This is a genomic window from Hippea jasoniae, from assembly GCF_000744435.1.
Classification (GTDB): Bacteria; Campylobacterota_A; Desulfurellia; order Desulfurellales; family Hippeaceae; genus Hippea; species Hippea jasoniae.
In genome coordinates this window covers 1-115,343 of record NZ_JQLX01000014.1, presented here as the reverse complement: position 1 = coordinate 115,343, position 115,343 = coordinate 1, and the positions used below count along the sequence as shown (strand labels likewise).

Here is a 115,343-nt window from a genome sequence, read left to right as displayed (position 1 = left end):
GGCTGCTGTGTGGGGATCGATGATATAACCCGTCTCATCGTAAAATCTTTTTATTGTTTTGAGCGTGTCATCCTCAGAACATCTGAAGGAAACAAAATCCTCCCTCACAGCTTCAAGCTCATCCCTATTAAACTGCAGTTTCTTATTCTTTGCAAACTGCTCCATTTTCGATTTTGTAGTAGAACTATCCTCACCAAACAGGTAGTAAAGGTATCGCTCAAAATTACTTGCAATCTGAATATCCATTGAAGGTGAGTAGGTTTTTTTAACATCTGAGATTGAATAATCACCAAAATTGATAAAACGATAAAGAATGTCGTTTGAGTTTGTAGCAAGAATGAGTTTATCTACAGGTAGCCCCATCTTCTTTGCAACAAAACCAGCAAAAATATTGCCAAAATTACCTGTGGGAACACTGAAGTAAAGTCTATTCACGCTGCTTTGAAAATAGGCATAAAAGTAATACACAATCTGCGCAAGAACCCGTGCCCAGTTAATCGAATTCACAGCAGCCAGGTGAAACTTCTCTTTAAATGCAAGATCGTTGAAGATAGACTTTACGATCGCCTGACAATCATCAAAGGTGCCTTTTATGGCAATATTAAACACATTGCTATCCTGCACTGTGGTCATCTGAAGCTCCTGAATGGGGCTAACCTTTTTGTAGGGGTGCAGAATAAAAATATTGATATTTTCTTTTCCCCTTAAACCGTATATTGCAGCAGAGCCTGTATCACCACTTGTTGCGCCAAGCACATTAATATATGTTGCCCGTTTTGTTAAAATATACTCAAAAAGATTGCCAAGAAACTGCAATGCTATATCTTTGAAGGCAAATGTGGGGCCATGAAACAGCTCTGCTATAAACACACCATCTTTTTTAACAACAGGCACGATCCGTTTATCATCAAAAGTAGAGTAGCTTCTTTGAACAATCAATCTTAAATCTTCTCTGTCTATATCGTCTATAAATAACGAAAAAATCTCCTCTGCTAACTGCTCATAACTCAAACCTTTAAGTCTATCAAGATCAACTAAAGGGATTTTTTCAGGAATTATCAAACCGCCATCGCTTGCCAATCCCATTAAAACGGCATCACTAAAACCAAGCCCTTTAACACCTCCCCTTGTGCTTTTATACAAAACAGCCATAGCTACACCTGCTTGATAGCCTGATTTGCAGCAACAATTATGGGATCCCAGACAGGAGCAAATGGTGGAGAATAAGCTAAATCAAGACCCTGTATATCTTTTATTGTTAGATTTGAATAAAGGGCAGCTGCCATAACATCCACACGCCACACACCTTCAAAATCGCCAAAAATCTGACTGCCAAGTAGTTTTCCAGTAGCTATTTCTGCTATCAAAATCACACTTACTTTACCCTGATGCACATAACCGTGAGCCGTTGTTGGAGCTGTTATGACGGTTTTGAAAGCATCGTAGCCCTCTTTTATTGCCTCTTCCAAAGATAGCCCTGTTTTAGCCACGCCCTTTTCAAATACCTTAAAAATTATTGTACCCACAATACCTGCAAACTGCTTTTCTGCACCTGCAATATTTGCCCCGCCAATTCTGCCAGCTTTATTCGCATTTGTACCAAGCGGCATATATACATTGCGATTTAAAAGCCTGTGGTAAATTAAAGCGCAATCCCCACCTGCATAGATATCATTAGCAGTGGTTTTGAAATACCTATCAACAACTATAGCACCTTTATTTAGCTGTATGGAGGTTCCCTCTAAAAACTCTGTATTGGGTTTTACACCCACAGATACATTCACAAAATCAGCTTCAAAATCGCCTTTGTTTGTCTTTACAACAAGACCTTCTTCTATTGAGTCTATATCAACTCCAAAATAGATCTCAACACCGTTGTTTTTAAGCTCTTCTTTTACCGCATCCCTAACCTCTTCCTCCATATTGAGCAAAAGATCATCCAATTTCTCCAAAATAACAACATCCATGCCCAGACGCTTCATGTTTTCTGCAAGTTCAAGGTTGATAAAACCGGCTCCTATAAGCACTGCTTTTTTTGGGCCTTTTTTATCAATAAAATCCTTTATCTTTCTTGCATCGTCTAAAACTTTTAATGTAAAAACGCCCTCATTTTCCACACCTTCAATCGGGGGTAGAGCACTTCTTGCACCACTGCCTATAAACAGCTTATCAAATGAAATCTCATACTCCCTGTTGCTTGAATGGTTTTTTACCAGAACCTTCTTATTCTTTTCATCTAAGCCTATAGCTTCATTCAACAGCCTTACATCGATACCCCTTTTTTTCTTAAAATCCTCAGCCGTCAGAACAACAAGTGCATCTATATCACCCTTAAAACCAATATTATAAGGCATACCGCATGCGCCGTATGAAACATCAACACCCTTTTCAAGCACAATAACCTCAGCTGACTTAATCCTTCTTTTAACCTGACTTGCCGCACTCATACCTGCAGCATCACCACCAATAACAACAACCTTAAGCGGTTTTTCCATTTCTATTTTTCTCCTTTAAAAACAAGTTCTGTTAAAATTATGGATGACTTTGGATGCAAAAAAGCTATAAGTGTATTGGATGAGCCTTCTGTTGGTCTTTCATTAATCAATTTAACGCCCTTTTGTTTTAGCTGGCTTAATTGCTCTTCAATATCATCAACCTCATAGGCTATATGATGCAAACCCTCACCCTTTTTATCGATAAATTTTTTTATAGGGCTATCATCTGCTGTAGGTTGCAGTAGCTCTATATGCACTCCACCTATATCAAATTTAGCCACTTTTACCTTTTGAGACTCAACCTCTTCAATCTCCAGAAGCTTTAAACCAAACACATCCCTATAAAGTCTAACCGCCTCATCAAGATCTTTAACAGCAACACCTATATGATCAATCTTTTTAAACATCTCTTCACCTCAATAGGTATTTGTTTCTTTATAGCCCCTGCATACCTCTTTTACTTCATCCTTTATAATCCTGCCGTTGCGCCACTCTCTTATGTGAACCTTCTGGCATTTTGTATGCTGGTTGGGATTAACAACAGGCTCACCCATAGGCTGAGCCTCTACCCTTTCCCATCCACCATTGGCCGTTTGTCTTTGATATGCAACAGGTTTTTGATTCCTTATGGCCTCATTAATGGCTCTTTGCTGAATCTGATACATTGCCTCACCTGCTACAGCACCCAAAATACCCCCAATCACCACACCCTTCCACTTATTTTTGGTCGTTACTGCACCAATACCTGCTCCTATTGCCGTTCCTAAGGCTACATTTTCGCTCTCTGTTGTGCAGGATGAAATAGAAAACCCTAAAAATACAGCCAAAACAAGCATAACAAACAGTGATTTTAGCCTCATCACTCACCCCCTGCATACGGAATTTTTAAACTCACTCAAAATATTCTCTGCAGCAAACGACGGTGTCGTTAGTTTGTTTATCACTGCAGATTCCATCTCTTTTGCAAATCTTCTAACCTGCTCATTTTCATTAAGCATCTCTTTTAGTCCCTCAACTACAACACTCCACATCCACTGAATTGACTGCTGCTGCCTTTTTTTGTAAAACTCGCCGCTTTTCTTTTTGATTTTTACATACTTGCTTATCGTTTCATAAACCTCATCAATACCTTTTTTGTAGCGGGCACTAACAAGAATCACAGGCACCTTCCAGCTTTTATCAACATTTAAAAAAATACTTAACGCATTCTCAATCTGTTTTTTTGCAAGCTGAGCCCTCTGTAGATTTTCTTCATCAGCTTTATTTATCACAATTGCATCGGCAACTTCCATAACACCCCTTTTTATACCCTGAAGCTCATCACCTGCATTGGGCAGCTGCATCAAAAGAAAGAAATCCACCATCGAAGAAACACTAATCTCTGATTGTCCAACACCCACTGTTTCAACGATTATTATATCATAACCTGCCGCCTCACACAAAAAAATAGCCTCTCTTGTTCTTCTTGCAACACCACCAAGTGAATCACCCGAGGGAGAGGGTCTGATAAATGCCTCATTTCTGCGTGATAGCTCCTCCATCCTGGTTTTATCCCCAAGCAGAGAGCCGCCTGTAATTTGTGAAGATGGATCTACAGCCAAAACAGCAACCCTATGGCCTTTTTCTATAAGGTAGAGGCCAAATGCCTCTATAAATGTACTCTTCCCAACCCCGGGAACTCCACTTATTCCTATTCTTATAGAATTTCCACTTCTGGGCAAAATCCTTTCAAGCAACCTTTTTGCTAACTTTTTATGTTCAGGTTTTTTACTTTCGATTAATGTTATGGCTTTTGCAAGAGCCCTCCTTTTTCCCGCAATCAATAAAGCAGAAAGCTCATCAACATCGTAATTATCTGCCATTGAGCAATCTCCTGGGTGTTTTCTTATCCTTTATAGCCTTAATCAACTCTTTTGCAGACTTTATAATGGGCGTACCTGGTCCAAAAATTGCTGCGACACCCTTTGAATATAGAAAATCGTAATCCTTCCTTGGTATAACACCTCCCACGGTTACCACTATATCATCATCAGCTTCAAGTTTCTTGAGTTCTTCAATAAACTGAGGTACGAGCGTATTATGACCGGCTGCAAGTGTAGAGATTCCGACAGCGTGAACATCGTTTTCAACTGCCATTTTTGCAGCCTCCTCGGGCGTCTGGAACATTGGACCCACATCCACATCAAAACCCATATCTGCATAACCGGTTGCAACAACCTTTGCACCCCTATCATGACCATCCTGCCCCATCTTTACAATCAAAACCCTTGGTCTTCTACCTTCCTCTTTTTCAAACTCCTCTATCTCCCTTTTAACCTCTTGAAACTCCTCATTATCTTCAAGCAAACCACCATAAGCCCCGCTTACAAGTTTAATCTGTGGCTGGTATCTTCCAAATACCTTCTCCATCGCATATGAAATCTCACCTAATGTTGCCCTGAGCCTTGCAGCCTCTACAGCCACCTCCAACAGATTGCCGCCATCTTCGGCTACCTTTGTTATCTTATCAAGCGCCTTTTGCACTTTATCGTTATCCCTTTCAGCCTTTATCTTTTTCAATCTTTCAATCTGCTTTTGCCTTACCGCCGTATTGTCTATATCCAGCACCTCTACCTGCTCATCCTCCTCCTCAGGTATCACATATTTATTAACGCCTACTATAACAAATTCACCTTTATCTATCAAAGCCTGTCTTTTTGCTGCTGATTCTTCGATTTTTAGTTTTGGCATGCCAGATTCAATGGCTTTGGTCATACCACCCATTTGCTCAATCTCATCGATGATCTTTTCTGCTTCTCTAATCAATGCATGGGTTAGTGATTCAATAAAATAGGATCCAGCAAGCGGATCAACAGTTTTACAGATATTGGATTCCTCCTGAATAATAAGCTGCGTGTTTCTTGCAATGCGGGCAGAAAAGTCGGTTGGCAGCGCTATTGCTTCATCCAATGCATTGGTGTGCAACGACTGAGTGCCTCCCAAAACAGCTGCAAGTGCCTCAATTGTTGTTCTTATGATGTTGTTGTATGGCTGCTGAGCCGTTAAACTCCATCCCGAAGTCTGACAATGTGTTCTTAAAGCCATCGAACGGGGATTCTTTGGATTAAACTGGCTAATCAGTTTTGCCCACAAAAATCTTGCCGCTCTAAGCTTTGCTATCTCCATAAAGAAGTTCATTCCTATACCAAAGAAAAACGATAAGCGTGGCGCAAAGGCATCGATATCAAGGCCTCTGTTGAGAGCTGTTTTAACATATTCAAGGCCATCTGCAAGAGTAAAAGCCAGCTCAAGCACTGCATTTGCACCTGCTTCCTGAATATGATATCCACTGATACTGATCGAGTTAAACTTTGGCATATATTTGCTCGTATATTCGATAATATCTGCCACAATCCTCATTGAGGGCTGGGGTGGATAGATGTAGGTATTTCTAACCATAAACTCCTTCAAAATATCGTTCTGGATTGTTCCTGAAAGCTGCTTCTGCTCCACTCCCTGCTCTTCTGCAGCAACTATGTAAAATGCCATAACAGGTATTACAGCCCCATTCATCGTCATCGAAACAGAGACTTTATCAAGCGGAATACCGTCAAATAATATTTTCATATCCTCAACCGTATCGATGGCAACACCGGCCTTTCCCACATCGCCCACAACGCGTGGGTGATCTGAATCGTATCCCCTGTGTGTGGCTAAATCAAACGCAACAGATAATCCCTGCTGACCTAAGGCAAGTGCCTTTTTGTAAAACGCATTGGACTCCTCAGCTGTTGAAAAACCCGCATATTGCCTGATCGTCCAGGGTTTTACTGTATACATGGTGGCACGAGGCCCTCTGATAAAAGGCGGAAATCCTGGAAATGTATCTAAATACTCCAGTTTTTCTAAATCTTCCATCGTATAAAGCGGATAAATATTTATACCCTCTGGTGAGTGCCAGATTAATGTCTCAAATGGTTTACCCTTTAACTCCTTTAAAGCTAACTGCTTCCACTCCTGTCTTGTAACCTTTTTAAAACCCATCTCTATCCTCCTTGCGTGAACTTATTTTATAAGATTTTAAAAACTATCAAACTATTTTTCAAGCACAAAGAGCTATTGTAAACTGTTAGATAATCTTTTACATATTGCCTTTGACAATAAATAGCATGCCATGGCGTAATTAATTGTCCCGTTGTATCGCCTTAAAGCCACAAAGTTCTTATACAAAATAAAGCACCTCTTACCATTCTTGAATTCAAAAACAGCTGTTCTATTTTTTAAGGATTTGCATTTTGAGATATTATCAGATATGTATTCTGCTATTTTTTTATGCGGCTTATAACCGTTTTTTAACAGATAGTTAGAAATAGAGGCAAGGGCATCGGAAAGCTCATTTAAGTTCAAGCCGTTTCCGTTAAAATCAACCGCATAGTTTAAAATACTTGTTGGCATAAATTGAGGTATACCTAAAGCAGCAGTCATTGACCCCTTAATCTTAAATGGATCTTTGTGATATTTGTATGTGTATGCTAAAAACCCCTCAAGTTCATGGGTAAAATATCTCTTTCTTTTTGAATAGATGCTAAGCGTATAAAGTGCATCTAAAGCTGGCGTTTTGGGTTTAACCCTTCCAAGGTCGGTTTCTATACTCAAAATAGCAAGTAAAACACACCTATCAACACCGTATCGATTATAAACCTTATCAAAAACTCCTTTGTGTCTTTTATAAAATTCTACTGCATCATTAATCCTCTGTTTGTTCAAAAATAGGGGCAAAAAGTTATAAAACTTAAACACCTTCTCTGGTGAGTTAGCAACACGCTCAACAAACTGTTTAACCTTATCCATTACCTTTGCCTTCTTTAACACCGATTTTGAATACTCAACAGGCACATTGTACTTTTTGAATGTTTCTTTAGCTATCTTATCTGCATCAAAACCCCATGCAGTTGATGCAAAAAGAAAAACACTAAAAATAAATAGCCACTTCATAACAGTTCTCCTTTATATTTGTTGAAAAAACCCATCCGTTTTTAAAAGCTATATATTCACAGATCTTCTTGCCGTATCCAGAGTTTGAGGCAACCCTGCCAATTTTGTTGCGCACAAAAAATTTAACTTTTTTATTTTTTAAAAGTTTAACCTCTATCTTGCCATCGGCATACTTAAATGCGTTGTTTAACACCTCCCAGATAACTATCTGAAGGTCATCTTTATTGACTTTTAATTTAGCTTCATCCAAAAAGTAATTAAACCTTTCCTCTCCCAAGTTTTTTATTATTTCTTCAACTATTTCGTTGAGTTTCACTGTTTCAATAGTCTCTGAATGATCGTATAACCTCTGAATCTTTTTCTGCATGGCTTTAAAGTCATTCTCCACCACCTCAAGGCTCTTCTTTATCTGTTTTATGCCTTCTTCATCATTAATTTCAAGGTTTACCCTGACTGAAGACAAAAAGTTTCCAATTTTATGTGACATCGTCTCAACGATCAATCTCATCATATCGTTTATCTGCTTTTGCTTTGTATTAAACCTCTTCAAAATCAAAAAAACAATTAAAACAACAGTCAATGTAAGTGATGTTTCCCACAAAAACAGATCAACAGCAAAGTTTCTAAAAAGCCTTTCAAAATAAGACATATTTACATAAATAAAAACACCGTTGTCTGACGCATACAGGACATATCCTTTTTTTGATATGGGATGGTCTTGAATAATCACATACTCAGGCAAATCTATTTTGCCGCCAAACCTTTCTATATTCGAGTAGGCTTTAAGCTCCCTTTTTAATGAAACAAAAAAGGTGTGCCTTGCAAAAACAAACACAACAATATTTATAGCAGAAAGCCATAAAACAAGAACAAATAAAACAGCAACAATCGGCCTGTAGGAGGCTATTTTTCTACTAAAAACAGATACCCCCTTCCCTTTAGCGTTTTTATAACATCTTTACCTAAAATATCCCTGAGTTTTTTAACATAAACTCTTATTGAATCTGAAGAGATATCACTATCAGGCCATACATTAACAAGAATTGTTTCGCTATCAACCACCTTTCCTGAATGATTAATAAAAAACTCGAGCAACTCCCATTCCTTTTTTGTTAGATAGACAGGTTTTCCTTCTTTTTTTAAAATTTTTGTTTTTAAATCGATTTCGATAGAGCCAAATTTTATAATGTTCCTTTTGTTTCTTTTTAAAACAGCCTCAATTCTTAATAGCAGTTCCTTTGGATTAAACGGCTTTGTTATGTAATCATCAGCACCCAGCCCAAAGCAGACCTCTTTATCTTCAATGCTGCCCTTTGCAGTTAGAATAATAACAGGTATATCCTGTTTTGCTTTGATCTGTCTTAATATATCCTCACCTCTGCTAAACTTTAAAATCAAATCCAGCACAACTATATCAAAACCACTATTTAAAAAAACAGCCATTACTTCTCTATCATCTTCAACAAGCTCGCAGCTGTGGCCGTTCTTTGTAAGATAGCGCCTTATTGCCTCACCTAAGTATAAATCATCCTCAATTAATAAAACCCTTGCCATACCTTTAACTTATTAAATAGCCAAAAAAAGGTCAACAAGATTGAAAAGACGGTTTTCTTTTGGTATATTTGGCTAACTAAAGATGCGGGAGGAAGTATGGTAGAGGTAGCAGTTGAGGATGTAAAACCTTCAAGAAAGAAACTTCAAATAAAGGTTGATGCTAAAAAGGTTAAAGAAAAAAAGGATGAAATCATCAACGAGCTAAAAAAAAGCGTTAGAATCAAGGGATTCAGAAAAGGTAAAGTGCCAAGAGAAATCATAGTTAGAAACTACAAAAAGGAGATTGAAGAGGATACGCAGAGAGAGCTTGTAGCCGAAGCCTTTGAATTTGCCATCCAGAAGGAAAAGATCGACACAGTTTCAGATCCTGTATTCTTAGACATAAAGATGGACGATAACGACGGCTTATCCTTTACAGCCATGGTTGATATAAAACCTGAATTTGAGCTAAAGGAATACAAAGGCATCGAAATTAAGGCAAAACCGATAGAGGTTAAGCAGGAAGATATAGACAAGGTAATAGATCAATTAAGAGAAGCCTTTGCTACATTGGAGGATAAAGAAGGAGCAATAGAAGAAGGCGATTTTGCATTGATTGAGCTTAAAACATTCACAAAAGATACAAAATACCCAATAAACGATTTTGCATCAGATAACCTTCCCGTTGAGGTGGGCAAAAAGCAGCTGATCGAGGAGATCGAAAAAGCCTTGATTGGCATGAAAGCAGGAGAGGAAAAAGAGGTTGAAGCATCGTTTGATAAAGAATATCCATTAAGAGCTTTGAAGGGCAAAGATGTAATCTTCAAAATAAAGGTCAAATCGGTTAAAAAACGCATTCTGCCTGAAGTAGATGATGAGCTTGCAAAAAAGATCAACAAGGAGTTTAACTCTGTAGATGACTTAATTGAGGATGTTAAAAAAAGATTAAAAGAAAACAAAGAAAAAGAAGAGGTAGAAAGGCAGAAGGATGAGCTTTTAGATAAACTGCTTGAGCAATACGATTTTGATCTGCCTGAAAGTTTGGTAAATAATGAAGCCAATCAAATGATTATGGAATATGTAAAGAACATGTATTACATGGGTGTGGATATTTCAACAGATGAGTTTAAACCCGCTGCTTTGAGGGAAAAATTTGAGCCTGAGGCAAGAAAAAGGGTTAAAGCAACATTTGTTCTTTTGAAAATAGCTGAAAAAGAGGGGCTTGATGTAAGTTCTGAGGAAATCAACGATGTCATCTCAAGGGATGCAAACGCCCAGAGAAAACCGTTTGATGAGGTTTACAAAGAGTATCAGGAAAAAGGCTTACTGCCTGTAATTCAGATGGAGATCTTAGGCGACAAAGCTTTGGATCTTGTTTATAAAAACGCAAAGATTATTGAGGCCAAAGAGGAAAAAGAACAAAACCCTCAAGAAGCAAAAGAAGAGGTTGAAAAAACATGAACTTAATACCAATTGTCATAGAAAAAACACCACAGGGAGAAAGGGCATACGACATCTATTCGCGCCTATTAAAGGATCGTATCGTTATGCTCAACGGTGAAATAAACGATGATACAAGCAGTATTATCGTAAGTCAGCTATTATTCTTAGAAAGCGAAGACCCGGATAAAGATATCTTTCTATATATCAACTCACCCGGCGGCAGTGTAACAGCCGGTCTTGCAATTTATGATACAATACAATATATAAAATGCGATGTGACAACGATATGTATAGGATCTGCAGCAAGCATGGGCGCATTACTGCTTGCAAGCGGCACAAAGGGCAAAAGATATTCACTCCCCCATGCCCGCATAATGATCCATCAGCCTATAGGAGGCATCACAGGTCAGGCAACAGAGATTGAAATACACGCAAAGGAGATTCTGCGTCTTAAAAAGATTCTCAATGAGATACTGGCAAAACACACAGGCAAAAGACTTAAAACCATTGAAAAAGATACAGAAAGGGATTATTTTATGGATGCCAATGAGGCATTAAAATACGGGATAATCGATAGAATTATCTATTCAAGAGAAGAAGAGGAGAAAACAGATGAAAACAATGGGTAGCTCCGATAGACCTCAGGGGCCTTTGAGATGCTCATTCTGTGGTAGAACGCAGGATGAGGTAAGAAAACTCATTGCAGGACCTGGCGTATACATCTGCGATGAGTGCGTGGCTTTGTGTGAGGATATATTGGCAGAGGATGAGGAGCTTTCAAAAACAAAGGATGATAAATTCAACATTCTAACACCGCAACAGATTAAAGAGAAATTGGATGAATACATTATTTCTCAGGATGATGCAAAAAAGATATTGTCTGTTGCTGCATATAACCACTACAAGCGAATCCATGCAAAGGGCATAAAGAAAAAGGATGATGTGGAGCTTGAAAAGAGTAATATCTTGCTTATTGGCCCCACAGGCACGGGCAAAACCCTTATTGCTAAAACTTTAGCCAAAATACTTGATGTGCCGTTTGCCATAGCAGATGCCACAAGCCTGACAGAGGCTGGCTATGTTGGTGAAGATGTAGAAAATATCCTTGTGAGGCTGCTGCAGGCAGCTGACTACAATGTAGCATTGGCTCAGAAAGGTATCGTTTACATAGATGAGATCGATAAAATTTCAAGAAAAAGCGAAAACCCTTCAATCACAAGGGATGTATCCGGTGAGGGAGTGCAACAGGCGTTATTAAAACTCATCGAGGGTAGCGTGGTTAATGTGCCACCCTATGGTGGAAGAAAACACCCACAGCAGGAATTTATTCAGGTTGACACAACAAATATACTGTTTATCTGCGGTGGTGCATTTGAAGGATTAGAAAACATCATTGCAAGAAGGATCAGCAAAAAGAGTATAGGTTTCACCAATCCTGTGGTAGTAGATAAGCAGGAGAAATACAATCTGCTCAAACAGGTAACACCAGAGGACTTAATGAAATACGGCTTAATACCCGAGCTTATAGGCAGGTTGCATGTGGTTGCAACGCTGCAGGAGCTTACAGAGGATGAGTTGGTAAGAATCCTCACAGAGCCCAAAAACGCCCTTGTTAAGCAATATACAAGAATGTTAAAGATGGATAATGTAAAGCTCACAATAACAGATGATGCCCTAAAAGCCATAGCAAGGAAGGCAATTTTAAGAAAAGTGGGAGCAAGGGGCTTAAGGAGCATCATGGAAGAGATTATGGTTGATGTCATGTATAAAGTGCCATCGATGAAAAATATAGAGGAGTGCATTATAAACAGAGAGGTTATTGAAGAAAACAAACCGCCCATTTTAGTTAAAAAGAGTAAAAAGAGCGCATAATGGAGCTAAAAGGAACAACAATCATCTGCTTAAGGAAAGACAATATAACAGCCATAGGTGGCGATGGTCAGGTAACTTTGGGTAATACGGTTGTTAAAGCAAAGGCCAAAAAGATTAGAAAACTCTACAACGATAGCGTAATCGTGGGTTTTGCAGGCTCAACAGCCGATGCCTTTACACTGTTTGAAAAATTGGAAGACAAACTCAACGAATATGGGGGAAACCTGACGCGTGCAGCAGTTGAGCTTGCCAAGGATTGGCGAACAGATAAGGTGCTAAGACGCCTTGAGGCGATGCTTATTGCTGCAGACAACTCAACAACATATCTGATCTCGGGCAACGGGGATGTGGTTTCCCCAGACAACGAGGTTGTTGCAATAGGTTCTGGTGGCAATTACGCACTTTCTGCTGCCTATGCCCTTCTTAAATTCTCAAACCTTTCAGCAGTAGAAATCGTCAAAGAATCACTCAAAATAGCCTCATCCATATGTATATACACAAACGACAACATAACAATAGAAACACTGGGGGATTAAATGGAAGAGCATCTCACACCCAAAAAGATAGTGGAACTTCTTGATAAATACATAGTTGGCCAAAAAGAAGCAAAGAAAGCTATAGCGATAGCCTTAAGAAGCAGATATAGAAGACAAAGGGTTGAAGGTGAAATAAAAGACGATATTACACCAAAAAACATTCTCATGATCGGACCAACGGGTGTGGGAAAAACAGAGATTGCAAGGAGAATTGCAAAAATAACAAACGCCCCTTTTGTTAAAGTAGAGGCAAGTAAATTCACCGAAGTGGGATATGTAGGACGGGATGTGGAATCTATCATCAGAGACCTTGCAAGAATCAGCTATGAAATCGTAAAAAACGAGGAACTCAAAAAGGTTGAAGATAAAGCTCAAAAAGAGGCAGTTGAGCGTGTTTTGGATATCCTTGTGCCACCCCTAAAGAAACGCTCAATCTACTCAACAGAGGAAGAGGAGCGCATATCAAAAACAAGAGAAAAATTCAAGGAAAAACTGCTAAACGGTGAACTTGATGAAAAAATCATAGAAATCACCATCAATCCGCAAAGACCTGAGCAGTTTGTGCCTTTTATAGAGGTTGCAGCAGCCCCTATCGATGAATTGGACTCATCACTAAAGGATATGATAGACAACATCCTTCCTTCAAAGAAAAAAACAAGAAAAGTCACGGTAAAAGAGGCCTTGAGGATTTTGAAGGATGAGGAAGCCCAGAAACTCATCGACAAAGACAAGGTAAAGGAAAAAGCCATAGAGAAAGCATCAAATGACGGCATCGTTTTTATCGATGAAATCGACAAAATCATCTCAAAAGGCAACACAACGGGCGCTGATGTATCAAGAGAGGGCGTCCAAAGAGACCTTTTGCCTATCGTTGAGGGCTCAAGTGTAAACACACGCTACGGTGTTATAAAAACAGACCATATACTCTTTATTGCAGCAGGTGCATTTCATCAGGCAAAACCATCCGACATGATACCCGAGCTGCAGGGCAGATTTCCCATCAGGGTTGAACTAAAGCCGCTAAAGAAAGAGGATTTTATACGCATCTTAACAGAACCCAAAAATGCACTGATAAAGCAGTATCAGGCTTTGCTTGAAACAGAAGGCATACAGTTAAAATTCAGCGACAGTGCAATAGAAAAACTTGCAGAACTTGCAGAAAAAATCAACAAAGAAACCGAAAATATAGGTGCAAGGAGGCTTCATACACTGCTTGAAAAACTCCTTGAGGATATATCGTTTGAAGCACCAGATCTACCTCAGAAAGAAATCACCATAGACGATAAATATGTCGAGATGAAACTCTCCGATATTGCTCAAAACAGGGATTTAAGCAGGTATATTTTATAAAAAGGCAAGTTTCCTTATAAAATCACAGAGTTTTGATATACCCTTTTTCTTTTTTGATGATGTTAAAAAGTAGTTATCATTAATATAGGGTTTTAGCTGCTTCAAAAGAGTAGATATATCACTCTGTCTTGCAAGGTCTGTTTTTGTCAGAATAACGCTATAGGGACGATTAAAATACTTAAGCCAGTCAAGAAACATCGCATCAGATTCCATAAGGCTGTGGCGGGCATCTATCAAAACAAATACATGCTTAAGCAGATTGGCCTGAATTAAGTAATCTTCTATTGTTTTCCTCCAGTTATTACGCATCGTCTTTGAGCGTCTGGCATAACCATAGCCGGGTAGGTCTATTAAAAAGAATTGCCTCTTTGTGTCATACACCCTTATTGCGTTTATCATGGTTGTTTTTCCGGGGTTTTTGCTTACATATGCTATTTTTCTATTTAAAATTGCGTTTATTAGAGACGATTTGCCCACATTGCTCCTGCCAGCAAAGGCAAACTGATTTAGAGGCAAAAGACGGGCAGCAGAATCAAAACTGCCCTCAAAGGTAGCTTTTTTAAATGCTAAACAGTGATCAGTTGAGTCTGATTGTCTGTTGTATTTAGAATCACCATTGTGCGTTTCTTTGTCAGACATCCACAAAGCTCCCCGGGATTTATGATACAACCCCTATCTGTTTTTCTTATGTCAACCTTATGCAGATGACCATACAACACATAGTCATACTGGGTTTTGAGCTTTTCAATGCCAAAAGGCTCATGCATTAAAATAAACTCCTTTCTGTCTATTTCAACCTCAAACGGTGGCTTATGCAGAACCCCTTCGCTTTTTTTATCTAAAAACAACACCTCTCCGTCGTTGTTGCCAAAAACACCCAAAAAATCACTTCTCAATTTTTTAAACCAATCAAAACAAAAAGGAGATACTATATCGCCAAGATGAATAGTCAAATCAACATTACTGTTGTTGAGTATCTCAACGGCCTTTGCTATGGCATCGATATTGTCGTGTGAATCCGAAATAATGCCTATTTTCATGCAACATCACCTATCGCTTTTGCAATTAAATCACCCATCTGCTGCGTGTTCACCTTTCTTTTGCCCTCACTGTAGATATCGGGGGTTCTATAACCCATTTTTAACACTAAATCAACGGCCTTTTCAATCGTTTCAGCCTCTTTGGTAAGCTTTAAGCCATACTTAAGCATCATGGCAGCAGATTCTATCTGGGCTATAGGGTTTGCTATACCCAATCCTGCAATATCTGGAGCTGAACCATGAATGGGTTCAAACATACCCACTCTGCCGCCTATTGAAGCACTGGGCAGCATTCCAATTGATCCTGTGAGCATACTTGCCTCATCCGATAGAATATCACCGAAGATGTTGCCCGTTACGATAACATCAAACTGTTTTGGATTCCTCACAAGCTGCATGGCAGCGTTATCCACAAGCATGTGATTGTATTCCACATCGGGATAATCTTTGGCCACCTCTTCCACTACATCGCGCCAGAACTGAGAAACATCAAGCACATTGGCTTTATCCACGCTTGTTAGTTTTTTTCCTCTTAAGCGAGCAAGCTCAAAAGCCAGTCTAACAATCCTTTCGATCTCCTCGTATGTATAAACCATCGTATTGAGAGCCTTTTTTGTGCCGTTTTCCTCAAAAATACCTTTTGGTTTTCCAAAATAGATACCGCCTGTTAGTTCCCTGACAACTAAAATATCTATGCCTCTTATAACATCGGGTTTTAAGGTGCTTGCATCGATCAACTCATCAAACACCTTGGCTGGTCTTAGATTGGCAAAAGCACCAAGGGCTTTTCTGATACCTAAAAGCCCAGCTTCTGGTTTTTTATCCTGCGGCAGATTATCCCATTTTGGCCCACCAACAGAACCAAAAAACAACGCATCGCATGATAGAATCTTATCAACCTCACTTTGTGGTAAGGGCTCTCCAAATCTATCTATGGCGCATCCACCTACATACACATACTCGTATTGAAACCTGTGGTTAAATTTTGATGCAATCTCATTCAGCACCTTTATCCCCTCTGCAACTATCTCAGGCCCAATGCCATCACCTTCCATTACGGCTATTTTAAACTCAGCCATCTCTCACCTCACAGATTTAAAAGTTTTTTAGCATATCCAAACAAACCACCGCTTTCTATCAGCTGAACCATAAACTCAGGAATCACGGAGGATTTGAAAATTTTATCGTTTTTTAGCAGTTTTATTGTGCCTTTTTGAGTATCAACCTCAATCTCATCACCGTATTCAACAAAATCCACAACATTTGATTCAAGTATCGGCAAGCCTATATTAAACGAATTTCTATAGAATATACGCGCAAAAGATTTAGCTACAACACAGGCAATACCGCTTGCTTTTATGGCAATCGGTGCATGCTCTCTGCTTGAGCCAGAGCCAAAATTCTCACCTGCTACAATAATATCACCCGCTTTCACATTCTTAACGAAATTTTCGTCTATATCCTCCATACAATGTTTTGCTAACTCCTCTGGATCTGATGTATTGAGGTATCGCGCAGGGATTATCACATCTGTGTCAACATTATCACCATATTTAAACACTTTACCTTTAAAAATCATTTAACCACCTCATCAGGATGAACGATTCTTCCTGCAACTGCACTTGCCGCAGCCACAGCAGGGCTTGATAGATAAACAAACGCCTTTTTAGAGCCCATTCTACCCACAAAGTTTCTGTTTGATGTAGAAATACACACCTCTCCATCTGCTAAAATGCCCATATACCCACCCAGACATGGACCGCATGTGGGCGTTGAGACAACAGCACCAGCCTCTAAAAATATGTCAAACAAACCCTCTTTTAGAGCCTGTTTATACACTTCAACCGTTGCTGGTATAATTATAAGTCTAACATATTTAGCCACCCTGTTGTTTTTCAAAACCCTTGCTGCCTCTCTTAAATCACTGATTCTGCCGTTGGTGCATGAGCCAATAAACGCCTGATCGATTTTTATATCCTCTTTAATATCATCAACGGCAATAGCATTTTCAGGTAGGTGGGGGAATGCAACCTGAGGGGCAACATCATCAACATCAATATCTATAATCTCATCATAATCGGCATCATCATCGCTTTTTATTATCTCATACTGATCAGGCAATACACCCTTTTCTTTCAAATATTCCACCGTTATATTATCCGGCTCTACAATGCCGTTTTTTGCACCGGCTTCAATTGCCATATTGCACATCGTAAGCCTATCTTCCATTGGAAGATTTCTAATCGCCTCCCCGATAAATTCAAGAGATTTATACAAAGCACCTGCCACGCCTATTTTGCCGATCGTATAGAGTATTAAATCCTTACCACCAACCCATCTCTTTCTTTTTCCTGAATAGTTAATCTTTATCGATGATGGCACTCTAAACCAGCTTTTTCCCGTAGCAAAGGCAAAACCCACATCCGTTGAGCCCATACCTGTTGCAAAAGCCCCTAAAGCCCCATGCGTGCAGGTGTGTGAGTCTGCACCAACAACAAGCATACCGGGCTTAATAAAACCCTGCTCGGGCAAAAGTGCATGCTCAATGCCCACCTCGCCCGTTTCCCAGTAGTGAGGCAGGTTTCTTTCTTTAACAAAATCCCTCATCAGCTTACACTGGTTGGCTGAGTTAATATCCTTGTTTGGCGTGAAATGATCAGGAATAAGCGCCACTTTATCTTTATCAAACAGATCAACACCCAACCTTTTTACAAAATCGATGGCAATTGGTGCTGTAATATCGTTTGCAAAAGCTAAGTCAACATCTGCAAGCACAATCTCCCCTGCTTTTACCTCCTTTTTATTGCTCTTTTTTGCAAGAATCTTTTGAGAAATCGTCATTCCCATAGCCTCACCCCTCATACATTAAATACAGAAACGCTATCCATTAACTCTTTTATGTGTTGATTCAATGCCTCGATATTATCTCTCAGTGATGAAACTGTACCTATCAACTGATTGGAAAACTCGCTGTTTACCTCTATTTTATCTATCATCTGATTTGCACTGTTTTCTATGGCCTTAATGGCTTCTGCTATATCACCTGTTGCCCTTTGACTTTTTTCTGCAAGATTTCTCACTTCATCTGCTACAACGGCAAAGCCTCGTCCAGCCTCACCAGCGCGGGCTGCCTCAATTGCGGCATTCAGAGCCAGTAGATTTGTTTGCTCTGCTATATCCCTAATTAGATTCACGATATTTTCTATGTTTGCTGTTGCCTTACCCAGCTGCTTTGCAAGCTGTGTAAGTTCTGATTGGGATTTTAAGAATATCTCGTTATTCCACTTTTCAACCTGCTCAACATTACCTTTAACATCACTGGCAATATTATCAGCCACTTCCGCTGAGGATTTAATACCGCCAACCACCGTCTGAAGACTCTCAATTATGGCATTTATTGGTGCCTCAAGTGCTTTGAGTTGATTATCCTCCTCTATATAAATCTTCTCAGCTATATCGCCCTCTGCTACTCTATTCAATATACTGCTGATATATTCAACATTTTCTCTTAAATACTCCTCTCTCTTTTTAACTTCTTCCCTTAAATCCCTCAATATCACATAAATATAAACGACACTGCCATCTTTCACAATCGGCATAGCGTTAACCATTACAGGTATAATCTCACCGTTTCTGTTTGCAATCTTGGCTTCTTCCACAACAACCCGCTGCTCATTGAGAGAGCGCATTACAATCTTACATACATAACACTCAGGCGGATTTTGAGGCCAGAGAATCTTTGCAGCTGAATCAACATTTAAAAGTTCATTTCTACTAAAACCTGTAATCTCCTCAAAAGCCTTATTAAAATAAAGAAATCTCCTCTGCGGACTCACTGCAAATATAATAAAAAAGTTCTCTCTAAAGAACCGCCAACTGTAAACATCCATATACAGAATCTCAAGGAGCTTTTCTATTTTTTCAATAAAATTACCCTGTTTAAGTATATTTTTATCCTCATTGGATAGCTCTTTTTCTTTATCCCTTAACACTTCATCTACAAATCTATCAACCACATTTGACTGCAAGGTAGTCTGCTCTTCCTTTTTTCTTCCCAGTAAAAACATACCCTACCTCACTACAAATATTTTTTCTTTCAACAAATTTTTATTGCTATCCAGAATCTCTAACTTCCATACGCCTTTCATCGATGGATATATGGTTTTGTAAGACCATGTTCTAAATCTTCTATAGGGTAAAACCTTTAGTTTTACATCGAAATGTCTTCCCTCAAAAACCCATCGATGAATAATAAAGGTGGGCTTTTTGATATGTGTAATTATGCTTAAACACCAGACTTTACCACCAACCTTAAACTCATCCGATGGATTTATAATCTGTCTGTTTTTTACACCGCTTCCACACACAATATTTTCAACATCTATAGCAAAGCTATTCAATCCATATAAAATAGCCAGCAGTAAAAATAGAACAGTAATAATTCTTTTCATCTTTCACCTCCTTTTTATGTTTTAACTTATAAAATTTGGAAAGGTTTGTCTATACTTTAATTATTGGGCTTTGAATATACCGCTTTTTCCACCTTCTTTGTAGATAAGCTTGATCTGCTTTATCTCTATTGCCCTATCAATCGCCTTACACATATCATAAATTGTTAATGCCGCAATAGATACGGCAGTCAATGCCTCCATTTCAACACCCGTTTTATGTGTAATCTTCACCTCTGAGAAGATTTTAATCGTATTATTTTCATCATCCATCTCAAAATTTATATCAACACCCTCAATATTTAACGGATGGCACATAGGTATAAGATAGGGAGTCTGTTTTGCACCCATAATACCACCTACTTGGGCAACAGCCAATACATCGCCCTTTTTAACTCTACCTTCTTTTACAGCTATATACGCCTTCTCTGAAAGTTTAACCTCTCCATATGCCCTTGCGATACGCAATGTTGGTTCTTTTTTGCTTACATCCACCATCTTTGCCCGCTTCTGCTCATTGAAATGACTGAAATCCACCTCAACCTCCCACACTTGACATGCTTGAATGAATCGGCTCTTTTAATAGTGCATGTTCCTTTGGTTTAATTTCTATAGCCTCAATTATAGCTTTCATAACGCCCTCTAAATCGCCCTTCCTCAAATAACTCTTTACATCGATTTTATCGCTATGTCCAAGGCAGGGTATGATATAACCATCGCTTGAGAGCCTAACTCTATTGCACTGGCTACAGAAATTCTTAGAAAGTGGCGTAATAAAACCTACAGATATATTTTCAACATCGAAATAAACAGCAGGTCCGTTTGAGCTTTTTTGAGATGGTTTAAGCAAAAAACGCTCTGCAATCATACGCTTCACATCGTTTATTGACACAAAATAGCTCTGCCAGTTTTTTACAGTATCTGTTGGCATAAACTCAATAAACCTTATATCAACACCCCTTGATATAGCAAACTCAACAAGCTCAATAACCTCATCGTCATTTATACCCTTCATAACAACGGTATTGATTTTTGAATTTTCAAAACCCGCATCAAACAAAGCATCAAACCCCTCAAACACATCATCAAGATTGCCCAATCTGCTGATAAGCCTGAATTTATCCTTCTTTAATGTATCAAGGCTAACAGTAATTCTGCTCAGTCCTGCTTTTTTTAGGTTTTTTGCGTAGTTTTTTAGCAAGCTACCGTTTGTTGTTAAAGAGATCTCCTTGATTCCTTTAATCTGACTCAACATCTCAACAAGTCTATCAAGTCCCCTTCTTACAAGAGGCTCACCGCCTGTTAACTTGATCTTTTCTATACCAAGTTTGGCTGCAACATCTACAAAATCCCTGATCTGTTCATATGTCAAAATCTCCTCCATAGGTTTCCATGCAATACCCTCTTTTGGCATGCAGTATATACATCTAAAGTTACATCTATCGGTCACAGAGATTCTTAAATAGTTGATCAATCTTCCAAATCTATCTATGAGTGCCATATCCTTAACATCTCCTTAAAATGTTCAAAATCATTTTTGAGCACTTCCCTTACACTTACAAAGCCCCTTGCCCCGATACCTTTAATTAGATGAATATTTTCAAGGGCAATGCCACCGATTAAATATGCAGGGTATTTGCTAATTTTAACCATCTCTTCTGCTGTTTTGATACCTATTGCAGGGTGTGGTTTATCCTTTGTGGTTGTCTCAAAAACAGGCCCAACCCCGATATAATCGCAACATTTTGCATTCTTAACATCCTCAACAGAATGGGTAGAATATCCGATAATAAAGCCTTCAGGCACAATCTTTCTAATTTCACAGGGCGGAATATCTTTATCGCCAACATGCACGCCATCTGCACCAACAATCAAAGCTATATCAACCCTATCGTCAACAATAAGCATAACACCATTTTTATGGGTAAGCTCTCTAATTATTTTAGCCTCCTTTAATAGTTCTCTATCTGTTTTATTCTTGCAGCGATATTGAATAATTTTCACTCCAAAATCTATAAGCTTTTTTGCCGATTCTATGCAACCAAATCTATAGTCAATTATGCCGTAGAATCCTTCTGGCAAATCCATTTTGCAGCCTCATAAAGATTTTCAAAAATCAATTCTGCTTTTGTTGAGTCTTTGTACTGCCTGCCATACCCGCTTAATACCAAAATAGGTGTAATGCCTGCATTTATACCAAGTTCAACATCGCTTTCCTTATCGCCAATTACAAAAGAATTTTCTTTATCTATATTGAAATGCTTAACAGCCTCATCGATCATACCTGTCTTTGGTTTTCTGCAGCTGCAGTTATCCTCAGGCTTATGGGGGCAGAAGTAGAATGCATCGATTTTATTGTTTAATAGAGTGTTGATATATTCATGCGTTTTTCTCACAAACGATTCTGTAAAATATCCCCTGCCAACTCCTGATTGATTGGAGACAACGATTACCTTATAACCGTTGTTTTTTAAAAGCTCAATCGCCTCATTCGTGCCTTTTATAAGTTTTACATCCTCAAGCCTGCTTAAATAATTTACATCCTCAATTATCGTTCCATCTCTGTCTAAAAACACAGCCTTTACTTCCATCTGTTGTGCATCCAGAAGTATTTGTATGGTTTGCATCTTATCCATGATTCAAATCTATTATAAAGTCTTTGCATAACATCATAGATTGCCTCATCCCTGGGCTTTGTTTTATCACAGACGATAGGCTCTTCAAACACCAATGTAAATCTACCATTTTCTTCTTCTAAATAAGCTGGCACAACTGCCACATTCAACCTGCATGCAAATACTCCAACGCTTTCACTTACTTTAGCTTTTCTATTAAAAAAATCAACTCTAAAGGAGCCATCGCCGCCTGCCTGATCGATCAAAATACCCAGCACGGCGTTGTTTTTTAAAAGTTTTATAAACTCAAAAGCACTTATTCGCGATGATAAAACCTTATTGCCACAGGATTCCCTGATGCGTTTTATCAGTTTTTCCACACTTTCTACATCGATGGGACGAGCCATCACATATATACCTTCACCAAGAAAAAAACTCAGGCATGCTAACATCTCCCAGTTTGAAAAATGAGCTGTTGCAACAATCACACCATTTCCTGAAGCTTTGGCTTTTTTAAAATACTCAAGCCCCCTCACTGCGGCATGCTTTTTAATATAATCCATATTACCAAGGTATTTAATGTTTGTTGCAAGCATATCGGCAAAATAAAAATAGCTCTTTAATGCCATGGCTTTATAGCTGCCGCCTATGGCAAGCTTTATATTCTTTTGCGTAATTTTTCGCCTTTTTTTAAGTGCCACATAAAACAAAACAGCAAAAAACCTCATAATTATCTTCAAAAGCCCAAAAGGCAAAATCTTCAAAAATCTATATACAACCTCAATCATTCAAAACCTCTTGATAAACCTCAATAAGCCTTTTTATTTTTGCCTGCGGTGTTAAATTATTCTGTGCAAACTCAAACGCCTTTTTGGTCATGCTGTTTATTTTTTCTTTATCCATTTTCAAAAAACTTTTCATAGCCTCTTTTAGTGACTCTGAAGTAGGATTTACCAAAATTCCCCTTCCTCCTCCAAGAAGCTCTTTGATGCCACCAACATTGTTGCCAATCACAGGCACACCCAAAAAAAACGCCTCAACTGCAACATTGGGAAAACTCTCAAGCAGTGATGGCACAATCAACACATCAAAACCATTCATAATCCTTGTTGCATCTACCCTAAAACCCAGAATCTTAACCCTATCTAAAACACCCATTGCAGCTGCCTTATCCCTTAGCTCTTCTGTATCCTTGCCAACAAAAACAAGCGTTGCTCTATCTTTAAGCACACCAAACGCCTCAAGTGCAATGTCATGGCCTTTAAATGATGAATAGTTACCCACAACACCAAACACAACACCTTCAAAACCAAACTCTTTTTTAACATCCTCTGCAGGATACTTCTCTAAACGCTTGTTATCCACACAGCTATAAACAACCCTTATCTTTTTTTCTGGCACAAAATATTTTCTTAACACCTCTTTTACAGCATAAGAGTTTGCGATAAACATATTCACACGCGGATTGTGGTATTTAAATAGATTGACAGTAGGAAACAGCACGCTGCGTTGAACAACCAACTTAACATCCTTAAAAAATGTTGCCCACAAGCCGATTTTATGACCCCTTGAGTGGTGTGTGTGTACAATATCAATCTTTCTTTTGCTTAAAAAATTACGAATTACAGCAGCAGATTTAAAAATCTCTTTTTCCTCTATAAAAATACACTCTATACCGTTATCCCTTAGCCTTTTGTGAACCGGTGAGTCTTTTTGACATGCAACAACAACTTCATGCCCTGCCTGTTTCAGATATATGGAGTTAATAATCGTTTGATTAACACCACCTGAGAAGTTCGTGGCGGGTTCAATATTAAGTATGACCATTCAGTCTTTTGTAATTTTCAATAAACTCTGCAATTCTTTCAACATCATTTATGTTAACAGTCCTGCAGGGTAGCGAAACCTTCTCATCCGTTGCAACAAGCACAATATTTCTTATTCCTTCATTAACAAGGTAATGCTTACTTATTGAGCTTCTGTGAACCTCTATCTTTTTTAAATCCTCAAGCCTGTATCCCTCAACAAACACAAAATCGCAATCATCAAACATGGTTATAATCTCCTTTAGCGGTTTTTCTTTTGTCCTATCCTCAATCAAAGCCAGCTTATCCTTTGAAGAAAGCACAACCCTTTTAGCACCTGCATGTTTCATCCTGTATGAATCCTTACCTGGATAATCTATCTCAAAATCATGCGCATCATGCTTTACTGCACCAACGCTATAACCCTTTTTTGAAAAGATCGTTATCAACTTTTCAATCAATGTTGTTTTTCCACTACCAGAATTACCTACAAAGCCAAAAACCTCGCAGCTCATTGTTTTAGCAACTCTACGATAAAGTTATAAACCCTCTCAAGTGAGGCTAAATTAAGTCTTTCTTTGGGTGTGTGAGCAAACTCTATATCAGGTCCAAGAGAAATCATATCTATGCCTTCAACCTTTGAGCCTATTATGCCGCATTCAAGTCCAGCATGAATTACCTTAACTACAGGTTTTTTTGAATACATCCTCTCATACAGCCTGCAGGCTTCATTTAAAAGTGGGGATTCTTCTTTTGGCGTCCATGATGGATAGCGACTGTGAGTATTAAACGATAAACCAAATCTATCGGCTACTTCTTTAATTCTGCCTGTTATCTCATCAAGGCCATCCTCAGATAAGCTTCTCTGGTTGGTGGAGATTATTATTTTATCGCTATCCATCTTTACCACAGCAAGGTTGTTTGATGTATGCACTATCTCATCGTTATACATTTTATAAACACCATGAGGTAGCCTATCTAAAACATCAATTAATTTTATAAAATCTTCTTTGTTTACAACATCGGTTTTCTGAGCCTTTTCAATATTGATACTCATTAAATCGATATCCTCAAAATCGGCATACTTCTCTTTTAATCTCTCAAGCAGCTCTTTTTTGTCTATCTCACCATCTATTGCAACAACAGCAGATGCCTCTGAAGGTATTGCATTTCTCATATTGCCACCACCAATATCTGCAAGCTCAGCCTTCTCAAACAACCAGTTAAGGATATCTGTTAAAACTTTTATGGCGTTAAGCCTCTTTTTTGCAATCTCCATACCTGAATGGCCGCCCTTTAGACCACCAATCTCAATTCTAACAAAATTATTCAACTCTGGTTGTTGTCTGTGAACAACAAACTCAATGTCGCTATCCTCCCCACCAGCACAGCCAACAACAAACTCCCCCTCTGTCTCTGAGTCGATATTTATCAGTTTATCTGCCTTAAAAAATCCCTTTTTTAAAGCCATTGCACCTTTTAGACCCACCTCCTCATCTGCTGTAAACAGAAGCTTCAAAGCTGGATGAGGGATTGTTTTATCCTCAGCGATGGCAAGAGCGATGGCTAAAGCCACACCATCATCTGCACCCAATGTCGTATCCTTTGCCTTAAGCCACCCATCCTCTTCATACACCTCAATAGGGTCTTTTTTAAAATCGTGATTGGAATCTTTTGTTTTTTCGCAAACCATATCCATATGTCCCTGAAGGGCTATTACGGGTTTGCTCTCATAACCATTTGATGCTGGTATATCGATAACAACATTGAAAGCATCATCCTTTTTGCAATTAAAGTGATGGGTGTTTGCCCACATACACAGCCATAAAGAAATAGCATCACAATTATACGAACATCTCGGAATACTGCTTATCTCCTTAAAAATCTCAACAACCCTATTAATCATACAAAAGCTCCTCTATCTCCTTTTTTCTTTTTTTACACTCATACATCAAATCCTCAACACCCTTGCCAGGAATATACTCAGCAAAAGCTACATAATAATCGATGAGTTTTTTAAAGCTTCCAAGCATCATCTCCTCTTTTGCAAGTCTATCTATCACATAATCCTTTATTCGCCTTTTTAGAAGGGTTGCATAAAGACCGTAGTCCACCTTACCCTTATAAACAAAATAAAACGCATCAGGCTCTGTTCTTGCTAAATACTCCACTTCTTTTATATTCTTCAAAATATCCGCCGTATAAAGGATAATCTTATCTCCTACCTCCATCGAATAGCTGTAGTTGATGTAGCTTAAGTTTTTTATATCTATGTAAAAAACGCAAAACCTCTCCTGCGCCTTTATCAGCTCATTAACAGCATCAACAAACTGCTTTCTTCTCAAAAGCCCTGTCATGTAGTCTGTTGTAAAAATCTGCATCCTGATATTTTCTACCGTAAGTGGCATAAACGCCCTTGCTTCCTCCATATCCTGTAGCTCTTTGTAGCCCTCTTTTAACACATCACTTGCCTTTTCAACAATATCTCTATCAAGTTGGCCTTTCATCTCCTCAAGCACTTCCAAAGCCCTCTGGGGTGATAGTTTTTTTCTGTATGGCCTTGTGGTGGTTATAGCATCAAACACATCAGCAATGGCAAGAATCCTTGCGCCAACTGGTATATCATGACACAAAAGCCCCTTTGGGTAGCCACTACCATCGCATCGCTCATGATGGTATCTAACAAAATATGCAATATCCTCAAACCGTTTGATGTTTTTGATAATCTTATATGAAAACTCAGCATGATACTTGATTATGTTGTATTCATTGGGCGTTAGCTTTCCCGGTTTAAGCAGAATATTGTCAGGGATTCCTATTTTTCCCACATCATGTAATAAACCGGATAGATATATCTTTTCCTGCTGTTTTGCATCCAGCCCTAAAGCCTGCGCAATCTTTTTGGCATAATAAGCAACACGCTTTGAATGCCCCTTTGTATAACTATCTCTTGCCTCCATCATCAAAACAAACGACTCAAGAAAGCTCTCCTCCACATCTATCAGCTCATTGCTCAAAATAGAGAGATTCTTTGCAGCAATAAGCATAAATGCAAGATGTGTGGCACTATTTTGAAGGGCAAGTTTATAATCTTTATCGATATCAATCTTTTTATCAAATCCAAACCCCATAGCCACAACAATCTCACCCTCATGGGTAACCGGTACAAACAACCCTTCCTTTATGTCAAGCTTCTGAGCCATTTCTGATATATTGATAGAAAATTTATCAAGCTCACTATACAAAACAACATCCCTTATCTGTTTTTCCCAGATCTGATAGAGTATCCAATCCTTGGGCGGCGATGATTTTGAAAAATATACATAATAGGTTTCCTCACCATCTGTTTTTCCGACAGCTACAAATATCTCCTCCCTGGGAAATATAAAACCCACAGCCTGTGAGTTTGTGATCTTCAAAATATTTTTAAGATAGTCAACAATCCATTTTTTCAGCTCATCTTCATTAAAAAAGTCTGGCAGTTTCTGCGAGTAGAAAAATTCAAACTCATGGATCATCAAATCAAGAAGCGTCTGTCTGGATGAGAGTTTTTTTAGGTTATACAGCACAAACGAAAGAATAGAGGCGATAGATTCAAGCTTAAGCAATACACCTTTTGAAAACCGTCTTTTTTTAAAAGAAGTAATCTGCAGCACGCCAAAGATATCACCATCGTAAAACACGGGTACAGCAACAAGGCTTTCAATCCCCTTTTCTATCCAGAACTTGCTAGCATATTTTGAAGTTTTGTAATCAACCAGAATAACCGGCTGCCTGGTTTTCATTACATATTCTGAAACTTTTGCCTCGCAGTTGTCTACTTTACAGCTGATATTCCCATTTGAAGTGCTACAGATAAACTCCTCATCCTCAAAATGGCCAAAAAAAGCCACATCTACACCAAAAAACTCCTCTATCTTTTTTAAAATATACGGCCACCCCTTTTGCTGAAAAGCACCCGCATGTATGTCTTTTATCAGCTCAAACAGTTTATCGGTTTTCATCTACTTTCAAAAAACGCCTTATAAGCCCTGTATGTCTCATACAGATCAGTTTTTGAGGCTATCTCATAAGGTGAATGCATAGAAATCAAAGCTGGACCACAATCAATCACATCCATATTCCATGCGGCAAGGTATTTTGCTATCGTGCCGCCGCCACCTTCATCCACTTTTCCCAATTCACCAATCTGCCAGTTAACACCCGCATCATTGAAGATCTTTCTAATTTTGCCAACAAACTCTGCATGTGCATCGTTTGCCATATATTTTCCGCCATGGCCTGTAAATTTTGTTAAAACAACCCCGTGATTTATGTAGCTTGCATTATCCTTTTCATGCACCTCTTTAAACATCGGGTTAACAGCGCCGTTTACATCGGCACTCAACACCTCCGATTTCTTTAAAAACTCACCAATATTTTCAAATGACGGCTCAATACCCTTTCTCTTTAAAATTTCAACCACTACATCAAGCAAAAATCGCGACTTTGCAGCCGTGTTGCCGTCAGAGCCTATCTCCTCTTTGTCAATCATCAATGCAACAGCTGTTTTTGAGTTTTCTTTAGCATCAAAAAACGCCTCTAAAGAGCAAAACGCACAAATCCTATCATCATGCCCATATGCAGCAATAAGACTTCTATCAAAACCTACATCCTTAGCTTTAAACGCCGGCACAAGCGTAAGCTCAGCCGATATAAAATCCTCCTCAATAATGCCATACTTTTCATTGAGAATCTTAAGCACATTGAGTTTGACGGTCTCTTTTTCTTCTTCATCGATAGGGATTGAGCCCACTATCAATTTCATCTTTTCTGCCTCAAAAGCCTCTTTCACCTTCTTATCATCAACAAGCTTATGCGAAAGATGGGGCAAAAGATCAGGCAGAACAAATACGGGATCGCTTTCCTCCTCACCTATTACAACCTCGATTATCTCACCATTACTTTTAACAATTACACCGTGGATAGCAAGCGGTATATTAAACCACTGATACTTCTTTATTCCACCGTAGTAATGCGTATGAAACAGGGCAAGCTCGGTATCTTCAAATAGGGGGTTCTGCTTTAGGTCAATCCTTGGCGTATCGATATGACTTGCAACAAGCTTCATCCCGTCATCATTGCCTATTCTAATAAGGGCTATCGATTTTCCTCTATTTACAACAAAAAAATCACCATCCCTTTTCTTTTTTTCAAAAACCTCTTTAATGAATTTAACTGTCTCCCTTTCTGTTTTACATCTTCCTATAAAATCCTTGTAGTTTTCAGCAAAATCAAAAACCTGCTTTTTATAATCCTCCCCTTTAAGCCATCCGTTTTTATTTTTATATGTCAGTTTTTCTTTCAACTCTTCTAACTTAGCCATTTCTTGCCTCCTCTATCTCATCGTATAGTTTTTTTAATGTCTTTTTAATCTCTGCTATAGTATCCTGCTTTTTCACTACCCAGCGCTTTTTATCCCTTCTTAAAGACAGCTCAACATTGCCACCATCAAACGATTTTTTGCCCACAATAACCCTTAAGGGTATGCCGATTAAGTCCATATCGTTGAGCTTTACACCTGCCCGCTCATCCCTATCATCATAAAGCACCTCTATACCCGCCTTTTCAAGCTCTTCATGCAGACTATCGCAAAACTCAACAAGCTCTTTATTTCTTGTATCAAGGCTAACAATCTCCACTTCATAGGGGGCTATAGTGATAGGCCAGATTATACCATCCTCATCGTGGGATTGTTCAATAGCTGCCTGGGCTGTTCTGCCGATACCTATGCCGTAGCAACCCATAAAATAAGGCACGCTTTTACCGTTTTCATCTAAAAAGGTTGCATTCATGGCTTTTGAATACTTCTGCCCCAACTTAAAAATATGTCCTACCTCAATACCTCTAACCTTTTTTAGATGCCCTTTTTTGCATCGCGGGCAGATCTCATGCTCTTTAACAACCCTTAAATCCGCCACTTCACAGTCAAAATCCCTGCCAAATTTTGCACCAATATAATGGTAATTTTCTTTATTTGCCCCTACAACAAGCGTATTTCTCTTTGTGATTCTTCTATCGCAGATTATCTTCATGCTCTTATTTGGAAAATTAACAGGTCCTATATAACCCTTTTCTAACCCTAACTCTTTGAGTTTTTCATCATCGACCATATTTAACTCTATGCTATCAGTGGCTCGCATCGCCTTAACCATATTCAACTCGTCATCTCCTTCAACAAAGAAGCAAAACACCTCGCCCTTTTCATTCTCATAAACAAGAGCCTTGGCAGAAAACTCAGGGTTTGCGTTTAAAAATTCACAAACATCCTTGATTGTTTGCTTATTTGGCGTTGGAATTAACTTTAGCTCTTGCTCCTGACCACTTTCATCATTTACAATACTATCTGCCCTTTCAACATTTGAGGCATAATTGCAACTGTCGCAGATAACTATTTCATCCTCACCTGTTTTGCTTAAAACCATAAACTCCTCTGAATCCTTTCCACCGATAGAGCCAGTATCAGCCTCAACACTTCTAAAATTCAAACCGCAGCGGGCAAAGATATTGTTGTAGGCTTTTCTCATCTTCTCATAGCTAATATCCATACCAGCTTCATCCTTATCAAAACTGTAAGCATCTTTCATTATAAATTCCCTGCCCCTCATCAAGCCAAACCGCGGTCTTAACTCATCCCTGAATTTTGTCTGGATCTGATAAAGGTTAACGGGTAAATTCTTATAACTCTTTGCAAAACGCCTTACGATATCTGTAACAACCTCCTCATGCGTGGGACCAAAAACAAAATCCCTATCCCCTCTATCCTTTATACGCAGAAGCTCTTTGCCGTAATCGTTCCATCTGCCGGATTCCTTCCACAGCTCGGCAGGCTGAATGGCAGCCATTAAAATCTCAATAGCACCTGCCTTATTCATCTCATCTCTAACGATATCTGATACCTTCTTAAGCACCCTTAAACCAAGGGGCAGATAGTTGTAAATACCACTTGCAAGCTTTACAATAAAACCACCCCTTAAAAGCAGGTTATGGCTGACAATAGCAGCTTCCTTTTGATCTTCTTTTAATGTATAGATAAAACTTTTAGAGTATCGCATCAGACCTCCTCTTAATTTTTAAACTTCTTTGGTTTTTCTCTATCAGGCGTATAAATTATCGTTAATGTTCTTAATGCAATTATTGACAGCATAACAACTGAATAGGCTATAGCCATTTTAAAATCTAAACGGTGATAAAATGTGGAAATCATAACCTCTCTTAACACAAATACAATTGCCGCATCCGTAATATAGGAAAGCTTTATCCTGTCAAAATCAAAGTAAGACATCGCACCCCTGAAAAACTCTATCAAAACAAACAGATTCAATACCTCTTCAACAGCCCTCGACATCGTTTTGCTTGTCGGTGGAAATTGCATAACAATATCTTTAAGATCAAAGATAAGCCTGAAAAGATACAGCACGATTACAAGCAAAATTAAAATAGAGAGGATATACAAAATCACATCCATGGCTTTTTTTACAATTGACACTTTAACCATACCGCAAGGATATATAAATTGGAAAATAAGGTCAAGCCATTGCTATTGATATACAAAAGAAAAAATAGTTCGCTTGATAAAAATAGAATTATTTAATATAATTTAGAAAAATTTTTACGGAGGTTTTAGTCATGCATGTGGTTGACACCTTAATCGGTCAACTCTTCTGGATCATCTTCTTCATCATGCTATTCTACCCCTACTTTAAATCTCAATCGCTTGAGGGACAAAGAATCAGACTGATAAGACAGCTTGAAAGGAAACACTCAAGCAGGGTTATAACATTAATTCACAGGCAGGAGACAAAATCGCTGTTTGGTTTCTTCTCAATGAAGTTTTTAGATATAGAGGATTCTGAGGCAATTCTGAGGGCTATTAGAATGACGCCAGAGGATATGCCAATCGATATGATTATTCACACACCCGGTGGTGTAGCATTAGCTGCAACTCAAATTGCCAACGCTTTAGCAGACAGAAAGGCAAAAGTCAGGGTTATAGTTCCTCATTATGCCATGAGCGGCGGCACTTTGATAGCTCTGGCAGCCGATGAGATTTTAATGGATAGCTATGCAGTTTTGGGACCTGTGGACCCACAACTTGGGGGAGAGCCAGCTGCATCAATCAAAAAAATCAAAGAGCTTAAAGAGATTAAAGATATCAATGATGAAACATTAATAAAGATCGACATGAGCGAAAAAGCACTTGCCCAGATGCACAACACAGTTAAAAGCCTTCTAATAAAGAAAGGCTACAGCGACAACGATGCAGACAGAATTGCAACAGAGCTTTCAAGCGGCAAATGGACGCACGATTTTCCCATAACCGTTGAGCATGCAAAAGAATTGGGTCTTAAAGTCTCAACACAGCTACCTGATGAGGTTTATGCTTTAATGAGCCTTTATCCTCAGCCTACTGCAACCCAATCGGTAAACTATATACCGCTTCCATACAACAGACCCGGCAATACTCAAAATTCAACCCATAAAGAGGGTTGAATTTTAAAAAATTAGATTAATCTTAAATTCAAAAAGAAGGAGGTGTGTATGGGTAATGTAAGTATCAAAACCAAACTCACAGGCGTAATAGCAATAGTATCACTGATTCTGTTGTTTTTTGCCGGGTCGATGGTTGTGGAGAAAATAAAAACCTACACAAATCTAAAAAACTCCTATGAGCTTGTTGAACTTTCTGTAAGAATTGGAAGCCTTGTGCATGAGCTGCAAAAAGAAAGAGGGGCTTCAGCTGGATTTTTGGGTGCAAAGGGCAAAAAATTTGGTGAAATTCTGCACAATCAGCGAACTCTTACAGATAAAAGACTCGCCCAACTCTATGCAGTGGCAAAACATGTTAACATCAATTCCAATCCACGATTTGCAAGATACTTTAACACAGCCCTGCAGCTTATAAAACAGATTCCACAGATGAGAAGCAGTGTTGATAGCCTGTCGGTAAATGTTAAAAATGAGGTGGCTTTTTACACAAAGATAAATTCAAACCTGCTTGATGCTGTGGGTGCAATAGGCTATGCAATGAAAGATGCTAATATAGCCAAAGAGCTTAACGCCTATACAAACTTTCTCTTATCAAAAGAAAGAGCAGGCATAGAAAGGGCTGTGCTTTCAAATACATTTGCTCAAAATCATTTCGGACCAGGTATGTATGAGAAATTTATCACACTTGTTGCAGAACAGAAAAGCTACATCCATTCATTTAAAATATCCGCCAGCAAAAAGTTCTTAAATTACTTTGAAGAGCATTTTAAAGGCCCAAGTATAGAAGAAGTAAACAGAATGAGGCAGATCGCCATAAGCCACTTCGGTAAGGGCAACTTTGGTGTTGACCCCGAATACTGGTTTAAAACCATAACAAAGAAAATTAACATCCTGAAAAATATAGAAGATTTTATGGAAGCATCAATCATGCACGATATAAAAGCCGAAATCAATGTAGCATTAGCAGATTTTATACTCTACTTAGTGCTGCTTGCTGCAGGAATAGCATCAATTCTACTGCTTATCTTTGTTGCCTTCAGATATGTATTAAAAACAATAAAGGATCTAACCTTTGAAGCAAAAGACCTTGCAAGTGGAGAGGGTGACCTGACAAAGAGAATCAAGGTAGAAAATAACGATGAATTGGGTGAGTTAGCTGCATGGTTTAATAAATTCATAGAAAAGATTCAGGGTATCGTGCTTGAGATAAAAAACAACACAACCCAGCTCAATTCTCAATCCACAGCATTAGAAAACTCCGCTGTTAACATTACCCGTCTGATTGAGGAAACATCAAGAAACACAGAAGAGATTGCAAACGCCATGAACGATACAACAGAAGCCGTAAACGGCATAGCTCAAGCCACAGAAAACATCAACTCACTTGCCAACGATGTTGGTGAGGTTAACCAGAAGATGATTGAGGATATTGAATTGAGGCTTGAGAGGATGAGGCGCAACGCCGAGCTTGCAAAAGAGGCGATGGAGCAGATCAATACGGTGGGTGAATCATCCAAAGAGATCGGTCAAATTGTTGGCGTGATCAATGAAATAGCCGATCAAACAAACCTGCTTGCACTGAATGCTGCAATTGAGGCAGCACGAGCTGGTGAGGCTGGACGAGGCTTTGCTGTTGTGGCAGATGAGGTAAGAAAGTTGGCAGAAAAGACACAAAGAGCTACAGAAGAAATTCGATCAATGATAACAAAGATACAAAACGATACAAAAACAGCGGTTGATAAAACAAAGCAAGCAAGCGAAATGATCCTTGAGGAAGGAAGAAAGGCTGAGGAAGACAAACGCAATGTTGAAGAGGTTGTTGAAAAAACAAGCAGGGTTATAGAGGAGATAAATTCCACATCTGCAGCAACTGAAGAGCTTTCCTCAACCTTCTCTGAGATGGATATGCAGATTAAGGACATCGCTCAGGCTGCAAAAGAAAACATTAAAGCCGTTGAAGAGGTATCTAACGCTGCAAAACAGCTAAACAACATAGCCCTGCAGGTCGAAAATATGCTAAATAAATTCAAGGTTTAACAAGAGGGGCTCAACCCCCCTCTTTCTTTTTTGTTGACCTTCAACCCCCCATTTGATAAAAAACCACAAACAAAATGTGGAGGTGATTATGAAGCGATTGGTCGTGTTTTTGTTGGTTTTAGGCGTTTTACTTGGCTATAGTTACAGCAGCAATGCAAAAGAGAAAAAAATCAAGGTAGCATTCCTCTATGTTGGACCCCACAACGACGGCGGTTGGTCGCAGGCTCATGATGAGGGCAGAATCTATCTACAAAAACATCTACCCTATGTGGAAACATCATACTCAGAAAGCGTTCCAGAGGGTGCACCGTGTGAGAAGGTTATACGCGACTACATCCACAACGGCTATACGGTGATTTTTGGAACAAGCTTTGGTTTTATGGATTCTATGTATAATGTTGCAAAGGATTATCCCAATGTCATTTTTGAGCACTGCTCTGGTTATAAAACAAGAAAAAATATGGGCACCTATTTTGGCAGGATGTATCAGGCAGACTACCTTGCAGGCCTTGTTGCAGGTATGATGACAAAGTCAAACTACATAGGCTTTGTGGCACCATTTCCCATTCCAGAGGTTGTTAGAGAGATAGACTCCTTCACAATAGGTGTAAGAGAGGTAAACAAAAAAGCCACAGTGCATGTTATCTGGACTAACTCATGGTTCAATCCTGCAAAAGAGCGCTCAGCAGCAGAAACATTTATAGCAAACGGTGCTGATATCATTGCAAGTGGATGTGATTCACCAGCCTCTATTGAAGCAGCAAAAAAAGCAGGCATATACGCCATTGCATACGATAGAGATATTCACAATAAATTCCCAAAAACGGTGCTTACATCCCGTGCATGGAACTGGGGTGTTTTTTATGTAAAGGTGCTTAAAGAGATCCATAACGGCACCTGGAAAGCAACACAATACTGGGGTGGAATGGAAACAGGCATTGTAAAATTAGGTAAATTCGGTGATACTGTTCCTCAAAAGGTCAAAGAATATGTTCTCAAAAGGGAAAGAGAGATAAAAGAGGGTAAATTTAAGGTATTTGCAGGTCCCATCTATGATCAGCATGGCAAATTGATGGTTAAAAAAGGCCAGGAGCTACCCGATAAAGACAAACTCTCACTTCAATGGTTTGTTGAAGGTGTTGTGGGTTCTATTCCACACTAAAAAAGAGCTAATGCTTTCAGAGGCTGGTTTATCCAGCCTCATTTTTATTTATGAGTGAAGTTATTTTAAAAGCTGTTAATATAACAAAAAGATTTGGTGATGTTATAGCAAACGATAGTGTAAATTTTGAACTAAACAGAGGCGAAATCCACACTCTTTTAGGTGAAAACGGCGCTGGCAAAACAACATTGATGAATATTCTATACGGCATTTATTTACCATCAGAGGGACAGATTTACTTAGAAGAAAAACCTGTCGTTATTAATTCTCCACTTGATGCCATAAGATTGGGCATAGGTATGATTCATCAACATTTTATGCTTGTTGATACACTCACGGTGTATGAAAATATCATCTTAGGTTTAAAAGAGTACGGTATTATCATTAAAAAGAGAGCAATACTGCAAAAATTGAAAGAAATTGAAGATAGATACAACCTAAAAGTCAATCCCTTTGAAAAGATATGGCAGTTAGCCGTAGGAGAGCAGCAAAAGGTAGAAATCATAAAAGTTCTATTCAGGGGTGCAAATATATTGATACTTGATGAGCCTACAGCTGTTTTAACGCCGCAGGAAACAAAAAGCCTGTTCAATATTCTCAAAAATATGAAAAACAACTCAAAATCGATAATATTTATCAGTCATAAGCTTGAGGAGGTATTGCAGATAAGCGATAGAATCACCGTAATGAGGGCTGGCAGGATAATAAAAACCCTCAACAAACAAAATACTTCAAAAGAGCAGCTTGCCGATTTAATGATGGCAGATATCAAGCTCCTCAATATACCCAAAGAAAATAAGCCATCAGATGAAACCATACTTGAGGTTAACAATCTTCAGGTTATATCAGACAAAGGCGTAAAATCGGTTGATGGCTTAAGCCTAAAGGTAAAAAGGGGAGAAATTTTAGGAATCGCTGGCGTCTCAGGTAACGGTCAGAAGGAACTTGTCCAGACAATTGCAGGTGTAAAAAAAGCCGTTGGAGGCAGGATTATTTTTAACGGTATAGATATAACAAACAAACCCCCGCGATTTATTGCAAAAAGTGGCATAAACTACATACCTGCAGATAGACTTGCAATGGGTGTCGCACCAAACTTAAATTGCGTGGACAATGCAATTCTTAGATGTTATTACAGAAAACCATTCTTACAAAACGGTATCATGAAATACAAAAAAGCAATAGATTATACAAAACAGATTGTAAAGGATTACAATGTTAAATTGAAATCCATATTCTCACCGATAAAGCTACTTTCTGGCGGCAATATGCAAAAGCTGATTCTTGCACGGGAATTATTAGAAAAACCAAAGCTGTTAATAGCCTCTTATCCAACAAGGGGTCTTGATTTAGCATCAACAATTTTTTTTAGAAAAAAACTTGTTGAGATAGCAAAAGAGGGCACAACTGTTATCCTTGTATCTGAAGATTTAGATGAAATTCTTTCGCTTTCAGACAGGGTGGTTGTAATGTATGAGGGTAAAATAGTGGGAATAGTTAACCCAAAAACAACAGACAAAAACACTTTGGGCCTTATGATGGCTGGAATTACGCCATGATATACTTTGAAAAGGTTTCAACCCAAAGAAACTACCTAAAAATTCTCATACCGATTATTTCAATTCTACTTGGCTTCTTTATTGGTGGCATAGCCATTGCAGTAGCCCACATAAACCCATTTGAGGTTTACAAACAGCTATTAATAAACGCCTTTGGAAGCCCTTATGCTATATCAGAAACGCTTGTTGCAGCCGTTCCCTTGATGCTTATAACCGCAGGCCTCATTGTGGTTTTTAAAATGAATATCTGGAACATCGGTGCATACGGTCAATACATCATGGGTGCAATCTTTAGCTCCTATTTCCCCATATTTTTAACTGACAAGATCCCGCATTATATGATGCTGCCAGTAATGGTTATTGCAAGTATGATCGGTGGCGCTTTATGGGCTTTAATACCCACTATCTTAAAAATCATCTGGGAGGTCAATGAGGTTATAACGACACTGTTATTAAACTACATTGCACTGTTTATACTGAAGTTTCTCATGTATGGACCGTGGAAAAATCCTTCAAGCTACGGCTTTCCTCTGTCAAAAACATTTCCTGATTATGCTCAATTACCGATTCTGTTTAGCGGAAGCAGACTAACAATCGGTTTTGTCTTTGCTATTTTTGCGCTTCTGTTTGTTTATTTTCTTATATCAAAAACCCGTTTTGGCTATGAGATGAGAATTATTGGAGACAACCCTAAAACAGCGCATTATGCAGGTATTAATGTGAAAAAGAACATCATCATAGGAATGCTGATAAGTGGAGCCTTAGCTGGGCTTGCGGGAATGGTCGAGGTATCGGGTATAATTCACTTTCTACAGATAAAAATCGGCGCCGATTACGGCTACACATCAATTATCGTTGCATGGGTTTCATACCTTAACCCGATCACCACTTTTTTTGCCTCAATACTCTTTGGCGGATTATCCTCTGGAGGATACTCAATCCAGATCACAATGCGTGTTTCATACGGCATAGTAAATCTTATAGAAAGTATAATTCTCTTCAGCCTCGTTGGAGCACAGATATTTTTAAACTACAGAGTCAGGTGGAAAAAATGACGCATCACCACATATATGTAATGCTACTTGCAAACACTATTAAGGCTGGCACAATTCTTCTGTTTCCCACAATCGGCGAAATCTTTGCAGAAAGATCAGGTATTTTAAATTTAGGTGTTGAAGGCATGATGCTTATCGGTGCATTTTTTGGCTTTATAGTTTCATATTCAACAAACAATCCCTATTTAGGTATGATTGTGGGTATGTTAGCCGGTGGAATAGCAGGACTGATACATGCATTTATTTCTATCACACTGCGCGGCAATCAAATTGTAAGCGGCCTTGCTTTAACCATTTTTGGCAGTGGTTTTACAACATTCTATGGACAGAAGTGGATAAATATGACGCTAAACAACACACTTCCCCACATAAACATTCCTTTATTAAGCCAGATACCCGTAATTGGAGCAATATTTTTTAAACAGGATTTAGTTGTTTATCTCTCATACATCATCGTTTTTGTTATGTGGTTTATACTTTACAAAACAACCATTGGTTTAAATTTAAGAGCCGTTGGAGAAAACGCCAAAGCGGCAAATGCCATGGGAATTAGCGTTTATAAAATCAGGTATCTGTGGACATTCTTTGGCGGTGTAATGGCTGGAGCTGGCGGCGCCTATCTAACAATAGCCTATGCACCGTTCTGGCTTGATGGAATTACAGCTGGCAGAGGCTGGATTGCCATAGCGCTTGTTATATTTGCCATGTGGGATCCAATTAAGGCGATGTTTGGGGCTTATCTATTTGGTGGAATAAACGCTTTACAGTTTCAGCTCCAGGCAAGCGGCACAACGATACCATCAGCTCTTCTTAATATGCTGCCCTATCTTGTAACATTTATTGTTATATCCATTAGCTTTATTATTGTCAAAGCACGCTTTGTAAAACCACCAAAAGAGCTGGGTATCCCCTATATCAGAGAAGAAAAATAGCTAACTTAAGTTTTCTTTGCCTTAAAATGGTAGTAAGCAAACAACAAAACCATTCCTGCAACACCTGCAAGATTTATCTCTTTTGATGATGGATAGTATGAAAGAAGCCCAAAAATCAAAAAGAGTAGCCTTTCTATAATATTTAAGTGCCTATTCCAGTAACCTTCAAGAAATATAGTAAATCCAAACAAACCAAACAAACCACTTACAGCTGGCAGAATTACTGCAGGATGAAGACCTGCAAGTAAATTTGTGTATAAATAAAGAATTGGAATAAGCAGTAAACCCTTTGCAAGCTTAAATCCCTCAATAGCCGTATCCACGGGTTTTGAGCCTGCTATGCCGCTTGCAGCAAATGCAGCAAGAGCAATGGGAGGTGTTACATTGGCAGTCTCAGCAAGCCAGAAAACCACCATATTTGCTGCTAAAACACCTACACCTAACATTTTAAAGGCAGGTGCTATTAAAATTGCAAGCACAATATATGAAGCTGTTACAGGCAATCCCATCCCTAAAAACAGAGCAGCCAGAGCAGTTAGAAGATAAAGCAAAAATACGCTGTTTTTTGTAATTGAGGTTACTATTATTGAAAGAGAAATACCAAGACCAGTTAGAGTTATTACACCAACAATAATGCCTGCAATTAAAAGCAAAACGCCTGTGCCCACCATATTGCGACTACCCAAAACCATAGCATCTATAATCTCTTTTGGACCCATTCTTGTTTCTTTCTTTAGCCAGCTTGAAACAACAACAGCTACAATACTGATTATTGCTGCATATGTGGGTGTGAAACCATCCACAAGTAAAAAAATTAAAACAATCAAGGGGATAAGAAAATGCCATCCCCTCTTTAATACATCTTTCAGGGATGGAATCTCATCCTTCTCAAGAGGTCTTAAGTTGCTCTTTTTTGCCCTTATATGGACATTCAACAAAACGCCAAGATAATACATTACCGCAGGAATAAACGCTTTACCAATAATCGTTGTGTATGGAATCTGAGTCCACTGAGCCATAATAAAAGCACCAGCTCCCATAATAGGAGGCATCATCTGCCCTCCAACAGAAGCTGCTGTTTCTACACCACCTGCAAATTCAGGTTTAAAACCGATTTTCTTCATAAGAGGAATTGTAATGGAACCTGTTCCCACAACATTGGCAACAGAAGAACCGGTTATCGAGCCCATTAAACCGCTTGCTAAAACCGCAACTTTTGCAGGACCACCAACACTCCTGCCCAACAACGCCTTGGCAAGGTCTATAATAAAATCACCGGCTCCGCTTTTTAAGAAAAAGGCGGCAAATAGAATAAACAGATAAACATAGGTTGATGCAATTGTTGCAATATATCCAAAAATACCGTCATTGGTAAAATACATGCGGTAGATATAGCTTGAATAAAAAATGCCCCTGAAACTAAACATCCCGGGAGGCATAAGTCTACCCAAAAACAACGCATAAGCAGAAAACACAACAGCAAGCAAGGGGATTACCAAACCTGCAGCCCTTCTTGATAGTTCAATCAACAATACAACAGCTACACTGCCCACAACAATATCCCTTAGAATCAAAGCCTCATTTCTGGCATGTACGCTGTTTTCGAAAAACACAAGATATAAGCCACTCAAAAGAATCAAAAAAGCTAAAACGATGTCAATTTTAAGGGTTTGTTTTGCCTTTTTCTTAGAAAGCGGATAAAGAATAAAACCCATAAAACCAATCAAAGAGAAAAATATGGCGTTTTGATGCAATTCAGATATAACACCAAAACTGTTGTAGTATAAAGCAAAGATAGCCAGCACAACGCCGGCTATCTTTACAAGTAAACCAGGTAGACCTAAAGTATCAGGATTTCTCAAAAGTACCGAAGAACCAGCTTCAGCCTCAATCAAATCCTTTTTATCTTCCATTGATGCACTTACCTACCTTTATTTTGCAATTAATCGAGCTGGAATTTTTACTCCCTGCTCTTTGTAGTATTTTGCTGCACCGGGATCAAGTGGAACTGGCAATCCGTTTATAGCATTCTTTAAGCTCATAAAATATGTAGCCTTGTGAATGTTGTGTAGAAATGGCAGGTTTTCATAAATAGTTTTTACAATTAGATAAACATCCTGGGCAGGAACACCCTTTCTTACAGCAAGAAAGTTGGGCTGAGCAATGGTGTATATAGGTTTTTTCTGACCTGGATAGGTATTGGGTTTTATAATATATCTATACCATACAGGAAATGCTGCATCTATTTTTTTCAATTGCTCATCTGTAAAGTTTAGTATGGCAACCTTATCAGCACCCTCTTTTGCAAACAACCTTGTAATAGCAGCAACTGGAGGACCAGCAGGTGTGTTGGCACCAGCAATTCTACCGTTTATCATGGCATCTATACTTGCGTTATAGCCCAGATATACAGGATAGATATCTTTTCCAATCTTTATACCCAAAGCTCCCAGTATAACCTTACCAGAACCCTCTGTTCCGCTTCCCCTTTTACCTATAGAGAATCTTTCATGCAATCCCTTTAAATCCATAATGTTTCCTGTTTTAACATATTTCTTTAACAAAGAGAAATGCTCAACATTGGGCCACAGTGCTGTAACAGCATAGAAAAACTTCTGGGGTTTACCTTTATAAAGGCCTTTTCCGTTGTAAGCCATCGCACCAAACAAACCCTGAAGAATAGCAAAATCAGCCTCCTTGTTTTTCAAAAGCTGGATGTTTTCACCGCTTCCAGCTGATGTTATGGCTGTAGCGGTAATACCTTTTTTTGCAAGCTTCACATTAATCAGGGTTGCAATAGCCACACCGACAGGATAATAGGTGCCTCCCGGTGTTGCAGTAGCAATGATGTAGTTCTTATACTTCTTTGCAAACACATTTGGAGCTGAAAAAACCGTTAACAGTAAGGCAAAAACAGCAACAAACGACACAACTCGCTTAAACATCTCCACACCTCCTAAACTTATTTTCAATATTGTATAGTTTTTAACTTATTCGTCAAGAGTTAGTTTTTAAAAATTTTTCTTAAACTAAACAGCTGCTGATTTAGCCAGCATATCAGCTTTTTTGTTTTTGCCTCTGGGTATGTGTGTTATATTAAAGCTTTTAAACCTCTTAATCAATTTATTAGCTTCTTTATGCAGCCTCTTAAGTTGATCATCTTTAACTGCATATTCACCCTTTATCTGCTTAACAACAAGTTGAGAGTCGCTAAACACCTCTATTGAGTCTATCTTTTTATCCAGTGCAAGTTTTAATCCTTCAATCAACGCCTTATATTCTGCTACATTGTTTGTTGTAACGCCTATCGACTCAGAAAGCTCAAACTCATCATCTTCAATCTGTAAAACAACACCAATACCAGCTTTTCCAGGGTTACCGCTTGATGCACCATCAACAAACAGCCTACCTGATTTAAAACTACCCTTCTTTAAACAGTCTAAAATCTTCAAAAAGTAATCATTAACCTTATCATCATCTAAATTGTTTTTTTCTGCAAGCTCCTTAGCGCAGGGGCTGTTTTTTAAATGGAGAAAAAAATCGTATTCATCCATTACTCTTGGCTTTCATCATCTAGGTAAAGCATCCTGCCGCAGTTTGGACAGTAAACGATTTCATCAGTATCTTTAAGAAGCGCAACAACCTGAGGAGTAAGTTTCATAAAGCAACCGTAACAGGCCTCTTTTCTTGAAGGCACAATTGCTGTTCCTTTTGCCCATTTATTGATTCTTTCGTATTTATTTAATACCGCTTTATTTATTGTGGGCAAAAGTTCATTTTTAGCTGCTTCAATGTCCTTAATCTCTTTGTCTATCTCTTCTCGCCTTTTGTTAAACTTTTCCCTGAACTCATCTAAAGTTTTTAAAAGCTGCTCATAACGCTCCTGCAGTTCTTTAAGGCCTTTTTCCTTTTGTTCAATCTCCTCTTTGACCGCCTCTATCTTTTCCTCAAGTACGGTTTTATTTGTCTTTGCTATATCGATTTCTGTGTTAACAGCCTGCAGCTGTTTTTCGTTGGAAACACTGTTGAGTTTAACCTCAAGTTTCTTTAATGTTTCAAGTGTATCGGCTAAAAGCTCTTCTTTTAGATTTAAATCCTTCTTCAGCTCCTCAAGTTCTGCGTTAGCATCTGCAATCTGAGCCTTTTTAATATCAACAACATCTATAATCCTGTTTTCCTTTGCATCGATTCTTTTAAGCTCATTTTCAAGGTCTGAAATCTTTTTATCAAAACCCTGAATCTCCAGTAGTTTTTCAAGATCTGGATTCAAAGTACACCTCCTAAAAATATTTCCACGGTAGTCTATCCTCTTTTGAAACAAAAACTCTTATATCTTTAAAATTAGCTTCAATTAAATCCTTAAGTATAAACTTTGCGTATTTTTCTGTATGAAAATGGGTTGCATCAACTACATTTATTCCGGTTTCTTTTGCAAAAATAGCCGTATGGTGTTTTAAGTCACCGCTTAAAAATACATCAAAGTCAAGCTGCCTAATTTGATTTAACAAATCCATGCAACTACCACTGCAGACTGCTACCCTTTCTATCATTTTATCTTTAGCTTTCACATACTTTAATACTTCAACTTCTAACTTTTCCTTCACATATTCAAGAAAATCCTCAAAACTTTTTGGCTGGTTCAATCTACCTATACGCAGAGGCTTTGCATACTCAATAATCTCAACATCCTCAAGTCTTAGTTTTTTGCACAGGTAATCATTTAAACCATTTTCGGCAATATCAAGATTCGTATGAAAAGCATAAATACCAATACCTGCCTGAATCGCCCTGTATGCCACATTGAAAGGATAAAAATCGTTGTATATCTTTTTTGTTGAAGAAAAAATCAACGGATGGTGAGCTATAACAACATTACAGCCAAGTCTTATAGCCTCATCGATGGTAGCCGATGTTATATCCAACGCCAACAACACGCCTTTTATGGAACTTTCCTGTGGGGAGATTTGAAGACCGGAATTATCCCAGCCTTCCTGAAGGCTTAGCGGAAAATATGCTTGAAGAAACTCGATTAGCTTACCTACTTCCATTAATTAACTGGTGGGCCCACCAGGACTCGAACCTGGGACCAACCGGTTATGAGCCGGTGGCTCTAGCCAGCTGAGCTATGGGCCCGTTCAACTTCAAAAGCAAAAATTACTATACAGATTCATCACGATTTGTCAACAAAAAAGTAGAATTCTTCTTTTTTGATTCAAAAAGAGAGTAGACACAGCCACAGTAATTCTGCCTGTAAAAACCAAACTCTTTTGATAGCTCCACGGAGTGTTTAAACCCATCTTTCTTTTTAAAATCGCTATCCTCAAATTTTACTCCAAAATGGGTTGCAAGAATTTCGCCAATATGTTTTATCTTTTTGTAATTTTTCAGAGGGCTTACAGACAGGGTTGTTGTAAAGTAATCAAAGCCTTTGTTTTTTGCAACCATAGCCGTTTTATACATTCTCATACCATAGCACACACTGCAACGTTTACCGCCCTCCTTTTCATTTTTAAAAACCTTCGTCTTTTTTAGCCATTCCTTTGGCTTATATTCACCCACAAAAAGCTCTATATTGTGAAACCCGCAGAGTTTTTTAATCTCTTCAAGTCTTATTTTATACTCTCTTTCTGGATGGATATTGGGATTGTAAAAATACACAGCAAGGTCGTATCTATCTTTTAATCTTTCAATTACACTTGTAGCGCACGGGGCACAGCAGGCATGCAAAAGCAAACGCGGTTTTTTATTAAGCCTTTCTATTGCATCCCTGACAGGTTTAAAACTCTTTCTATGGATCGGTGAAGGACCGTATTTAAGCAGAGCCTCTTTATGCGCTTTGGTGCCGTATCCTTTATGCCTATCAAAACCGTATTGTGGATACATCTCAGCCATAAGCTCCATATAACGGTCTCTAAATACCTTTGCAAGAATACTTGCAGCGGCTATTGATTTAACCTTGCTATCGCCCTTTACAATGGAGTTGTATTTAACAGGCAAATCAAACCTATCCCTTCCATCGATAAGCAAAAAAGTGGGTTTTTGAGGCATGTTTTCTATTGCCCTTTTTATGGCAAGTTCAACAGCTTTTACTATGCCAAATTGATCAATCTCATCATTGGAGGCAAGACCAATACCATATAGTGAGTTCTTTTTTATGATTTCGTAAAGCTCTTCCCTTTTAGCAGCAGAAAGTGCTTTGGAGTCTTTTATTTCATCTAAATGGGGAATTTCTCTGTTTAAGATTACACAGGCTGCAACAACAGGTCCAGCCCATGGACCCCTGCCAGCCTCATCTACACCGGCTGTTTTTCCCATCGCCTGTCGTTTTTCATAAAGATCTTGGATAGCTTTTTCAGTCCCAAATACTCAGCAACAACCCTGCATTTTATCAAAAACAAAAAATAGATTCGCTCATCGTTTAACTCGCTTAATGTCTCAAAGTTACCCTGCCCTTTTGAAATAATAATATCTGCACTATCCCACACCTGCCTGCATCTGCCACTTTCATAGGCTGGCCAGAAGCCAGGAATCGCCTTGCTTGAGGCTACTATTTCAGCAATTTCATTCATTCCCACATACAAAGCATCTTCAATGGTTACATCGTTGATTATTGGACCACCCCTTACAATCACATAGAGTTTCTTTTGAGGATAGATATTTTTTATCGTTTTTAGCAAAATCATATCAAATACTATTTCGCCAGCATTATCAGCAACAAGTACAACATTGTTTGCTTTTTTAAGCTTTTCTTTAAATTCCTTAATATCACTTACATCAAGGGGGTTTTTAACGGTTTCATCAATGGTTTTTTGTAGATTAAAAGACTCAATCTGAGATCCAAAATCGATAATATTGCCAGCTAATGCAAGCCTTATTGCATACAAAATCGGATCTTTTGCCCCTTCAATCTCCTTTTCCATAAAATCGACATAACCCAGGGCAATATCGTTAAATTTCTTTTTTATAAAGCTATAAGGGTCCTTTTTGTGTAGCACATCTTTAATCGTTCCATAAACAAATTCACTAATCAAAGGAGGAGGCTGTTCAACATCGATACCCTGCAAAATCCTTACCACAGCTGTTGTTGTTTTTAGTAGATGGTCTCTATCGTTATAGTATAATTTGGTTGACCTTATAGCCTGACCTATAAAACAGGAGAAACATTCAGCGTGCACTTTCACAAGCCCCATTATAGATTTTTATTTTAAAGTTTCAATGAAAAATATATAATTGAAGTCATGATAAGAAGAACTCTCAAGGAGCTTCCCACAAAAAAATTTGATATCAGAGCAACATTCTTTTCAGGCTCCACTATCTCAAAAATCTATAGCTTCTTCATGCAATTTATAACAGCACTATCTCTAATTGCCATCATAGGCTACGATAAAGCTATTCCCATAAATCTTGGCATGCCGCAGATCTATAAAAAAATTGAGATATTAACCATCTTCTTTTTCCTTGCAGACCTTGCCATTAAAGGCGTTATGTCGTATGAGGAAAAAGACCAACAAAAGCATTCAATAGCCCGATTTGTTTTTCATCCATTAAGAATTGCAGATGTCTTTGCAATCATACCATATGGATTCTTACCATACCCTTATAGATTGGCTATACTTGTTGCACGAATAATCAAAGGAGCAAGCTACAGCAAAAGCATCAAAGAGGTGCTTGCAGGCTTAAAGGAAAAAACATTCGAGATTTCAACGGTTTTTATTATTTTCACATTTTCCATCTTAAGCTCATCCATTATTATATTCGTTGCAGAAGAGGGAAAAAATCCCAATATTAAAAATATATTTGACGCCCTGTGGTGGAGTATTGTCACATTTACCACTGTGGGTTATGGCGATATAACACCACAAACAACAATCGGCAGGGTTGTAGCTTCATTTCTTATGATAATGGGTATTTCGGGAATTGCATTGCTTACAGGTATTATCTCAAGTGCCTTTACCGATAGAATTTTAAAATTAAAGCTCAGTATGGAGGAGATTATGGAGAAAAAAATAAAGAATTTAACAAATCATTTTATCATCTGCGGCTATGGAAGGGTTGGAAAGGTTGTGGCAAAGGAGATGGAGAGATTTAAAAAACCGTTTGTGGTGGTTGAGGAAAATCAGGAAAGGGCAAAAGAGGCGATAAATGAAGGTTATTTGACGATTATCGGTTCTGCAACGGATGAGGAGGTTTTAAAAAAAGCAAGGGTAAAAGAGGCTCAGGGTATAGCGCTTGTAATGGATACAGACGCCGATAACCTGTATGCATTGATTACGGCAAAAGATGAAAATAGAAATATTTTGGCTGTGGCAAGGGCAAACTCTGAGGATTCTGTAAAAAAATTCATAAAACTTGGAGCAAAAACAATCTCACCGTATCAGTCAAGCGGTTATGATATCTCTCGCATGCTTATCTCACCAAGGACAGCTGAATTTGTTTCAATCGTAATGCAATCAGACAGAACAATAGAGATGGGAGAATTCTATATCACAAAAGATTCACCCTACGCTGGTAAAAAGATTAAAGATACAGACATAAGAAGCAACTACAACCTCATCATCATCGCCATTATATCAAAAAATAAAGAAACAATTTTCAACCCTAAAGCAAACGACATTATAGAGGTAGGCTCAACATTGATCTGTGTTGGCACAAAAGAGGATATGGAAAGATTTCAGGAGGCTATACCTTAAACCTTCTATTCAAAAACTTAATCAAAAATACGCTAAAAAAGGACAAAATGATAACAAGGAGACTTGCTGCAAGCGCTTTCTTAAAATTCCCCTCGCTAATGTTTATGTAGATATTAATCGGGATATTTTCTGTCTTAAAGGCTATACCACCACCAACAAGCAGTGTTGCTCCAAATTCACCCAAGCTTCTAAGCCAGCTTAAGATCAAACCCGATAGAATACCACTAAACGCCAGCTTAAATGTCGTATCATAAAACGATCTAAACCTTCCAGCTCCAAGTGTCATGGCAATTCTTTCATAAACAGGCGGAATTAGCTCAAAAGCCGTTTTTGATGATTTCACGCTAAAGGGAAAGGCTATTAAAAACTGAGCAGTCGCAGCGCCATAGAAGGTAAACACAAAATCATAAAAATTCTTAACAAAATTGGCATTAAACAGATCAAGCAACAAAACACCAACAATCAAAGGTGGGATAATCAAGGGGATATCAAAAAACACATCAAGAAACCTGCTTAAATTAGAATTGCTGCGGGCAAGAAAATAGCCCGACGGAACGCCAAAAATAAAAGAAAATACAGCTGCCAGACCTGATGTTTTGAAACCAAAAACAACTGCGGCAACAAACTCTTTATCCTTAAAAAGCTCAAAGATATCCTTTAGATTAACACACTTAAAACCCCAGATTAAAATAAAGAGGAATATCGATGCAAGCAAAACAACAAAAAACGCAGAAATCGTGGTAAGTTTTAATTGCATACAACAAGACCTTCCTTTTTTAGGGATATCAGAATCCTTCTTCCTTTTTTTATTTCCATTTTATAAACAACATGAGGCAAAACATCCACATAAATCTCTAACCCATCAATTGCTACCTTTATCGCTACATAAAAACCTCTATCCTCAACACTTTTAACAACACCGTAAAACCTGTTTTCCTTATCTGAAACATCCACATCCTCTCTCAAAACCATCACATCCGATGCCTTGATGCACAGATAACCACCTCTGCCTTTTGCACCTTCTATCCAGATATTGCCAATTTTTACTAAATTTCCCTTTTTTTGCTTAATTTTAAATATATTTTTAACGCCAAACAGCCTTGCCACACTAACACAACAGGGTTTGTTAAACATCTCGTATTTTTCTTTGGTTTTTATTATCCTGCCATTTTCTATTACAGCTATTTCATCGGCAAACAGATAAGCCTCTTCAAAGTCGTGACTAACAAAAATCGAAGGGATTTCAAACCTCTCAATCACCTCCTCAACAAGCTCCCTTAGCTGTTCTCTTACAGGCCTATCAAGTGCAGAAAACGGCTCATCAAGCAATAACAGCTTAGGTTGAGCCACAAGAGCCCTCAACACGGCAATCCGCTGTTTTTGACCTCCAGACAATTCTTCTGGTTTGTATGTTAAATAATCACTTATTCCAAAAAGATTAATCAATTCATTTAAGTTTTTGTTATCGACTTTTAGTTTCCGTGCCCTGATGCCATAAACGATATTCTCATAAACATTGAGATGGGGAAACAGCGTATATTCCTGAGGAATATATCCAACACCCCTTAGATTGACTTTAAGAGAAAATTTTTTAGAACTATCAAATAGCAGCGTATCATTCACTTTAATATAGCCCTCATCAGGGTCAAAAAAACCGGCAATCATTTTTAATATCGATGTTTTGCCGCTGCCAGAGCTGCCAAATAGCACATTCTTTAAGCCTTTAAAGTTTATCCTGGCATCGATTACAATATTTTTTAGTTGCTTTTTTATATCTGCCTGTATCATCAATGGGATCTAAAGCAAAGCCTGTTTAAGTTTAACAGAGAGGCAACACCTGCAATGGTTGTGCCGTAAAAAATAACAATCCTGTTTTTATTGTCTCTTTTTGATTCTTCTAAAAATGCATCTATCGTGCCGTTTACAACTGTTGATCCCGTAATCAACGCAAGAAAGTTGGATGCAACAATCTTTCTTGCATATTTAGATCCATCTAAAACCTCCACACCCTCAAAATTCTTTCCAATATTATCCTCATCAAGGTCACAGATCTGAATATGGTCCGCACCAAATTGTTTAATCAGTGCTGAAGCAATAGCAGGTTGAAGTCCAACCATTCCTATAGTTAAATCCTCACCCCATCTTCTAAAAAAACGCTGAGCCATTTCATCTGCGCACTCTCTGGGTTCTCTATCTCTGCAATGAACACTACCCCATGTAAGGTTTAGATATCTCAAAACGGCATTTATTGCAGCCACGACTACAGCTCTGTTGCGATTGTTAGTTAGCTCTAAATTCAAAATATCTTTAATATAACCGCTAAAGTTGCTGGGTTGATCGGTAAATGCCTGACCTTTAGCAGATTCGAACTCTGCCTCGATCAAAACCTCTTTACCCTTTAAAAGTGGAAAATCGTCTCTTTCGGGATTGCCTATCGCCTCGGTTGGCTTTAAAGGCCTCATGGTAATTTTTATTTCCTTTTCAAGCAAACCCTCTTTTTTAACTATCTTTTCAAACTCTGCAATTGCACTCTCCAAAACTCCCATAATCCCTCCTAATAAGCGTTAAATCCAAACTTTTTATAAACAGATAGATGTGCAAGAATGAAGTTGTAAAGCTCTTTAGCTGCTTTTTTATTCTTTGAATATTTAATCAAGGCTATATATCCATATCGATAAACCCTGTAGGCTTCAGGGATTTTTATATAACCAAGACCAGTGCCTCTTAAAAGAGCCTTATCAAGAATAATACCAGCATCAACAACATTGCTTTTTAGGTATCCAATGATCTGCATCACATTGAGGCATTTGATTGTGATATTTTTTTCGATACTTCTTCTCTCTGCCTGTGGTAGTTTATTTAAGATTTCTTCAAACGCCTGACCCAGGCACATAGACTTCGGGTTTCCCCCTGCTATTTTTATGCCGTTTTTTTGTAGGTCTTTGAATGTTTTAATCTTTTTTTTGCCGCTTTCTGAAAGTGCAAAAACCGGTTCCATTGTAAGAAACCTTCTATCTTTAACTACAATACCCTTTCTAATAGCTTTTTTAAGAAAAAATCTATCCATAAATGTATAAACATCTCCCCTTTTTGCTTGTAGCATCTCATTTAAAACCTGACCAGATCCACCACTGATCAATGCAACCTTATCGCTATGCGTTCTGTTAAACTCTTTTGCAATAATCTCAGCCGGTTTTTTAATTCCTGCTCCTGTAAACCAATAAAGCGTATCGGCATAACTTATACCACTTAAAAAAGACAATACAATCCCCATCAATATAATCCTTTTCATTCCTACCTCCCCACTATAAAGCTATACCTTTTGATAATAAAACAGACAGGACCATCTAAAACCTCCTTTCCAATCTCGGGAGGCATAGGCGTTTCCACCTATACCCTATCGGTGACACACCGTAGGATAGCTCCCTTAGGCAATGCCACTCGGAGATTTTATTACTTATATTACTTTGAAGTTCTACTGTCAAGCTTAAAAGAGTTCGAATGAATCTCTTATTTTTCTTGATATAAAATGATATTTAATTTATATTTATAAAAATGACGGTTGTGTCGGTGCCTAAGTTAAACAACCATAAAAACCATAGAAAGGAGATAGGCCAATGGAAACATTAACGATTTGTGTGCCGTTTTTTGCTCTACCGGGGCTTTCCAGCAATTGCGATTCTATTGTAGGCAATCAAAATCTGATCGTGAGGGACATTCTGGGTTTAAACCCCTTAAGAAAGGGTGAGTATGAAAATGGCCCATATCTTGAAGGCTTCAACGCTGATGGTAAATTAGACTATGTCTTCTACTTTGACGAGGTTGAAAAAATCCTTGAAAAAAAAGCATACGATGAAATAAACATCCTCTTTAGGGCAATCTACAAACCCTATCAAAAATCCACCCAGCATATAGTTATTGGATACTATTCAGTAAAAAATACTCAAGGGGTTGAAATAGCACCAGGTGTTTATGCAATACAGGGTAGGCAAGCTTATTTTGTTGATTACAACGATTCTTTGGATATAACAGATATAATTGTGGGGTATAATCTGCAGGATTCTATAATGAAAAGCAATTCTGCCAATCATCCAGAATACAAAGAATGGATCGAAAACTGGCTTAACCATATAAAATCGAAAGAAAACAAAATCGATGAATACATAGAAAGAAGCAAACTATTAAGAGAACTGAAAGCAACAGATAACTACAAAGATAAAATAAAAGAGTGTTTATAATGCTGTGGGAGGTAGGGTTAAATGGCAAAGGATATTGACAAAAAAAGGGTTATTGCAATCTGCGGATCAGGTGGCTGTGGCAAAACTACTCTATGCGAAGATATACTTTTTAGAACAAAAAAGATAACAAGAAAAGGCTCAACAGACAAAGGCAACACAACTATGGATTTTGACTCAGAGGAAATAGAACGCAAAATCTCTCTTCAGCTTGCAGTTGGCTACACAGATTATAAAAAACACAAAATCTTTATGATCGATACACCGGGGTATCACAACTTCATAGCCGATGCTTTATGTGGCATTAAGGCAGCAGATGGTGTTGTTATGCTAATCGATGCCAAGGATGGTCCTGATGCCCAGACTGAACGGTTAATGGATACAATAAAAAAGGAATCAAAACCGGCCATTATCTTCATAAACGGCATTGACAAAGAGGATATTCAATTTGACAAAACCCTAAACGCTATCAAAGAAACCGTTTCCCAAAAAAGCTTTTTGCTTCAACTGCCCATATTTGAAGGCAACAAAGCCAGGGGTTATATCGATATTTTAAACAAAGAGGCGTTTGATTTTGAGGGCAATAAAATCGATATCCCTGCTAATTTAGAGGATGAACTCGAAGGTAAATATATGGAGCTTGTTGAAGAAATATCAACACACGACGATGAGCTAATGGAGAAATATTTAGAGGGTGAGGAGTTAGATAAAGAAACAATCGTTAAAACACTAAAAACAGCCACAATTTCGGGTGAGTTTTACCCTGTGCTTTTAGGTTCAGCTTTGGCAGGATACGGTGTTGATCAGCTCTTAGATGAAATTATAAATATTTTGCCCGCACCGCAGGAGGTGTTTGATGAACCAGCTGCACTAACATTTAAAACTTACAACGACCCCCAGATGGGCAAAATCAGCCTTTTAAGGGTTTGCTCTGGCACAATCCAAGCCGACACAACATACTACAATACAACAAAGGATCAGGAGGAGCGTTTAGGTACAATAAACCTGATGCAGGGCAAAAGCTTTACAAAGATTGAGGAGGCAACAACCGGTGATATATTCGCCGTTGCTAAACTCAAGATAACACAGACAGGCGATACCATAGCCAATAAAGGCTCCGAAGTTAAATGCGAATTTATAGAGATGCCTCTTCCGTATATTTCAGCTGCGATCTATGGCTCAAGTAAGGGTGATGAGGAAAAAATCGGTGCAGCTATCAGCAAGATTATCGAATCAGATCCGAGTCTATCATTCACAAGAAATAATGAGACAGGTGAGTTTATCCTAACCGGTATGGGTAAACTACACCTTGAAACGGTTATATCAAGGCTTAAGAAAAAATACGGAGTTGAGGCTCAACTCAAAACACCAAAGGTTGCATACAAGGAAACAATCAAAGGCAAAACAACCTCTCACGGACGATACAAGAAACAGACCGGTGGACACGGACAGTTTGGAGACTGCACCATTGAGATTATGCCACTGCCCAGAGGCGGCGGGTTTGAATTTGAAGACTTGATTGTTGGCGGTGCCATTCCCAAACAGTTCATACCTTCAGTGGAAAAGGGTATAAAATCTGCAATGGAGCAGGGATATCTTGCAGGATATCCAATGATAGACATAAAGATAAAACTTATAGATGGAAAATATCACCCCGTTGATTCAAGTGATTTAGCCTTCCAGATGGCTGGATCCATAGCATTTAAAGAGGGTGTGGCAAAATGCAAGCCCGTTTTGCTTGAACCTATTGTAGAGATGGAGATATTTGTGCCAGATGAGGTGATGGGCGATGTTATAGGTGATATAAACTCCCGCAGAGGCAGGGTGCTTGGCATGGAGCCTTATGAGGGCAAAAAAGGTTATCAGCGAATAAGGGCTTTGGTGCCTGAGGCTGAGATACTGGAATATGCACCATCTCTAAGGTCTATTACAGGTGGTAGAGGCTTCTTTAAATATAAATTCTCAACCTACGAGGAGGTTCCACCTCAGATAGCAGAAAAAATCATAGAAGAAGCCAAGAAAGAAAAAGAAAATTAAAGGGGGGTTATCCCTCCTTTTTTTACAGTGTTATACCTGCCTGATCTAATTGGCTTGCGCTTAAATGGTAGCATTCATCCTGGATGGATTTATTATAGGCAATGGCAGCCGCTTGAGAGCATAAAAAATCTCTAAAATAACAGCCGCCTTTATTAACATTTTCAATTAGATGCAAAATTGTTTTATACCCCTCTTTTACATCAACGCCGCAGGCGCCCCACCCTTTTTTTAGTAGTTTTGTATTAATCACCCCGGGATGCAAACTGTTAACAATTACACCTTTATCCTTCAACATATCGTGAAGCTTAAATGAAAAGAGTATATTGCACAGCTTTGAAAGATAGTAAGCCTCATAACCTGTAGGAAAAACACCCTTTTTTAGCTTATCAAAATCAATGCTACTTGCATGCGCCATAGAGGCCACAATAATAATCTTTGAAGGTGCATTGTTAATAATGGTTTCAAGCAAGATATGCGTAATCAAAAAGTGTGAAAGATGGTTTACCTGATAGGTGTATTCAAAACCATCAACGGTTCTTTTAAATTCATTTACAAAAGTACCTGCGTTGTTTATTAAAATATTAACAGGCAAATCCTTTATTTTTAAAAAAGCCTCATAGGTTTCATTAAGTGAGGCAAAATCAGCAACAACGGGTATTATATCAATTGATGGATTGATGGTGCTTAAAATTTGACTGATGGAATAAAGCTTTTTAGAAGACCTGCCATGAATAATGAGATTATAACCCTTTTGAGCTAAAACCTTTGCCGTCTCAAAACCTATACCGTCTGTGGAGCCGGTTAGAAGTAGATACATAAAACAAAAAAGGGGCTTAAGCCCCTCTCATTTTAATATTGAGCCTTAACCTCAAGCACAGGTATATCGCTTAATCTCATAACTTTTTCTGTTACACTACCAAACATAAAACGTTCAAGACCGCTTTTGCCGTGTGCGCCCATAACAATAAGATCGATCTCGTTTTTCTTTGCAAACTCAACTATAGCAGCAGCTGCTTCTCCAACATCAATAACCATTTCACAATTGTTTATATTATAGCGATTCTTTAGATGCTCCATCTCCTTGGTTGCATCCTCTCTCAATCCCTTAATTACCTCCTCAGCCGGAAATGAGGGAATATAACTCACATAAGAATTGATGTCTGTTATACAGTGAAACATATAAATCTTTGCACCAAACCTCTCCCCAATCAGTTTGGCATATTTTAGTGCATATACAGAAGCCTCAGAAAAATCAACGGGGGCTAAGATCTTTTCAATCTTTACAGAATTCATAAAACCTCCTTACAAATACTCTTTTATGAGTATTTCGGCAATTTGGACAGCATTTAGAGCTGCCCCTTTTCTTAAGTTATCCGCCACAACCCATAAATTCAAACCGTTTTCAACCGACTCATCCCTTCTTATTCTACCGATAAAGGTTTCATCTTTGCCAGCCACATCTATAGGAGTAGGATACTCTAATTTTTCAGGATTATCAACAACTTTACACCCTGCAGCTTTAGACAAAAGCTCTCTAACTTCATCAATTTCAAACGGCTTTTGAGTTTCCACATTTACGCTTTCTGCATGTCCTCTAAAAACTGGAACCCTTACACATGTTGCTGTAACGGGTAGCTCTGGTTTATGGAAAATCTTGCGCGTTTCATTAATCATTTTCATCTCTTCTTTTGTATAACCATTATCAAAAAACACATCTATATGAGGCACACAGTTAAAGGCTATTTTTTTAGGAATCTTGACAGGTTTTACATCGTCGTATTTAAACTCAAACCACGCCTTTGTTTGTTCAACCAACTCCTCCATAGCCCTTCTGCCGGCACCGGATGTTGCCTGATATGTGCTCACAACAATCCTTTTAATACCATATTGATCAAGAATGGGTTTGAGTGCAACAACCATCTGAATTGTTGAGCAATTGGGATTTGCTATTATGCCACGATTTTTATAGAAGGCTATATCATCGGGATTTACCTCAGGCACAACAAGTGGCACATCCTTTTCCATTCTGAAATAACTGGTATTATCAACAACGATTGCGCCGCTTTCTGCTGCTATAGGGGCAAACTGTTTGCTTATGCTACCACCGGCTGAAAACAGGGCTATATCTATACCCTTAAAAGAATCTTTATCTAAAACCTCTACAGGAATCTCTTCTCCTTTAAACTTAACACTTTTACCAATAGAACGCTCAGAGGCAAGTGGCCTTAGAAGTTTTACAGGAAAACCCCTCTGCTCCAATGTTAATACCATCTCCTCTCCAACGGCACCCGTTGCACCAACAACAGCCACAGCATACTCTTTCATCTAACCTCAAGCCTCCTTAACCCTTTTATTAAAAATAGTCATGCTTTTACTTAAACCTTCGGTAATTATGCTTTTTATAGCTTCTGCTGCAACCTCACAGCTTTTTTGTAAAACATCAAGCAATTCGCCATTTAATTTGTTTAAAACATAATCTGCCGCATTTCCATATCTTCCAACACCTACTTTAACCCTGATAAAATCCCTGCTACCTAAAGCATCAATGATAGACTGCACTCCTTTGTGGCCACCACTTGAGGAATTTTTTTTTATCCTTACAACACCCAGATCCAAATCGATATCATCGTGTGCAACAATAAGATGAGAAAGCTCAAATTTATAAAAATTAAAAAAAGCAGCAACACTATTACCGCTTAAATTCATATAGGTTAGTGGTTTTAACACCTTCACTCTATCGCTATTCAAAAAAAACTCACCAACTAAAGCAGCAAATTTTCTGTTTAAATTAAACTCAAAATGAAAAATCCGGGCAAGATGATCACACACCATAAAACCTGCATTGTGAGGCGTGTGCTCATACTCCCTGCCCGGATTGCCAAGGCCTACAACAAGCCAATCCATCAGGATTCTTCTATTTCTTCCTCTTCTTCGCCTTCCTCTTTCGTCTCCTCTAAAGCCTTACCAAGTATTGCAACAAGTGTAAAGTTCTTTGAGGATTTAACTTTAACGCCTTCTGGCAACTTTAGATCAAAAACATGTACAACATCGCCTATCTGCATATCACTAACATCAATCTCTATCTCATTGGGTATTGCATCGGGCAGTGCCATTATTGTTACCTTTTTCCTTGGCTGATACAGATCGCCACCCATTTTCACGCCCTTTGCCTCACCAACAACCTTAACAGGCACATCAACTGTAACCATCCTGCCTTCGGTTAGCTTATAAAAATCTACATGTAAAACCTCTTCTTTGACAGGATGCCATTGCAGCTCTCTAACTATTACTGTATATGTTTCACCGTCAACCTTCAGTTCAAATCTATCATTTCTTTTGCTTTTCCTTATTGCAGCTAAAAACTCAGACCTGTTAACCTCTATGTGCTCATTCTCAAAATCAGCACCGTACAAAACAGCAGGAATCTTTCCTTCTCTTCTAATCCTTCTTGCATATCCTTTTCCGGTCTGCTGCCTTTTTGTAGCTGTAATAACCATCTTTTCACCACTCCTTGTTTTATTCAAAAATTGCGCTTAACGATTCTTTGTGAAAAACCCTTCTTATAGCCTCACCAATGATTTCTCCAACCGACAAAACCTTTATCTTATCGGTTGGAATTGGTTTAGAAAACGTAATGGTATTTGTCACGGCAAGCTCAATAATCGGGGAGTTATTGATCTTTTCTATAGCATTCCCACTCAAAACAGGATGACTGCAGCATGCATAAACACCTTTTGCTCCTTCTTTTGCCAGTGCCTTTGCCGCATTTGTCAAAGTGCCTGCCGTATCAACAATATCATCAACAATAACAGCCGTTTTATCCTTAACATCACCGATTATATGCATAATCTCGCTAACATTGGGTTTTGGTCTTCGTTTATCAATAATAGCTATTGTGCATCCAAGTTTTTTGGCATAATACCTTGCTCTTTCGACACCGCCGGCATCGGGTGAGACGATAACTAAATTTTCAGTGTCGATATTTTCCTTTATGTATTTTAACATAATAGGAGCTGCATATAGATGATCAACGGGAATATCAAAGAAACCCTGAATTTGACCGGCATGCAGATCCATAGACATAATCCTGTCAGCCCCGGCAACAGTAATTAAGTCGGCAAGTAGTTTTGCAGAAATGGGAACCCTCGGCAATACCTTTCTATCCTGCCTTGCATAGGCATAATAGGGAACAACAACAGTTATAGAGCTTGCCGATGAGCGTTTTAATGCATCGAGCGTAACAAGAAGCTCCATAATATTGTCGTTCACAGGCGAAGACAACGACTGAATCAAGAAGACATCAGCGCCTCTTACGCTTTCATCTATCTGGACATAGATTTCACCATCACTAAATCGGGAAATTTGAGCCTTTGCAAGCGAAACCCCCAAATAATCAGCTATTTCTTCGGCTAATGCTTTATTTGCCGTGCCACTTATAAGCTTTAAATGGGCCATTTTCCTCACGCCTTTTATTTAAAATTTAAATGGCTGGGGTGGCTGGATTCGAACCAGCGATCGAGGATCCAAAGTCCTCTGCCTTACCGCTTGGCTACACCCCAAAATAAAAACCGCAGGATAACCTGCGGTGATTGGTTACTGATTCTCCTCTTCGCTTTTGGCTGCTTTGGCTTTGTCATACTCCTTCAAAACAGCTTCCTCAAGTTTTCTTCTCATCTCGTTGTTTAAAGGATGTGCCACATCTTTAAAGCTGCCATCCTTCATTTTCCTTGATGGCATAGCCACAAACAAACCCTTCTGACCGCTGATGATCTTCAAATCCCTTACAACAAACTCGTTATCAAAGATGACAGTTGCAAAACCCTTCAACTTCTCATCACCCTCTATCGGGCTTACCCTTACCTCTGTAATCTCCATGCTACTCTTACCTCTCACTCCACGAAATTGAAAGTTTTAAAGTTTAAACCCATTCCACCAAATGTTTCTGCCAATCTTTCCTGCTGCACCTCCGAATTGATAATTGAAAATACTGCCGAACCACTACCAGAAACCAAACCATTACCCGCTAATTCAACCAATGTTTCCTTAATTGTTTTTAAAAGATCAAATTTTTCAAGCACAACAGCCTCTAAATCGTTGTAAAGACGGCTCTTTAAAAACTCAATGCTGCAGCCATCTTCAACCGTAGTTGCAATTTTATTGAAGCCTGTATGGTTTGTCAACCTCAAATTTTTGTAAACAAAAGCCGTTGAAATCGAGATATCTGGAACAACTAAAGCCACCTTAAAATCACCATAGTCGCAATTCAGTCTTTTTATCTTTTCCCCTCTGCCTGTGGCAATACAGCTACCATCTTCAATAAAGAAAGCCACATCACTACCCAGATTAGCACCGAGTTTGAACAACTCCTTTTTATTTAAAGGAAAACCAAACATCTCATTGAGGCTTTTAAGGGTATAAGCTGCATTGGAGCTTCCACCACCAAGCCCACCGCCAATTGGTATATGCTTTTCTATCTCTATTCTCACACCGCTTTTTATCCTGGTTGTTTCAAAAAAAAGCTCTGCAGCCCTGTATGCCAGATTTTTGGAATCATTCAATTCATCGATTGTCGTTTTTATATCGATGCCATATGAGGTTTTTTTTATCTCGATGACATCATGTAAATCGATTTTATGCATAAGCGTAAAAATCTCATGATAACCGTCATTCCTCTTACCCAGAACATAAAGCAGAGTATTTATCTTTGCGTATGATTTAACAATCAACGGTTAGCCACCTTCTTTGCTAATTTTTTAACCTCAAAGGCTACCTCGTTGGCATCAATCTTTACAAACTCCCTGTTTCTATAAACAATCTCTCCATCGATAATCACATCCCTGATGCTTCTTGAATTCATCGCATAGACAACAAACGAGTATGGATTATACATCGGCACAGCTTCAAAGCTATCCAGCGAAACTATCGCTATATCGGCCAATGCACCCTCAACCAACCGATCTCTTTCAAAAAGCGATTTTATTGCTATAGAAAAAGTGGTTTTTGCATTTAGCGATTTTTCATCGTATTTAACCTTTTGAACCAGCGAGGCAAAACGCATCTCCTCAACCATATCAAGGTTGTTGTTGCTTGCCTGCCCATCTGTTCCAAGATATACTTCTACTCCGCTTTTTAAAAAATCACACACAGGCGCAATACCGCTTGAGAGCTTAAAATTGCTCTGTGGCACATGGATAATCTTTGCTTTAGCTGCCTTTATTCTTTTAATCTCTTCTTTTGTTGTTTTTACGCTGTGAGCTAAAAATGTATTGGGCAAAAGCAACCCCACCTCCTCAAGCACATCAAGCGGCCTTTTTTTCTTTTCAGATAACACCTGCTGTATCTCTCCATCACTTTCGTTTAAATGAATGTGAATTATATCATCTTCATCGATCTCTAAAGCGATCTTTTTTAAACTTTCAAAAGAAAGCGTATAGGTGGAATGTGGAGCATAGGCTACTTTTATCAAACCCTCGTTTTTAAATTCCCTTTTTAGCGATTTTGTTTTTGCTATAGCCTCATCAGCATTTTTGCAACTGGGTGAAGGAAAATCTACAATACCTTCTGCAATAACACCCCTTATGCCAACCTCAAGTGCTGCTTTTGCAACCTCCTCTTCAAAAAAATACATATCAGAAAAACAACCGCTACCGCTTGCAATAAGCTCAAGCATAGAAAATTTAGAGCAGATATAAACCATCTCTTTATTGACAAATTCAGCCTCTGCAGGAAATATATGCTTTGTTAACCACTCAATAAGACTCAAATCATCAGCAAGCCCCCTGAATAAACTCATTGCAAGATGAGTATGGGCGTTGCAAAATGTGGGCATAACAAGGCAGTTGTTTGCATCTATAACCTCATCAAAATCACCCTCAATCGATTTATCGATTCTTGCAATTCTGTTTTTTTCGACAACGATATCGTAAATCCCATCCTTTTTGCCACCTATCAGATAACCATTCTTTATAAGCAAACTCATATAGCCTCCACAAAACAGTCAATCAGTCTGCTCAACCTTAAACTTGCCGAAGATGCTGCCTTAATCACCTCATCAAGCGGTGCTTTTTCCATGCAATCGGGTCTGTTTTCATTTGTGATGATGCTAACAGCCACAACATTGCATCCTGCATGGTTTAGAGCTATAACCTCTGGCACAGTCGACATACCAACGGCATCTGCACCAATCATCCTCAACATCCTTGTTTCTGCCGGTGTTTCCATTGAAGGACCGCTTACTGTAACATAAACCCCCTCTTTAAGTTCTATTTTGTTCTTTAAAGCACATTTCTTTATAATTTCAATATGCTTTTTGCTGTAAGGCTCACTCATATCGGGAAAACGCTCACCCAACTCTTCTAAATTTCTACCCCGCAGAGGATTTATACCCATAAAATTGATATGATCAACAACAACCATCAAATCACCCTTTTTAAAGAGCGGGTTTAGGCCACCTGCAGCGTTTGTCAAAAAAAATAGATCAGCTCCTGCAAGTTTTAGGGCTCTAACCAAAAACACAACCTCATCCATCGAATAACCCTCATAGTAGTGAAACCTGCCATTGGCAACACAAACCGTTTTATTGCCCTTTTTAAAAATCTGCAAAAAACCTTTATGGGATTTAACGGTTGGCGTTGGCAGAAAGGGGATATCAGCATAATTGATCTTAGCAACTTCTTCTGCTTCCAAAGAAAGCTCAACGCCTGTACCACCAACAACAACAATATCAATTATACCAGCTTTTTCCTTTATAAAATCAGCCGCTTTTTTTAATTTATCAAACATAGCCACCCCCTTTTTGAAAAGTATAGCAACGGGGAAGATTTCTATCAACAAAAAGCCTTTATTTGAACTATCCAATTTCGTATAATGCAGCTATGTTGAAAGTCAATGCAGCAGTCAAAAAGCTCAAACAGCTTCTTAAAGACAGATGTCTGACTGATAAATTAAGCCTTGTTCAATACGGCTATGATGCCACACAAAATATCTACCTGCCCGATGTTGTTGCTTTGCCAGAGGATAGCGGGGAGGTTTCTCAAATAATGAAAATAGCCTCAAAATACAAAATCCCTGTGGTTGCAAGGGGGTGGGGCAGCGGATTTACCGGTGGAGCTTTGAATGTCAAAGGTGGTATATGCCTGTCGCTTGAAAAAATGGATAGAATAATAGAGTTTGACAAAGATAATATGATGATCTGGGTGGAGGCTGGCATTGTAAACTACGACCTTCAGGAATATTTAAAGCCTTATGGCCTTTTTTTTCCGCCTGACCCTTCAAGCTGGAAGTTTTCTACAATCGGTGGCAATATTGCAGAAAATGCAGGTGGTCCAAGAGCTGTAAAATACGGCACAACAAAGGATTGGGTCAAAGGCCTTGAGATAGTTCTCTATGATGGCAGCATTATAAAAACCGGCTCAAAAAACATCAAAGATGTGGCTGGATACGATTTAACCTCTTTGATTGTTGGGAGTGAAGGCACACTGGCTATAATCACAAAAGCCCTCCTTAAACTATTTCCCATACCACCGGCAAAAAAGACCATGCAACTGATCTTTGATAAAATGAAAGAGGCAGCAGCCATGGTTAATAAAATCCTGCTTGAGGGGGTTCTACCTACATCGATTGAGTTTGTTGATAGATTCGCCATAGAAACAGTCAGGGACGCAACAGGCGTTAACCTACCCGATGCCGATGCAATATTAATCTTAGAGGTTGATGGAACAGAGGCTGAGGTGGAGTTTGCCACAAAATCAATAGAAACACTATCAAAAAAAAACTCAAGCGTAATAGGATTTAAGATTGCACAAAACCCTAAAGAGGAAGAGGAGATCTGGTTTGCAAGAAGAACAATCTCACCCACGCTTAAACGAATCGCAGATGGAAAGCTCAATGAAGATATTGTTGTTCCTGTAGCTTATCTTGCAGATATGATCGAAATTCTACAGCAGATATCAAAAAAATATGCTTTACCTATAATAAACTTTGGTCATGCAGGGGATGGTAATATCCATGTGAACATTATGTATCACAAAGACAGCAAAGATGAGACAAAAAGAGCTTTTAAGGCGATGGATGAGGTGTTTAAAGAAACATTAAGGTTGGGTGGTTCTATAACAGGTGAGCATGGTGTTGGCATAACAAAAGCCAACTACATTGAGGCTCAACTTGGCAAAACCCAGCTTGAACTGCTTAGAAAAATAAAACAGGCCTTTGACCCACTAAACATAATAAATCCGGGCAAAATGGGGCTTTAGATGGATAAAAGATTAAAGGAAACCTGGGAATCCTGCGTCAAATGCGGCATATGCAGAAGCGTCTGTCCCGTATTCAAAGAAGAGAAAAATGAAGCCTATGTAGCCAGAGGCCATATCACGCTTCTCAGCGAGCTTGTCAAAGGCAATATAGACTTTAAAGAAGAAACGGCAAAGGATTATCTGTATAAATGTCTGCTGTGCACAACCTGTGTAGAGGCATGCCCCAATAACTCTCAAACAGACCTGATTGTGGAAATAGCCCGTCATGAGGTTATAAAAAAACATGGACTTGCAACATACAAAAAAATCATGGCAAAGGTGCTAAAAAGCAGAACATTGATGGATTTTACCTTTAAAAGCGCAAACTTCTTTTCAGGCGTTGTATTTTCAAAAACACAACTACCGAGGGAATCACTTGTATCTCGTTTTAACACAAAACCTCTACCAAAAGGTAAAACCCTGCCTCATCTGTCCAAAAAAACATTTTTAGAAAAATATGCAACAAATAAAAAGAAAGCTTCTGTGGCAGTTTTTCCCGGTTGTTTAATAAACTATACCTACACAGAGATAGGCGATGCGTTTATAAGGATTTTAAATCGATTAAACATCGGCTACCTTGTTGACCCAAAACAACTCTGCTGCGGCGCACCTGTTTATTTTTCAGGCAATTTTAAAGATGCTGCATATCTTGCCAGAGCAAACATAAAACGATTCGAAGAATTGGATGTGGATTTTATTATTGTGCTTGAGCCCACCTGTGCAAGCACCATCAAACACGATTACGAAAAGCTTTTTATCTACTTAAAAGAAAGCAAATGGGAAGAGCGAGCAAAAAATATATCAAAAAAAATCATAGACCCTGTAAAGTTTCTATACGATCATACAGATCTTTTGAAAAAAATGGGCAGGTTAAATATAAAAACCACCTACCACGACCCATGCCATTTAAAAAGAACACAGAAAATCAAAGATGAACCAAGGGCTTTCTTAAAACAATCAACACTATTTAAGGAGATGAAAGAAGCCGATAGGTGTTGCGGAAACGGTGGCACATTCAGCATAGACTACCCCGACACATCGTTTAAAATTGCAACACGAAAACTCAACAACATTTTAAATTCAAACGCCGATCATCTAATAACAGGCTGCAGCGCCTGTATTATGCAGTTATCGGATATGCTAAAGCGCAACGGACATGAAAATATAAGGGTTTTGCATACAGTTGAGATAATCGATATGGCAATGGAGGCTAATTATGTCAAAAAAGGTTAAAAAGGCTGTTCTACCTGTGGCCGGTTTTGGCACAAGATTTTTACCTGCTACAAAGTCATCCTCAAAAGAGATGCTACCACTTGTTGATAAACCATTAATTCACTATGCCGTTGAGGATGCTATTGAAGCAGGGGTGGAGCAGATAATATTCGTAACAGGTAGGGGAAAAAGGGCGATTGAGGATTATTTCGACATATCATTTGAGCTTGAGTATCATCTGAAATATCAGGGAAAAGAAGATCTCATTGAAGAATTGAGAAAAATCAGTGATATGGCTGATTTTGTATACATAAGACAGAAAGAACCCAAAGGTCTTGGCCATGCCGTATTGAGGGCTAAGGATGTTGTGGGTGATGAACCGTTTGCCGTTATCTTAGCTGATGATGTTATAGAAGCTCAAAAAAGCGGCACAGCTCAGCTTGTTGAGGTATATAATAGATATCACTGCAGCGTAATAGGTCTTGAGGTTGTAAAACCCGAAGATGTTTCAAACTACGGCATTGTTGCAGGAAAAGAGGTGGAAAAAAACCTATTCAGGCTTGAGACATTCGTTGAAAAACCAAAAAAAGAGGAAGCACCAGGCAACACAGCAATAATTGGAAGATATATTTTTACACCAGCTATATTCGATGAGCTACAAAAAACAGCTGTGGGTAGAGGAGGAGAGATTCAGCTGACAGATGCAATAGCTTCTCTATCCAAAAAAGAGGTTATATACGGCAAAGTACTGGAGGGAAATAGGTTTGACTGCGGAAGCAAAATGGGGTTTTTAAAAGCGACAGTGGAGTTTGCATTAAAAGATAAACAGATAAACGGAGAATTTAAGAATTACCTGCATGAGGTGATAGGATGTTAGATTTAGCAATATTGAGAAAGAATCCTGAAATCTTAAAAGAAAACCTGCAAAAACGTTTCTCCGACATAGATGTGGATGGCTTGATTGAGCTTGACAAAAAAGTTAGAGCAAAAAAGGCTCAGTTGGATGAAGCATTAGCAAAAAGAAACAGTATCTCCAAAGAGATAGGAAGAAAAAAGGCAAAAGGCGAAAATGTTGAAGAACTCTTAAAAGAAAGCAAAACCGTTTTAGATGAAATAGAAATTCTGCAGAAGGATTACAAAAATCTAAAAGATCAATTTATGAAGAGATGGCTACTTGTGCCCAATCTACTTGATGATGATGTTCCAGTGGGTAAGGATGAATCGTTTAATATAGAAATCAGAAGGGTTGGAGATATACCACAGTTTGATTTTAAGCCAAAAGAGCATTATGAACTTGCAGCTGAGCTTGATATATTGGATTTTGAGCGGGCTGCCAAATTATCCGGTTCAAGATTTGTGGTCTACAAAGGTGACGGAGCAAAGCTTGAAAGAGCACTGATAAACTTTATGCTTGATTTGCACACACAAAAACACGGTTACAAAGAAATCATACCGCCATATATAGTAAACTACGAGGTTATGGAGGGCACAGGTCAATTTCCCAAATTCATAGAAGAGACATACGAAACCGACGGTCAATACCTGATACCTACTGCTGAGGTGCCACTTGTAAACCTCCACAGGGAAGAAAAACTCAAAGAGGAAGAGTTGCCGATTAAATATGTTGCCTACACCGCCTGTTTTAGAAAAGAGGCCGGTAGCTACGGCAAGGATGTAAAGGGTATAATAAGGCAGCATCAATTCAACAAAGTTGAGCTTGTACAGTTTACAGCACCGCAGAAATCAGCAGAGGCGCTTGAGGAGTTAACATCGCATGCAGAGGAGGTTTTGAAACTTTTAGGTCTGCCATACAGGGTTGTTGTTCTATCAAGCGGCGATATTGGATTTTCGGCTGCCAAAACATACGATATAGAGGTGTGGCTGCCAGGACAGGGACGCTACAGAGAGATTTCATCATGCTCCAATACAAGGGATTTTCAGGCAAGAAGAGCCAACATCAAAGTTAAAGGCAAAAACAAAAAAACATTTCTTCCGCATACATTGAACGGATCAGGTGTAGCTGTTGGTAGATGCCTTGTGGCAATTTTAGAAAATTATCAGCAGAAGGATGGCTCGATAAAAATACCCGAGGCTTTAATTCCGTATTTTGGCAAAGACAGGATCGGTTAATGGGTTTTGTTGAGGATGTAAGGTTTCTTGATTTCAATGCCCGATGTGTGTTTTTCAATAGATACGGAGGTGTAAGCAGCCCACCATTTGATGAGTTGAATTTTAGCTTTAGCGTGGGCGATAGCCCTACAAACATCAATGAGAACTTAAAAATCGTCTCAAAAACGATAAACGCCGATGTTATAGCCACAGTCAACCAGGTCCATTCATCAAAAATTGTTGAATATCCTGCCTGTGAGGATGCAGACGGCATATACACCTTCAAAACTGGCGTGTTTCTTGCAATAAAGTTTGCAGACTGTCTGCCCATAGCCTTACTTGATAAAAAAACCGGTATGATTATGGCAATCCATGCAGGCTGGAGGGGTAGTTTTCTAAAGATTGCTGAAAAAGCTATCGACATCTTTATAAGCTACGGTTCAAATCCTAAGGATATATTGGTTTCCATCGGTCCGCATATCTGTCATAACTGCTACGAGGTCAAAGAGGATGTTGCGGCAAAATTCAAAGGCTATATCATAAAGCAGGATTCAAAACTATATTTAAACCTGTCAAGTGTAAACATAGATCAATTCATAAAAAAGGGTTTGAAGAAAGAAAATATCAGGGATTTATCTATATGCACTTTTGAAAATAAAGCCTTCTTTTCATATAGAAGAGACAAAATCTGTGGCAGGCATATCGGCGGAATAATAAAAATAACATCCTGATAATATTCATTAAAAAGTTTGACAAATATAAATTAAGTGTTAGCATATGTTTAGTTAATTATTTTGGGGAGGTGAGGTATGAGTTCAACTGCTCTCATTTTAATTGGCCTTGCCGTATATATCATAGCGTATTTTGGATACGGCAAGTATCTTCAAAAATCGGTTGTGGGAAAATCTGAAAGAGATGTTCCTGCAAAAAGGCTTTACGATGGCACCGACTTTGTTCCTGCCAACAAGTATGTTTTATTTGGTCATCACTTTGCATCCATTGCAGGCGCAGCACCGATTGTAGGACCTGTTATAGCACTTGCCTGGGGATGGCTACCCGCTATTTTATGGATTTGGTTTGGCAATGTACTTATTGGTGCTGTTCATGATTATTTATCATTGATGAGTTCAGTTAGATACGACGGACACTCGGTTCAATGGGTTGCAGGCAAGGTCATTAAAAAAAGGACTTCCTACATTTTCGCCTGGTTTATCTTTTTTGTATTGATTCTGGTCGTTGCGGCATTTGGAGCTGTATTGGGTATGATTTTTGTCAAACAACCGGCTGTACCAACAGCATATATTTTGCAAGTAATCTTTGCTATAATCTTAGGGTATGTTATGTACAAACTCAAGGCTCCATTTTCAATTTCTACGCTTCTGGCTATTGCTCTGCTTGCTGTATCAATCTATCTGGCAGTAAAATTCCCGACACACGCTGCATATAAAATCTGGATGGTTGTATTTTTCTTCTATATCATCATAGCAGCTGCACTACCTGTTAACATTCTACTTCAACCCAGGGATTACATGAACGCATGGCTGCTTGTTGCAGGTTTACTCATTGGTGGTATAGCGGTTGTTTTTGCATTTAAACCCATGGCAATACCTGCAACAACAATGTTTTCACCGCCAATTATAGGAGGCAAAGCATCACCGTTCTGGCCTACAATCCCATTAATTATTGCATGCGGTTCTTTGAGCGGCTTCCATGCCCTTGTTGCAAGCGGTACAAGCTCAAAACAGCTTTCAGAGGAAGTAGAGGGATTGTTCATAGGTTATGGTGGCATGCTTACAGAGGGGTTTTTATCCACATTAGTTGTTCTTTCAATAGGTATCGCAGGTGCAGGCATACTACACAGCGGTCAGGCAAATTTCCTTACAGATCCTCAGGCATTTGGAAATAACTATCTTCATATTATGAAATCCTCTGGCGGTCCTGTAGGTGTTTTTGCCAAATCTTATGCAACAGTAGTTTATGGAGTGCTTGGTATTCCCAAAGTATTTATGATAATACTTGCGGCCATGTGGGTTGCATCGTTTGCCATGACAACACTGGATACAACAAACAGGCTTGCACGTTACACATTTACTGAAATACTCGAACCCATTAAAGATTCAGCAAGAGGCGTCTATGATTTCTTCACAAACAAATGGGTAGCATCCATCATTCCTGCTGCCATTGGAATAGCCCTTGCCTGGAGTGGCGAATGGAAAATTATATGGCCAGCATTTGGTGCTGCAAACCAGATGCTTGCATCTATTGCTTTATTTACCGTTAGTGCCTGGGTTATGAGAGTACAGAAAAAACCATCGTGGTCAATTTTAAGTGTTGCCATCTTCTTATGGATTACAGTTACATCAGCAATGATATGGTATTTAATAACAATCGTTCCATCCTCAATTGCCAAAAACCCGATCCAGGGATATATACTTGCTGCAATTATGGTTATAATGTTGATTCTAAACTTCATCTTAATGTTTGATTTCTTAAAACCCGACAAAAACATAGGTGCTGAAGCAAAAGAAAATGCTTAAAGGATTTTTAAACAATCTTAAATACTTCTGGGAGGGTTTTAAGGATCAATCAACTTCTGCTTTAGAGATGGAACTCTCTGAGCTTGAGAACACCTTTGGGCTTGTGGTGTTTGGCTCATTAATGGGCTTGCCATCCCCACCAACATTTGTGGGGATGGCCCTTTTGCCTTACTTGGAATACGAAATCAAACTCATGATAATAAAATCAGAAGACTTAGATGACAAATTAGCAACATTCTTCGATTTAAGTGATATATGAAAAGAATTATATTTTTTTTAGGCAAAGGCGGGGTTGGTAAAACCACATCTTCAGCAGCCTTATCATACGCCCTTTCTGACAAAGATCACACTGTTTATTGGATGTCAATAGACCCAGCGCATAACATATCGGATATTACAAAAACACCCCTTAAAACAAAAACGAATATTTACAAAAATTTGTTCGCAGAAGAGATAGATATAGATAAATACCTGAAGAAATTCCTCCACCAGACAACGCAGAGAATGAAGGAAACTTATAAATACTTACAAATCATCAATCTTGAACATATGTTTGACATACTCAAGCACTCTCCAGGCATGGAAGAGTACGCTACCATGTACGCATTAAAGGATAAAATTGAAGAAAATAGCGATTTTGAATATATAGTGGTTGATACACCACCCACAGGCTTGATGCTAAAGATTTTTACCCTGCCCTTTTCATCTAAAATGTGGATAGAAAAATTGATCAAATGGCGTAAAATGATAATCTCAAAAAGAGCTGCCATTGCCAATATTAAACCCGATGCTATAGATAAAGACCTTGCCATTGCCGAAGAAGACGACAAAGTGTTAAAAGAGCTGGGGTTTCAGAAAGAATATGTTGATTTTTTGATTAACATCCTACTGGATAGAGAGCAAACAAGAATAGCAATAGTATTAAACGAAGATAAAATGTCTTTAAATGAAAGTAAGCTAATTGTAGAGGGTTTAGAACAACTAAGCATAAAATACGACTTTATCATCTTAAACAAAGAGGGCTTGATGGGAAAAAATGATGAAATAAAAACAGCATTTAAAGATAAACCCATATTATCCGTTCCATTTATAAGAGATGCAACAAATATAGAAAGCCTGATAAAAATAGGAGAGAGGTTTTTAAACCTTGTCATTTAAATATATTTTTATTCTGATAATAATAAGCTTTATCATAAGTGTAGTGTATCTGTTTGGCTATAGAAAAAATGTTAAACTCATGAAAGAGATAGCACAGGCTTTAGAAAAATCACTCAAACCAAAAGATCAATTATATACATACCTGGGTGGTGTTTTAGGTTTTTCTGCAGACTATAAAGTGGAAGGTTTTAAAAAAATAACGGCAAACTTGCGTCTGATTCCCCGACAGAGTGCACTTTATCTACCGTTTATGTTTTTAACAAGCGGAAAAGATTCACTTCAAATTCTTTTCTGGCTGAATAAACCTGCAAAAGAAGAATTCCACATTATAAAGAAATCCCCGCTTAACCTGCACAAACCAAAAATTTTTAACAGGGATAAGCTAAAGAAAGAAACGATAAAATTCAATAATAATGAATTTGAGATCCTCTATGAAAATGAACCGTATAATAAAAAACTCATGAAATTTATAGAATCAATAGATCTTGAATATTTTAACCACCTGGCAATAACAACAGAAAATAACATTGTTTATGTAAATCTAATCTCTTACGGATTTGATAATAAAAAATTAGAAAAGCTTGTTACAACTTTTAAGGAGTTATCCTTAAAGCTTTTCACCTAATTAATAATATTTGAACTAATTAAAGGGAATTCTATAATGCAAATATGAAATTATTCAGATCCCCCTATTTTATCTTTGTATTTACATTTATGTTATGTTTTTTTCACTTGGAAGTTTTTACATAGCTTTTTACCCTCCCGATGAACCAAAGTATGTCGATGCTGCTTTAAGAATGATCGAGCATTCAAACTATATAATACCTTTCTTTAACTGCCATATAAGATTCGATAAACCTATTTTCTACTATCTTGAATTAGTGGTACCCTTTAAACTATTTGGTGTTGATTATATGCTTAAAACAGGTCATAATCCATTTGGCATTATTGAATATGCGGCAAAAATCCTATCCATCATTTCAGGATCATTGGAGGCATTATACCTATATATGATTAGATCCACCTATTCAATGATAAAAAAGCTGCAGCCAACAGCGTTATAGCCTACTTAAGTATAGGTTTTTTCATCTACCTACCCAGAGCAGTGTACCCTGATATGAGCCTGATTTTCTTTGAAACAGCAGGGATCTATTACTTTTTAAGGGAAAAATATATTATCGGCTGGATTTTTATAGCTTTGGCGTTTTTAACAAAGGGTACGGTAGCGATTGTTAGTATGGGTTTTACATATTTACTCTACCTGTGGATAGTCAAAAAAGCTCTGGTTTAAATGAGTTTCTATCATTACAAAATCTACTGGGTATAATAACATTTTTACTGATCAGCTCTCCCTGGTATATTGAAATGTATAGGCTATACGGGGCTCTATTTTTCAAAAAATTTTTTATCTATCACAATATCGAAAGGTTCACCGGAGAAGCCCATCAACATCCCTATTCAATATTTTATTACATACCAATAACTTTAATGGCCATTTATTTGTGGTGGCCATACTTAAAAGAACTGTATGCGAATATAAATTTAAAAAACCCGATAGATAAATTTTTGCTACTATGGAGTGGGTGGATATTACTTTTCTTCTCAATCTCGGCCAATAAATTACCCTACTATATGACGCCAGCTTTTATTCCCATTGCTATAATTGCTGGAAAATACTCCGATAAGCTCCATACAAAAAAAGCCGGTTTATTATTTTTTATTATTGAGTTAACAATAGCAGCGGGTTTGAGCATTTTTTGCTACCTGCAACACCTATATAAATTAATTCCTGTAATATCAACAGGATTTCTAATACTTTCATTAATTAATCTTAAAAAAGAAATTCCCGTTAAAACCATCTTTATAAAAACAATCATCCTTACCCTTACATTAATTACCGTATTATACATATTTGAATCATATAGAATTACAAAAAAAGTCTGGATAGCATATACACAAACCCATATCCCCATTACATTTTACAGGATAAACGATCAATCAATTATTGCCTATACAAGGCAGTGCATAAAAGAGTTTAAAAATCCATCAAAATTACCAGAAAACTATCTTATATTGACAAAGAAAAAATATTTAAAAACATTGCCGTTTAAATTCAAACTTATACTTACAGGAAGGGGAAAAGGCAAAAAGCTCGCTTTAATAAAAAAAATATAACTTATTGATAACTGAATCAACATAGGTATAATGAAAATATGTTTACAAAAAAATTTAATTTTATTTTTAAAACCCAAACCTCCTCACAAAACTCCATTTTGTCTGATTTTATTGTAATAATAGCAATTGCCCTCATATTGTTCACAGGTGTTGAGCTTATAAGTAATCATGCCGCATCAACTGGCAGGTTAAATATAAATCTATCTATTAAATCATTGATAATATATGCTGTTTTTTCAACAGCAAGAATGTTTGCCGCCTATATTCTATCATTTATATTCACAATCCTGTATGGCTATTTTGCTATACGCAGTAAAATAGCTGAAATGATACTTTTGCCAACACTTGATGTGCTTCAAAGCGTGCCAATTCTTTCCTTTTTGCCCGTTGTTCTATTGAGTCTATCTGTTTTTATTCCCGTAAGAATAGCAGCAGAAATTGCATCCATTGTCCTTATTTTCACAAGTCAGGTATGGAACATGACTTTTGGCTGGTATCAATCATTAAAAACAATCCCTAAAGATTTAAAAGAAGCCACAAAAATATTTAACATAAATGGCTGGCTAAAGTTCAAATATCTTGATCTTCCCTTTGGCTCCATATCCCTTATATGGAACAGTATAATGAGCTGGGCTGGGGGATGGTTTTTCTTAATGGCCGCTGAATATTTCAGTGTAGGAAATAAAAACTTTATCCTCCCGGGAATAGGTTCATATCTACAACAGGCTGCAAATAAAAAGGATTTAAATGCCATTATAGCAGGCGTTATAACCTTAATTGTAATTATAGTAATCCTGGATCAGTTTATCTGGAGACCCTTGCTTGCATGGTCTGAAAGATTTAAGCTGCAACTTACAACTGGAGAATTTGAATATACCTCATGGTTTTATAACATTCTTTTGAAATCAAAGATAGCCTTAAAACTGTTAAATTTCCTTTTAGACAAAACTATGCCCTTAATAATAGGAAGGCTACCGGATTATGAGGAAGTTAAAAAAGAAAAAAAACGAGCAGCAAACCCATTTCTCTATCTTATAGGGTCAATTATTATTATTGTAATTTTATGGTATGTTTTCAAAATGGTAAAAACACTTAGTCTTATAAATATTCATCAATGGTTAGAGATATTCAAAGATCTTCTATATACATTTTTAAGAGTGGCTACAGCTTTAATCATAGCACTGTTGTGGACTATTCCTGTAGGTGTATCTATTGGATCAAACCCAAAACTCGCAAAGTGGCTACAGCCTATCATTCAACTCGCCGCAAGTATACCTGCTACAGCTCTTTTTCCTGTTATATTACTTATTCTTATCAAAGCTCCCGGAAGTCTTAATACAGCAAGCATCTTTCTGATGTTAATGGGCACGCAATGGTATTTATTGTTCAATGTTATAGCTGGTGCAACTGCAATTCCGGAGGATTTAAAAAACATAGCTTGCTCATTGAACCTTTCCACATTTCAAAAATGGAAAAACCTGATTCTACCCGCATTATTTCCATACATAATCACAGGTGTAATTACAGCAGGTGGTGGAGCATGGAACGCCTCAATAGTTGCAGAATATGTAAATTTTGGCAATAAAACAATAAAAGTTCCCGGTATTGGTGCAATGATTACATATTCAACAGCTAAAGGTAACTATCCACTACTTCTTGCATCTACAATTGTTATGATTTTAGCTGTTGTCTTGATAAATAGACTTTTATGGAAACCGCTTTACAGACTTGCAGAAAAACGATACCATTTTGATTGAGGTAATAATGAATAGCATTTTAACTTTAAAAAATATAACACATATCTACAAAACAAAGAACGAGTCATTTACAGCATTAAAAAACATAAACCTTTCTTTGAAAGAAAGGGAATTTGTGGCTATTCTTGGTCCTTCTGGATGTGGAAAAAGCACACTCTTAAGGATTATTACCGGCCTTCAAAAACCCACAGAAGGTGAAGTAATATGTAAAGGCCAGCCTTTAAAAGGGGTAAATAGATTTGCAAGTATTATTTTTCAAACATTTGCTTTATTTCCGTGGTTGACCGTGCAACAAAATGTTGAAATAGCACTGGAAGCAAAAGGGATAAAGGATAAAGCTTTAAGATCAAAATTGGCTATAGATCTTCTTGATGTAGTTGGACTGGATGGTTTTGAAACCGCATTTCCAAGAGAGCTTTCGGGTGGCATGAGGCAGAAAGTGGGTATTGCAAGGGCTCTTGCTGTAAAACCAGAGATTCTCTGCATGGATGAGCCTTTTTCAGCATTAGATCCATTAAGTGCAGACACTCTAAGGGGTGAGGTACTGGAATTATATCTTGAAGGTAAAATATCCACAAAAACCATTCTACTTGTCAGCCATAATATAGAAGAGGCTGTATTCATGGCAGACAGAATTGTTATAATGGAAAAAAATCCCGGCAGAATTATAAAGATAATAAACATAAATCTCCCCCATCCACGCAACAGAAAATCATCTTCCTTTATTGAGATTACAGATCAAATTTACTCAATTTTAGCAGGTCAAACTCAACCTGAAGAGGTAGAGATCGGTACAGAACCAGGCAAAAAAGGAAAAACAAGGCTTCTTCCGAATGTGTTTGTTGTTGATATTATTGGACTTTTAGAAAAACTCAATGAAGCAGAAGACCACAGGTTTGATATATACAAACTCCCATCTTTAGCCCACATAGAAGACCTTGACAAAATATTTGAACTAACAGAAGCTTTAGAATTATTGGGTTTTGCTACCATAAAGGGTGGCGATATTTTCCTGACAGCTTTAGGCGAAACATTTGTTGAGGCAAGTATCCTTGCACGAAAAGAGATATTTGCATCAAGGATTACAAAAATTCCTTTAATAAAGTGGATTGTTAATAGACTAAAAAGCCAACCAAAAAAACAACTCAGTATAAATTATATTGAAAGTAAGCTATCTGAAGAATTTCCTCAGGACACAATCCAGAAACAAATAAGGATAATAATAAACTGGGGTAGATACGCCGAATTGTTCTCATATGATAACCTAAGAAAAGTTCTGTATTTGGAGGAATTTTAATAATTTTATTGTAAATTTCTTAAGGATCATTATAATTATTGAAGTCGGGTCAAGGAAGTCCGGTGAAAATCCGGCGCTGCCCCCGCAACTGTGAGGCTGACGAAACCCTCAAAAAAACCACTGTCAGGTTTTGCTCCTTTTAAAAGGGGTTGCCTGATGGGAAGGTGAGGGAAGTAGGATGAAGCCAAGCCAGGAGACTTACCCGACAAAAAAGTGAACGGGAGGTTCAAAAATGAACAGTTTTAACCCACCTTAAAAAATCCTCCACTTATACATTTTTACAATTCAATTTGAATCATAAAGGAGGATTATAAAGTGTTTGATAAGATTATAAAAAGGGATGGTCGTATAGTAGATTTTGATGCTGGAAAAATCACAGCTGCTATTGCAAAAGCAGGCAAAGCCACAGGTGAGTTTGGTAAAGAAATAGCTGAAAAACTGACATTAAAAGTCTTAAGCCTTGCATCAGATTACTTCAAACAGACACCAACAGTTGAGGGTATTCAGGATATTGTTGAAGAGGTTCTTCTAAACAGCCCTTTCAAAAAAACAGCAAAAGCCTACATCCTATACAGGGAACAACACGCTCAATTAAGAGAACTAAAGAATAAAGCAGACATCAATCTGGTAGACAAATACCTAAACAAAGCCGATTGGGAGGTTAAAGAAAACTCAAATATGAGTTTTTCTTTGCAGGGTTTAAATAACTACATTTCAAGTTCGGTTTCAAAAACATACTGGCTTAACAAGATATATCCCTCATCGATTAAAGAGGCCCATTTAAACGGCGATTTTCATATACACGATCTGGGTATTTTGGGTCCTTATTGTGTTGGATGGGATTTGAAGGACTTACTGATAAGCGGTTTTAGGGGCGCAGAAGGCAAAGTAGAAAGCCTACCAGCAAAACACTTTAGAACTGCTTTAGGTCATATTGTAAACTTCTTTTATACACTGCAGGGTGAGGCAGCTGGAGCTCAAGCATTTTCAAATTTCGATACACTGCTTGCACCGTTTGTTGCAACAGACAATCTAAGCTACAAAGAGGTTAAACAATGCATACAGGAATTTTTATTTAACATGAACATACCCACAAGAGTGGGCTTTCAAACACCTTATACAAATATTACATTAGATTTAAAGATTCCAGAGTTTATGAAAAACGAAGCGGTAATTATTGGCGGAAAGCTTATAAATCACACATACGGCGAGTTTGAAAAAGAGGCAAAAATGATAAATAGGGCATTTTTTGAGGTAGCAATGGAAGGGGATGCAAGGGGACGCCCATTTACCTTCCCCATTCCAACCATAAACATAACGAAGGATTTTGACTGGGATAATCCACAATATGAACCTATATGGAAGGCAACGGCAAAATACGGCCTCTCCTACTTTGCAAACTTTATCAACTCAGATATGAAGCCGGAGGATACCCGTTCTATGTGCTGCAGGCTGCGTCTTGATTTAAGAGAACTTAAAAAACGGGGTGGCGGTTTATTTGGAGCAAATCCTTTAACAGGCTCGATAGGCGTTGTAACAATAAACATGACAAGAATAGGATACTTAAGCCAGACAGAAAATGAATTCTTTGAAAGATTGGAAAACCTTATGGAACTTGCAAAGGAAAGCCTGCAGATCAAAAGAAAGGTGATAGAAAACCTAACAGATGGCGGTCTTTATCCCTACTCTAAATTCTATTTAAGGGATATAAAGCAGCGTTTTGCCTTTTACTGGAAAAACCACTTCTCAACAATTGGACTCGTTGGCATGAATGAGGCTTTATTAAACTTCAAACCCATCAAAAACAACATAGCCTCATCCGAAGGCAAAACATTTGCACTAAAGGTTTTAAATTTTATGCGAAAAAAGCTTATTGAGTTTCAAACCGAAACTCAAGACAACTACAATTTAGAAGCCACTCCCGCAGAAGGCACATCATATAGACTGGCAATGATAGATAAAAGAAAATTTGGCGACATCATCACAGCGGGAAACCTGCAAAAACCTTATTATACAAACTCAACGCAACTGCCTGTTAATTACACAGACGATGTATTTGAAGCTTTACAGCTTCAGGATGAATTGCAATGCAGCTACACAGGTGGCACTGTTTTGCATATGTTTCTTGGCGAGCAAATTAGATCAACAGAAAGCCTCAAAAAGCTTCTGAGGACTACCTTTGAAAACTTTAGACTCCCTTACATTTCAATAACACCTACATTTTCTGTTTGTCCTCAATGCGGATATCTATCAGGAGAACACTCAATCTGCCCAAACTGCAAACAACCCTGTGAGGTTTACTCACGCATCGTTGGATATCTAAGGCCCATTAACCAATGGAACGACGGCAAACAGCAGGAGTTTTTTGAAAGAAAAGTATTTAAGGTGGCGGATAATGAAAATAGGCGGACTGCAAAAACTATCGCTCATTGATTATGAAGGTGAATTATCCTGCGTTATATTTACGACGGGTTGTAATTTTAGATGCCCCTACTGCCACAACCCAGAGCTTGTAAAACAGACTTCACCTATAATCGATGAAAAAACCGTAATGGAATTTTTAAGCTCAAGAGCTGGTCAACTAACAGCCGTTGTAATAACGGGTGGTGAACCTACCCTCCAGCCCGACCTTGTAGATTTTATAAAGCAGGTAAAATCTATGGGGTTTAAGGTAAAACTTGATACAAATGGCTCAAACCCAGCAGTTATAGAAACACTGCTTAAAAAATCCCTAATTGACTACATAGCGATGGACATCAAAGCAGCCCTAAACAGATACAATCATGTTACAAAATCACAAAAAATCCAGGACAATATCAAAGAAAGCATAGCAATAATCAAAAATTTAGCACAGGATTACGAGTTTAGAACTACATTTATTAAAGGTTTTGTGGATTCTGAAGACCTAAAGGAAATTGTAGAGCTTGCTTCAGGCGCAAAAAGATACGCGATTCAGGGTTTTAGAAAAACAAAAACATTGGATAGTTCATTTGAGTTTTACGAGTTTAAAGAAAAGGAACTTGAAGCATTATGTATGTTTGCAAAGCGATTTGTTAATGAATGTATTTTAAGATAGGAGGTTTGAGAATGAAGGCAAAGTGGTTTGTTTCAATTGCAACAGCTGTTTTGATGACAGCATCTTTAGCAAATGCCGATAACACAATCGTTGTTACGGCAACACGCTCAAAAATTAAAGCCATTAAATCACCTTCGTTTGTTTCAATCATCAGCAAAAAGCAGATAAAACAGCAGGGAATCGATTTTACTAAAAATGTATTGAAATTTGTTCCGGGTTTAAGTGTTTCATCCAATGGCCCTTTTGGTGGATTGACCAATGTTTTTATAAGAGGATTAAGTTCACGATACACAAAGTTTTTACTTGATGGTGTTGATGTATCAGATCCATCACAAACGCAACCATACCTTGATTTTGGCGATATTACATCGAATAGTTTAAGCAGAATAGAGATCGTTGAAGGTGGCCAGAGCGGACTATACGGGGCAAATGCAATAGCCGGTGTAATCAATATGATTACAAAAACAGGCAAAGGTAAACCCTACATAAAATATACACAGGAAGCCGGCTCATTTAACACATATTCTGAGAATTTAGAAAGTGGCGGCAGGATCAAAAACACAAGCTTTTATATCGATGTATTTAGAATGGACACAAAAGGCATATCTAAAATGGATAAATTTGACAACAAAACACATTCATACTCACGCGGTGATGAGAAGGATGCTTTCTACAAGACAGCATTAAATTCAAGAATAGAATTCATACCAAAAGAAGGTATAAAATTAGGTAATATTATTATTCTTTCTAAGGATACAAGTTATCTTGATGTTTTGAGTTCACCTCCGAATGATTCTAACGCTTCTAATTTAACTGCCCAAGCAAAAGGCTATAGACAAAAATCAAAATTCATTTTCGATAAACTTTATCTATCAAACAAACTAAATAGATTAGCAAATTTAGATATAGACTTATTTTATGTAAACCACAAAAGAAAATCCCTTTCAGACCCACAGGGAGACTATTATTACAAAGGCAAAAGATGGGGTTATTCTGTAAAGTTAAACAGGAGGTTTGGAGTTGTTAAAATTATCCTTGGCAGTGACTATGCTAAAGAATACTACAAAGATTCAGGTAACTTCAAAAAACTCAGATATAATATAGCAGGATTTGGTGAGGCAATAGCTCAAATTAATAATCTTACACTTCAGGCTGCAGCAAGAGAAGACCACTTCAAAACATTTGGCAACCATTTCACATATAAAGTGGGAGCAAACTACCTTATTCCTGAAACAAACACTATCCTGAAAGCCAACTATGCCACAGGTTTCAGGGCACCGAGTATATGGGAGCTATACTCTTCACCAAATCCATCATGGCAGTTTTTAGGTGGTAATAGTTCTTTAGATCCAGAAAGATCAAAAGGGTGGAGCTTTGGTGTTATGCAATACCTTTATGGAGATAAAATCACAGCAAGCGCAACCTACTTTAAAAATATTATAAAAGATAGAATAACATATTACACTGATCCTGCCACATGGCAGTCAACTTATAAAAATGTTAAAGGTAAAACGGTTTCTGATGGTTTTGAGACACAGATAACAGCAAAACCAGCAGATTGGCTAAGCCTTAATGTTTCCTATACATATACAAAAAGTATAAATCCCGATACTGGCAGGCAGTCTGCAAGAATTCCTCTGAGAGTTTACAGTGGATGGATAAAATGCACAACACTCAATAGTAAACTCTCTGCATTATTGGATGGTAGGTATATAGGGAGAAGATATGATGACAAAAACCATACGCATCAAACGGGTAAATACGCTGTATTTGATTTCACAACCCTTTATAAACCGTTGAACAATCTCGAGCTTTCCCTTACTATAAAAAACATCTTTAACAGGTTTTACCAGGAGGTCTATGGATACTCAACGCTTCCAAGAAGCGTATTTGCAAAGGTCTCATATAAATTTTAAAATTTTAATTTCTTTTGCCGCCTCTTTATTTGTCAACGGGGCGGCTATCATATCTTTTTTACAATTAATGCCACTGCATCTATACTTGCGCAGTAATGTTTATGATGTTTCAATTATCAATTACCGTAAAATACAACACAATCTCTCTCAAAAAAAGATTCCCAGAAAACATTCGGCCAGTGCAGGGATTAACAAACAATCCCATAAAACTTATCCAAAACATACAGAAAAAGTTTTAAAACAAAAAAGAGATTTCGCAGTAAAAAATATCCACAGAAAAACTCCGATAAAAACAGTCAAAGCCAAAAAAATAAAACATATTAAACATACATTTTTGGCTGTATCTGATAAATCAAAAATCATAAAAAACCCAACAACAATAAACAAAAACTCAACAGAAAAAATACAATTTAAAAAACAAAAAAATTACCCAGCCAGACATAGTTTTTCTGAAATAAACATATCAGCCTCATCAAATCAGGAGTTGTTTAGCTGGATAGCATCACACAAATTTTATCCCCTTAAGGCTATATTTAACAGTGAAGAAGGAGAGGTAAGAATGGTTTTCTATATTGATAAAAGGGGCAACATCTACGGAATAAAAATAACAAAACACTCCTTTAACGATCTAAACAATGCAGCAATTAAAATTCTTAAGGATTCCTCACCGATTCCAGCTCGAATTCTTGCTTCTTTAGATAAACAACCGCCGCTAAAAGCCTCTCTCATACTTAAATTTAAATTAGAAAACTGACGCATAACTCCCCATTTTCTGTTTGCGTTACTGTTATTTTATCACTTCCATACACATCGTTTAAAATATCTTTTTTCAGTATATCACCTGGTTTACCCACAGCTTTAAGTTGTCCATTTTTTAGAAGCATGACTCTATCACAAACCCTCAAAGCGATATTTAAGTCGTGCAAGACCGCAATAATTGTAGCATTATTATTTCTATTGAGTTTTTTGAGCAACAGCAGTATTTCTATGGTATTTGCTATATCTAAATTGGAAAATGGTTCATCCAAAAACAATACACCTGAATTTTGAACAATAGCCCTTGCTATGAAGGCAAGCTGTCTTTCACCGCCGCTTATCTCATCCATCCTTTTTTGGGCTACTCTTTGAATATTACATAAACTCAAAGCTTCCTTTACAGCTCTTTTATCCTCATCTGTCTGAAAAATCTGAAAAGGCTTGAAGTAGGCAATTCTTCCCAGGGCTACAAAATCTTCCACACTAATAAATTCAAATACAGGGTTTTGATCAACAACAGCCCTCATTTTAGCAAGTTGTTTTATTGGAATAGAATTAATAGCTCTACCCTTAAAAATAATCTTACCGGCTTGAGGTTTTAAAATACCGGCTAAAAGTTTTAATAATGTGGACTTTCCAGCTCCATTGGCCCCGGCCATGCAGAAAAATTCCCCTTCAAAAATTTCAAACGACAAACCACTAAAAAGCCTTTTATCCGTATAGCCAAAACCTAAATCATAGACCTTTATTAGACTTTGTAAGCACATAAATAAATGTTAATCCTCCTAAAATACCCGTAATAACACCAACGGGAAGCTGGGATGGTGCAATCAATATGCGGGATAACCCATCACATACAACAAGAAAGCTGCCTCCTCCAAAAAACGACAATAATAAAAGTTTTCTGTTATCATAACCAAACATAATTCTAAAAAAATGGGGTACTACAAGGCCCACAAACCCTATTACTCCAACTAAAGCTACAGACAGACCCGTAAGCAGTGATGTTGTAATAAACACAAGCTTTTTTGTAAGTTCCACATCGACACCAAGGGCTTTAGCCTGCTGCTCACCAAGACTCAAGGCGTTTAAGTTAACACTCAAAGCAATGAGAATTAATAAACTCACAAGAGATGCAGTGGATAAAAGAAATGTTTCGCGATAGCCTGCACCCTGAAGGTTTCCCATAAGCCAGTAAACAATTGCACTAATTTTTCTTACATTAACCAAAGCCATTATAAACAAAACAAGAGAACTTGTAATAAAGCTTACCATAACACCGATCAAAAGCATACTATCTGTTTTAAGAATGCCTTTTTTCAAGGCAAGTATATAAACGATAAAAAGACTTATCAATGCGCCACCAAAACCAGCGAAGGATGTGGTTAGATAAAATGAAAACCCTGTGGCTATAAAAATTGCCACACCCAAAGCCGCCCCTCCGCTGATACCCAGGGTGTAAGGTTCTGTTAGGGGATTTCTAAAGATTGCCTGAAGTGCAACCCCGCTTATAGATAAAGACCCACCAACAAGAAAACCCTCAAGCAATCTGGGCAGGCGAATCTGAAGCAGAATAACCCTGTTTATACCTTCTTTGGTTAGTGCTAAATAAACCTCTTTGAAAGATATTCCATCCGAACCACAGGCAATTGAAAATATCAAAGAAAAAACAACAAAAACTAAAAGTAGAACAATCTTTGATTTATTATTCAATATCAACCTCAGGATGTAGAAATTTAGCTATCTTTCTTAGAGTTTTAACGAATGTTATGGGTGTTGGACTGCATAGAGAGTTATCATCAAGAATCAAAATCCTGTTATTTTTCACAGCCTTTAAAAACTTAAACTGCATCCAGAATTTCTTCTGTTTATAGCCGTTAAAACCCATCTGTGAAATAATTATTGCATCGGGATTCTGTCTTAAAACCTCCTCAACAGAATACAATCCACTCTTTGCATTAGCCGCTATATTTATAGCATTTGCAAATCTAATAAAATCGTTGATAAAACTGTGTTTTGTAGCCGTATATAGTGGATTTGCACCTATCTGAACAAAAACCTTAAGTGGCTTTGTATTTTTAAGCTTATTTTCAATGCGTTCCACCTGCTTTTTTGCCTGATTGACTATTTTTTCAGCCTCTTTTGGTTTGCCAACAATTCTCCCCACCTCTATCATATCGGCACAAATATCCTCAAAACTGCGCGGATAACTAAATTCAATAACCTTTATATGTAAACTTTTAAGCTTTGAGACAACTTTTCTATTCATCAAACTGCTAACAAAAACCACATCAACTTTCAATCTCAAAAGCTCCTCAACGCTAACATTTGTAATACTACCCATTCTTGCTACCTTTAAACCTTCAGGCAGCCTTGCAAATTTTGAGCAGGCAACCAATTCATCTGCTTTTTTCAATTCAACTATAGCCTCAGTGGCAGGCACGCTAAAGGAAGCTATCCTCAATGCAAGGGCATTAGATATAAAGCTTGCAAAGAAAATTACAAAAAATACCACTGCTTTCATTTAATACTCCATACTAAAATAGACCCTGTTCAGTCTTTTTTTTAAGAAATCAACAATCTCTCCCGAATAGGATGCTCTATACATGCCTCTCTTATAACTCAACCCTTTTAAAAGCCGTGTATATCCTTTCTTGATCATATTTTTATAATCGTTTTTGTCAAATCGCAAGAAACCCACCTCAACAGAATGAAGATTATCTATGGTATCGATAAAATCAAAAATCTCATCGTATTCTTTCAAAAACTCCACAAAAAAAGGATCAAGCCTAACACCAATTTTAAAATTAGCTGCATCAAGCTTTTTAATAGCGTTTAGCCTTCTTTTTAATGGTGGTGTAAAGTGTTCATATTGTTTAACAATACTATCAGGTGATAAAGAAAATGCAAAAATGATATTTCTGGCTGGCTTGAGCGATAAAAACCTATCTACTCTATCAGACTTTGTTCGAAACTCAAGCATTCCTCTACCCAAACTTTCAAAGAATCCATAAAATGCCTCATTCATATCGCTAAAATTAACAGCTAAAGGATCAAAAAAACTACCAAGATAGAAATAGGCCTTATGGTCTTTCTTTGTTATTGTCTCTATTTCTTTGAAGAAATCCTCATAATTGAGAAACAGCAGGGGGTTAAAGCTTCTAAAATAACCCTTCAAAAAGCAGTAATCGCAATCGTATATGCAGTTATAGCCGCTTAGAATCGAATAACCTTCTGATCCATCTGGCGTATAATTTGGTGGTGTTTTTCTTAAAAACTCCCCTTTCTTTGTTGCAAAAATCAGGCCGCTTCTATCCTTGAGATTGTGAAAAACAGCCACATAATCGTCAATTTCATAAACATTTCTGCTATTTAAATCTATCTTTATCCTTTTTTTATCAACACCTTTTTCAATAAAGATATTGTTTAAATCAATAGGTTTGGGTTTACTCTTTTTCAGTTCAACCAGCCACTCCTTATAAAGCCTCTGTCTTTTGCTAAAGGAAAGCCTATTTTTCAGGATAAAAACCTTTTTATTGTCAAGCGTTTCTGTTATACCTGTTGAGCAAAAAATCTCTTTTTTTAGCCAATCACGCTCAATATTAGCAAGTTTAAGCACAATCTCTGAAAGCTTTTTAACATCGTATTTAAACCCGCTTTCTTTAATGGAAAAAATCTCTTCTTTTGTATTGTAATCACTGATAACTCTGACAATAACAGGCAAAACATTATGATTGCGGGCTGCTTTTACAAAAAAATAGGATTCAAAATCGATTGTTTCACCAAACAGCTTTAAAAAATTATTGTTAAAATTCATCCTGAAGGTGGTTATGCCCGTAACATTTTTTAAAAAATCTACATTTAAGAGCTCAATCGGGTTAAAAACAGGATGCTTATCGCCATCGAATAGTTTGATTCTTTGAACATTAACAAATTCACCCTTTTTAAGGTCAGAACTGAGGCTTCCTGAAATGCCAAACAACAGGGCAATTTTTGCATTAAACCTTAAAATATAACGGGCTATTTTAAAAGCTATAGAAAGTGAATCACTTTTGTTAGCAACAATAGCAACTACATTTTTATACCTGTAAAAGTCACTTTCTCTTCTAAATGGAAGGAAAGATAGTAGAGGTTCAATCTCTTTTTTGTGTACTGCTGCAAGCAGCATAAAAAATATACCGCGTTTGATTTGAGTAGATATCCGTTATATCAAGCCTTTTTGTTGAATTATCCAATGAAAATCTAATAGAGTCTATATTTGACTGATATTTTGGCTTTAATAGATAGTTGTCTTTTTTTAGCCTTTTTACATAAAACAGCTCATTTAAATCTTTTTTGCCTACAAACATCAAAAACAAAACCTTGTTAAAACCAGTAAGTTTATAGACCTGAGTTTGATTATCTTTTTTATCAATTACCTTAAAGTTATCAATAACAATTGTCTCATTTGGATATGAGAATTTTATATACTCCTTGGACTTTATATACATTTTGCCGCTTTTTTCTATAGACTGCCCTGTCATGGCGTTTATGGAGATCTGCTTAAAACACAAACTAACATCTTTGTTGCGATAGCTATTAAAAAAGCCATTCAAATCAAAGCTATAGCTATTTACTGCTATGAGCAATACCAATAAGCTGAGAAATATTCTTAATTCCTTCATTTTCCATATACTCCTCAATGCCTTTTAAAATCTCCATTGTAATAGAAGGATCGATAAAGTTTGCCGTTCCAATCTCAACAAGCGTGGCACCTGCCATAATATATTGAAGTGCTATATCTGCGTTGTATATACCACCCACTCCGATAATAGGAATCTTTACCTTCTCATAAACCTCATAAACCATTCTAACACCCACAGGATAGATAGCAGGTCCGCTCAAACCACCTGTTTTATTGGCAAGGAGGTGTTTTTTTGTTTTTGTATCGATAACCATACCTGTAATCGTATTTATGAGACTGACAGCATCAGCGCCAGCAGATTGAGCTGCCTGAGCAATAAATGCTATATCTGAAACATTGGGCGTTAGTTTTACTATGATGGGCTTTTTGGTTACCTTTTTTACAGATGAAACAAGCACAAAAACCATATCGGGATCTTTGCCAAACAAAGCACCACCTGCTGAAACATTGGGACATGAAACATTGATTTCAATGGCACTTATTCTATCTTCATTTTCTATCTTTTCTGCAATCCTAACAAAATCCTCAACCTCTGCTCCGTATATATTGGCAATAATATGCGTATTAAAACGGCTTAGCTTGGGTAATTTTTCAACAATAAAAGCATCTATACCGATGTTTTGAAGACCGATTGCATTGAGCATTCCGCATGGGGTTTCAACTATCCTTGGAGGCGGATTACCCAGTTTTTCATATAAACTCAAACCCTTTGTTATAATACCGCCAAGTTTAGATAAATTGAGATATTTACTATACTCAAGCCCATAGCCAAAAGTGCCCGATGCCGTTAGAATGGGATTTTTAAAAATAAGGTTTCCTATCTTTACCGTTAGATTTATAGAGCCTGCCATTGTATCTCCTCATAATCAAATACTGGTCCATCGCTGCAGACCTTTTTGAACCTGTTATCAGCGGTTAAGATAACACAACCAAGACAGACACCTATGCCGCAGGCCATGCGGGATTCAAGCGACACCTGCATAGAGCATCCTGCATCAAAACACAAAAAAGCCAATCTCCTCAACATTAAGGTTGGGCCGCATGCATAAACCATCACATCTTTATTTAATTTATCTGCAACAAAATCCACTACATTGCCTTTGAAACCTACACTGCCATCCATTGTTGCAATATTTACATCATTAACAAAAACCTCTTCCTTAAAATTAAATCCAAAATAAGTCTCATAGGGCAGTTTGTATTGCTTTTCAATAACATCTTTTAAATAAAGCAAACCAGCTACACCAATGCCACCACCAACAAGCATAATCTTCTTTGCTGAATTGATACTAAAGCCTCTGCCCAGTGGTGCCACAATATCAACAAATTCACCTTTTGATTTTTTGCTTAATATCCTTGTTCCTTCACCAACAACTTTATAAATAATATCAATCGTATCACCAAAACCTGCTATACTAAACGGCCTTCTCAAAAGCGGAAACGGATAATCGTTGATTTTCAACATCAAAAACTGCCCCGGATCAATCTCAAACAGACCGGGGTTATCTATTCTAAGCTTAAAAACATCTTTTGCTATCTGTTTATTCTCAACTATTTTGAGTCTCACTTTATCTCCTCTATCTCAAATCTTCTAATACCAGCTGGAACTTTAACCTCAACCTCATCCCCTTCTTCTTTACCTAAAAGGGCCTTTGCGATAGGGCTATTTACAGAGATTTTTCCTGCTTTTGGATCGGATTCGTCCTCACCAACAATCATATACTCTATCTCCTCATCGTTATCCACATCATAAAGCACAACCCTGCATCCAAAATTCACCCTATCTTTTGGAACAGTTGCTGGATCAACAACCTGAGCATTATTGATCTTTCTGGAAAGCTCAGAAATTCTATTCTCTATCAAGGCGTGCTTTTCTTTGGCTGCATGGTATTCTGCATTTTCACTTAGATCGCCCTTTGCCCTTGCCTCTTCAATCTCCTTTATAATCTCTGGTCTTTGCCTTTTTTGTAAATCCTCCATCTCCTCAAGGAGCTTTTTATACCCTTCAGGAGTAATCAATATCTTTTCAGTCATTTTTCTCACCTCTTGTAATAAGCCTGGAGTGGCTCAACATCCAATTTCTTACCTTTTTTAATAGCCTCGATAGCCCTCACAGCAGCAAGAGCTCCAGAAATTGTTGTACAGTAAGGAATATTCATTAAAACTGCACTCCTTCTTATATAAAAAGAATCTGTTCTGGAACGCCTGCCAGAAGGCGTATTTATAAGAAAGTGTATATTATTATTCTTCATTTTATCAAGTATATTCGGCCGTCCTTCACTCAACTTTTTCACATATTGAACATTCAATCCCTCCTTTTTTAGATATTCGTATGTGCCTTTTGTGCAGAAAACTTCAAAACCCATATCAAGAAGCTTTGAGGCAATAAAAATACCCTGCAGTTTATCTCTATCTGCAAGCGACATAAAGATATTACCTTTTTGCGGCAATCTCATACCGCTTGCAAGCAGGGCTTTGTAATAGGCAATAGGAAACTCATCTGCTATACCCATAACCTCGCCTGTTGAGCGCATCTCTGGACCAAGCGTAATATCAACATTGGGAAACTTAACAAATGGAAAAACGGATTCTTTAACAGCATAATACTTAGGCTCAACCTCTTTTATGCCCAGTTCTTTTATTTTTTTGCCCATTATCAGTTGTGTGGCAATCTTTGCCCATGCAACGCCTGTTGCCTTACTTACAAAAGGCACTGTGCGAGATGCCCTTGGATTAACCTCAAGAATGTAAATTCTATCGTTTTTTACTGCAAACTGGATATTGATCAAGCCTTTAACATTGAGATGTTTGGCAAGCAGTCTTGTCTGTCTTTTTATTTCATCAACAATATCCTTTTTTAGTGTTCTTGGCGGAATTGAGCAGGCAGAATCACCAGAATGCACTCCGGCTGCCTCTATATGCTCCATTACAGCTGCTACAACGGTATCCTCACCATCGCTTACAGCATCCACATCAACCTCTATAGCATCCTCCAAAAACTTGTCAACAAGAAGAGGATGATCACCAGAAACCTCAACAGCTTCATCCACATATTCCTTAAGCTGCTGCTCGTTGAAGATTATCATCATGGCTCTGCCACCAAGCACATAGGAAGGCCTTACAAGCACCGGATAACCGATGCCGTTTGCCACCTCTATAGCTTCCTGTTTTGAGTGGGCTATGCCGCTTTGGGGCTGGAGAAGGTTTAGTTTGTTAATAAGCTCCCTAAAGAGTTCTCTATCTTCGGCTATATCGATGCTTTTTGGGTCTGTGCCAAGAATTCTAACACCGGCATTTTTCAAGGGCAGTGATAATTTTAGAGGTGTCTGACCTCCAAACTGAACAACTACGCCCTCGGGTTTTTCGTTATCTATAATATTCATCACATCCTCAAAAGTTAAAGGCTCAAAATAAAGCCTGTTTGATATATCATAATCGGTTGAAACGGTTTCGGGGTTGCAGTTGACCATTATCGACTCATATCCAAGATTTTTCAGCTCAAGTGCACCATGCACGCATGTATAATCAAATTCAATACCCTGACCAATCCTATTTGGACCACTGCCCAATATTACAACCTTTTTGTTTTTAGAAGGCAAAGACTCGTTTTCATCCTCATAGGTCGAATAGAAATAGGGCGTATAGGCCTCAAACTCGCCCGCACATGTATCAACCATCTTATAAACACACTGTTTGGATTGCTTTCTTAAACTCCTTATAGCGTCAATATCTATTCCAGAAAGCTTAGAAAGCCTGCTATCTGAAAATCCGTACTGTTTCAATAAGGCTATCTGCTCTTTTACTATATCGGGGTTTTTCTTTATCTCTTCCTCTTTTTCAATAATCTGTTTGATGTTATCTAAAAACCACCTATCTATGTAGGAAAGCTCATAAATATAGTCGATATCGTAACCCTTTCTAAACGCCTCAGCTATATACAATAATCTCTTTGAGTTGGGTTTTATAATTTTCTCTTTGAGCTCGTCCTCTGAACATTCAATATCTACAAAACCATCCCAGTCATATTCCAAAGACCTTAAGGCTTTCTGAAGGGATTCCTTAAATGTTCTGCCGATCGACATCACCTCTCCGACGCTTTTCATCTGTGTTCCAAGCTCATCCGGTGTGTTGAATTTTTCAAATGTAAATCTGGGCATCTTTACAACAACATAATCGAGTACTGGCTCAAACGATGCTGGTGTTTTTTTGGTTATGTCGTTTGGTATTTCATCAAGTGTATAGCCCACACTCAGTAAAGCTGCAAATTTTGCTATTGGAAAACCCGTAGCTTTCGATGCCAGCGCTGATGAGCGTGAAACGCGTGGGTTCATCTCTATCACAACAAACTCGCCGTTTTGAGGATTTACTGCAAACTGTATGTTGGAGCCCCCTGTCTCCACTCCTATTTTTCTTATTATGTCGATAGCAGCATCCCTCAAAAGCTGATATTCCTTATCAGAAAGTGTTTGAGCAGGAGCAACTGTGATTGAGTCTCCCGTATGGACACCCATCGGGTCAAAGTTTTCAATAGAGCAGATAATAAAAACATTGTCTTTCTTATCCCTCATCACTTCAAGCTCATACTCTTTCCATCCAATCACAGATTGCTCAATCAAAACCTCATTAACCGGGCTTTGCTCTAAACCCCATTTCACAACCTTCTCAAATTCTTCAGTGTTGTATGCAACACCTGCACCGGTGCCTCCAAGTGTAAACGATGGTCTTATTATTACAGGCAGATTAATCTTTTCAAGAACAGCATGAGCCTCATCAAGTGTATGCGCTACACCGGATTTTGGCACCTTAAGGCCTATCTCCTCCATAGCCTTTTTAAACAGCTCTCTATCCTCAGCTTTCTGGATGGTTTGAGCATCTGCGCCTATTAGCTCAACGGAGTATTTTTCAAGAACACCTGCTTTGTGCAAATCCATAGCGGCATTAAGGGCTGTTTGACCACCCAATGTTGGCAAAATAGCATCAGGCCTTTCTTTATCTATGATCTTTTCCAAAAAATCCACCGTTATAGGCTCTATGTATGTTTTATCTGCAAGCATGGGGTCTGTCATAATTGTTGCAGGATTGGAGTTTACCAGAACAACCTCATATCCCTCAGACTTTAATGCCTTACAGGCCTGGGTTCCTGAGTAGTCAAACTCACAAGCCTGTCCAATAATTATCGGTCCTGAGCCTATTATCATTATCTTTTTAATATCTTCCCTTTTAGGCATACAACACCACCTCTTTTAAAGAATCCCTCTATTTTATATATTTGACAGACTATTTCAAAGATTATTTGAATCTGGCAAGTTCCCTTTGTGCTTCTCTTGCAAGATCCCTTTCTTTAATATCCCTGCGCTTGTCGTAGAGCTTCTTTCCTTTTGCTAAAGCAAGTTCAACCTTGATTTTTCCGTTTTTTGAATAAACCCTCAAAGGAATCAATGTTAAACCTTTTTCTTTAACCTTTCCTATTAATCGCCTTATCTGGTATTTATGCAGCAACAACTTTTTCTTTCTGTATGGATCGTGGTTCGTATGGGCTGATGCAAACTTGTAGGGGCTTATGTGAAAGTTATTTATAAAAACCTCACCATCTTTGATCTCAGCATAACTATCCTTCAAGTTTGCAGACCCCATTCTTATCGACTTAACTTCGCTACCTTTAAGCGCAATGCCCGCCTCGATTGTCTCTAAAATCTCATAATCGTGACGGGCTTTTCTGTTTATTATTTCTCTCATTTTGTTAGAATGTGCGGCGTCACAAAGATATAAAGCTCTTTTTGAGGGTTGTATATCCTTTTTGTTTTAAATAACCAGCCAAGGAACGGAATTCTCATCAGAAGAGGTATACCTTGGACTGTTTTTATGTTTGTTTGCTGAACAAGACCGCCAAGCACAATCGTCTGACCGTTCTTTAGAATAACAGTGGTTTGAACCTCGTTTGTGTTAATTGTTGGTTCTCCATTAACTGCATGGGCAAAATCGGGTGAATCTTTCTTTACAGTGATCTTTAATATTATCTGGTTGTTTCTTGTTATTTGAGGAGTGACCTCAAGTGAAAGGGTAGCCGATTTAAAGCTTGTACTTGTTGCACCACTTGCACCTGCGCTTTCGTGATATGGAATCTGCTGGCCACTTTCAATCTTTGCTGCTTCGTTGTTTAATGTTATTACTTTAGGCGATGAAATAACCTTGGAATAACCTTCAACCTCACCCATTGTCAGTTTAAGGTCCAGATTATACCCAGCCCTCACATTGCCTATTGCAAGACTAACAGCATTGGTGGGTGCATCAGAAAGCGTAGCAGGCAGGTTGACTATAAAATTGTCATTTGTATAATTTGGTGATGGGGGTAAGGAGCCGTTAATTTTTACAGGACTTTCTTTGTTGTATCCACCAACACCAATAAATGTATGAGAGCTACCCAGCTGAGCATTATAATAATTTCCACCCCACTGGATACCCAACTGTCTTTCAAAGGTTTTTGATATCTCTACAATTCTTGCATCAATTTCAACAGCCAACTTCTTTTTATCAACCATCTGAACAATCTTTTCTATCTTTGCAATATTATCCGCTGTATCATGACATATTAAAGCGTTGTTTTTTGTATCTGCAACAATAAAACCACCACCTTTCGGGTTGCCACCGTTGTATAAAAGTTTATTGATAATACCAATAGCATAGTCAGGCGTAATATAGTTGAGATTTATTGTTTTTGTAACAGCACTTTTCATTCTCTCATACTTTTCCTTCTCCTGTAATGCCTTCAATTGAGCCATCTTTTCCTGTTGATACCTTGCAGCTGTCATAATTACAACAATATTTCCCTTTCTTTCAGCAACAAGCCCCTTCTGTTGTAAAATCAGATTTAAAGCTTGATTTATGGGTACATCTTTTAAGCTCATGGTAATCGTACCCTGAACATCATCACCTATAATAATATTTACACCAGTAATTTTAGCAAATACCCTGAATATATCCTTAAGCTGCGCGTCTCTAACATTAAACGATACCCTTCTGTCATCCGAAAAAATACCATTGGCCTGCTCAGTTTGTTGCTCAGACTTACTAATAAGATTGCTATTTTTCTTATTATTAGATGATGTTTGAGTGATAGGAAAAATCAGATATACATGTCTTGAGTCAGCATAATACTTTTTAAACCTTCCATTATCCTTCATTTTGATTACATATCTAATAGAATTATTGGATGTCTTTACAGCCATAATCGAATTTATATTCTCAGCCTCATTCGATAAATTCTGCCCCATTAGGGCATTTTTCAAAGCTTTAACATTATTTAAGGTAAGATAGATAACACTGCCGCTTTGTTTTACCTTGTAGTCTGGTTTTGCCTTTAAAAGAACAACAACCATCTCATAATTGTTAAACCTTCTGTAAGATATCCTTTCTATAATATTCGTTTTAGACAAAGCCGCACTCTGCTTAACCTTTTCCTGTTTTTTGTTTTTATTACAATTAATCTCTACATAACCTTTATACGGCTTTACATCACAATTAGGTTTGGATGTATATCCCTCAAATACAACTGCACACCTTAAAACAGACCGTTTATACGAATTTGATAATTTATCGTTTGTGTGCATAAAAACTTTTGCCCTAATACCATCACCCATATCAAATATCTTTACACTCTTTTTATATTTACTACACCCTTTAACGCCAATAAAATCAACAACAAACCTATAAGGTTTATTTAGATAAAAACTGGTGTATGTCAAACTACCATCGTAATATAGATAAAGCTTACCATTTTTCTGCTCAATAGATTTAATCTCAAAGGCCTTAGCTGCCAAACCAAACTGTAGAGATTTATCTACTAAACCAATTTGAAAACCAAAAAATATTATTAGCGCAATCAACAACCCTTTTCTCATAAGCCACTCCCTATTTAGCAAGCTTTAATGTTACTATTTCTTTTTTACCCATAATGCTTACCCCCACTTTAACTGCATCATTGGTGATGTCTTCAACCCATATGTCATCTTTAATCTTTGTTCCTTTAACAACCACAACAGGAATACCCGACGGACCAACAAGTAAAGCCGCTTTAGATTTATTATCCTTACCAACAACGATCATCTGAACCTTGATAGCCGAGGCAATAGCATTGGCTTGCTGCTTTATCACAGCCTCTGTTTTCTTCTTTCCTTTCAATGCAGCTTCCTGCTCCCTTATTAACAATTCTTTACTTTTTACAAGGTCCATAAAGGGATCCCTTTTGAGTTTAATCTCGAAACACCAGCTTATTGTTTGTATAGCAACTATAATTCCAACAGCCAACACAAAAACCCTGATTTTACCCATATTATTTAACCTTTTTATTGAAATAGTATGTTTCTGCGTTAAAGTTTATATTCATAATCACCAGCTTACTATTTACAATCTTTGGATTATTTATTGTAAAATCTTTCACCTTAACAAGTCGCTTCATTTTTGAAATTCTTTCAAACACTTCACCGCAGGTTGTGTAGTTTGCTTTAATAGAAATAGCTATAGGCTTTGTATAATAAAGCTTTGATGAAGATAACGCTGCATTTCTTGGACTGAAGGATAAAAGGCTTACACCTTCGCTTCTTACAATTCCGTTAAGCTGAACAAGCAAAGATGGAATCTCCTCTTTAAGAGGCAACTGCGCAGAATATACCTTAAACTCATTCTTGGCTTTTATATAGTTTCTTTTCAAAATAGGCAACTGAGACTGATACTTCTGTAGCCGTTCGATCTCTCCTCTTAATTTATTTATTTTTGCATTAGCATCTGAGAAATATAAATAATACCACAAAGCTGGCAAAATAAGTAAGCCAATCACTATCAAAGCTATCTTTTTGTTGTCAAGTTCACCCATATCTTAACCCTTCAAAGTGATTATTATGGAAAATGAATAGATCTCTGCCCTACTTGAGTTTGAAATTTTCCTCAAACCACTCCCGCCAAATCTTACCTTAGACACATTTTTCAATCTGCCTAAATTGATCATATAAGCAGCTACAGCCTCAGCTGAAAAACTTTTTCCGCTTAGGGTTATAACATTACCTCTTTTGGATAAACTGGTAAGCCAGAGACTACCGCCATAAATTTTATTAAACCTGCCTGAAGTATCATACGGAAAGGCATCTGCAATCTCTTCAAGAATTTTGTAAGCATTGCCTCTACCTTTTTCCAAGCTCTTTATGGTCTTTATCATCCTTTTAACTTCTCTTATCTTCCTTTGATATATCTTTACCTGCCTTTCTAAGCTGGCAAGACTTTTTCTTTTTGCTTCTAACTCATCAATTCTTTTTGATGTAAAATAGGTAGCAGTAATCAAACTAATAATCTCGATAACAACAACCGCTACAACAACAATTATCCATACCGGAACATCCAAAGAGACAGGGCTAAAACCTTTAAATGTTGATTGTTTTTTGCTCTTTTTTTGTTCTTCACCCAACAGATTGATCTGTATCATCTCAATCCCCTTACAGAAAGACCAGCAGCTATACAATAAAACGATGCTACAGAAGAGTTAACCTCTTCAAACCCCTCTATGACACCATCTTTTGTTGCAAAGTCAAATGGATTAAAGCTAACTATATCAATGTTAATAAAATTTCTTGCCGATTCAATATCTATCTCATCAAATAATGCGCCCAAGATACCGCTAAAAACCACATTATCTACATCTTCTTCAATTTCAAGAATATTGGCTTTGTAGAATGTTATAGAATTGCTTAGTTGAGCATACAAACCAGCTAATTTATCGTTTATAAAGTTAATCAGACTACCATGCTTCTCATGTTTATGGTTGTTCAAAATCAGCTCAATTTCCTGCTGTTTAACATCCAGAATCTCCACAGCTTCATCCACAATATAGGAAAATCCAAAATCTATATATCTACTAAATACAGGCAAACCATTATTTACAAAAATCAATTTTGTTGAAGAATAGCCCAAATCAACCAATAAACTGTGTTGTTTTGCTTTTTCTGGTTGATTAACCTCAAACGCATTATAAAGGGCAAATACATCAACATCAACAACATCCAATCTTAATCTTGCTTTTTTAAAGGCATTTTTATAGGCATCAATTATATCCCTTTTGGCTATAGCTATCAAAACCGTCATTTCTTTCTTTTCTTCGTTCTTTTCAAACACATGATAGTCAACATTAACCTGTTCCATACCAAAAGGAGCATACTGCTCAGCTTCCCACATAATAGCCTGTTTGATCTCTTCATCAGCAACAAGGGGCATGGTTAAGGTTTTTGTAATAACACCGGCACTGTTAAGACTTATTGCCACATGCTTATTTTTTAACTTATGCGTAGAAAATATATTTTTAAGAAAATCAACCATTATCTCTTCATCTACACCATCACTTAAGATCATACCCTCAGGTGTTTCTTCCCGAAATGCATGGGAAAGTGATACAATACCTTTTTTCTCGTTAAAATAAACAACCTTTGTGTATTCCCTACCTATATCTATACCAACTATACCTTTAGCCACGCCTAAACCCCTTCTTTATGAAACTTAACTACATAATGCCGTATAATTAAACCATACATAACAAAAAAAGTCAACCTCACCATACATTAGTTTTATTAGCAATCACCATGCCACTTTAATAACTTTTTCTTAATTAAATCAATCGGATGAAAAATAAAAAAATAAAGCGGGCAAAAGCCCGCTTTGGTAATCGTTTAATATATAAATTCACTTCAGCAATCCTTTTAAAGAGTTGTCAATTTCGCCAGGCATAGACATATGTGCCGCAAAAGCAGACATTCCTGCATCCATGAAGTAGATAGACATCCTATACATCTCTGGCAAAGCTTTGATCTTGCCGTTGTTATAAACAACAAGTTCTATAGGAAAAGCACAAAGATGGTTATACCCTCCTATATCAAATGCTTCTTTTTCATATTTGGGATTTGCAACACCAACAACAGCAGCCTTTGAAAGTTTTATCTCATATACTTTTTTCCAGCCGTTTGTTCCCTTTGCTAAAGAAGCATCTAACGCTTTTAATGCCGCATCTATTGAGCCGTATTTATGACCGATTTCATAAATTGTATATAAGCTCTGACCCATCATCTGCCAGTTTCCAATCTCATCCTCTGTTGTAGAATATCCAAACTCCTTTTTCTGAAGCTGAATTCCACTGACCTTGCTTAAAGCATCCTCAAGCTGCTTTTTTACATCTTCTGCAGCAGATTGAAGGGTTGATTTCCCTTTTGCAAAAGCATCGGCTAAATAAACAGGATTTGCAAACATCACATAGTTCTCATTGCCCTTCTTCTGAACACCCACCCTTAAAGGTACAGCAAAGAAGGCAAATCTGTGAACCTTATCAACAGCATCAAAGAACTCTTTTGATTTAACAAAAATTACCGTTAAATCATTCAGATCTGCTGGATGGTAGGAGCCAATTACGCTAAATTTGGTCTTTAGAGCATTTTCAACCGATTTTACCACAGCTGCATGATCGGGGTTTTTCACAACGCCCACCAACTCAAAAGTTGTTAAAGCAAAAGATACATTTGCCATAAGCAAAACAGCTAAGATTGCAACAACAATCTTCCTCATCAACACACCTCCTTAGAATAATTCAGTTCTTTATCAAAAATAACACACAAGCTGCAATAAGTCAATTAATAAATCATTTAGCTTAATCTTTTACCCTACTATAGTAATTGACATCAAGCCTAAGTTTTCCTAATATCATAGTTCTAAAGGGCGGTTAGCTCAGTTGGGAGAGCGCTACCTTCGCACGGTAGAGGTCGGGGGTTCGACTCCCCTACCGTCCACCACTTGAGGGGGGAGTATAAATGGATGAGATATTTAAATTAATCCTTATGGCAAGGGTTTATGATATAGTAAAGGAAACGCCGCTTGATTTTGCACCAAATCTATCAAAAAAACTTTCAAACAGAATTCTTTTAAAAAGGGAAGACCTGCAAAGTGTATTTTCATTTAAAATAAGGGGCGCATACAATAAGATTGTTAATCTGTCAGATAAAGAAAAAAAATGCGGTGTGATAGCAGCAAGTGCCGGCAACCACGCACAGGGTGTGGCATTATCCTCAAAGGTTTTAGGTATAAAGGCAACGATCGTTATGCCAGAAACAACACCAAAAATTAAAATAGATGCAGTGAAACGACATGGAGCAGAAGTTGTTTTAAAAGGGGACAACTATTCAGAGGCTTATGAGCACTGCAAAACCCTGATAAATAAACTAAACCTGACCTATATCCCCCCATTTGATGATGAATTTGTCATAGCAGGACAGGGAACGATCGGCCATGAGATAATCAGACAGGCATCAAAAGACGATGTTTATGCCGTTTTTGTGCCAATCGGTGGTGGCGGATTGATTGCGGGTATTGCAACATTTATAAAAAACATCTATCCACAGATTAAAATCATAGGTGTTGAGCCAATTGAGAGCAACGCCATGTATCTATCAATAAAGAATAATAAAAAGGTTGTATTGGACAGAGTTGGAATATTTGCAGATGGTGTAGCAGTCAAAGAAGTGGGCGATTTAACATTTGAAAAAACAAAACAGTATGTGGATGACATTATTCTGGTTAGTGTTGATGAGATAGCATCGGCAATAAAAGACATTTACTACGATACACGCAATATTGTAGAACCAGCCGGGGCTTTAGCTGTTGCAGGTATCAAAAAATATATCTCACAGCACAACATAACATCAAAAACTTTTATAGCAATCAACAGCGGCGCAAATATGAACTTTGATAGACTAAGCTATGTTGCAGAAAGAGCTGTGATTGGCGAAAAACAGGAAGGTTTATATGCGGTAAGGATTCCAGAAAAACCCGGTGAGTTTAAAAAATTCTGCCAACGTGTTATTCAAGATAAGAATGTATCGGAGTTTCACTATAGACTTTCAAGCAGAAATGAGGCATACATACTTGTTGGATTGACAATGGATTATGAAAAGGAAAACCAGGAAATATTAGAAAGAATGAGAAAAGAAGGATATTATGCCATGGATGTCACACACAACGAACTTATAAAAGACCATATACGATACATGATTGGTGGCAAATGCCCCATCGTAGAAAACGAGATTTTTTATGACTTTAAATTCCCAGAAAAAGCAGGCGCATTGATGAGATTTTTGAGTAATATGAAGGAACAATGGAACATAACAACATTCCACTACAGAAGACACGGCGGAGAGTTTGGCAGGGTGTTTATAGGTTTTGAGATTCCGCAAAACGAAAGGGCTGAGTTTGAAGTATTTCTAAACAAAATAGGATATGATTATACGCATCAGACAACAAATATTGCCTGCAGACTCTTTCTTTAGATTATTGACAAAAACAAAAGCTTGCTTAATATCACAACCGAAAAAAACTACTAATGGAGGTGGAAATGGCTGAAAAGAAACCAAAGAAACAACCCAGAGTTATAGTATTTTCAACACCAAGCTGCCCATGGTGCAACAGGGTCAAGGCATACCTTAAACAAAACGGTATCAGATTTAAAGATGTCGATGTTTCAAGGGATAGAAAAGCAGCAGAGGATATGGTTAGACGCACCGGTCAGACAGGCGTGCCCGTTGTATTGATAGGCTCAAAAGCAGTGGTGGGCTTTGATAAGGTAAAAATCGATAAATATCTGGGGTTGTGAGGTGAAGTATGATTTATGATGACGAACTGGAAACCTTACCAAGGGAGGCCCTTGAGGCACTGCAGCTAAAAAGGCTACAACACACTGTTGAGCGGGTTTACAACCTTGTGCCGTTTTATAAGAAAAAGTTTGACGAGGCAGGGGTTAAGCCTGATGACATCAAAAGTCTTGATGATTTAAAAAGGTTACCATTCACAACAAAGCAGGACTTAAGAGATAACTATCCGTTTGGGCTTTTTACGCTTCCTCTTGAGCAGGTTGTGAGAGTTCATGCCTCAAGCGGAACAACAGGCAAACCAACTGTTGTGGGTTATTCAAAAAGGGATATCCAGACCTGGTCGAATTTAATGGCTCGCTCGCTGGCTGCATGTGGAGTAGGAAAAGGCGATGTAATTCAGAATGCCTATGGATACGGGCTTTTTACAGGTGGACTTGGAGCTCACTACGGTGGGGAGGCATTGGGTGCAACTGTGATTCCTATCTCTGGGGGCAACACCAAAAAACAGATATTGATAATGAAAGATTTTGGCTCCACGGTATTAACAGCAACACCATCATATACACTCTATCTTGCAGAAACCCTTAAAGAGATGGGTATTAAAAGGGATGAGTTAAAGCTCAGGGTTGGTATTTTAGGAGCTGAACCCTGGAGCGATGAGATGAGAAAAAACATCGAGGAGAAACTGGGTATAGATGCATTAGATATTTACGGTTTAAGCGAAATAATGGGACCCGGGGTAGCAATAGAATGCATAGAGGCAAAAAATGGCCTTCACATCTGGGAGGATGCATTTATACCGGAGATTATCGACCCAGAAACCGGTGAAGTTTTAAAGGACGGAGAGGAAGGCGAGCTTGTCATAACAACCATATCTAAAGAAGCAATGCCCCTTATCAGATACAGAACGAGGGATATAACTCGCATAATCAAAGAACCGTGCAAATGCGGCAGAACCCACAGAAGAATTGAAAGAATTAAAGGCCGAAGCGACGATATGCTTATCATCAGAGGCGTAAACATCTTCCCAAGCCAGATAGAATCGCTGCTTATGGAAACAGAAGGTGTTGAGCCACATTATCAACTGATTGTGGATAGGGTTAACAATTTAGATACGCTTGAGGTAAAGGTTGAGGTTAGCGAAAAACTATTCTCCGATGAGATTAAACATCTACAAAGACTCAAAGAAAGAATTGAAAAGGATATAAAAGATTTATACGGCATTACGGTTAAGGTCACACTTGTTGAGCCAAAAACCCTTCAAAGATTTGAAGGTAAAGCAAAAAGGGTCATAGATAAAAGAAAGATTTAGGAGTAGACAATGAAAAGGATAAGACAGATATCGGTTTTTGTAGAAAACAGACCCGGCAGGTTGCTTGAGGTGGTTGACCTTTTGGGTAAAAACAACATAAACATTAAAGCCCTCTCTTTAGCAGATTCAAGCGACTTTGGAATTGTAAGATTGGTTGTAAAAGGCACAGATGAGGCGATAAAGGTATTAAAAGAAAACGGCTTCACTATAAGCGAAACAAACATTATAGCCTGCATGATTGATGATAAACCGGGTGCACTGGCCTCTATTTTAAGGACGCTTGCTGACAATCAGATAAATATCGAGTATATGTATGGCTTTGCATCTCCAATAGAGGGAAAAGCTGTAATGGTGTTTAAATTCTCAGATTTAGAAAGTGCCGAAAAGATTCTTGAACAAAACAACATAAAAACTCTAACACAGGAAGAAATCAGAGAAATATAACAAAGATTGGGGGGAGGAGTTTATGAAAAGGTTTATTTTTATTATCGTTGGGGTTTTGTTTATTGCATCAACTGCATTTGCCGATGTTATTAAAATCGGCGCACTTGTCTCAATTACAGGTCCAACCTCTTTTCTTGGTCAGCCAGAGAAAAACACACTTGAGATGATTGTAAACGACATCAACAAAAAGGGTGGAGTAAACGGCACAAAGATCAAGCTTATCATCTACGATACAAAGGGCCAGCCAGCTACAACGGTTATGATGGCAAGAAAGCTTATCTACTCAGATAGAGTTAAAGCAATTATCGGGCCAACAAGAAGCGGCTCAACACTGGCAATTATTCCACTTATTCAAAGAGCAAGGATTCCTCTTATATCTATGGCATCAAGCTATAAAATCACAACACCTACAAAAAAATGGGTTTTTAAAACTGCACCATCTGATAGTCTCGCCGTTGAAAGATTATACAGCTATTTTTCAGACCATAACATACACAGAATAGCAATACTCACAGCTCAAACCGGCTTTGGTGAAAGCGGAAGAGAGGAGCTTAAAAAATTAGCATCAAAATACAACATAAAGATTCTTGCAGATGAAACATTTAATGCAACCGATACAAATATGACTTCCCAGCTTATAAAAATAAAAAACATAAAAGGGGTTGAAGCTATTGTATGCTGGGGCACAAATCCAGGGCCAGCCTCTGTTGCCAAAAATGTTAAACAGTTAGGTATAAAAATACCGCTTTTTATGAGCCACGGTGTTGCATCGAAAAGATTTATTCAGCTTGCAGGCGATACAGCAGAGGGAATAAAACTACCTGCCGGAAAGCTGCTTGTGGCTGAACAGCTACCAAAAAACGACCCTCAAAGGGCAGTGCTTCTTGCATACAAAAAGGATTATCAATCGAAATTTGGACCTGTTTCAACATTTGGTGGACACGCCTACGATGCAATCCATATGATTATTATTGCATTAAAGAACGAAGCAAAAACACCATCCCAGATTCGAGATCAACTTGAACATATCAAAAATTTTGTGGGTATAACAGGTATTTTTACTTATTCAAAAGACAACCATGCAGGGCTTGACCCAAGCGATTTCTGTATAGTTGAGATAAAAAACGGAAACTGGAAGCTTATTGCTTACTAATCGAGAGATTATCCTTTTTAATTAGATATTTTTGAAAGATGCTTGCCGCTTTCTGCGGCTGCATCTTTGATATGATTGCACCAGCTTTTCTTGCCTGCATAAAAACTAAAATCTCGGCTGCAACATCTTCATCCATCTTTGATAGTGCCATGGCAGCAGCCTGCGGCTTTGCATTTGAATAGATTGCCGCTAACTTTTTAATCTTCTCTGTTGCTATTTGCTTTTGCAAATCCTCAAGCTGTTTCTGTTTTTTGGCTAAAAAATCATTCACCTCTTTTTGAACCTTTGCATAATAGTCATCTGCTTCTTTCTTTCTCTTTTTTACATATTCATCAACATCCTTTTTCATCTTTTCAAGCTGCTTTTTCTCATCATCAAGCTGTTTTTTAAGTTTTTCAAGTTTGGCGATCTTGGCGTTGATTGTGTTTTCAAGATTCTTTAATTCATTAATTTTCTCAACAACAGCCGATAAGGTTTGTTTATTTTGTGCAAATGATGGTGCAACTATCAGGCTACTGAGAACGAGAGATAGTGCGAGCAATTTTAATAGACGCAATTTCATCCAAAAACCTCGCCTCTTTTCTTAAATTCTCAACTCTATAGTTTTCAAATTCCTTTTCCTTGAGACGCTCAAGTTTTTTCTTTTCCTTCAAAAGCTCTTGAGCCTCACCAATCAACTTTTGTTTTTCCTCTGTCAGCTGCCTTTTTTTTATCTTTAAATTTCTAATTGCCTCATCTGTCTTTTCTATATTCTCACTCAAAAATAAAATCCAGTTTCTATCGGGTTTTTCTTCCCTTAATAGATTGTCTATCTTCTTTCTCCTTAAACCGTTTTCTTTCTTTTTTTCTTCAATCTCATTATTTGTTTCGTTAATCTGCTTGACTAAAGCTGCAATTTCAAGCCTTTTTTTATCCAAAAGCTGAGTTTTTATCTTCAACAACCGCTCAAATCTGTATTTAAACATCAGCTAAAAATCGACTCCATAAGTTTAATAGAATCACTTAATGAAAAAGATTCATCAACATTCTGAGCCAAAAAAGCCTCAACCTTTTCTATATATTCAATCGCCTCATCGATATCTTTATTGCTACCCTTAACATAAGCACCGATATTTATCAAATCTTCAGCCTCACTGTAAACGGATAAAACCTTCCTGATCCTTGATGCAAGCTGTTTGTGTTTTTCATCTGTAATAGAGCTCATCAAACGGGAAATACTTTTTAAAACATCTATAGCAGGATACCTGCCCCTTTCAGCTATCTTGCGGGATAACACGATATGCCCATCAAGAATTGAGCGGCTGGCATCTGCTATAGGCTCCATCAAGTCATCACCATCCACCAAAACCGTGTAAATAGCTGTAATTGAACCTTTCTCAAAATTCCCTGCCCTTTCCAAAAGGCGTGGCAGAAGGCTGAATACAGATGGCGTATAACCCTTTGTCGTGGGTGGCTCACCAATGGCAAGACCGATTTCCCTTTGAGCCATAGCAAAACGGGTTACAGAATCCATCATAAGCATTACATCCAACCCCTTATCTTTAAAAAACTCAGCAATTGCCGTAGCCACAAATGCTCCCTCTCTTCTTAAAAGTGGCGCCTCATCGCTTGTAGCCACTACAACAACGCTGCGTTTTAATCCCTCTTCCTTCAAATCCCGTTCTATAAATTCTCTGACCTCTCTGCCCCTTTCACCGATCAGAGCAATAACATTAACATCGGCTGAGCTGTTTCTTGCAATCATACCCATCAATGTGCTTTTACCCACGCCGCTTCCTGCAAAAATCCCGATTCTTTGACCCTTTCCTATGGTAAGCAAACCATCTATCGCTTTAACACCAACGCTTATCGGTTCTTTTATAATTTCCCTCTTTAAAGCCGATACGGGCTTTGGATAAACAGGATAATAGTCCTCGACAGGTATTGAGCCTTTAAAGTCTATCGGTTTACCTAAAGCGTTAACAACCCTGCCTAAAAGTTTATCCGATACAGGAACACTTAAACCACTGCCCTGAGACTTCACAAGGCTGCCTGCCCTGATCCCATCCAAAACACCTAAAGGCATCAAAATTACACCGTCCTCATCAAAACCAACAACCTCGCTATCGATCCATCCCTCATCTGTATCTATTTTACATACATCGGCAATCTTTACATTTTTTGGTCCAGAAGACTTAATCGTTAAACCGGCTACCTTCTTTATACGACCGTATGTAACAACCAGATTTGAGTTGTTTATAACCTCTTTTAGCTTCAGAATCTTACTCATTGACTATCGATTCTTTTATCTGCTTGAGTTTTGTATCCACACTTGCATCGATAACATTACCGTTGTCTTCCTCAATAATCAAAGAGCCCTTCTTAAGCGAGCCGTCTTCTACAACTTCAATCTCTTTTGAGTTAATACCAATATCGCCAAGCGCTTTTGCATCTTCAGGATTAAGCTTAATCTTTAGCCTGGAAGAATCAGACAATCCAATTGCCTCTTTAACCATATTCTTAATCACATCCCTATCTTCGCTTAACTCCTTCAAGATTACTTTCTTTGCTATATCAAGCACCATCTCAACTGCAGCATTTTCAAGCTCCTCATACTTCTTTGAAATCTCATTGGCTGTATGGATAAGCTTGCCTATAGCCTCCTGCATCTTCTGCGTGTATTCTGCAATTGTTTTATCAAAAATTCCCTTCGAATCGTTTAAACCCTTCTGGTAGCCCTCTTTGTAGCCAAGCTCAAAACCTTCTTTTTTTGCCTGCTGTTTTATAAGCTCAGCCTGTTTTAAAGCTTCGGTTTTTGTTGTTTCAATAATGGCCTCAAGCTCTTTTTTTATCGTTTCTTTATCTAAAACAAAATTTTCACCTTGATTATTTCCTTGGTTGTTATCAACTGACTGAGTATTATTGTTAGAGGGTTGATTTATGTTAGACTGTGTATTTTCTGTGTTGTTACTTTTCTCAACCTCTAAGCTTTCAAACTCACTATCAAAATCTGGATAATCAAACTCCTTAACCTCAATCGTCATTAAACCACTACCTCTTCTCCGCCACCGCCGATTGAAATTACACCTTCTTCGTCAAGTTTTCTTACGATATCAACAATAACCTTCTGTGCACGCTCCACATCCTTAACCTTAACAGCACCAAGAAACTCAAGTTCTTCTTTAAGCGTCTCTGCAGCCCTTGAGGACATGTTTTTAAAGAATTTATCTTTTAGGTCATCCGATGCACCCTTAAGCGCCAGAATAAGGTCTTTTTTGTCAACATGTTTGAGCAGTTCCTGAATATCCTGATCGCTAAGCTTGATAATATCTTCAAATACAAACATCATATCTCTGATCTGACTTGCAAGATCTGGATTATGCTCTGCAATTGCATCGATTAAGGCTTTGGATTCAACTCTTCCCATTCTGTTTATAATCTCAGAAACCTTTCTAACACCACCAAGCTCAATATTTGAGCCGCTAACACTTTCGAGTTTTGTTTGCAATATTTCAGAAACATGCTTTATAACAGTTGGTGAAACATTTTCAAGTGAAGCCATCCTTAATGTTACATCGGCCTGAATCTCTTTTGGCAGTAAACTCAATACCTCAGCTGCTGTTGACTGATCAAGGTGTGCAAGGATTATTGCTATGGTTTGAGGATGCTCGCTTTGAATAAATTTTACAAGCTGTTTGGGGTCTATGTTTTCAAGATAATCAAAGCCGTAGCTTGACTCCATCATCTTTATCAGTTTATCGATAATTCTTTGAGCTTCCTCTGGACCCAGTGTTTTAACAAGTATTTCTTTTGCATACTCAAGGCCTCCAACACTCATAAACTCTTTTGCCTTGAGCATTTTGTAAAACTCATCCACAACATCTCTGATGATTTTGGGATCAACGGTTTTCATAAAGGCTATCTCTTTTGATATAGCCTCTATATCCTGTTTAGGCAGATAAGCCAATACCTTTGGCGATAGATCATCACCCAAAACAATCGTTAAAATCGCTGCCTTCTGATGAGGCGTTAAATCATCTATAGACTGTATTTGACCTGGAGTTTTAGCTGGCATTTTCTACCCCTTCTGCTTTGTAGCCAATAATGTTTTAATAAGGTTTGCGATTTCCTCAGGATTCTCTTGAGCTGCCTCTCTAATTTTATCCTCCATCATATTTGCGCGGATCTTTTCTTCATCAACAACCTCTTCCTCTTCAAGTTTGCTGGCGATTTCCTCTTCGATTTCTCTAATTGTTTTGCCTTTAACCTGCTCTTCTTCGATCTCTTCTTCTGCTTTGGCGGCTTCTTCAGCCTCTACACCCTTTTCTGCTTCAGGATAGGAAACACTCAAAACATTCTTGATAAACTTTCTTAAGAAGAGGAAGTAAAATAGAGCAAGCAGCAAAGCTACAGCAGCATACTTATAATAACTTGCTAAACTCACAACAATATTACCACCATTTACTATTCCACCACCCACTTTCTGCTCCCCAACAGAGGCAAATTTCATACATGTAACATTAACCTGATCACCTCTGTTTTTATCATATCCAATAGCGGCTTCAACCGCATTTTTTACACTATCAAGCACATCTTGGGGAAGAGGCTGGAATGTATAACCCACAATCTTGCCCTTTTTATTCTTTTTTGGCTTATAAATGCCATCTACAACCACAGCTACAGAAACCCTTTTAATCTTAATCATCGGCTCTTCGGTTATGGTTTCTGTTTTTCCTACATCGTAGTTTGTGATTGTCTTTGATTTTGAACTTTTATATCCCTGATTGGTAGAAGTAGTGTTATTACCAACATTCGATATTACACCCGGCACCCCACCGCTTGTTTGGCCTGTTGTTGTAGATTCCTCGTTTTGCTCACTCACCACAACACTATTTGGGTCATATTGAACACTTTTCTTTTGAACCTTACTCAGGTCAAGGTCAACATTAACGCTAACAACAAATTTATCCTTGCCCAAAATAGGTGCAAGCATCGATTTTATCTTTCTCAAATACTCCTGCTGAACAATCTGCCTGTATTTCAGCTCATTTGCTGTCATAAAACTCTCAGTACCTGTGTTTATCGAAAGTAGATTGCCATCACTATCAACAATCGTTACATTTTTATAGCTAAGTCCGGGCACAGCTGCAGCCACAAGTTTCTGAATGGCAAGAATCTGCTGCCTTGTTAAAGGTCTGTATAAATCAAGCACAATACTAACGGTTGGCGGTTGCTGTCTATCCGTAAATATTGTGGGCTTTGGAATTGCAATGTTTATCTTGGCTGACTTTACTTCGTTGATACTTTCAATGGTGCGCGTAAGCTCACCCTCAAGTGCCCTTATATAGTTTATATTTTCGACAAAGTTGGTTGTTGAAAAGCTCTGCTTGTCAAATATTTCAAAACCCACCACTCCGCGTTTGGGAAGCCCTGCCGCAACAAGGTCAAGTCTCAAATTATAAACCATATCCTTTGGAACCTCTATAACGCTACCGCCGTTTTCAAGCTTATACTTTATGCCGTGTTGATTGAGATACGATACAATATCAGCTGCATCCTTGCTGTTTAGATTGGTAAACAGGGGAGCATAAACCACCTTGCTGGATAAAACAAAGATAAAAACAATACCTACAAGCAATACACTTAGTGAACTAAAAAGAATAATTCTTTGCTGTTTTGACATTGCGTTGTAGAATTTCTTTATCTGTTCAAGAAAAAGCTTTATATCCATACTTTCACAATATAATAAATTTGATTAGTTTGGCAAATAAAAAATTATACCTGCATGCGCATGACTTCTTTGTAGGCTTCAATAGCCTTGTTGCGAATCTCGGTTAGAAGTTTTAAAGAGACATCGGCCTTTTCAATAGCCATTACAGCATCCTGAATGTTTTCCATCTTTCCAGCGGCTATATCCTTAATAGACTGGTCGGCTTTGTTTTGCAGTTTGTTTACCTCGTCCAACGATTTCTTTAATATATCAGCAAAAGAATCACCACTACCTGCTGTTTTACTGCTCTGCTGACTACTTTGATTGCTATCAATCGGTTTTAAAACAACATCTTTTATATCCATATTTCAATAATAACCATTTCCTTTAAATTTTTCAAGCCCTCAAAACGCCAAGTGCTGCCTGAATCATCTGCTTGGCTGAGTCTATTACAGAGGCGTTTGCCTGATATGTTCTCATCGCATCGATCATATTTGTCATCTCTACAACAGGATTGATATTGGGATATGCAACATAGCCATCCTTATTTGCAAGTGGATTTGATGGATCGTAAACAAGTTTTGGCGGTGTATCGTCTCTGACAATATCGGCTACCTTTACCTTTTTTAACACATTGCCAAAATCATCATAAGGCGTTGCTTCAAAGATTACATCCCGCCTTTTGTAAGGTCCACCCTCTTGTGTCTTGATGGTATCGGCATTGGCTATGTTGGCAGAAATTATATTAAGTCTCAGTCTCTGCGCCGACATGCCTGTTGAGGCTATATTCATACTATCAAACAGGTTCATTTATCCCCTCCTATGCGTTCCTTGTTGAGCTAATGATATCCTTATACTGATTAAACTTGTATCTCTCAAAAGCCGTAAGCGCATTGATCAACAGCGTATTTTTTGCAAGGTCTGTAAGCTCTTTGTCTATTTTTACATTATTCATATCGTTTTTTGTAAGGTAATCATCTTTATCGGGCTTGATAAAATTGGCTATCAGATTGTCATTATCTGTTATATGCTCAGGCGAGGTTGTCTTTAGTTTTAAGTCGTTGTTGCTAATCTCTAAAACATCCTTAAACGGTATATGTTTTGCACGATAGTGCGGCGTATCGGCGTTGGCTATGTTGCTTGCTATTACATCCTGCCTCAAAACCGCAATATCTAAGGCTTTTTTAAGATAACCAAAAACAGGATCACCCAAAAACATCTTCTCACCTCCGATATTTCTTTAGCAAAACACATTCCAGACTAAACATTGACTAACAGAGTGTTTTTATGATAAAAGAAAGTCTATAATATTGGGGGGAGTAATGGATTCGCTAAAGATATTAAATATAGCCAACAAAATAGCAAGGTTTGAATACTCTACCGGGCAGTGGAGGGATATTTTAGACAAGATAGCAGAATTATTTGAAGTTGACGGTGCATTCATAGGTTTATGGAATGGGGGATACATAAATTTTAAACATTCATCCTATCTACTGAAAAAAAATTTGCCTGAAAGTCAATTTCCCGACCTCTACCGGGTGCCTCTGAGGCAACGAAAAAAATTCAAAGAAGAGATAGAGAAAAAGGGTTTTATTCTTATTGAGGATTATCCTAACTACCCTTATGCATTAAAAAGCTGGCTTGAAGCTGGTTTAAAATCTTTATTGGCTGCCATAATAAAATCAAAAAAAGTATATGGATCACTTCACTTAATAAGCTTTAAAAAGAGGAAATTTAACAAAACTGAAATAGACTCCCTTAAAGTGCTTGCAAATTTTATAGCATCTGAAATGGACAAGCAAAGCTATATAGAACAAATCAAAGAAGAACAGCAAAAAAATGCAATCTACATAAATTTTTTAAAATACATCAGAAAACAACCTGTAAGATACGATATAAAAAACTGGATTATAGAAACACTCAAAAAAATAAAAGAGCTTACCCTTGCAAATGAAATCTCCTTTCTATTTTCATCTGAAGATATGTATGTAAAATTAAATAAGAACACTGTATACTCAAACCTATTAAATTCTCAGGACTCTTTAATTTATAAGGTGTGGCAAACAAATACAAAAAATGTATCCACCGTTTGCTTAAACAAAACAAAAACAGCTATCCTTATTCCTGTCCTAAGTGGAGATATCACAATTGCCGTATTTTCCTTAATATTTGATAACAAGCTCAATCTGCCTGAAACAGACCTTGAGGTTATACAAACACTTTTAACCCATTTTGTTTCACTTATCCATACATATAAAAACATTCGCATTATAGCAGACAAACTCTCAGAGACAGAAAAAGGCCTTTTAGAGGCGTTCATTTCAACAACAGAAGCAAAAGACGTTTATACAAAGGGGCATTCTGAGCATGTGGCAAATTATGCGCGTATTATAGCCAAAAAACTCAATTTAGATGTAGCACAGCAGGAGATGATCTACAATGCCGGATTGCTTCATGATATAGGCAAGATATCGATTCCTGATTTTATCCTTTTAAAACCCGGCAGGCTTACACCGTTTGAATATGAAATTATGAAGTATCACCCTATCATCTCATACGAAATGGTCAGAAAAATGCCCAAATTCAGTAAGCTTGCAAACTGTATAAGACACCACCATGAACGGATGGACGGAAGCGGCTATCCCGATGGTCTAACAGGCGATAAAATCGAGCTTGGCGCACGAATACTTGCCATTGCAGATATCTTTGATGCATTAACCACAGATAGGCCTTACAGAAAAGGCATGAATCCCGATGATGCTATAGAAATTCTTAAAAATGAGCAGGTTGATAAAGAGATATTATTTAATGTAATCGACGATTTAAAGGCAAACTTTAACAAAGGCATCCCTCAATCACAATTTGTCCCTCCCCAGTTAGAAAAACTCAGAAAAGAGTTTATAGAAACAGACCTTATGACAGGCACAAAAAACAGAAACTATCTCATAAAAAAGACAGAAGAGTTTATATTCAACAAAAAACAATTTGCTTTATTCATGATAGATATAAAAAATATGTCTTACATCAATTACAAATACGGAAGGGAAATTGGCGATAGAATTATTCTCTTTGTTGCTGAGGAGTTAAAAAAACTCAACAACATAGAGGCTCTATCAAGAACAACAGCCGATGCATTTATGTTTATCTATTCTCATAACGACATAGAACAGTTCAAGCAGTTTATTACAGAAACACTAAAACAGGGTATGCTAAGCAAGATCTCATCAAAAAGCTGCGTAATAGATAAAAAAGAGGCAAAAGAAATTATAGGTTGCTATATAACCTATGCAAGAAGCCCGCAGGAATCGATTGATGCAGAAGAGCTCATATATCTTTGCACACAGAAGAAAAAAGCTCTAAAAGAGAATGAAGTCCTATCTTGTTAGAAAAATATTAGAACTCATACCAACATTTATAGGTATAACCTTTATAACTTTTATCATTATTCATCTTGCACCTGGCAACCCCATAAATGCAACAGGTGGTTTTAATCCCAATATAACCCCCGAATCACTAAAAAATATGGAAAAAATATACCATTTAAACCAACCAATTTACATTCAGTATATAGACTGGCTTAAATCTTTTTTTAGCCTGCATCTGGGCTATAGCCTTGTGGATGGTGTGAGTGTTGCAGAAAAAATAGTCCACAGGCTTCCTATAACGCTTGCAATTAACCTAATAACCCTGATTTTATCGCTTTTAATCGCTATACCCATAGGTGTAATAAGTGCCAAAAAGAAAGATTCATTTATAGATAAATTCTTCACATTTTTTGTTTTTAGTGGATATGCGATGCCGTCGTTCTGGCTGGCTTTACTGCTTATGATTCTTTTAAGCCTAAAACTTCATGTTCTGCCGCTATCAGGACTCCACTCCTTTAATGTAAAGCCGGGGAGTGTTGCCTATTTTTTAGATATGGCAAAGCATTTAATTATACCTATATTTATCGGGGTTTTTGGCTCTCTGGCGGGTTTTGCAAGATATGTAAGGGCTGGCATGATAGATATCTTGAATAAGGATTTTATAAAACTTATGTATCTGCGTGATATGCCAGAGAAAACAATCCTTTACAAACACGCACTAAAAAACGCCATACTGCCGTTGATTACGCTGATGGGCTTATCTTTGCCATCATTAATCGGTGGCAGCGTTATTATAGAATCGATTTTTGCCATACCGGGCATGGGGCAGTTGTTTTATTTCTCTGCAATGGCAAGGGATTATCCAACCATAATGGGCATCCTTGCAATTAGCAGCATTTTAACTCTTATCGGCAATTTGATAGCAGATATTGTATATGCACTTGTTGACCCAAGGATAAGGTATTGATGAGTTATATCCCTCGATACATAAAAACATTTGAGGAAGGCAGATTGGACGAAAAGATACATAAAGCCTTTGAAAACCTAAAGAAATGCACGATCTGTCCCCGCTTATGCAGAGTTGACAGAACAAGGGGCAAAAAAGGCATCTGCAATACAGCCGTTAAAGTAGGTATTGCGGATTTCTTTCCTCACTTTGGCGAAGAAAGGGTTCTTGTTGGCAAAAGAGGCTCTGGAACAATATTTATCTCATGCTGCAATCTGCTTTGCATCTACTGCCAGAATGCATCAACAAGCCATCTATGCGAAGGTCAGCTTTACAGTCCGTCCGCCTTTGCATCGATGATGATAAAACTTCAAAATGCAGGCTGCCATAATATAAACATCGTTACACCCACCCACATAGTGCCTCAGCTTCTGCTTGCTTTAAAAATCGCCATAAAGAAGGGTTTAAATATCCCTCTTGTTTACAACACAAGTGGATATGAATTGCCAAAAACATTAAAGATATTAGAAGGGGTTGTTGATATTTACCTTGCAGATTTTAAATACTCAAACCCGCTCTATGCTGAGCTTTACTCATCAGCCAAAGACTATCCCACTATCACAAAAAAGGCTTTAAAGATCATGTATAAACAGGTGGGCAATCTGAAAGTTCAAAACGCCACAAAAGGCCTGATGATTCGCCATCTTGTGTTGCCAAACAATATAGCAGGCACAAAAGAGGTTGTAGATTTTATAGCCACAGAACTCTCACCTTTTGTTTATGTTAATATCATGCCTCAATACCTGCCACTTGGTGAGGCTTATCGCTTTGAAGAACTTGCCCGACCCATCACAGAAGAAGAATATCTTCAGGCTTTGATTTATGCAAAAGAGGCTGGCTTAAAAAACCTTGATCCCTATTGTGTGGAATTTTTAAAAAGAAGGGGTATTACAATATGAATTGCTTGAGTTTGTCAGATATAGAATTTAATCAACCGCTTGAAAGCATCATAAATAAAAACGCCATACCACCCAAGTTTTCAGCATGCAGCTTTGATAATTATATTCCAGATGACAATTTTCCATCTCAAAGACAGGCAAAGCAAAAACTAATCCATTTTGTTGAAGACTTAAGTCAGTTTGTCTCTTCAAAGAAGGGGCTATTAAAAAGATTTTTTGCAAAAAAGCCCAAACACATATATTTAGATGGCGTTTTTGGTGTGGGTAAAACCCATCTTTTAGCTGCAATAGGCAACACTTTTAAAGGTAAAACAATATTTATCTCATTTTCAGAACTGATGTATTTAATCGCTTACTCTACATTAAAAGATGTGGCCGATAGATTTTCATCTTTTGATTTAATACTCTTAGATGAGTTTGAGATAGATGATCCGGGTGATGCAATGATGGGCATAAATTTTATAAGGGAAATCAACAAAACAGATACAGTTATTGCTGCCACATCCAATACACTCCCATCCCAGCTTGGGGCAAGAAAGCTGGATATGCTTGTTTTTAAAACCCGTATGGGTAGCCTTATAAACTCGTTTGAAACAATCGTTATAGATGGAAAAGACTACAGAATCAAATCACCAAAGATAAATTCACTAAACAACTCATCAACACTTAAGGATATATGCATAAATTCAACCAGTAAAAAACAAAATCTATACACAACATTCGATAACCTTCTTGACGTTTTAGAAAATGTTCATCCCGTTAGGTATAAAAGTATCGCAGAAGCCGCAAAAACAATATACATAGAAAACATCCATCCGCTTAAAGAAAAAGACCTGCTAAATGCTTTGAGGTTTACATACCTGATCGATATTCTCTACTACTACGATGTCGAGATTTTTGCGACATCTACCTGTGATCTGTTTGATATATTTCATAACGACCTAAAAAGCGGTAAATTCAACACAAAAATCGGCAGATGCATATCACGACTTGCAGAAAAGGCAACAATAATAAAATATTAAACAACTTTAAGTAGCCCAGCACTTACTTTTTTTGATTGAGTTTATAGATAAAATTGAGTATAATTATTATGAAATTAGACCTCAGGAGATAAATTAAGATTTTCATGTTAAGTAAGTGCTGGGGTCAAAAACTGTTCTTTTACAATGAAATATGGCTGTTTTTTCGTACAGCGGGTCCAGCACTTACTTCTATTAACAGACTTTATTTTCCCTAAAATCTATTATTTTGAAAATGATACTTTTCTACAAAAAAAGAGTTTCTTAATTAAAGTAAGTGCTGGATAGAAGGCCTGTTGCACTATTCCCGCTCCTGAAGGGAATTATCCGAGCCCCTACTTTTCTTACTTACTCAGAGGGAAAACAAAACTTAATTAGACTTAATTGAGTTTCATTTATGTTCTAATAGGTGTTTATTCAAGTAGGGGCTCGACAGGCTCCTTTATCGAGCCTGACGCCAGAAACTCTTCAAAGA

115 protein-coding genes, 3 tRNA genes, 1 pseudogene and 2 riboswitches (1 of these 121 running past the window's edge) are annotated in these 115,343 nt (G+C 37.8%); of the genes and pseudogenes, 42 read left to right on the top strand and 77 right to left on the bottom strand.

Annotated elements, in window-relative coordinates; genetic code table 11:
* The 9 genes from thrC to EK17_RS06610 form a co-directional block, all read right to left on the bottom strand.
* Positions 1–1,152: the 5' portion of a threonine synthase gene (thrC, locus tag EK17_RS06650; protein WP_035588898.1), read on the bottom strand. It extends 216 nt beyond the left edge of the window; only the first 1,152 of its 1,368 coding nucleotides appear in the window; its start codon is at positions 1,150–1,152; the stop codon falls past the left edge of the window.
* Positions 1,153–1,154: 2 nt separating this feature from the next.
* On the bottom strand, positions 1,155–2,495 hold the full coding sequence (locus EK17_RS06645) for an FAD-dependent oxidoreductase (RefSeq protein WP_035588894.1): 1,341 nt from the start codon (positions 2,493–2,495) through the stop codon (positions 1,155–1,157).
* 2 nt (positions 2,496–2,497) lie between these two features.
* The gene (gene mce / locus EK17_RS06640) at positions 2,498–2,902 is read right to left on the bottom strand and encodes a methylmalonyl-CoA epimerase (RefSeq protein ID WP_035588892.1); all 405 of its coding nucleotides are present in this window, start codon (positions 2,900–2,902) and stop codon (positions 2,498–2,500) included.
* Positions 2,903–2,911: 9 nt separating this feature from the next.
* Positions 2,912–3,355: a YMGG-like glycine zipper-containing protein gene (locus tag EK17_RS06635; RefSeq protein ID WP_051904489.1), complete on the bottom strand. Its 444-nt coding sequence runs from the start codon at positions 3,353–3,355 to the stop codon at positions 2,912–2,914.
* Between the two features lie 3 nt (positions 3,356–3,358).
* Positions 3,359–4,357, bottom strand: coding sequence for a methylmalonyl Co-A mutase-associated GTPase MeaB (meaB, locus tag EK17_RS06630; protein WP_035588890.1), 999 nt, complete (start codon positions 4,355–4,357; stop codon positions 3,359–3,361).
* A complete protein-coding gene (gene scpA / locus EK17_RS06625) occupies positions 4,347–6,518 on the bottom strand; it encodes a methylmalonyl-CoA mutase (RefSeq protein WP_035588888.1) in 2,172 nt (723 codons plus the stop codon). Before scpA ends, meaB begins: the two co-directional genes overlap by 11 nt.
* A gap of 72 nt (positions 6,519–6,590) precedes the next feature.
* Positions 6,591–7,469, bottom strand: coding sequence for a lytic murein transglycosylase (locus EK17_RS06620; protein ID WP_035588885.1), 879 nt, complete (start codon positions 7,467–7,469; stop codon positions 6,591–6,593).
* Positions 7,447–8,304: a sensor histidine kinase gene (locus EK17_RS06615; protein ID WP_035588883.1), complete on the bottom strand. Its 858-nt coding sequence runs from the start codon at positions 8,302–8,304 to the stop codon at positions 7,447–7,449. Before EK17_RS06615 ends, EK17_RS06620 begins: the two co-directional genes overlap by 23 nt.
* 68 nt (positions 8,305–8,372) lie before the next feature.
* Entirely contained in the window at positions 8,373–9,023 is a 651-nt protein-coding gene (locus EK17_RS06610) for a response regulator transcription factor (protein ID WP_035588880.1), read from the bottom strand.
* Positions 9,024–9,119: 96 nt separating this feature from the next.
* Here EK17_RS06610 and tig point away from each other — a divergent pair, with 96 nt between their 5' ends.
* Genes tig through hslU form a run of 5 tightly spaced genes read left to right on the top strand, consistent with a single transcriptional unit; the run spans position 9,120 to position 14,203 of the window.
* Positions 9,120–10,463, top strand: a complete 1,344-nt coding sequence (tig, locus tag EK17_RS06605; RefSeq protein ID WP_035588877.1) for a trigger factor — start codon at positions 9,120–9,122, stop codon at positions 10,461–10,463.
* Positions 10,460–11,074, top strand: a complete 615-nt coding sequence (clpP, locus tag EK17_RS06600) for an ATP-dependent Clp endopeptidase proteolytic subunit ClpP (RefSeq protein WP_035588874.1) — start codon at positions 10,460–10,462, stop codon at positions 11,072–11,074. Before tig ends, clpP begins: the two co-directional genes overlap by 4 nt.
* On the top strand, positions 11,067–12,317 hold the full coding sequence (gene clpX / locus EK17_RS06595; protein WP_035589077.1) for an ATP-dependent Clp protease ATP-binding subunit ClpX: 1,251 nt from the start codon (positions 11,067–11,069) through the stop codon (positions 12,315–12,317). Before clpP ends, clpX begins: the two co-directional genes overlap by 8 nt.
* Positions 12,317–12,853 carry an ATP-dependent protease subunit HslV gene (gene hslV / locus EK17_RS06590; RefSeq protein ID WP_035588871.1) on the top strand — a complete coding sequence of 179 codons (537 nt, stop codon included), beginning with the start codon at positions 12,317–12,319 and terminating at the stop codon, positions 12,851–12,853. Before clpX ends, hslV begins: the two co-directional genes overlap by 1 nt.
* On the top strand, positions 12,854–14,203 hold the full coding sequence (gene hslU / locus EK17_RS06585; protein ID WP_035588869.1) for an ATP-dependent protease ATPase subunit HslU: 1,350 nt from the start codon (positions 12,854–12,856) through the stop codon (positions 14,201–14,203).
* Here hslU and yihA read toward each other — a convergent pair.
* The 20 genes and pseudogenes from yihA to EK17_RS06490 all read right to left on the bottom strand — a co-directional run bounded on the left by yihA (position 14,198) and on the right by EK17_RS06490 (position 31,648).
* Positions 14,198–14,842, bottom strand: a complete 645-nt coding sequence (gene yihA, locus EK17_RS06580) for a ribosome biogenesis GTP-binding protein YihA/YsxC (RefSeq protein WP_051904488.1) — start codon at positions 14,840–14,842, stop codon at positions 14,198–14,200. The genes hslU and yihA overlap by 6 nt on opposite strands.
* A complete protein-coding gene (locus tag EK17_RS06575; protein WP_035588866.1) occupies positions 14,770–15,243 on the bottom strand; it encodes a metallophosphoesterase in 474 nt (157 codons plus the stop codon). The genes yihA and EK17_RS06575 overlap by 73 nt, the downstream gene beginning before the upstream one ends.
* Complete coding sequence (gene leuB, locus EK17_RS06570; RefSeq protein WP_035588865.1) at positions 15,240–16,322, bottom strand: 3-isopropylmalate dehydrogenase; 1,083 nt, start codon at positions 16,320–16,322, stop codon at positions 15,240–15,242. Before leuB ends, EK17_RS06575 begins: the two co-directional genes overlap by 4 nt.
* An 8-nt stretch (positions 16,323–16,330) precedes the next feature.
* On the bottom strand, positions 16,331–16,822 hold the full coding sequence (gene leuD, locus EK17_RS06565; RefSeq protein WP_035588863.1) for a 3-isopropylmalate dehydratase small subunit: 492 nt from the start codon (positions 16,820–16,822) through the stop codon (positions 16,331–16,333).
* The gene (leuC, locus tag EK17_RS06560) at positions 16,819–18,090 is read right to left on the bottom strand and encodes a 3-isopropylmalate dehydratase large subunit (protein WP_035589072.1); all 1,272 of its coding nucleotides are present in this window, start codon (positions 18,088–18,090) and stop codon (positions 16,819–16,821) included. The genes leuD and leuC overlap by 4 nt, the downstream gene beginning before the upstream one ends.
* Before the next feature lie 11 nt (positions 18,091–18,101).
* Complete coding sequence (locus EK17_RS09585) at positions 18,102–18,797, bottom strand: methyl-accepting chemotaxis protein (protein ID WP_408606051.1); 696 nt, start codon at positions 18,795–18,797, stop codon at positions 18,102–18,104.
* Positions 18,771–19,133, bottom strand: a pseudogene (locus EK17_RS09580) (PAS domain S-box protein); the annotation flags it as partial. The pseudogene EK17_RS09580 and the gene EK17_RS09585, both read right to left, overlap by 27 nt.
* Positions 19,134–19,313: 180 nt before the next feature.
* Entirely contained in the window at positions 19,314–19,694 is a 381-nt protein-coding gene (locus EK17_RS06550) for a DUF2914 domain-containing protein (protein ID WP_035588859.1), read from the bottom strand.
* Positions 19,695–19,754: 60 nt separating this feature from the next.
* On the bottom strand, positions 19,755–20,228 hold the full coding sequence (moaC, locus tag EK17_RS06545) for a cyclic pyranopterin monophosphate synthase MoaC (RefSeq protein ID WP_035588857.1): 474 nt from the start codon (positions 20,226–20,228) through the stop codon (positions 19,755–19,757).
* 1 nt (position 20,229) lies between these two features.
* Positions 20,230–21,192 carry a GTP 3',8-cyclase MoaA gene (moaA, locus tag EK17_RS06540; RefSeq protein WP_035588855.1) on the bottom strand — a complete coding sequence of 321 codons (963 nt, stop codon included), beginning with the start codon at positions 21,190–21,192 and terminating at the stop codon, positions 20,230–20,232.
* Positions 21,180–21,779 (bottom strand): thiamine phosphate synthase, encoded by a 600-nt coding sequence (gene thiE, locus EK17_RS06535; protein WP_051904487.1) that lies wholly within the window; start codon positions 21,777–21,779, stop codon positions 21,180–21,182. Before thiE ends, moaA begins: the two co-directional genes overlap by 13 nt.
* Complete coding sequence (locus EK17_RS06530; protein ID WP_035588853.1) at positions 21,749–22,282, bottom strand: D-glycero-alpha-D-manno-heptose-1,7-bisphosphate 7-phosphatase; 534 nt, start codon at positions 22,280–22,282, stop codon at positions 21,749–21,751. Before EK17_RS06530 ends, thiE begins: the two co-directional genes overlap by 31 nt.
* Complete coding sequence (locus EK17_RS06525; RefSeq protein WP_035588852.1) at positions 22,273–23,094, bottom strand: lysophospholipid acyltransferase family protein; 822 nt, start codon at positions 23,092–23,094, stop codon at positions 22,273–22,275. The genes EK17_RS06530 and EK17_RS06525 overlap by 10 nt, the downstream gene beginning before the upstream one ends.
* Complete coding sequence (locus EK17_RS06520) at positions 23,087–24,133, bottom strand: glycosyltransferase family 4 protein (protein WP_035588851.1); 1,047 nt, start codon at positions 24,131–24,133, stop codon at positions 23,087–23,089. Before EK17_RS06520 ends, EK17_RS06525 begins: the two co-directional genes overlap by 8 nt.
* Positions 24,120–24,626 (bottom strand): molybdopterin-guanine dinucleotide biosynthesis protein B, encoded by a 507-nt coding sequence (gene mobB, locus EK17_RS06515; RefSeq protein WP_035588849.1) that lies wholly within the window; start codon positions 24,624–24,626, stop codon positions 24,120–24,122. Before mobB ends, EK17_RS06520 begins: the two co-directional genes overlap by 14 nt.
* Complete coding sequence (pepD, locus tag EK17_RS06510) at positions 24,623–26,017, bottom strand: beta-Ala-His dipeptidase (RefSeq protein WP_035588847.1); 1,395 nt, start codon at positions 26,015–26,017, stop codon at positions 24,623–24,625. Before pepD ends, mobB begins: the two co-directional genes overlap by 4 nt.
* Positions 26,010–28,115 (bottom strand): HD domain-containing phosphohydrolase, encoded by a 2,106-nt coding sequence (locus EK17_RS09080; protein ID WP_051904486.1) that lies wholly within the window; start codon positions 28,113–28,115, stop codon positions 26,010–26,012. Before EK17_RS09080 ends, pepD begins: the two co-directional genes overlap by 8 nt.
* Positions 28,112–29,476 (bottom strand): aminopeptidase, encoded by a 1,365-nt coding sequence (locus EK17_RS06500; RefSeq protein ID WP_035588845.1) that lies wholly within the window; start codon positions 29,474–29,476, stop codon positions 28,112–28,114. Before EK17_RS06500 ends, EK17_RS09080 begins: the two co-directional genes overlap by 4 nt.
* Positions 29,469–31,205, bottom strand: a complete 1,737-nt coding sequence (locus EK17_RS06495) for a proline--tRNA ligase (RefSeq protein WP_035588843.1) — start codon at positions 31,203–31,205, stop codon at positions 29,469–29,471. The genes EK17_RS06500 and EK17_RS06495 overlap by 8 nt, the downstream gene beginning before the upstream one ends.
* A gap of 11 nt (positions 31,206–31,216) precedes the next feature.
* Entirely contained in the window at positions 31,217–31,648 is a 432-nt protein-coding gene (locus EK17_RS06490) for a phosphate-starvation-inducible PsiE family protein (RefSeq protein WP_035588841.1), read from the bottom strand.
* A gap of 131 nt (positions 31,649–31,779) precedes the next feature.
* On the opposite strand from EK17_RS06490, the gene EK17_RS06485 reads away from it, so the two are divergent.
* The 6 genes from EK17_RS06485 to EK17_RS06460 all read left to right on the top strand — a co-directional run bounded on the left by EK17_RS06485 (position 31,780) and on the right by EK17_RS06460 (position 39,385).
* Positions 31,780–32,643: an SDH family Clp fold serine proteinase gene (locus EK17_RS06485; protein WP_035588840.1), complete on the top strand. Its 864-nt coding sequence runs from the start codon at positions 31,780–31,782 to the stop codon at positions 32,641–32,643.
* 48 nt (positions 32,644–32,691) lie between these two features.
* Positions 32,692–34,677 carry a methyl-accepting chemotaxis protein gene (locus tag EK17_RS06480; protein WP_035588839.1) on the top strand — a complete coding sequence of 662 codons (1,986 nt, stop codon included), beginning with the start codon at positions 32,692–32,694 and terminating at the stop codon, positions 34,675–34,677.
* A gap of 88 nt (positions 34,678–34,765) precedes the next feature.
* Complete coding sequence (locus EK17_RS06475) at positions 34,766–35,839, top strand: BMP family ABC transporter substrate-binding protein (RefSeq protein WP_035588838.1); 1,074 nt, start codon at positions 34,766–34,768, stop codon at positions 35,837–35,839.
* Between the two features lie 50 nt (positions 35,840–35,889).
* Entirely contained in the window at positions 35,890–37,398 is a 1,509-nt protein-coding gene (locus EK17_RS06470; RefSeq protein WP_035588821.1) for an ABC transporter ATP-binding protein, read from the top strand.
* A complete protein-coding gene (locus tag EK17_RS06465) occupies positions 37,395–38,453 on the top strand; it encodes an ABC transporter permease (protein WP_051904485.1) in 1,059 nt (352 codons plus the stop codon). Before EK17_RS06470 ends, EK17_RS06465 begins: the two co-directional genes overlap by 4 nt.
* A complete protein-coding gene (locus EK17_RS06460) occupies positions 38,450–39,385 on the top strand; it encodes an ABC transporter permease (protein WP_035588817.1) in 936 nt (311 codons plus the stop codon). The genes EK17_RS06465 and EK17_RS06460 overlap by 4 nt, the downstream gene beginning before the upstream one ends.
* Positions 39,386–39,390: 5 nt before the next feature.
* Here EK17_RS06460 and EK17_RS06455 read toward each other — a convergent pair whose 3' ends face one another.
* From EK17_RS06455 to EK17_RS06420, 8 genes are all read right to left on the bottom strand, one after another.
* A complete protein-coding gene (locus EK17_RS06455; RefSeq protein WP_035588814.1) occupies positions 39,391–41,298 on the bottom strand; it encodes a TRAP transporter permease in 1,908 nt (635 codons plus the stop codon).
* Positions 41,299–41,316: 18 nt separating this feature from the next.
* Entirely contained in the window at positions 41,317–42,330 is a 1,014-nt protein-coding gene (locus EK17_RS06450) for a TAXI family TRAP transporter solute-binding subunit (protein ID WP_035588812.1), read from the bottom strand.
* 84 nt (positions 42,331–42,414) lie between these two features.
* A complete protein-coding gene (locus EK17_RS06445; RefSeq protein WP_035589063.1) occupies positions 42,415–42,789 on the bottom strand; it encodes a ribonuclease HI family protein in 375 nt (124 codons plus the stop codon).
* A 149-nt stretch (positions 42,790–42,938) separates the two neighbouring features.
* The gene (locus tag EK17_RS06440; RefSeq protein ID WP_035588809.1) at positions 42,939–43,655 is read right to left on the bottom strand and encodes a zinc ribbon domain-containing protein; all 717 of its coding nucleotides are present in this window, start codon (positions 43,653–43,655) and stop codon (positions 42,939–42,941) included.
* 10 nt (positions 43,656–43,665) lie between these two features.
* A complete protein-coding gene (locus EK17_RS06435; RefSeq protein WP_051904484.1) occupies positions 43,666–44,433 on the bottom strand; it encodes a Nif3-like dinuclear metal center hexameric protein in 768 nt (255 codons plus the stop codon).
* A gap of 8 nt (positions 44,434–44,441) precedes the next feature.
* A tRNA-Ile gene (locus tag EK17_RS06430) sits at positions 44,442–44,518 on the bottom strand.
* 24 nt (positions 44,519–44,542) lie between these two features.
* Positions 44,543–45,700 (bottom strand): ribonuclease HII, encoded by a 1,158-nt coding sequence (locus EK17_RS09270; RefSeq protein ID WP_084675106.1) that lies wholly within the window; start codon positions 45,698–45,700, stop codon positions 44,543–44,545.
* Positions 45,679–46,566: a damage-control phosphatase ARMT1 family protein gene (locus tag EK17_RS06420; RefSeq protein ID WP_198018160.1), complete on the bottom strand. Its 888-nt coding sequence runs from the start codon at positions 46,564–46,566 to the stop codon at positions 45,679–45,681. The genes EK17_RS09270 and EK17_RS06420 overlap by 22 nt, the downstream gene beginning before the upstream one ends.
* Positions 46,567–46,623: 57 nt before the next feature.
* Between EK17_RS06420 and EK17_RS06415 the strand changes: the two genes are divergently transcribed.
* Entirely contained in the window at positions 46,624–48,075 is a 1,452-nt protein-coding gene (locus tag EK17_RS06415) for an NAD-binding protein (RefSeq protein WP_035588804.1), read from the top strand.
* Here the strand turns inward: EK17_RS06415 and EK17_RS06410 are convergent.
* Genes EK17_RS06410 through EK17_RS06395 form a run of 4 tightly spaced genes read right to left on the bottom strand, consistent with a single transcriptional unit; the run spans position 48,065 to position 51,367 of the window.
* Positions 48,065–48,832, bottom strand: a complete 768-nt coding sequence (locus EK17_RS06410) for an ABC transporter permease (protein WP_035588801.1) — start codon at positions 48,830–48,832, stop codon at positions 48,065–48,067. The genes EK17_RS06415 and EK17_RS06410 overlap by 11 nt on opposite strands.
* The gene (locus tag EK17_RS06405) at positions 48,823–49,863 is read right to left on the bottom strand and encodes an ABC transporter ATP-binding protein (protein ID WP_051904483.1); all 1,041 of its coding nucleotides are present in this window, start codon (positions 49,861–49,863) and stop codon (positions 48,823–48,825) included. The genes EK17_RS06410 and EK17_RS06405 overlap by 10 nt, the downstream gene beginning before the upstream one ends.
* Positions 49,863–50,621, bottom strand: a complete 759-nt coding sequence (locus EK17_RS06400; protein WP_035588800.1) for a Rossmann-like domain-containing protein — start codon at positions 50,619–50,621, stop codon at positions 49,863–49,865. The genes EK17_RS06405 and EK17_RS06400 overlap by 1 nt, the downstream gene beginning before the upstream one ends.
* Before the next feature lie 8 nt (positions 50,622–50,629).
* Positions 50,630–51,367 (bottom strand): molybdate ABC transporter substrate-binding protein, encoded by a 738-nt coding sequence (locus tag EK17_RS06395; protein ID WP_035588799.1) that lies wholly within the window; start codon positions 51,365–51,367, stop codon positions 50,630–50,632.
* A gap of 46 nt (positions 51,368–51,413) precedes the next feature.
* Positions 51,414–51,534, bottom strand: a riboswitch (molybdenum cofactor riboswitch).
* Positions 51,535–51,692: 158 nt separating this feature from the next.
* On the opposite strand from EK17_RS06395, the gene EK17_RS06390 reads away from it, so the two are divergent.
* Positions 51,693–52,313, top strand: a complete 621-nt coding sequence (locus EK17_RS06390; RefSeq protein ID WP_035588797.1) for a hypothetical protein — start codon at positions 51,693–51,695, stop codon at positions 52,311–52,313.
* A 21-nt stretch (positions 52,314–52,334) separates the two neighbouring features.
* On the top strand, positions 52,335–54,347 hold the full coding sequence (fusA, locus tag EK17_RS06385; protein WP_035588795.1) for an elongation factor G: 2,013 nt from the start codon (positions 52,335–52,337) through the stop codon (positions 54,345–54,347).
* A 22-nt stretch (positions 54,348–54,369) separates the two neighbouring features.
* Here the strand turns inward: fusA and EK17_RS06380 are convergent, their stop codons facing one another.
* From EK17_RS06380 to EK17_RS06330, 11 genes are all read right to left on the bottom strand, one after another.
* Positions 54,370–55,164, bottom strand: coding sequence for an SDR family NAD(P)-dependent oxidoreductase (locus EK17_RS06380; protein WP_035588791.1), 795 nt, complete (start codon positions 55,162–55,164; stop codon positions 54,370–54,372).
* 32 nt (positions 55,165–55,196) lie between these two features.
* Positions 55,197–55,640, bottom strand: a complete 444-nt coding sequence (locus EK17_RS06375) for a universal stress protein (RefSeq protein WP_035588790.1) — start codon at positions 55,638–55,640, stop codon at positions 55,197–55,199.
* 9 nt (positions 55,641–55,649) lie between these two features.
* Positions 55,650–56,672, bottom strand: a complete 1,023-nt coding sequence (locus EK17_RS06370) for an aspartate-semialdehyde dehydrogenase (protein WP_035588788.1) — start codon at positions 56,670–56,672, stop codon at positions 55,650–55,652.
* A gap of 6 nt (positions 56,673–56,678) precedes the next feature.
* Positions 56,679–57,251: an aminoacyl-tRNA hydrolase gene (gene pth / locus EK17_RS06365; RefSeq protein ID WP_035588786.1), complete on the bottom strand. Its 573-nt coding sequence runs from the start codon at positions 57,249–57,251 to the stop codon at positions 56,679–56,681.
* Complete coding sequence (locus EK17_RS06360; protein ID WP_035589052.1) at positions 57,251–57,844, bottom strand: 50S ribosomal protein L25/general stress protein Ctc; 594 nt, start codon at positions 57,842–57,844, stop codon at positions 57,251–57,253. Before EK17_RS06360 ends, pth begins: the two co-directional genes overlap by 1 nt.
* A gap of 19 nt (positions 57,845–57,863) precedes the next feature.
* On the bottom strand, positions 57,864–58,802 hold the full coding sequence (locus EK17_RS06355; RefSeq protein WP_035588783.1) for a ribose-phosphate diphosphokinase: 939 nt from the start codon (positions 58,800–58,802) through the stop codon (positions 57,864–57,866).
* A 30-nt stretch (positions 58,803–58,832) separates the two neighbouring features.
* Positions 58,833–58,906: transfer RNA gene (locus EK17_RS06350), tRNA-Gln, on the bottom strand.
* A 34-nt stretch (positions 58,907–58,940) separates the two neighbouring features.
* Positions 58,941–59,222 (bottom strand): septation regulator SpoVG, encoded by a 282-nt coding sequence (gene spoVG / locus EK17_RS06345; protein ID WP_035588780.1) that lies wholly within the window; start codon positions 59,220–59,222, stop codon positions 58,941–58,943.
* Positions 59,223–59,236: 14 nt separating this feature from the next.
* Positions 59,237–60,073, bottom strand: coding sequence for a 4-(cytidine 5'-diphospho)-2-C-methyl-D-erythritol kinase (ispE, locus tag EK17_RS06340; RefSeq protein ID WP_051904481.1), 837 nt, complete (start codon positions 60,071–60,073; stop codon positions 59,237–59,239).
* Positions 60,070–61,326 (bottom strand): amidohydrolase, encoded by a 1,257-nt coding sequence (locus EK17_RS06335; protein WP_035588778.1) that lies wholly within the window; start codon positions 61,324–61,326, stop codon positions 60,070–60,072. Before EK17_RS06335 ends, ispE begins: the two co-directional genes overlap by 4 nt.
* Entirely contained in the window at positions 61,323–62,129 is an 807-nt protein-coding gene (locus tag EK17_RS06330) for a purine-nucleoside phosphorylase (RefSeq protein ID WP_035588776.1), read from the bottom strand. The genes EK17_RS06335 and EK17_RS06330 overlap by 4 nt, the downstream gene beginning before the upstream one ends.
* A gap of 92 nt (positions 62,130–62,221) precedes the next feature.
* On the opposite strand from EK17_RS06330, the gene EK17_RS06325 reads away from it, so the two are divergent.
* From EK17_RS06325 to EK17_RS06245, 18 genes are all read left to right on the top strand, one after another.
* Complete coding sequence (locus EK17_RS06325; RefSeq protein ID WP_035588774.1) at positions 62,222–63,598, top strand: FAD-binding oxidoreductase; 1,377 nt, start codon at positions 62,222–62,224, stop codon at positions 63,596–63,598.
* Positions 63,599–64,870, top strand: coding sequence for a (Fe-S)-binding protein (locus EK17_RS06320; RefSeq protein ID WP_035588770.1), 1,272 nt, complete (start codon positions 63,599–63,601; stop codon positions 64,868–64,870).
* Entirely contained in the window at positions 64,854–65,726 is an 873-nt protein-coding gene (gene galU, locus EK17_RS06315; protein ID WP_035588768.1) for a UTP--glucose-1-phosphate uridylyltransferase GalU, read from the top strand. The genes EK17_RS06320 and galU overlap by 17 nt, the downstream gene beginning before the upstream one ends.
* Positions 65,720–66,979 carry a serine--tRNA ligase gene (serS, locus tag EK17_RS06310; RefSeq protein WP_035588766.1) on the top strand — a complete coding sequence of 420 codons (1,260 nt, stop codon included), beginning with the start codon at positions 65,720–65,722 and terminating at the stop codon, positions 66,977–66,979. Before galU ends, serS begins: the two co-directional genes overlap by 7 nt.
* Positions 66,979–67,689, top strand: a complete 711-nt coding sequence (pgeF, locus tag EK17_RS09075; protein ID WP_051904480.1) for a peptidoglycan editing factor PgeF — start codon at positions 66,979–66,981, stop codon at positions 67,687–67,689. Before serS ends, pgeF begins: the two co-directional genes overlap by 1 nt.
* A gap of 78 nt (positions 67,690–67,767) precedes the next feature.
* Positions 67,768–69,495: a carbon starvation CstA family protein gene (locus EK17_RS06300; protein ID WP_035588763.1), complete on the top strand. Its 1,728-nt coding sequence runs from the start codon at positions 67,768–67,770 to the stop codon at positions 69,493–69,495.
* Entirely contained in the window at positions 69,488–69,754 is a 267-nt protein-coding gene (locus tag EK17_RS06295; protein ID WP_035588761.1) for a hypothetical protein, read from the top strand. The genes EK17_RS06300 and EK17_RS06295 overlap by 8 nt, the downstream gene beginning before the upstream one ends.
* Entirely contained in the window at positions 69,751–70,653 is a 903-nt protein-coding gene (locus tag EK17_RS06290) for an ArsA family ATPase (RefSeq protein ID WP_051904479.1), read from the top strand. Before EK17_RS06295 ends, EK17_RS06290 begins: the two co-directional genes overlap by 4 nt.
* Positions 70,643–71,278 (top strand): hypothetical protein, encoded by a 636-nt coding sequence (locus EK17_RS06285; protein WP_035588758.1) that lies wholly within the window; start codon positions 70,643–70,645, stop codon positions 71,276–71,278. Before EK17_RS06290 ends, EK17_RS06285 begins: the two co-directional genes overlap by 11 nt.
* Before the next feature lie 94 nt (positions 71,279–71,372).
* Positions 71,373–71,717 (top strand): ArnT family glycosyltransferase, encoded by a 345-nt coding sequence (locus tag EK17_RS09355; RefSeq protein ID WP_035588755.1) that lies wholly within the window; start codon positions 71,373–71,375, stop codon positions 71,715–71,717.
* 53 nt (positions 71,718–71,770) lie between these two features.
* Positions 71,771–71,944 (top strand): hypothetical protein, encoded by a 174-nt coding sequence (locus EK17_RS09350; RefSeq protein ID WP_156957531.1) that lies wholly within the window; start codon positions 71,771–71,773, stop codon positions 71,942–71,944.
* The gene (locus tag EK17_RS09345) at positions 71,917–72,828 is read left to right on the top strand and encodes a glycosyltransferase family protein (RefSeq protein ID WP_035588753.1); all 912 of its coding nucleotides are present in this window, start codon (positions 71,917–71,919) and stop codon (positions 72,826–72,828) included. The genes EK17_RS09350 and EK17_RS09345 overlap by 28 nt, the downstream gene beginning before the upstream one ends.
* A 98-nt stretch (positions 72,829–72,926) precedes the next feature.
* Positions 72,927–74,585 (top strand): ABC transporter permease, encoded by a 1,659-nt coding sequence (locus EK17_RS06270; RefSeq protein WP_198018159.1) that lies wholly within the window; start codon positions 72,927–72,929, stop codon positions 74,583–74,585.
* Between the two features lie 7 nt (positions 74,586–74,592).
* Entirely contained in the window at positions 74,593–75,882 is a 1,290-nt protein-coding gene (locus EK17_RS06265; RefSeq protein ID WP_035588747.1) for an ABC transporter ATP-binding protein, read from the top strand.
* 29 nt (positions 75,883–75,911) lie between these two features.
* A riboswitch (cobalamin riboswitch) is annotated at positions 75,912–76,102 on the top strand.
* 95 nt (positions 76,103–76,197) lie between these two features.
* A complete protein-coding gene (locus EK17_RS06260) occupies positions 76,198–78,315 on the top strand; it encodes a ribonucleoside triphosphate reductase (protein ID WP_035588745.1) in 2,118 nt (705 codons plus the stop codon).
* On the top strand, positions 78,278–78,958 hold the full coding sequence (locus EK17_RS06255) for an anaerobic ribonucleoside-triphosphate reductase activating protein (protein ID WP_051904478.1): 681 nt from the start codon (positions 78,278–78,280) through the stop codon (positions 78,956–78,958). The genes EK17_RS06260 and EK17_RS06255 overlap by 38 nt, the downstream gene beginning before the upstream one ends.
* Before the next feature lie 11 nt (positions 78,959–78,969).
* The gene (locus EK17_RS06250) at positions 78,970–80,874 is read left to right on the top strand and encodes a TonB-dependent receptor plug domain-containing protein (RefSeq protein WP_035588740.1); all 1,905 of its coding nucleotides are present in this window, start codon (positions 78,970–78,972) and stop codon (positions 80,872–80,874) included.
* A 67-nt stretch (positions 80,875–80,941) separates the two neighbouring features.
* A complete protein-coding gene (locus EK17_RS06245) occupies positions 80,942–81,628 on the top strand; it encodes an energy transducer TonB (protein WP_198018158.1) in 687 nt (228 codons plus the stop codon).
* Here EK17_RS06245 and EK17_RS06240 read toward each other — a convergent pair.
* The 16 genes from EK17_RS06240 to EK17_RS06165 form a co-directional block, all read right to left on the bottom strand.
* Entirely contained in the window at positions 81,612–82,397 is a 786-nt protein-coding gene (locus EK17_RS06240; RefSeq protein WP_035588731.1) for an ABC transporter ATP-binding protein, read from the bottom strand. The genes EK17_RS06245 and EK17_RS06240 overlap by 17 nt on opposite strands.
* Entirely contained in the window at positions 82,366–83,343 is a 978-nt protein-coding gene (locus EK17_RS06235; protein WP_051904477.1) for a FecCD family ABC transporter permease, read from the bottom strand. The genes EK17_RS06240 and EK17_RS06235 overlap by 32 nt, the downstream gene beginning before the upstream one ends.
* Positions 83,336–84,154, bottom strand: coding sequence for an ABC transporter substrate-binding protein (locus tag EK17_RS06230; RefSeq protein ID WP_035588727.1), 819 nt, complete (start codon positions 84,152–84,154; stop codon positions 83,336–83,338). Before EK17_RS06230 ends, EK17_RS06235 begins: the two co-directional genes overlap by 8 nt.
* Complete coding sequence (locus EK17_RS09070) at positions 84,155–85,798, bottom strand: SPL family radical SAM protein (protein ID WP_051904476.1); 1,644 nt, start codon at positions 85,796–85,798, stop codon at positions 84,155–84,157.
* Positions 85,764–86,294, bottom strand: a complete 531-nt coding sequence (locus tag EK17_RS06220) for a LolA family protein (protein ID WP_035588725.1) — start codon at positions 86,292–86,294, stop codon at positions 85,764–85,766. Before EK17_RS06220 ends, EK17_RS09070 begins: the two co-directional genes overlap by 35 nt.
* Complete coding sequence (locus tag EK17_RS06215; protein ID WP_035588723.1) at positions 86,239–87,165, bottom strand: dihydroorotate dehydrogenase; 927 nt, start codon at positions 87,163–87,165, stop codon at positions 86,239–86,241. The genes EK17_RS06220 and EK17_RS06215 overlap by 56 nt, the downstream gene beginning before the upstream one ends.
* A complete protein-coding gene (locus EK17_RS06210; protein WP_035588721.1) occupies positions 87,150–87,881 on the bottom strand; it encodes a dihydroorotate dehydrogenase electron transfer subunit in 732 nt (243 codons plus the stop codon). Before EK17_RS06210 ends, EK17_RS06215 begins: the two co-directional genes overlap by 16 nt.
* Positions 87,878–88,348 carry a transcription elongation factor GreA gene (greA, locus tag EK17_RS06205; RefSeq protein WP_035588718.1) on the bottom strand — a complete coding sequence of 157 codons (471 nt, stop codon included), beginning with the start codon at positions 88,346–88,348 and terminating at the stop codon, positions 87,878–87,880. Before greA ends, EK17_RS06210 begins: the two co-directional genes overlap by 4 nt.
* A 5-nt stretch (positions 88,349–88,353) precedes the next feature.
* On the bottom strand, positions 88,354–91,542 hold the full coding sequence (gene carB, locus EK17_RS06200) for a carbamoyl-phosphate synthase large subunit (RefSeq protein WP_035588717.1): 3,189 nt from the start codon (positions 91,540–91,542) through the stop codon (positions 88,354–88,356).
* 61 nt (positions 91,543–91,603) lie between these two features.
* Entirely contained in the window at positions 91,604–92,050 is a 447-nt protein-coding gene (gene smpB, locus EK17_RS06195; protein ID WP_035588716.1) for an SsrA-binding protein SmpB, read from the bottom strand.
* Entirely contained in the window at positions 92,047–94,212 is a 2,166-nt protein-coding gene (locus EK17_RS06190; protein WP_035588713.1) for a type IV pilus secretin PilQ, read from the bottom strand. The genes smpB and EK17_RS06190 overlap by 4 nt, the downstream gene beginning before the upstream one ends.
* A 10-nt stretch (positions 94,213–94,222) precedes the next feature.
* Entirely contained in the window at positions 94,223–94,642 is a 420-nt protein-coding gene (locus tag EK17_RS06185) for a hypothetical protein (protein ID WP_035588711.1), read from the bottom strand.
* Between the two features lies 1 nt (position 94,643).
* Positions 94,644–95,183: a type IV pilus inner membrane component PilO gene (locus EK17_RS06180; protein ID WP_035588709.1), complete on the bottom strand. Its 540-nt coding sequence runs from the start codon at positions 95,181–95,183 to the stop codon at positions 94,644–94,646.
* Between the two features lie 3 nt (positions 95,184–95,186).
* A complete protein-coding gene (locus EK17_RS06175) occupies positions 95,187–95,786 on the bottom strand; it encodes a PilN domain-containing protein (protein WP_035588707.1) in 600 nt (199 codons plus the stop codon).
* Positions 95,783–96,826: a type IV pilus assembly protein PilM gene (pilM, locus tag EK17_RS06170; RefSeq protein ID WP_035588705.1), complete on the bottom strand. Its 1,044-nt coding sequence runs from the start codon at positions 96,824–96,826 to the stop codon at positions 95,783–95,785. Before pilM ends, EK17_RS06175 begins: the two co-directional genes overlap by 4 nt.
* Before the next feature lie 207 nt (positions 96,827–97,033).
* Positions 97,034–97,906 carry a hypothetical protein gene (locus EK17_RS06165; RefSeq protein WP_035588704.1) on the bottom strand — a complete coding sequence of 291 codons (873 nt, stop codon included), beginning with the start codon at positions 97,904–97,906 and terminating at the stop codon, positions 97,034–97,036.
* 148 nt (positions 97,907–98,054) lie between these two features.
* On the opposite strand from EK17_RS06165, the gene EK17_RS06160 reads away from it, so the two are divergent.
* From EK17_RS06160 to EK17_RS06135, 6 genes are all read left to right on the top strand, one after another.
* Positions 98,055–98,130: transfer RNA gene (locus tag EK17_RS06160), tRNA-Ala, on the top strand.
* An 18-nt stretch (positions 98,131–98,148) separates the two neighbouring features.
* A complete protein-coding gene (gene ilvA, locus EK17_RS06155; RefSeq protein ID WP_035588702.1) occupies positions 98,149–99,660 on the top strand; it encodes a threonine ammonia-lyase, biosynthetic in 1,512 nt (503 codons plus the stop codon).
* 65 nt (positions 99,661–99,725) lie between these two features.
* Positions 99,726–99,983, top strand: coding sequence for a glutaredoxin family protein (locus EK17_RS06150; protein WP_035588700.1), 258 nt, complete (start codon positions 99,726–99,728; stop codon positions 99,981–99,983).
* A gap of 8 nt (positions 99,984–99,991) precedes the next feature.
* Complete coding sequence (locus tag EK17_RS06145; protein ID WP_035588697.1) at positions 99,992–101,293, top strand: phenylacetate--CoA ligase family protein; 1,302 nt, start codon at positions 99,992–99,994, stop codon at positions 101,291–101,293.
* A gap of 9 nt (positions 101,294–101,302) precedes the next feature.
* Complete coding sequence (locus EK17_RS06140) at positions 101,303–101,737, top strand: ACT domain-containing protein (RefSeq protein WP_035588694.1); 435 nt, start codon at positions 101,303–101,305, stop codon at positions 101,735–101,737.
* A 22-nt stretch (positions 101,738–101,759) separates the two neighbouring features.
* A complete protein-coding gene (locus EK17_RS06135; protein ID WP_035588692.1) occupies positions 101,760–102,890 on the top strand; it encodes an ABC transporter substrate-binding protein in 1,131 nt (376 codons plus the stop codon).
* Here EK17_RS06135 and EK17_RS06130 read toward each other — a convergent pair.
* The 9 genes from EK17_RS06130 to flgB are packed head-to-tail and all read right to left on the bottom strand — an operon-like array spanning position 102,877 to position 109,798.
* Positions 102,877–103,452 carry a MotE family protein gene (locus tag EK17_RS06130; protein WP_156957529.1) on the bottom strand — a complete coding sequence of 192 codons (576 nt, stop codon included), beginning with the start codon at positions 103,450–103,452 and terminating at the stop codon, positions 102,877–102,879. The genes EK17_RS06135 and EK17_RS06130 overlap by 14 nt on opposite strands.
* Positions 103,403–103,855, bottom strand: a complete 453-nt coding sequence (locus EK17_RS06125; RefSeq protein ID WP_035588687.1) for a hypothetical protein — start codon at positions 103,853–103,855, stop codon at positions 103,403–103,405. Before EK17_RS06125 ends, EK17_RS06130 begins: the two co-directional genes overlap by 50 nt.
* Entirely contained in the window at positions 103,855–105,159 is a 1,305-nt protein-coding gene (fliI, locus tag EK17_RS06120; protein ID WP_035588684.1) for a flagellar protein export ATPase FliI, read from the bottom strand. Before fliI ends, EK17_RS06125 begins: the two co-directional genes overlap by 1 nt.
* Positions 105,152–105,913, bottom strand: coding sequence for a FliH/SctL family protein (locus EK17_RS06115; protein ID WP_035588681.1), 762 nt, complete (start codon positions 105,911–105,913; stop codon positions 105,152–105,154). Before EK17_RS06115 ends, fliI begins: the two co-directional genes overlap by 8 nt.
* Entirely contained in the window at positions 105,913–106,944 is a 1,032-nt protein-coding gene (fliG, locus tag EK17_RS06110) for a flagellar motor switch protein FliG (protein ID WP_035588678.1), read from the bottom strand. The genes EK17_RS06115 and fliG overlap by 1 nt, the downstream gene beginning before the upstream one ends.
* Positions 106,945–106,947: 3 nt before the next feature.
* Positions 106,948–108,600 (bottom strand): flagellar basal-body MS-ring/collar protein FliF, encoded by a 1,653-nt coding sequence (fliF, locus tag EK17_RS06105; protein ID WP_035588675.1) that lies wholly within the window; start codon positions 108,598–108,600, stop codon positions 106,948–106,950.
* Between the two features lie 44 nt (positions 108,601–108,644).
* The gene (gene fliE / locus EK17_RS06100; RefSeq protein WP_035588672.1) at positions 108,645–108,944 is read right to left on the bottom strand and encodes a flagellar hook-basal body complex protein FliE; all 300 of its coding nucleotides are present in this window, start codon (positions 108,942–108,944) and stop codon (positions 108,645–108,647) included.
* A 31-nt stretch (positions 108,945–108,975) separates the two neighbouring features.
* Complete coding sequence (gene flgC, locus EK17_RS06095) at positions 108,976–109,389, bottom strand: flagellar basal body rod protein FlgC (RefSeq protein WP_035588668.1); 414 nt, start codon at positions 109,387–109,389, stop codon at positions 108,976–108,978.
* A gap of 10 nt (positions 109,390–109,399) precedes the next feature.
* Positions 109,400–109,798, bottom strand: coding sequence for a flagellar basal body rod protein FlgB (gene flgB, locus EK17_RS06090; protein WP_035588663.1), 399 nt, complete (start codon positions 109,796–109,798; stop codon positions 109,400–109,402).
* Positions 109,799–109,901: 103 nt separating this feature from the next.
* Between flgB and EK17_RS09065 the strand changes: the two genes are divergently transcribed.
* Genes EK17_RS09065 through zapE form a run of 4 tightly spaced genes read left to right on the top strand, consistent with a single transcriptional unit; the run spans position 109,902 to position 114,871 of the window.
* Positions 109,902–111,965, top strand: a complete 2,064-nt coding sequence (locus EK17_RS09065; RefSeq protein WP_051904475.1) for an HD domain-containing phosphohydrolase — start codon at positions 109,902–109,904, stop codon at positions 111,963–111,965.
* Complete coding sequence (locus EK17_RS06080; RefSeq protein ID WP_035588660.1) at positions 111,946–112,911, top strand: ABC transporter permease; 966 nt, start codon at positions 111,946–111,948, stop codon at positions 112,909–112,911. The genes EK17_RS09065 and EK17_RS06080 overlap by 20 nt, the downstream gene beginning before the upstream one ends.
* A complete protein-coding gene (locus EK17_RS06075) occupies positions 112,911–113,849 on the top strand; it encodes a radical SAM protein (RefSeq protein ID WP_035588656.1) in 939 nt (312 codons plus the stop codon). The genes EK17_RS06080 and EK17_RS06075 overlap by 1 nt, the downstream gene beginning before the upstream one ends.
* Positions 113,846–114,871, top strand: coding sequence for an AFG1/ZapE family ATPase (gene zapE / locus EK17_RS06070; RefSeq protein ID WP_035588652.1), 1,026 nt, complete (start codon positions 113,846–113,848; stop codon positions 114,869–114,871). The genes EK17_RS06075 and zapE overlap by 4 nt, the downstream gene beginning before the upstream one ends.
* The last annotated feature ends 472 nt before the right edge of the window (positions 114,872–115,343 follow it).

What these genes read in the sequence shown, in the direction of transcription:
- EK17_RS06645 (WP_035588894.1), bottom strand. Translation starts at nt 2,495, where the DNA reads ATGGAAAAACCGCTTAAGGTTGTTGTTATTGGTGGTGATGCTGCAGGT.
- mce (WP_035588892.1), bottom strand. Translation starts at nt 2,902, where the DNA reads ATGTTTAAAAAGATTGATCATATAGGTGTTGCTGTTAAAGATCTTGAT.
- EK17_RS06635 (WP_051904489.1), bottom strand. Translation starts at nt 3,355, where the DNA reads ATGAGGCTAAAATCACTGTTTGTTATGCTTGTTTTGGCTGTATTTTTA.
- meaB (WP_035588890.1), bottom strand. Translation starts at nt 4,357, where the DNA reads ATGGCAGATAATTACGATGTTGATGAGCTTTCTGCTTTATTGATTGCG.
- scpA (WP_035588888.1), bottom strand. Translation starts at nt 6,518, where the DNA reads ATGGGTTTTAAAAAGGTTACAAGACAGGAGTGGAAGCAGTTAGCTTTA.
- EK17_RS06620 (WP_035588885.1), bottom strand. Translation starts at nt 7,469, where the DNA reads ATGAAGTGGCTATTTATTTTTAGTGTTTTTCTTTTTGCATCAACTGCA.
- EK17_RS06610 (WP_035588880.1), bottom strand. Translation starts at nt 9,023, where the DNA reads ATGGCAAGGGTTTTATTAATTGAGGATGATTTATACTTAGGTGAGGCA.
- tig (WP_035588877.1), top strand. Translation starts at nt 9,120, where the DNA reads ATGGTAGAGGTAGCAGTTGAGGATGTAAAACCTTCAAGAAAGAAACTT.
- clpP (WP_035588874.1), top strand. Translation starts at nt 10,460, where the DNA reads ATGAACTTAATACCAATTGTCATAGAAAAAACACCACAGGGAGAAAGG.
- clpX (WP_035589077.1), top strand. Translation starts at nt 11,067, where the DNA reads ATGGGTAGCTCCGATAGACCTCAGGGGCCTTTGAGATGCTCATTCTGT.
- hslV (WP_035588871.1), top strand. Translation starts at nt 12,317, where the DNA reads ATGGAGCTAAAAGGAACAACAATCATCTGCTTAAGGAAAGACAATATA.
- hslU (WP_035588869.1), top strand. Translation starts at nt 12,854, where the DNA reads ATGGAAGAGCATCTCACACCCAAAAAGATAGTGGAACTTCTTGATAAA.
- yihA (WP_051904488.1), bottom strand. Translation starts at nt 14,842, where the DNA reads ATGTCTGACAAAGAAACGCACAATGGTGATTCTAAATACAACAGACAA.
- EK17_RS06575 (WP_035588866.1), bottom strand. Translation starts at nt 15,243, where the DNA reads ATGAAAATAGGCATTATTTCGGATTCACACGACAATATCGATGCCATA.
- leuB (WP_035588865.1), bottom strand. Translation starts at nt 16,322, where the DNA reads ATGGCTGAGTTTAAAATAGCCGTAATGGAAGGTGATGGCATTGGGCCT.
- leuD (WP_035588863.1), bottom strand. Translation starts at nt 16,822, where the DNA reads ATGATTTTTAAAGGTAAAGTGTTTAAATATGGTGATAATGTTGACACA.
- leuC (WP_035589072.1), bottom strand. Translation starts at nt 18,090, where the DNA reads ATGGGAATGACGATTTCTCAAAAGATTCTTGCAAAAAAGAGCAATAAA.
- EK17_RS06550 (WP_035588859.1), bottom strand. Translation starts at nt 19,694, where the DNA reads ATGAAAAGAATTATTACTGTTCTATTTTTACTGCTGGCTATTTTATAT.
- moaA (WP_035588855.1), bottom strand. Translation starts at nt 21,192, where the DNA reads ATGGCACTCATAGATAGATTTGGAAGATTGATCAACTATTTAAGAATC.
- thiE (WP_051904487.1), bottom strand. Translation starts at nt 21,779, where the DNA reads ATGGATTTGCCAGAAGGATTCTACGGCATAATTGACTATAGATTTGGT.
- EK17_RS06530 (WP_035588853.1), bottom strand. Translation starts at nt 22,282, where the DNA reads ATGGAAGTAAAGGCTGTGTTTTTAGACAGAGATGGAACGATAATTGAG.
- EK17_RS06525 (WP_035588852.1), bottom strand. Translation starts at nt 23,094, where the DNA reads ATGATTGAGGTTGTATATAGATTTTTGAAGATTTTGCCTTTTGGGCTT.
- EK17_RS06520 (WP_035588851.1), bottom strand. Translation starts at nt 24,133, where the DNA reads ATGGTCATACTTAATATTGAACCCGCCACGAACTTCTCAGGTGGTGTT.
- mobB (WP_035588849.1), bottom strand. Translation starts at nt 24,626, where the DNA reads ATGAGCTGCGAGGTTTTTGGCTTTGTAGGTAATTCTGGTAGTGGAAAA.
- pepD (WP_035588847.1), bottom strand. Translation starts at nt 26,017, where the DNA reads ATGATTAATAGGGTTGTTGAGATTTTTAAGGAGATAAGCAGTATTCCG.
- EK17_RS09080 (WP_051904486.1), bottom strand. Translation starts at nt 28,115, where the DNA reads ATGAAAACCGATAAACTGTTTGAGCTGATAAAAGACATACATGCGGGT.
- EK17_RS06500 (WP_035588845.1), bottom strand. Translation starts at nt 29,476, where the DNA reads ATGGCTAAGTTAGAAGAGTTGAAAGAAAAACTGACATATAAAAATAAA.
- EK17_RS06495 (WP_035588843.1), bottom strand. Translation starts at nt 31,205, where the DNA reads ATGCGATACTCTAAAAGTTTTATCTATACATTAAAAGAAGATCAAAAG.
- EK17_RS06490 (WP_035588841.1), bottom strand. Translation starts at nt 31,648, where the DNA reads ATGGTTAAAGTGTCAATTGTAAAAAAAGCCATGGATGTGATTTTGTAT.
- EK17_RS06485 (WP_035588840.1), top strand. Translation starts at nt 31,780, where the DNA reads ATGCATGTGGTTGACACCTTAATCGGTCAACTCTTCTGGATCATCTTC.
- EK17_RS06480 (WP_035588839.1), top strand. Translation starts at nt 32,692, where the DNA reads ATGGGTAATGTAAGTATCAAAACCAAACTCACAGGCGTAATAGCAATA.
- EK17_RS06475 (WP_035588838.1), top strand. Translation starts at nt 34,766, where the DNA reads ATGAAGCGATTGGTCGTGTTTTTGTTGGTTTTAGGCGTTTTACTTGGC.
- EK17_RS06470 (WP_035588821.1), top strand. Translation starts at nt 35,890, where the DNA reads ATGAGTGAAGTTATTTTAAAAGCTGTTAATATAACAAAAAGATTTGGT.
- EK17_RS06465 (WP_051904485.1), top strand. Translation starts at nt 37,395, where the DNA reads ATGATATACTTTGAAAAGGTTTCAACCCAAAGAAACTACCTAAAAATT.
- EK17_RS06460 (WP_035588817.1), top strand. Translation starts at nt 38,450, where the DNA reads ATGACGCATCACCACATATATGTAATGCTACTTGCAAACACTATTAAG.
- EK17_RS06455 (WP_035588814.1), bottom strand. Translation starts at nt 41,298, where the DNA reads ATGGAAGATAAAAAGGATTTGATTGAGGCTGAAGCTGGTTCTTCGGTA.
- EK17_RS06450 (WP_035588812.1), bottom strand. Translation starts at nt 42,330, where the DNA reads ATGTTTAAGCGAGTTGTGTCGTTTGTTGCTGTTTTTGCCTTACTGTTA.
- EK17_RS06435 (WP_051904484.1), bottom strand. Translation starts at nt 44,433, where the DNA reads ATGGAAGTAGGTAAGCTAATCGAGTTTCTTCAAGCATATTTTCCGCTA.
- EK17_RS09270 (WP_084675106.1), bottom strand. Translation starts at nt 45,700, where the DNA reads ATGGGAAAAACAGCCGGTGTAGATGAGGCTGGCAGGGGTCCATGGGCT.
- EK17_RS06415 (WP_035588804.1), top strand. Translation starts at nt 46,624, where the DNA reads ATGATAAGAAGAACTCTCAAGGAGCTTCCCACAAAAAAATTTGATATC.
- EK17_RS06410 (WP_035588801.1), bottom strand. Translation starts at nt 48,832, where the DNA reads ATGCAATTAAAACTTACCACGATTTCTGCGTTTTTTGTTGTTTTGCTT.
- EK17_RS06405 (WP_051904483.1), bottom strand. Translation starts at nt 49,863, where the DNA reads ATGATACAGGCAGATATAAAAAAGCAACTAAAAAATATTGTAATCGAT.
- EK17_RS06400 (WP_035588800.1), bottom strand. Translation starts at nt 50,621, where the DNA reads ATGGGAGTTTTGGAGAGTGCAATTGCAGAGTTTGAAAAGATAGTTAAA.
- EK17_RS06395 (WP_035588799.1), bottom strand. Translation starts at nt 51,367, where the DNA reads ATGAAAAGGATTATATTGATGGGGATTGTATTGTCTTTTTTAAGTGGT.
- EK17_RS06390 (WP_035588797.1), top strand. Translation starts at nt 51,693, where the DNA reads ATGGAAACATTAACGATTTGTGTGCCGTTTTTTGCTCTACCGGGGCTT.
- fusA (WP_035588795.1), top strand. Translation starts at nt 52,335, where the DNA reads ATGGCAAAGGATATTGACAAAAAAAGGGTTATTGCAATCTGCGGATCA.
- EK17_RS06380 (WP_035588791.1), bottom strand. Translation starts at nt 55,164, where the DNA reads ATGTATCTACTTCTAACCGGCTCCACAGACGGTATAGGTTTTGAGACG.
- EK17_RS06375 (WP_035588790.1), bottom strand. Translation starts at nt 55,640, where the DNA reads ATGAATTCTGTAAAGATTGAAAAGATCTTAGCCCCCGTTGATTTTTCT.
- EK17_RS06370 (WP_035588788.1), bottom strand. Translation starts at nt 56,672, where the DNA reads ATGAAAGAGTATGCTGTGGCTGTTGTTGGTGCAACGGGTGCCGTTGGA.
- pth (WP_035588786.1), bottom strand. Translation starts at nt 57,251, where the DNA reads ATGGATTGGCTTGTTGTAGGCCTTGGCAATCCGGGCAGGGAGTATGAG.
- EK17_RS06360 (WP_035589052.1), bottom strand. Translation starts at nt 57,844, where the DNA reads ATGGTTATTACAGCTACAAAAAGGCAGCAGACCGGAAAAGGATATGCA.
- EK17_RS06355 (WP_035588783.1), bottom strand. Translation starts at nt 58,802, where the DNA reads ATGGCCCATTTAAAGCTTATAAGTGGCACGGCAAATAAAGCATTAGCC.
- spoVG (WP_035588780.1), bottom strand. Translation starts at nt 59,222, where the DNA reads ATGGAGATTACAGAGGTAAGGGTAAGCCCGATAGAGGGTGATGAGAAG.
- EK17_RS06335 (WP_035588778.1), bottom strand. Translation starts at nt 61,326, where the DNA reads ATGAGTTTGCTTATAAAGAATGGTTATCTGATAGGTGGCAAAAAGGAT.
- EK17_RS06330 (WP_035588776.1), bottom strand. Translation starts at nt 62,129, where the DNA reads ATGTTTGATAAATTAAAAAAAGCGGCTGATTTTATAAAGGAAAAAGCT.
- EK17_RS06325 (WP_035588774.1), top strand. Translation starts at nt 62,222, where the DNA reads ATGTTGAAAGTCAATGCAGCAGTCAAAAAGCTCAAACAGCTTCTTAAA.
- EK17_RS06320 (WP_035588770.1), top strand. Translation starts at nt 63,599, where the DNA reads ATGGATAAAAGATTAAAGGAAACCTGGGAATCCTGCGTCAAATGCGGC.
- galU (WP_035588768.1), top strand. Translation starts at nt 64,854, where the DNA reads ATGTCAAAAAAGGTTAAAAAGGCTGTTCTACCTGTGGCCGGTTTTGGC.
- serS (WP_035588766.1), top strand. Translation starts at nt 65,720, where the DNA reads ATGTTAGATTTAGCAATATTGAGAAAGAATCCTGAAATCTTAAAAGAA.
- pgeF (WP_051904480.1), top strand. Translation starts at nt 66,979, where the DNA reads ATGGGTTTTGTTGAGGATGTAAGGTTTCTTGATTTCAATGCCCGATGT.
- EK17_RS06300 (WP_035588763.1), top strand. Translation starts at nt 67,768, where the DNA reads ATGAGTTCAACTGCTCTCATTTTAATTGGCCTTGCCGTATATATCATA.
- EK17_RS06295 (WP_035588761.1), top strand. Translation starts at nt 69,488, where the DNA reads ATGCTTAAAGGATTTTTAAACAATCTTAAATACTTCTGGGAGGGTTTT.
- EK17_RS06290 (WP_051904479.1), top strand. Translation starts at nt 69,751, where the DNA reads ATGAAAAGAATTATATTTTTTTTAGGCAAAGGCGGGGTTGGTAAAACC.
- EK17_RS09355 (WP_035588755.1), top strand. Translation starts at nt 71,373, where the DNA reads ATGTTTTTTTCACTTGGAAGTTTTTACATAGCTTTTTACCCTCCCGAT.
- EK17_RS09350 (WP_156957531.1), top strand. Translation starts at nt 71,771, where the DNA reads ATGAGCCTGATTTTCTTTGAAACAGCAGGGATCTATTACTTTTTAAGG.
- EK17_RS06265 (WP_035588747.1), top strand. Translation starts at nt 74,593, where the DNA reads ATGAATAGCATTTTAACTTTAAAAAATATAACACATATCTACAAAACA.
- EK17_RS06255 (WP_051904478.1), top strand. Translation starts at nt 78,278, where the DNA reads ATGAAAATAGGCGGACTGCAAAAACTATCGCTCATTGATTATGAAGGT.
- EK17_RS06250 (WP_035588740.1), top strand. Translation starts at nt 78,970, where the DNA reads ATGAAGGCAAAGTGGTTTGTTTCAATTGCAACAGCTGTTTTGATGACA.
- EK17_RS06245 (WP_198018158.1), top strand. Translation starts at nt 80,942, where the DNA reads ATGCCACTGCATCTATACTTGCGCAGTAATGTTTATGATGTTTCAATT.
- EK17_RS06240 (WP_035588731.1), bottom strand. Translation starts at nt 82,397, where the DNA reads ATGTGCTTACAAAGTCTAATAAAGGTCTATGATTTAGGTTTTGGCTAT.
- EK17_RS06230 (WP_035588727.1), bottom strand. Translation starts at nt 84,154, where the DNA reads ATGAAAGCAGTGGTATTTTTTGTAATTTTCTTTGCAAGCTTTATATCT.
- EK17_RS09070 (WP_051904476.1), bottom strand. Translation starts at nt 85,798, where the DNA reads ATGCTGCTTGCAGCAGTACACAAAAAAGAGATTGAACCTCTACTATCT.
- EK17_RS06220 (WP_035588725.1), bottom strand. Translation starts at nt 86,294, where the DNA reads ATGAAGGAATTAAGAATATTTCTCAGCTTATTGGTATTGCTCATAGCA.
- EK17_RS06215 (WP_035588723.1), bottom strand. Translation starts at nt 87,165, where the DNA reads ATGGCAGGCTCTATAAATCTAACGGTAAAGATAGGAAACCTTATTTTT.
- greA (WP_035588718.1), bottom strand. Translation starts at nt 88,348, where the DNA reads ATGACTGAAAAGATATTGATTACTCCTGAAGGGTATAAAAAGCTCCTT.
- carB (WP_035588717.1), bottom strand. Translation starts at nt 91,542, where the DNA reads ATGCCTAAAAGGGAAGATATTAAAAAGATAATGATAATAGGCTCAGGA.
- smpB (WP_035588716.1), bottom strand. Translation starts at nt 92,050, where the DNA reads ATGAGAGAAATAATAAACAGAAAAGCCCGTCACGATTATGAGATTTTA.
- EK17_RS06190 (WP_035588713.1), bottom strand. Translation starts at nt 94,212, where the DNA reads ATGAGAAAAGGGTTGTTGATTGCGCTAATAATATTTTTTGGTTTTCAA.
- EK17_RS06185 (WP_035588711.1), bottom strand. Translation starts at nt 94,642, where the DNA reads ATGGGTAAAATCAGGGTTTTTGTGTTGGCTGTTGGAATTATAGTTGCT.
- EK17_RS06180 (WP_035588709.1), bottom strand. Translation starts at nt 95,183, where the DNA reads ATGGGTGAACTTGACAACAAAAAGATAGCTTTGATAGTGATTGGCTTA.
- EK17_RS06175 (WP_035588707.1), bottom strand. Translation starts at nt 95,786, where the DNA reads ATGATACAGATCAATCTGTTGGGTGAAGAACAAAAAAAGAGCAAAAAA.
- EK17_RS06165 (WP_035588704.1), bottom strand. Translation starts at nt 97,906, where the DNA reads ATGAGGAAGATTGTTGTTGCAATCTTAGCTGTTTTGCTTATGGCAAAT.
- ilvA (WP_035588702.1), top strand. Translation starts at nt 98,149, where the DNA reads ATGGATGAGATATTTAAATTAATCCTTATGGCAAGGGTTTATGATATA.
- EK17_RS06150 (WP_035588700.1), top strand. Translation starts at nt 99,726, where the DNA reads ATGGCTGAAAAGAAACCAAAGAAACAACCCAGAGTTATAGTATTTTCA.
- EK17_RS06145 (WP_035588697.1), top strand. Translation starts at nt 99,992, where the DNA reads ATGATTTATGATGACGAACTGGAAACCTTACCAAGGGAGGCCCTTGAG.
- EK17_RS06140 (WP_035588694.1), top strand. Translation starts at nt 101,303, where the DNA reads ATGAAAAGGATAAGACAGATATCGGTTTTTGTAGAAAACAGACCCGGC.
- EK17_RS06135 (WP_035588692.1), top strand. Translation starts at nt 101,760, where the DNA reads ATGAAAAGGTTTATTTTTATTATCGTTGGGGTTTTGTTTATTGCATCA.
- EK17_RS06130 (WP_156957529.1), bottom strand. Translation starts at nt 103,452, where the DNA reads ATGAAATTGCGTCTATTAAAATTGCTCGCACTATCTCTCGTTCTCAGT.
- EK17_RS06125 (WP_035588687.1), bottom strand. Translation starts at nt 103,855, where the DNA reads ATGTTTAAATACAGATTTGAGCGGTTGTTGAAGATAAAAACTCAGCTT.
- fliI (WP_035588684.1), bottom strand. Translation starts at nt 105,159, where the DNA reads ATGAGTAAGATTCTGAAGCTAAAAGAGGTTATAAACAACTCAAATCTG.
- EK17_RS06115 (WP_035588681.1), bottom strand. Translation starts at nt 105,913, where the DNA reads ATGACGATTGAGGTTAAGGAGTTTGATTATCCAGATTTTGATAGTGAG.
- fliG (WP_035588678.1), bottom strand. Translation starts at nt 106,944, where the DNA reads ATGCCAGCTAAAACTCCAGGTCAAATACAGTCTATAGATGATTTAACG.
- fliF (WP_035588675.1), bottom strand. Translation starts at nt 108,600, where the DNA reads ATGGATATAAAGCTTTTTCTTGAACAGATAAAGAAATTCTACAACGCA.
- fliE (WP_035588672.1), bottom strand. Translation starts at nt 108,944, where the DNA reads ATGGATATAAAAGATGTTGTTTTAAAACCGATTGATAGCAATCAAAGT.
- flgC (WP_035588668.1), bottom strand. Translation starts at nt 109,389, where the DNA reads ATGAACCTGTTTGATAGTATGAATATAGCCTCAACAGGCATGTCGGCG.
- flgB (WP_035588663.1), bottom strand. Translation starts at nt 109,798, where the DNA reads ATGTTTTTGGGTGATCCTGTTTTTGGTTATCTTAAAAAAGCCTTAGAT.
- EK17_RS09065 (WP_051904475.1), top strand. Translation starts at nt 109,902, where the DNA reads ATGGATTCGCTAAAGATATTAAATATAGCCAACAAAATAGCAAGGTTT.
- EK17_RS06080 (WP_035588660.1), top strand. Translation starts at nt 111,946, where the DNA reads ATGAAGTCCTATCTTGTTAGAAAAATATTAGAACTCATACCAACATTT.
- EK17_RS06075 (WP_035588656.1), top strand. Translation starts at nt 112,911, where the DNA reads ATGAGTTATATCCCTCGATACATAAAAACATTTGAGGAAGGCAGATTG.
- zapE (WP_035588652.1), top strand. Translation starts at nt 113,846, where the DNA reads ATGAATTGCTTGAGTTTGTCAGATATAGAATTTAATCAACCGCTTGAA.